Raw genomic sequence first — 114256 nt, 5'->3', positions numbered from 1 at the left:
TCGTTGATGCCGAGCGGGTTGTCGTACACCAGGTTGGCATTGCCCTGCAGTGCACCGAATGAGCCCGAGCCGGTGTTGTCGACCTGTACGCCGCCATACAGGCTGCGGCCACGCTGGCGCTCGATGATCAGGTCGCTGCTGCCGGGTTCGCCACCGGGCTGGATATCGGTACGGACCTGTTGCGAGGACAGGCGCTGCATATGCTCGACACCCTGCTCCAGGTTGCGCAGGTTCAGTACCTCGCCCAGGCGCACCGGCACCGCATTGCGCCAGATGCCATCGGCGTCGTCCGAATAGCGGACGGCGGCGATACGGCCGGGTACGACCTTGAGCACCAGCGTACGGGAAGCCAGGTTCTGTTCCGGCACCATGGCGCGGCTGGTGACATAGCCCTCGTCGATCAGGGTGTCGTTGACATAGCCCAGCAGCTCACGCAGGCCGGTCGCGCCGATGCAGCGCCCGCGTGCGAAGGCAAGCTTGTCGGCCAGCGCACGAAAATGTGCCTCGTCACTCTCGATGACGATCTTTTCCAGGGTGAAGCAGGTGTCTTCCGGCGCCAGCTGCGGCAAGGCGCCGCGCTTGACGGTGGGCTTGAGTACGTCGGGCTGGTCGGCGAGGCGATCCAGGATGGCCCGTGCCTTGTCTTCTTCTTTCTTCAAGCGCTCTTCGGCCTGGTTGTCGACGGCAGCGCGCGACGACAGGCTGACGAGCACCAGCAGGGTGGTGCTCGCATAGCGTAGCCAGTTGGCAGGCTGTGGCCTGCTGCATGGAGATAGGAACAAGGGCATGGTGCCGAACCGTCTATTCATCCTGGTGCTGCTGGCGGCCGCGCGTCAGTGTGGGACGCGATGTGAGCGGCTACTCGCAGCGGTATTCGTGAGATGAGAGGGTGGCACTCGATGGAATGCAGAACACCGCGCCGGCGCAGTTGCGCGGCGTGCAGTGGTACGGCGCTCGGCCCGGCCATCCAGTGATGGTCGGGGCACGGCGTCGTATCGTTGGGACTTCCCCCTCGTAGCTACTGCCGGTGCATTGCGGCGATTATTAACATCGTGGCCGTCGCACCCTCGTTGCTGGCGCTACACACGGCCACCAGCAAGGGGCCACGCATACGTCATACAACGAGGGGGCGGATTCTAACGACACTGCTAAGCGATTGATATGTGAGGATTCACACTGACGTGGACGGCAATCAGCCTGGAACCGTTTCCATGAAAAGCGTCGAAACCGGCATCTGGCTAGAGACAGAAAAGACCTCTGCTTGTCGTCGCAATGCTGCACTGTGGATCGCCATGCAAGGGGATCGTGACCACGGGGCAGGCATCCCTTAAAGTCAGTGATATGGCTTACGGAGAACAAGGCATGCCCAGAAAAGCAGGCTTGGCTTGGCGGGCGAGATGGGTGGGCGCTGCGGTATGGCTGGCCACCGCCCTGCACGGGCTGGCGGCCGACTGCATCAAGACGGTGCGCTGGAATGATGACCCGCCGTATTCATCGCTCGGCAAGGACGGCACCGTCACCGGCATGAGTCCGGATATGGTGCGTGAAGCGTTGCGTCGCATGGCTTGCGAGCCGCGCTTTGTGGAGATGCCCTGGGCGCGCGCGCTGCTGGAACTGCAAAGCGGTCGGCTGGACATCCTGCCCGGTGCGTTGCGCACTGAGGAGCGGGAGCGCTATGCCTACTTCTCGCGCCCCACCAATCGTTCGCCCAACGTTTTGTTCATCGGCAAGGCGGTTGCGGAGAAATACCGCATCACCCGGCTGGCCGACCTGATCGGCACCGACTTCCGGCTCGGTGCCCAGATCGGCGTCTCCTATGGCCCGGAATATGAAAGCCTGCAGAGCAAGCCTGAGTTCATTGCCCGCCGCGTGCCGGTCACGCAACGACGCGGTGCCTGGAAGATGATCAAGCTCGGCCGGCTCGACGGCATGATCGCCGACGAAGTGACCGGCCTGATCGAGCTGCAGCAGCTCGGTCTGCTCAATGACATTCACAAAACAGACGTCATCGTGTCGGAAGACGCTGCCATGTTTGCCTTCAGCAAGAAGGCCTTGGCGCCCAGCTTTGTCGACCAGTTCGACCAGGCCCTGGAAGCCATGATGGCCGACGGCAGCTACCGGACCATCATGGAGCGTTACCTACCCTGTACCGTCTCGGCCAGGAAGCTGGGCTGCGAATAAACCGTCAGACCTCAGTCGAACAGCTCGTTCCAGAACGAGGACTTCTTGCCATGGTACTTGCCGTCGTGACCACGATGCTTGTCGTGATGGCCGCGTTCGTTCCCCCAGTGTCCATCCTGCCGAGGGCGTTCCTCCGGCACAGGACGGGTCGGTGCAGCGGCCGCCAGCTCCTGCTGGCTACGCTCGATCAGCTTGTCGAGCTCGCCACGGTCCAGCCAGACGCCGCGGCACTGCGGGCAATAGTCGATCTCGATGCCTTGGCGCTCGGCCATGACCAGGGTGGTTTCCTTGCAGACGGGGCATTGCATGAACAGTCGCTCCTGCGGCTATCTAGGGGAGTAGGCGGGCAAACCTCGCCCGCTCCCGCTAGAGACGCCGCAGTGGCTAGAATGGTTCCGACCGGGTACCACGCAACTAGCCCTTCTTCCACCGTATCCGCAGCCGGCGTTATCCCTTGCGCATCAGGGGATACCTTCAATTCGCAGGATCAACCATGGGGTTACCGCGGACTGGCTTCTGGTAGCTCAACATCGAGAATATGCTCGCCACGTAGTCGGGCATTATCGAAATGCTCGTGATCGAAATCCCGACTGTAGTCGGCCTCCACAACGCGGATCAGCTCCCCGTTCAACTTGTACAGCCGTCGCTCATTGGTTCGCCCACTGACGCGACCCAGATCCTTGCGATGCAATCGACCTCCGCAACCGGCATGCACAGGTTCGCACCGTGCACCAATCGACACTGCGGAATGGGTGCTTGTCCAGCCACAATCAAGGCATCGCGGTCCCACGGTGCGATTGCGTATCGCATCAAGCAGCACCCGAATATCTGCCAGGCGATTGCGCAGGACAATATCCTGGCGACGCCATTCAATAAAACGCCGTCGAGCTGTCGTCTCCCGCTGCCACCAACGCCGCCGAGGCTGCGCTCCCAGTTTGGCCAGGAAGCGTGCGGTATCCTCGGCCTCGTCGTTCAGCTCTGCGATGTCGAATGCTTCCATCGCAGCCACGCGATCACAGTCCTGGCACCAGTCATACTGCCAATTCAGCGGCAGGACGATCCCTTCGGCCGTCAGATAGCAGCGTTGTGACGGGAAAAACGGCATGGGCTGCGAATAGTCGCAGTCCGTACATTGATAAGCGTATGGCAAGATTTCCTCCCGGCGGGAAATTGTTGTTTTGATTGGCCGTCGTGCAAAGCGACGGCGAGCGCAAACATAGCGCTGTCTCGCAACGATTTCCAGCCCCGGCCCTGGCCGGATGGGCCAAACGCAATGTAATCCGGTTTTTTGGCTACGCCATTCACCCGCTACGCCTTGGGCAAGGGATGGATCACCGCGTGCCCGCCATCGACGCCTATCTGTTGACCGGTGATCCAGCGGGCATCGTCACTGAGCAGAAACGCCATCATGGCCGCGCTGTCTGCGCCCTCCCCCAGCTTGCCCATCGGGTTCATTTGCGCATTGCGGGCTATTGCCTCGGGGCTGCCGGTCAGCCGGGCGGACAAGGCCGATATCGTCAAACCCGGATGGATGCAATTAACGCGTATGCCGCGCTCGGCATAGGTCGCGGCGGTGGTCACGGCCAGCGCCGCGACGGCGGCCTTGGCGCTGGCGATAGCCTCGTGGTTCGGGAAACCCGCCTGCGCGACCAGGGTGCCCACCAGCACGGCACTGGCGGGTTGCTTGTGCTTGAGCGCAGCTGCGACAAAGGCCTTCAGCATGTGAAAAGCGCTGAAATAGTTGTGCTCGAACAGTTGCCGCAGATCCGCTTCCTGCGTCAGGTGCAAAGGCTTGATCAAGGTTGATCCCACGCAATGGGCGAGACCGGTGACCGAACCCAGCCGGTTCTCGGCCTCGGCCATCAGGTGGGCGGCGCAGGTGGGATCGGTCAGATCGGCGGCCAGCACCAGGGTATCCGTATCCAGCGATGCCGCCAGTGTCTCGAGTAGGTCTGGATGGCGGGCAACCAGTACCAGCGGTGTGCCAGCTTGCGCCAGGCGACGTGCCAGCGCGGCGCCTATCGCGCCGCTGGCGCCGGTGATGATGGTACAAGTCATACAAACACCCCACTATTTGTCCAGTACAAATGTTATACCAACAAATAACCCAGCAAACCAGACCGGATATGGGCAGGAGCTCTGCCAGCAGCGTATGGCATCAACAAAGAGGGGAGAACCAGCTTACTTGCTTTCCAGCGTCGTTACGCCGTCCCAGTCCAGCGGCAGGCCCTCACCCTCCCAGCGTTGCAGGCGCTGCAGGAACACATCGGCCACGGTATCGGCCAGGTACTGGCTTTGCAGCGAGGTCCAGGCCGCCAGGGCGGCGCCGAGATCGCCCCGGCAGTAAGCTTCGAAAGCGATCTGGGTCAGCGCACGCAGGTGTGGGTCCTGGCAGGGGGTGTAGATGGCGATCACCTGCGCCTTGCCGACCACGCGCACCAGGTCGATCTGTCGCAGCCGCTGAGCCGCATCCGCCAGCGTCGCCATGACTGCACCACTGAGCAGGACTGTCGTACCGTAAACCTTGTTGACCCCCTCCAGGCGGGAGGCCAGGTTCACGCTGTCACCGACCGCGGTATACGAGAAACGCCGCTCACCGCCCATATTGCCCACCACGCATTCGCCGCGATGCAGGCCGATCCGGATCTGGATATCCGGCCCCCCCATCAGCAGCACATCATCGTGCAGGCGCTGGGTGGCGGCCTGCATGTCGAGCGCGGCGGCCAGCGCGTGTTCGGCCTGTTGCGGGTCCGCCAGCGGTGCGCCCCAGAACGCCATGACCGAATCCCCGATGAACTTGTCGACCGTGCCGCCGTGGCGGATCACGATCTCGGTCATGTCGGAGAGATGCCGGTTCAGCAGCTCGGCCACAGCCTCGGACGGCATGGTCTCGGCGATGCGGGTAAAGCCGGCCAGGTCGGTGAACAGGATGGTCAGCTCGCAGCGCTCACCACCGAGCCGCAATTGTTCGGGATGGGCAACGATCTGCTCGACCACGGTCGGCGAGACATAGTGTTCAAAAGCCCGCCGTATCTCGCGCCGTCGTGCCTGTTCCTGGACATAGGCGCGCCCACCCTGCCCCAGGTAGGCCAGCAGTGGCGCCAGCATGGCGCTACCGGTCGGCAGCCACCAGCCGGCCCGGAACAGCCAGGCCCCCAGCACAGCCACCGCCCCCACCAGACCCGCCGCCAGCAAGGCACTGTAGACGGGTCGCCAGTGCTGGAGCAGCAGACCCAGCAGCACGGCAAGCCCCAGCAGCAGACCCAGTCGCCAGCCCGGCGGCGCTGCCTGCAGCGCCCGGCCTTCCACCATGTTGGCGATCAGGTTCGCATGGATCTCCACCCCCGGCATCATCTCGCCGTGGCTGGCAAAGAAGGGGGTCAGGAACAGGTCGGACTGGGCGGCGCTGACTTCCGTCGCCGCCTTGACGCTACGGCCCACCAGCACGATGTTGTCACGCAACTGCGCCCGCCAGCCGGGCGCCAGGTAGCGGTCCGGCTCCAGCATGCGGTAGTAGGGGATGCGCGTGAAAGGCTGGTCTGCCGCGAGGTAGCGGATGCGCTGGCCAGGCAAGGCGGCCTGTTGGGCCACCACGCCAGGCTGCTGCCGCTCCAGTTGTCGGACAACCTGCCGCCACAGTGCTTCGTCGGCCCGGGGGAAACGCCGCAGCACGCCGTCCCGATCCAGCTCCACGGCCGCGAGACCGGGCAGCGCGCCGGCGGCCACAAAGCGTGGCAAGGGATCGATACGGGTCCACAGCCGGGCCGCCGCACTCTCCCGATACTCGACATTGGCCGCCAGCACCAGCGGGCCACCACGCCGTATGCTTTGCTCGAACGCCAGGTCGTCCTGCGGATCGGCCGCAGGTTCGGCAAACAGCACGTCGAAGCCAACCACCGCCACCCCTGCCGCATGCAGCTGGTCCAGCAAGCGGGCATGCAGGCTGCGTGGCCAGGGCCACTGCCGGCCTATCTGTGCCATCGACTCTTCGTCGATCACGATCACCGTGATCGGCAGGCTGCTGGGACCGGGCGCGGTCAGCCGGGTCAAGGCATCGAAACCACCCAGTTCGATGCCCTGCCACCAGGGCGTCAGGCTGAGCAAGCCGCTCGCCAGCACCGCCAGCCCAATAACGGCATAGCGGTCCAGCATGCTACGTAGTTGGCGCCGGATGCCGCTCACAGCCGCCAGGACAGGAGCAGACCCAGCAACGCCTTGTGGTCAAAACCGGCGGCAGGTCGCGATAGCAGGTTCTCGGCCCGCAGCGTGACGCCAAACTGCTTATCGGCGGATTCCCAATTGGCGCGTAGCGAGCCGTTCCAGCCACTCGCCAGCTCAGCGCTATTGGCTTCATCGACAAAACGGCTGCTGCGATAGAGCACGATGGCGTCGAACTTGAGCCGTGGCAGCGCCACCCAGGTCATCCCCAGTTGCGCCAGATGCCTTGGTAGCAAAGGGATGGCATTGCCGTAGGCCGTGCCGCCGGCCGTATTGCGGCTCTCCTGGTACACATAGGCGCCCGATACCGCCAGGCGCGGGCTCAGGATGCGGTTCGCTGCCAGCCCCGCACTGCTGACCTTGCCGGCGGCGAAGTCCGGCGTACCTTCGTAGTAGTCGACCGCCCCCTGTCCGGTCGTGAACAGCTTGCGCAAGCGCTCCAGGGTATCGAGCTCGGTGCCGGTCACCAGCGTGCCGCCGGGATTGAGCAGGTTGTCGATTTTGCGCCGGTCGGCAAACACGCTGACAAAACTGCGCTCATCCAGTGCCAGCTCATACTGGACCCGCGCCCGCTGCAGGCTGCCGCCGATGGCAACCAGGCGGTCATCAAGCGGAATACCGGCTGTATCGATCGGCCCCAGGCTGTTCTGCATGGCCGGCCGGCGCCACTTCTGCCAGGCCAGCCGCAGGGTCTGCCCGGCAACCGGCTGCCAGGCAAGGCCTGCACGGGGGTTGAGCGCCTTGATGTCCTCGTCCCGACCGCGAGCCTGCGATTCCTCGAACAGGTCCACCACGCCGTAGAACTGTTCCCGTTCGAAATGCTTCTTCAGGCGCTGCTGCGTCAGGTCCAGCTGCAGCAGCAAGCTGTCCCGGAGCTGGAAGCGGTTGGTGATGCTCACGTCGGTCGTACGGTGGTCGGTCCGCTCGCGCAGGCCGTAGTAGAACAGGCCGAAATTGGTAGGCAGGTATTGCTGGCTCAGCACCGGCAGGGATTGCTGGCCGGATTCGATGCCCAGGCCCAGCTGCCAGCGCGGGCTGACGTCGACAACGTGCCGCCATTGCGCATCGTGCGCCTTCACCTTGTTGCGCAACACGTAGTCGCCCCTGTCAGAGAAGGTCACCGACGGGAACACGGCGGAGAATAGGTCGTAGCCAACGGTATCGGTCACCAGGCCGTTCACCAGCCGCTTGTCCTGCCCGCTGCCGGCCTTGAACCAGGACTGCGAATCCGGCGAGAACTTGATGTTGATACCCAGGTCGGCGCGCGCATTGCGCCCCTCCTGCGGGGTGCGGAAAAAACCGTTGGCCGGGTCGGTCAGCAGGGAATCCAGCCGCTCCTGGTTGGCGAACAGGAACACACCGACATCGTGCCGGGGCCGGAAACCCAGGCCGAGCGTGGTCAACCCCACGTCGCCATCCAGCGTACTGGTGGCGGGCCGTGCACTGACACCGGCCTGCTCGACGAAGTAGGCCAAGGGCAGGTACTGGTTGTGATAGCCGTTGACGATCAGGTCGTAGGAGGTGACCTTGGCCGACTGGTGCAAGGCACCGGCCGTCAGCGTGACGTAGTCGCCCGGCCGGGGCAGCAGGCTGGAAAAGCGGTTCGAGGCACCGAACACGGTCGGGTCGCTCAGGAAGCCCTGGAACAGTTCGGAGTTCTTGTTGAACGTGCCATTGAACCGATCAGCCAGGAACAGATGGCTGCCGGCCCAGTACGGGTTGTAGGAAGCGTAGGCATACTGTTGTGCCCACTCCTCCAGGCCAAAGGCCGCCAGGGCCGCGCCCACGTTGGCGCTACCCTTCTGGTTGTTGAGCAACTGGTTCAGCGACTTGAGATAGGGCAGGCGCTGTATCGCGGCATGCGCCGCTTCCACCGCCTCGCCGGGCTCGATCGCATCGTTCGCCACCACGCTCAGCAGGATGTAGGGCAGCGGGTCGCGCGGGTCCAGCTCGGCCGCGCGGCGGAAGCGCTCCTCCGCCGCATAGGTCTTGCCCTGCTGGTAGTAGGCAACACCCGCGTAGAGGACCGCCCGCCCGTAGCGCGGTTCGATCACGTTGGCCTTGAGAAAGGACGCCAGCGCCGCGTCGGTCTCGCCCCGCTTCAGTTGCATCAGGCCCAGGCCGGTCAGCGCGGCATAGTCGTCAGGCTTGTCACGCAAGGCGGCCTCGAAGGCCTGGCTTGCCGCCGGAAAATGATCAGCAAAGGTCTCCAGCGTACCCAGCTCCCCCTGGTAGCCCGGCCCCTGCGGCGCACGCTGCAGCGCCTCGCCCAGGTAGTCGCGTGCACGCCGTACGTATTCCCGTTCGCTGGCGACCACGCCCAGGCCGAACAGGGCCGGCGCATTGCCGTCATCGAGCGTCAGTACCTGTCCATAGGCCACATTGGCCTCGGCCGCGCGCCCTTCATAGCGCGCGAGGTCACCGCGGGCCAGCCAGCCCTCGACAGATCGGGGGTGCCGCGTCCGGGCGTTGGCCAATAGCCGCGCGGCATCGTCCGCCCTGCCGGCAATCACGTAGGCGCGGGACAGCAAGGCATCCATTTCGGCCGCATCCGGAAAACGCCCACGCGCCGTTTCCAGCAGGCGGATCGCCTCGTCCACCCGCCCTTGCGCCAGCAACAGGTCGGCCAGCACGGCCGCTGACGCCGCGCTCTGCAGCGGCGCACGCTCAAGTTGCGGGAAGGCATCGCCATAGCGGCCGGCCTCGATGGCGGCACTCAGTGCAGGCCCCTCGGGCAACTGCGCCGCCCCCCAGCGCATGGGCTGGGGCTGGTAGGCGGTGACCCACTGGATGCGGTCGCGCGCCTGCGTCAGCAGGATCTTGACCGGCGCCTTGCCTGGCTCCACGCTGGCCTGCTCGTTGGCGGCTACGCTGATACGGCCGTAGGGGTTGTAGAACTCGGCCTCGCCGGAAAACACCGTCAGGGTCACGATGCCGGAATCCTGCACCACCAGCTCCCAGTCGGTGCCCCGGATGGCGGCGATGGCGTTGGGTGTCTCGATCTCCAGCACCGCCGGCTGGCCCGCCTGGGCGCGGGTATCGGTACCCTTGCGCTGCATCCAGCTCCGGCCGCTCTTGAGCAACAGCCGGGTCGGCTGGCCGGCACCGACCAGCGACTTCACTTGCAGCAGGCTGTTCTGGTTCAGCCGCAGCTGGGTCTGGTCGCTGAGCAAGAGCGCCATCTGGCTGAAATCCAGCGTCCTGACATAGTCACCCGCCGTGAGCGACTGCTGCAACACGGCGCGGCGCCAGTCCTGGCTATCCGGACCATGGGTCTCTCCCTTGCCGAGCAGGCTGACGATCTGGGCATCGCTCGCATGGGCGGGCAACAGCAGGCTGAATGCGAGCAAGGCAGCGGGCATCACCCGCCGGTGGAGGACCTGGGGCGTGTTTTCGGCATCGCGCATGTTGTTGCCCCTGCGTGGGTCAGCATACGGGGCCGAGGCAAAGCGAATCTCGGCGGGCAGGGTTTCAGCCTAGTCAGCACAGAAGCTGAAGGCAAACGCCCGCCGACGAAAGATAGACCACTTCAATCAGCCAAAAAAGCAGACATGGCCCTCGTTGAGGATCCCAAAAAAGGCGGCGCAGGGCGCGCGATGGCCATTCCGTGCGCCCACGAGTGCAGCGAGGTTCCCCGCCAGCGGGCTGGGGCAGAGGGTAGGGAATAAATCAGGATCGGGCCGCCGCGCCAGCCCGCTCAAATGCAAAAACGCCCGGGTCCCCCGGGCGCTCAGATGCACTATTCGATGAGCAGCCGCCCCTACCGGACCCCAGGCCCGAAGAACTCCATCATCATGAACTCTTCCAGCTGGGCTGTATCCTGCGGCCTGGCCGACAGCACCACGGTGCGGCGCAGGCGCTGCGATTCCCAGTTGAACTCGCCGGTGTAGTAGCGGCGGATCAGCTCGATCATCTTGCGGACGATGGCGCGGTCGAGATCGTCGTTCATGCCGACGCTGACCTCGATCACCTCGCGGCGCGAATTGGCGCTGCTGGTCGTCCAGCCACGGAACGAGAAGGTCGCGGTATGCAGGCTCTTGCTGAGGATCTGGAAGATGCCATTGGTGCCGGGCGGCTGCAGGTTGCGGCGGATATTGGCGTCGCGGATCTCATCGGCGGTCGGCGCTGGTGCGCCGCCGTTCTGGGCTTCCTGCGCCTTGCGCCGCTCGCGCGCCGCATTGACATAGGCCATCAGGTCCGTCGCCGGCGGGGTCGCTGCCTGCTGGGGCGGTGGCGTGGATTCCAGCTCCGGTGCCGGCATCGGGCTCGGCGCCGGCGGAGTAGGCTCTTCACGCGGCTTGGGATGCCGCGGCAGGGTGATGGCGCGCGGACGCTCCACCTCGGGTTGCGGCTTGGGTTCGGGCTTGGCCTTGCTGGGCTTTGGCGCCTCATCGACTTGAACCATCTTCAACGCATCGGCCGGGTTCAGATAGAGGTAGACCGGCGAGGGCCTGCCTTTGTGGGGCTGCTCGCCCATCTTCTGGGTGACGCGAAAGATCGTCAGCAACAGCATCAGGTGGAACAGCACGGTGATGGTGATCGCGACCAGCGAACGACGACGTATCGTGATGACCGGTCCGGTATCACGCCATGTCCGCATGCGCCAGACGTTCCCGTTGGTCGTCGGCGCAAACGCGATCATTTCATTCACACTGGTTACACCCACTGCTGCTTCCATCCCGGCGCGCCACGGCACGCATTCATTGCCTGTTCCACTTACCCAAAACCCCGGAGGGGGTCGACCCGATCAGCACGCCGCCGGTCTGCGGCCCCGAACCAACATCGCACGGCGAGGTTAATCATCGCTTAAGAGCCCGTAAGCCCTTGCGGCGGCAGTATATATTGAGCAGATGTAAACCGGATTTCGAGCTTGTAACAAAATGCAGCGGCGATCGCGGCGGCAGACCGGCGTGGGATGGCTCGACGAACGATAAGTTTCCGCAGTCTTCCGGATGGCGGCTGCGTCAGTCCGCCGGGAAACGTGTGCCGACCTGGGCCAGAGCCTTGTCCAGGCTGGCCTGGTAGGCCGCGAGCAGCGCAGCATCCTGCTGTTCCTGTTGCAGGCTGGCTTCCAGTTGCCTGGCAGCATTCTCCAGCTCGAACGCCCCCACGTTGGCCGCCACGCCAACCGTGGTATGCGCAACACGGTGCGCCGTTGTGTAGTCGGCTTCAGCCAGGGCCTGCGCCAGCTTCGCCGGGCTATCGCCCAAGGCCTTCGGCAGCTTGGCCAGCATGCGGTGATAGAACCCCACGCGCCCCCCCATGCGTTTGAGCGCAAGTGCAGTGTCAAACCCTTCCAGCTCCACCAGCGCCTCCTCCTCGCCACTTGCGGCGGAAGCTGGTAGCGCAGCCTTGACCTTGCTGATCAGCATCGGCGGCAACCACTGCTGGATGATGCGGAACATCAAGGCCGGATCGACCGGCTTGACGATGACGTCCTGCATCCCTTCGCGCAGACAGCGGTCCCGCTCCTCCACCATGGCGTGGGCCGTCATCGCCAGGATCGGAATATGACTGTAGTCCTCGGTCGAGCGTATGTGCCGCGTGGCCTCGTGGCCGTCCATCTCCGGCATCTGCACATCCATCAGGATCAACTGGTAATAGTCCAGGGGCTTGGCGTGCAACATGCGGAGCGCCTCCTTGCCGGTCACCGCCACATCGACGGCAAAGCCCTCGGCCTCCATCAGTTCCACGGCAATCTGCTGATTGATCTCGTTGTCCTCAGCCAGTAGGGCACGGCAACCACGCCAGCGAAGCGCCTCGGGCTCGGCCTTGTCCGTCTTGGATTCGCTCTGCGGCTCGAACAGCGTCAACAACACGCTGGCCAGCGTGGCATGGGTGGTGGGTTTGAGCAGGAAGGCATCGACCGCCGCCGCCTCTCGCTGCTGCAGGATGTCCTCGCGCCCGAAAGCCGTCACCAGCACAAACTTCGGCATGACCGGCAACCCCGAACGGCGCATGGCAACGGCCACCTCCATGCCATTGAGATCGGGCATCTTCCAGTCACAGCAGACGATATCGTAGCCCTCGCTGCTGGCCTGCAAACGATGCAGGGCGGCCACGCCACCATGCACATGCTCGGCCACCATGCCCAATTCTTCGAGCAGCGCCACCAGGATCTCGCTGGCGAGCGCATTGTCATCCACCACCAATACCCGCTTGCCACGCAGCTTGGCCAGCCGCTCTGTACTCAGCGGAGCAAGATCGACAGCAAGACCGAAACGGGCGGTGAACCGGAAGCAGGACCCTTTGCCCGGCTCGCTGCTGACCTCAACTTCGCCGCCCATCATCTCTACCAGCCGCTTGCTGATGTTCAGGCCCAAGCCAGTGCCACCATATTGGCGCGTGGTCGAGCCGTCGGCCTGGGTGAACGGCCGGAACAGCTGCGCCAGCAGCTCGGGCCGCATGCCAATACCGGTATCGCGGACCGTGAACGCAAGCCTCACCCCATCGACCTCCCGCTCAATCAACTGGCAATCCAGGTGGACCTGGCCCCGCTCGGTGAACTTGATCGCATTATTGGCAAGGTTGATCAGGATCTGCCCCAGCCGCATCGGGTCGCCCACCAGATGGCGCGGCAGGTCCGGTTCAAGTTGGAACAGGTACTCCAGGTGCTTTTCCTGTGCACGCTGACTGGTCATATTGGCCACGTTGGCCAACACATCGTCCAGTACGAAGCTGATGTGCTCCAGTTCCAGCTTGTCCGCCTCGATCTTGGTGAAATCGAGCACATCGTTGATGACCGCCAGCAGGGAGTTGGCGGCAACATGGATCTTGCTGACGTAGTCCCGCTGCTTGGCGCTAAGTTCGGTCTTGAGCGCGAGATAAGCCATGCCGATCACTGCGTTCATTGGCGTGCGGATCTCGTGGCTCATATTGGCCAGGAACTGGCTCTTGAGCCGGGAGGCATTCTCCGCCGCCTGGGTCGCGCGGCTCAGCGCCTGCTCCTGCGCCAATAGCCGGGTATTGGCCTCGCTCAGCTCCTGCGTCCGCCGCTGTACACGATATTCCAACAGACGCTCGGACGCCTGCAGGTCCAGCACCAGGCGCTGGCTGGCCGCCAGCAGGCTGAGGAAGAACATCAGCGGCAGCCACATGCTCTGTACCTGCGAGAACAGGCTGCCGGGCGCCGCAAACTGTGGCACCAGTGCCCCCATGCCGCCCTGCAGCACATTGGCCAGCATGACTACCAGGTGGAACAGCGTTTCCGGCACCAGCGCCAGCAGCAGCAGGCCGCAACCGGATACCCTCTGCCGCCAGCCCGTCCAGGCCGCAGAGATCACGACCAGGCCTAGCGGAAACAGCAAGGACTCCCCCCAGGACAGCGTATCGACTCGCAGGGCAGGCGGGGCGAGATTGGCCACCAGCGCCAGCAACAGGAACAACACCGCGAAATATTGTGTCAGTGCAGCCCGGCGCGGACTGTGTTGCTGGAACTTGCCGAAACGCACCGACAGGATCGCCGCCAGGAAGCCTCCGGCAAAGTTCGAATTCGAATGCAGCCAGACCAGCGGGGCCGAATAGCCAAAAGCACTATACGCGCCACGATAGACCAGCTCATACGAGGCATAGAACAGGGCCAGCGCACTGACGAACAGGTGCTGTCGCTGGCGTAGCGCCAGGCCCAGGCAGGCGGTAAAACCGGCGATCGCCACAAAGAACAGCGCCACCGCCATGTCCTGGGATTCCTTGCGTTGCGCCTGCTTGATCGCAACGATGGGATCCTCGTACTGAAAGCGCGCGTAGGTGGGGTAGAGCGTATCAGGCACCAGTTCGATGCGCAGGTAAAGTGGTAGCGCAACCGCCGGGATAGGCTCGAAGCTGACCAGGTCACCGACGGTAATGGCACGCCGGTTCTCGCCAGTGCGCGCTGCGGAGGCCAGCTCCCGACCATAGCGGTCGTACAGCGTCACATTGGACTTGGCGTTGTAGTAGGAAAGGCTGCCGCCGTTCGGCAGCGTATCCGTGGGCAGGCTAAATACCTTGATCCAGCAAACCGTACCAGGTGTAACCAGCACCCTCGCCAACGGTGCCGGCTGCCATTGCTCGACCTCGCCAAGTTGCTCGGGTGCCGGCACCGTCTCGCCGCACAGATAATCCACCGGCAATGGCAGGGCCAGGCAAGGGGCCGCCAGCAGCAGGCAGCAGGCCAACTTCGCCAGCCACGATCCGCTACGCGCCAATGCGATGATCCCTCCCTCGGGCATGGCTCGCCAAATCTCGCTCAAGTTATTGAATTCAATATATAAATGCCGATCAAGGCGTCGCCATCTTTCTCTCAAAAACGACCGATCGGCAGTTGCCCAGTGCTTTCTGCCGCACGGCATTGCAATGCCCGGACAGCCCAACAATACTCAAACCGGCTTGGTCGCAGTCCATCTCGACCGGCTGGTATGTTCCTTGTTAAACGGCAATCTGGAGGTGTGATCATGGCGACTACGTTTCAGGATGTTAAAAAGCAGGACCTGGAAGCAGCCTTGGCAGAACAACCCACGCAATCCGTGCAACTCAAGCAACTTGATCTAGGCCTCAAACCCGTCAAATCCAATTTTGATGCTATCGCCACCCACTCTCACGATATAGACGCTGACTGAGCCCCCGCGCCAGCAGCATTTACGGGCAAGGGCGGGCGGCGCCAGTTGCCATGCCCTTGGTTCGCGCCTTTTCGGGCCGGCATGCGGCCATCACTCCTCCCCCAAGGACAGGTCAATGCGCTTCAAGAGAGCAGGCGCCCTGTTGGCGTACTGGCAGGAAACGCAACTGGTCTTTCACAACTATGCGCAACGTTGCAGCGTAGCTGCCAACGCCAGCGCCATCCCGCTGCTGGAACTGCTGGGTGACTGGCAGACGCGGGATGCCCTGATTGCTGCCCTGCCCGGTTACGCCCCGGCCAGCATCGACCAGGCCATACGCGAACTCCTGGCACAGGGCCTGCTGGTTGAGGAAGGCACGCCGGCGGCCGGTACGGACCAGGCGATCAGCCGGGACTGGGCGCCCTGGCTGCCGGAAGCGAGCTTTCACTTCTCGTCCAAGAACACCGCCTACGTCAACCGGGATTCCAGCGCCGAACTGAAGGCGGCCAGCTTGCCCGAGAGTCCACCACCCGAGTTCCACAAGAGCCTGCCGGACGCCCCGCAGCTCGCCCTACCCGCCCGGGGTGAAGCCCGTAGCGACTTCGAACGCACGCTGCTGGCACGGCGCACGCACCGCAAGTTCTCCACCCAGGCCCTGAGCCTCGCGGAGGTCGCGCATCTATTGGGTATGTGCTGGGGCGTGACCGGACACGCAGAAACACCCACCTTCGGCCGCCTGCCACTCAAGACCAGCCCATCCGGTGGTGCACGTCATCCCGTCGAGGTCTATCTGATGGCCCTGAATGTGGAAGGACTGGCCCCCGGCATCTATCACTACCATGCCTTGGCGCACCATCTGGAAGCCCTGCCCGGCGAGGCCAGTCCCGCGCTCGCGGCGCAGTACTGTGCCGACCAGCGTTACACCGGCAACGCCGCTGCCTTGTTCCTGATGACCGCGGTCTTTCCGCGCACCATGTGGAAATACCATAAGCCGCGCGCCTACCGGGTCGTGCTGCTGGACGCCGGCCATCTGGCACAGACCTTTTGCCTGCTGGCCACCGACATGGGCCTGGCACCGTTCTGCACCGCCGCCCTCAAGGACACCCAGATCGAACAGGACCTGGGCATCGACGGCATCAATGAATCGATACTCTATGTCACCGGTGTCGGCCACCCCTTGCCGACCTGATCATCGCGCTCAGGCGGTAGCGATCTCGGCGATGTCCAGCCTCGCCCGGGGCACCGCCGCCAGCAAGGTCTGCGTATAGGGGTGGGTCGGCTGGCCTAGCAGGCTGGCGCTGGGGCCGGCCTCGACGATGCGGCCGTGCTGCATGACCGCGATATGGTCCGCCAGGTACTCGACCACGCCGATATTGTGAGTGATAAACAGATAGGCCACGCCGAGTTCGCCTTGCAGGTCCTTGAGCAGGTTGAGGATCTGCGCCTGTACCGACACGTCCAGCGCCGAGGTCGGCTCGTCACAGACGATCAGCCTGGGTTCGACCGCCAGCGCGCGGGCGATGGCGATACGCTGTCGCTGCCCACCCGAGAACTCATGCGGGTATTTGGTCTGGGCTGCCAATGGCAGGCCGACCTTGTCCAGCAAGGCCTCGATGCGCTTGCGTCGCTCCAGGCCATTGATCTCCGGTCGTAGCGCCTGGATGCCCTCTTCCAGGATTTCACCCACCCGCATGCGCGGGTTCAGCGAGCCGAACGGATCCTGGAAGATGATCTGGATATCACGCCGGGCGCGCTTCAGTTCCGCCGGGCTCGCCTGCATCAGGTCGATATCGCCCAGCCTCGCGACGCCATCGACCACGGCACTGCCGCGCAGCAGTTGCAAGATGCCCTTGCCGGTCGTCGTTTTGCCGGAGCCGGACTCGCCAACCAGGGCCAGCGTCTCGCCCGGCCAGAGGTCAAAGGACACCTCGTGTACCGCATCGACATGGCCGGTCACCCTTTGCAGCAGACCGGAACGGATGGGGAAACGCACCCGTAGCTGCTGCACGCTCAGCAAGGGTGACTCACCACGCGGCCTGGCCTTACCGTGGGCCACGGCGTCCGCTTGCGGGCGCACCTGCAGTACTACCGCGTCGGTTGGGGCATAGGCGAAGCAGCGTACCTGATGTTCGGCCATCGGCTCGTACATGGCCGGCACTTCGCTACGGCAGCGCTCGGTCGCGGAATGACAGCGCGGTGCGAAGCGACAGCCGCTGAAACGTTGATTCAGTGCCGGAACGCTACCGGCGATGGCCTCCAGCATGTGGCCACGCTTGTCTACGTCCGGCAGGGCGCCCAGCAGGCGATTGGCGTAGGGATGCAGGGGGCGCGAGAAGAAGGCCTCCTTGCTACCCAGCTCCACCAGCTCCCCGGCGTACATGATGCCCACCCGGTCCGCCACCTGTGCCACCACGCCCAGGTCATGGGTGATCAGCAGAATGGCCATGCCGCGCTCGCGCTGCAGGTCAAGCAGCAGATCGAGAATCTGCTTCTGCACCGTCACATCAAGCGCGGTGGTCGGCTCGTCAGCAATCAGCAGCTCCGGCTCCGCCGCCAGCGCCAGCGCAATCATCACCCGCTGCTTCTGCCCGCCCGACAGCTGGAAGGAATAGGTATCGATGCGCCGCTCCGGCTCGGGAATCCCGACCCGCCGCAGCCAGTCCACAGCCTTGAGCCGGGCCGCCTCGCCGCGCAGGGCGGTGTGGGTCTCGATCGATTCGATGATCTGCCGGCCGATGGTCAGCACCGCATTGAGGCTGGTGCCCGGCTCCTGGAAGATCATGCCGATACGGCGGCCACGATAGTGCCGCATGGCTTTTTCGGACAGATCGGCCAGGCCGGTCTCGCCCAGCACCACATCGCCACCGGCAATGCAGCCGTTGTCCGGCAGGAGGCGGGCGATCGACAGCGCGGTGACCGACTTGCCCGAGCCGGATTCCCCCACCAGGGCAAAGGTCTCGCCAGGCTGGATGGCCAGCGTGACGCCATCCACCGCCACGACGGTGCCCTGGCTGGAATAGATCTCGGTACGCAGTTGTTCGAGTTTCAGCATGCTGGCGACCTATTTGTGGATGGCACGCGGATCGAAAGCGTCGCGTATGGCATCGGAAAAGAGATTGGCGGACAGCACCAGGCTGAACATGAACACGAAGGCGGTCGCGAGCGTCCACCAGATGGCCGGCTCGCGCGACAATTCGAGCCGCGCGGTATTGATCAGCGTGCCGAAGCTCTGCATGGACGGGTCGACCCCGATGCCGACATAGGACAGCACTGCCTCGGCCAATACCAGGCCGGAGAAATTGATCACCATGCTGATCAGGATCAGGTGCATGACATTGGGCAGCAGGTGCACACTGAGTATGCGCCAGGTGCTGACCCCGAATGCCTGTGCCGCCTGGATGTACTCCGCCTCGCGCAGCTTGATCACCTCGCCACGGATCAGCCGGCACAGATCGGTCCAGCTGGTCATGCCCAGGATCACGCACAGGAAGAACAGCCGAGCATCGGTCCGCTGCGCCGCGGTCGGGAACAGGTCGCCATGGTCCTCGATGAAGACCATCAGAATCAGCACCGTGGCGGCGATCAGCAGCACGTAGGGGATGGAGTTGATGACGGTGTAGATGTACTGGATCACCTCATCGACCCAGCCGCGCAGATAGCCCGCCAGGATGCCCAGCCCGACCGCGATGGGCATGGTGACCAGGGTGGACATGGTGCCGATGACCAGGGCGGTACGCAGACTTTTCATCACCACGTACAGCAGGTCGTTGCCGACCCGGTCGGTCCCGAACACGTGGTACTCCAGCGCCAGCGAACCAACCACGCCCCACAGCATGCATAGTCCGGCCACCGTACCGAGCACGGTGCGCACCGGAAAGCGGCTTTCGCCCGCCCGCAGCCGCAGCCACGCCGCGCGGACCGGCAATTGACGGCGGCGAGCACTCAACCAGAGATAGGCCGCCACGATGACAGCGAAAAAAAGCAGGCCCGCGAGTACACCGGCCAGACTACGCCAGGCAATATCACCCACCCAGTCGCGGGCAGGATCCTTGAGATGGGTGCCGGCATGGGCAAGTGGCTGGTATTCGCGCTGCGGCTGGCCATTCACGATGACCGCCTCCTTCTCGAACGCGAGGTAAGCCAGCGGCGCCGAGTAGCTGCGCTCCTTGCCCTCCCGCTGCTTGCCCAGTACGACATCGAGCAGCGAGCGCGTCTCCGGCGCGTAGATCGCCTCTCGACCGGGCTCAGCGGACAGCAGCGGACGGTAGTGCAGGCTGTCGACGACGCCGATGGCAACAAACATCGCCAGCACGGTGGCCGCCGCCGCACCGGGCGCGCTGGCAAAGGCCTTGCGCCAGGTCACCGCCAGATGCGGGGTACGGACGACCTTCCAGACATAGAACAGCAGGGCGGCGAGAACAAAGAACACGACCCAGTCGGTCCAGAGGATGACGATCTTCATGGGCTAGGCCTTATTGCAAGCGAACACGCGGATCAGCCCAGGCATAGGCGAAATCCGTGATCAGGTAGGTCAGGACATAGACAAAGGAACCAAAGAACACCATGGCGCGCACCACGGAGAAATCCTGGTTGTTGATGCCATCGATGGTGAAGCTGCCCAGCCCCGGTATGCCGAAAAAGGATTCGAGCACGATGGCACCGACCAGCAGCACCGGCAGCAGCAGGCCCGCCGACGTGATGATGGGAATCAGTGAATTGCGCAGCACGTGCCGCAGCAGGATCACGATCTCGGACAAGCCCTTGGCGCGGGCCGTACGCACATAGTCCTTACCCAGTTCCTCCAGGAAGATCGTGCGATACAGCCGGGTATCCGGCCCCAGTTGCGACAACACGTAGACCACCACCGGCAGGACCAGGAACTTGAACATGCCCGGCGGCGGCGAAAAGCCCGACAAGGGCATCACCGCCATCATGCGGCCGAACACATACTGGCCGGTGATGATGAAGAACAGCGAGGAGATCGACATCAGCACGACCAGTACCACCACCCCGAGTGTATCGAGGTAGCTGTAGCGGAACAGCATCAAGCCCAAGGCAAACACGATGGACAGACCCACCGTGATGATGAAGACCGGCGTGGCCATCGCCAGGGTAGGCCCGACCCGCTGGCTCAGCTCCCAGGTGATGTCGCGACCTTCAACCGTCTTGCCAAAATCCAGCCGCAGTATGCCCATCGAGTTCTCGACGAACACCGTCTCGGTCAGCTTGCCCAGGCCCGCGGCCTTGGGATTGAAGTAGAGCGGCTTGTCGTAGCCATGCTCCGCCTTCCAGCGCTCGATCGCCTCGGCCGCCACCCGCTTGCCACCCAGTTGCAGCCGCGCCATGTCCTCCGGCGTATTGACCGAGAAGAACAGGAAGAAGGTCACCAGGTTGATGCCCGCGAGCACGAGCACCGAATAGATCACGCGGCGTATCAGGTAATTGATCATTTGACTTCCTTGCTGGCGACCGCCGCCATCCGTGATACGCGGGCACTGGCGCTCTCACGCCGGCGGTACAGGCGCCAGGCCGGCCAGAGCAGCAGGGCCAGCATGGCCAATCCCACCCCCAACGGCCAGGCCTTGGGCTGGTTCCATTCCACCAGCTTCTTGGCGCGCAGCTCGCTGTCGACGCGCAGGTACTTGGCCTTGTCCTGGATCACCGCCGTGGGCTTGGCATTGCGCACCCACTGCTGGTAGATACCGACCGAGCCGGGGAAGACACCAAAGCTCCAGGGGGCGTCCCGCCGCACGATGTCGATCATGCGATCAATCACCTTCTGCCGCTCGGGGCCGTCCGGCAGCGCCTTCATCTGGTCATACAACTGGTCGTATTCGGGGTTGGCATAGTTGGAGGCATTCTCGCCATCGAACTTGACCTTGCCCTGCGAGGAGGTCAGCAAGAACAGGTAGTTCTCCGGGTCCGGATAGTCGGAGAACCAGCCCCAGAAATAGACCTGGGCATTGCCCTTGCGCATCCGATCCTGGAAGCGGTTGTAGTCGTTGCCGCGCGCCTCGGTCTGGATACCGAGCTTGGCGAGCTGTTTGGCCCGCCAGTCGATCTCGCCCTGGTAGTTGGGGCCATTGCCGTTCGAGTCGAGGAACAACAGCAGCGGCTTGCCGGTCACGGCGTCGCGACCGCCCGGGTAGCCTGCCTCGACCATCAGTTGCTGCGCCTCGGCCAGCGGCCGGCGCACCGCCCGGCCATCCCGCCAGACATGGGTCACCGGATTGATCCCCGCCTCACCGCTGCGGTAGCCGAACAGGCCGGGCGGAACCGGCCCCATGGCGGCTTCCGACGGTCCCATCTTGTCAAAGAAGATCGGCCCGAACTCCTCCCACTCGAAGGCGATGGAGATGGCCTGCCGCAGCTTGCGGTTGCGTAGCTGCTGCTCGGCGCTGCTGCCCTGCCCCACCACCGGGTCCAGCATATTGAAGCCCACATACCAGTTGGTGGGCTCCAGCGTCGGGATCAATTGCAGGCCATGTTCGCGCATCAGGGCAGCGCGGCCGGTATTGTCCTGTTGCTCATTGAGCAGCGCGAAGGCGATGTCGATGCGACTGAGGTCGGGCAGGTCGTAATAGCCCTGCATCAGCTTGGAGACTTCCGGCTCGCGTTCCTTCTCCAGGTAAAAATGCAGCTCGTCGACCAGCGGCAGGCGCTTGCCCACATCAGCCAGCCAGCCACGCTCCTTGTCACCTGGCATGCCCTCGGCGGGATAACGCACATCGCGATAGTTGGGATTGCGCTTCATGACATAGCGGTTGGCATCCTGCTCGGTCAGCATGAAGGGACCGGTACCGACCGGCCAACTGTTCAGCGACAGGGAGTTCTCGGCCATATTGCGCTGGGCATAGAAGCGATCCGCCTCCCAGGGTATGGGGACGAAGAAGGTCATCGCCATCCAGTACTTGATCTGCGGATACTTGCCGATCACCCGAACTTCCAGCGTGGATGCATCCAGTGCCCGCACGCCCGACAACGGTTCCTGCCGCAGGTCATGCCAGGGCAGGTACAGGTCGCGCGGATTGCGGGCCTTGATGGCCGCATCGTGCTCGGTCTTGAGCCGGTCGCCCAGTTCCTTCAGGCCGACGATGTACTGGTTCAAGAGGTTGTAGATCGGCGATGGCGTCGCGACCCAGGGACTGGCGAGCCGCTTGATCTGGTAGACATAGTCGTCGGCCGTCGCCTCTCGCGTGCTGGTCGCGGCCTGCTCGATCGGGAAATCAAGGATGGAGTGCTTGCCGTCGATCTGGCCGGGCGTCAGATCCTGGTACAGGTACTTGCCGCCTGCATCCTTGGCAAAGGCCGGGTGCGGCTGGTAGCGGATGCCCGGCTTGAGCTTGATGGTGTAGACGCTGGTCGCGACCTGCTCGGTCGGTGCGTCATCCGGCAGCGCCTTGCCATCCTTGTCGAGATAGCGCGCCGTCGGCACATCAACCGCCGTCAGCCCCTCCAGGGTGTAGGGTCGCTTCAGGTAGTGGTAGTGCAGCAGCGGCTCGTAGGTCGCGTAGGTCCAGGGGGTTTCGTTCAGGTTGTAGGAGCTGACCGGGTCCAGATACTTGGGCCGCTCCTGGAAGGAGCTGAACAGCACATTGCCGCTGACGTGTTCCTCCTGGTAAGGCTGGTTGGCGACATCACAACCCGCAAGCAGCAGGGAAGGCAGGACACAAAGCGTCAAGAGACGCCGGGACAAGGCTGGCAACATGGTAGACCCGCAAGGCACGCTGCACTCCGGGCGGTGCAGGCCAGCGATGATGCCACGCGCAGCTTAGGCCACGCTTAACTTGTCTATACCTTGTTGGCTTTTTGCCAACGCTATCGGCCAGCGCCGGAAAGACAAACGGCCCGGAAAACCGGGCCGTTTGTAAGGCATATCTGAAAAATCCACTTACTCGCGACAGCGAGGCTCCCTCGCGGCGGCGAGGCTGCCAGAGTTCTTGGCGCTTCAGTGCCTAGAACCTGTGCGTGCAGAGCTCGGGGAGAGTGGGATAAATCATCGAGGCTCTCCCGTCGAGGAGACAGCATGCCCATACGCCCGGCTCTGCCGGGCGAAGAACTGCGGTAACCGCTCTCCAGAGGGGATGAGCTTCCTAGCCGAGTACCATGACGGCATCGGCCTCTACCTGGCCGCCCTTGGGCAGGGCCGCGGCCTGGATGGCGGCGCGGGCCGGGTACGGCGCCACGAAGTACTGGCCCATGATCTCGTTGAGCTTGGCGAAGTTGCCCAGGTCGGTCACGAACACGCCCAGCTTGACGATATCCTGCAAGTCACCGCCGGCCGCCTGGGCCACGGCGCGCAGGTTCTTGAACATCAGGTGGGCCTGCGCCTCGAAGCCCTCGGCCAGCTCGCCGCTGACAGGGTCCAGACCCAACTGGCCGGACAGGTAGACGGTGTTACCCACCTTGACCGCCTGCGAATAGGTACCAACCGCCTTGGGGGCCTGCTCGCTATGAATGATTTGCTTGCTCATCGATCTATCTCCTCAGTGTGATGACTCGTCCTGCAGGAACAACTGCAGCAACTGGTTCTGGTAACGGCGACCGCGCTCGCTCGGCTTGATCTCGCGGAAATCCCGCTCAATCAGACCTAGCCGCTCGGCCTCCTGCAAGGGGCGTTCAAGCACGTTGAGCGGCAGGCCGGTCCGCTCGGTGAACAGTGGCACCGCAAAACCCTCGGCCAGTCGCAAGGCATTGAGCATGAACTCGAACGGCAGGGCCGCGTGGCTCACCACCTCCTCGGTCTGCACCGCATTGCCCTCGGCTATCGCCTTCAGGTAGGCCGCCGGCTGCTTGTAGCGCGCCTGGCGAATGATCTTGTCCGGGAAGCTCAACTTGCCATGGGCCCCCGCCCCAATGCCCAGGTAGTCGCCAAACTGCCAGTAATTGACGTTATGCCGGGCACGATGCCCCGGCCGGGCAAAGGCGCTGGTCTCATAGTGCTCGAAACCGGCCACCGCCAGCCGCGCCTCGATGGCGTCATGCATCTCGGCCGCCGTATCGTCATCCGGCAGGGTCGGCGGATAACGATAGAAATAGGTATTGGGTTCCAGCGTCAGGTGATAACAACTCATGTGCGTCGGCGCAAAGCTCAACGCCGTTTCCACATCCTGCAGCGCCTGCTCAATCGTTTGCCCCGGCAGGGCGAACATCAGGTCCAGATTGAAGGTATCAAATATCTGCCCGGCCAACGCCGCCGCCCGCCGCGCCTCGGCATCATCGTGGATGCGGCCGATGGCCTTGAGGTGCCCCGGATTGAAGCTCTGGATGCCGATGGACAGGCGGTTGATGCCCGCAGCCCGATAACCTTCGAACTTGTTCGCCTCCACCGTGCCGGGATTGGCTTCCAGCGTGATCTCGGCGTCCGGCAGCAGTTTGGTGCGGGCCCTGATGCCCGCCAACAGCACGTCCATCGCCTCGGGTGAGAACAGGCTCGGCGTACCGCCACCCATGAAAATGGTATGGATCGGCCGCCCCCAGAACAGCGGCAGGCTGTGTTCAAGGTCCCGCAACAAGGCCTCGACGTAGCCCATTTCGTCGAAGCCTGCCTTGGCCTCGTGCGAGTTGAAGTCGCAATACGGGCACTTGCGCACGCACCAGGGAAAGTGAATGTAGAGCGACAGCGGCGGCAGCGCGGTCAGTTGCCCCAACTTGGGCACACTGGCCAGGGAGATAGGATTCATTGCAACAACATGGGGCAGCGGTTACTGCCCGGGTCCCGGTTGATCAACATGGTAGACGGCAAACGCCGCTCAACGCTTGTTGTAGGGGTTGAAAAGCTGGTCCACCATATGGTGCAGTGCCTCGCGCATCTGCGCCTCGGAGACTTCCATCAGCAGGCCGTCTTCGAAGGCGTCCTGGGTCATCTGGCGGATCTCGTCGAGATTCTCTTCCATGACCTTGACCTTCTCAAAGCAGCTTACCACTGCGCCATCATCTTTGAGCCACTTGGGCCAGGGCGTGCTCACAATGCATCCTCACGGAGTTTATCCAGCAAGAGCGCGAGCGCCTTGCCACGGTGGCTGATCGGGTTCTTTTCTTCCGGCGTCAGTTCCGCAGCGGTTTTGCCGATAGAAGGAATCAGGAAATAGGGGTCGTAACCAAAGCCACCTTCACCGCGCGGCATATCCAGGACTTCGCCATCCAGCCGTCCTTCGACGATCAACGGCTGCGGGTCATCCGCATGGCGGACCAGCACCAGCACGGCGAAATAGTAGGCACGGCGGTCGGGCTGACCGCTCAGTTCAGCGACCAGTTTCTGGTTGTTACGGCTGTCGGATTTCGGCTCACCGGCGTAACGCGCGGAGTAGACACCCGGCGCACCACCCAATGCCGGCACGCAAATGCCGGAATCGTCGGCCAGTGCCGGCAAGCCGGTCGCGGCAGCAGCATGACGGGCCTTGGCCAGCGCATTCTCCACGAAGGTGACGTGCGGCTCTTCTGCCTCACTCACACCCAGTTGCCCCTGCGGGATCAATTCGATATCGAGCGGGCCGAACAGGCGGCTGAATTCTTTCAATTTACCGGCATTGTTGCTGGCGAGGACGAGTTGTTTCATGGCGTAGTGATCGGGGTGGGCAATACGTTTTGCAAGGCGGTGGCGAATTTTTCCGGCTGCGGCAGGCCAAGCCAGATGACCCGGCCATCACGCGTAGTCAGTTTGACGCCCCGGTTCAATGAAGGAGTGAAATTCCCGCCATGCACCTCCATCCCTGCCAGCGTACGAAACGGCAAGGCAGGTTTGTCCGGCAAGGTACCAACCTCGACAACGGCGATATCCGCCAAGGGCAGGCTATGCAATGGTCCGCGGTGCAACTGACCCCAGCGCCAGCACAGGGCATCGCCCTCACGCCACAGCTTGAAGGCAAAGCGCGGCAACAAACACCAGACTACAAACAGGGCCAGCAGCGCATAGGCAAGCTGCCAGGCCGTCGCAATAAACACGGCGCGTACCAGATAGCCACCAAGGATCAAGCCTATCAGGGCAGCCATCGCGGGCGGCCAGATGACCCATTGCCGCAGGTCACGATCAGTTTGTGCAGAATTATTCATCAGTACTTCTTCTTCAGAACCATGGTGTTGCCGTCACGTTGCATCTGCAACTGGTTGAGCACGGTCATGCCGATCAAGGGGACGGCGGGATAGTCGCCATCCGCCACCACCGCCTCGACACCGTACAGGGTGATGCCTTCGAGTTTGAGCGAGTCAAGGCGTGTCAGCCAGAATATCTTGGTACCTTGCGCCGTTTGCATCCGGACCGGCCGATCACGTTCGACACGGAGATTCAACGCTCTGGCATGACCTTCAGAAAGGGCCAGTGCGGAGGCACCGGTGTCGATCAAACCACGCACGCTGCCGCCGTTCGCCGTCACCATGGCCATGAAATGGCCGCCGCCGGCATCAAACAGTGTCGCCGAGTTGCTCGATCCCTTATCAGCGCCGGCATTGCCGCCAGCAAAGAACCCCTGCCCCAGTTGCACCGTGCTGCGCTTGCCGCCGCTCTCGAACACGGCGGAATCCACGCCGACCGAAATCAGCTTTACCCCATCACGGCTTTCGCCGATCGCCAGCGTTACCGGCTTGCCACCGAAGGAAACCGAGGCCTTGCTGCCCATGGTGGCCATCAGCACGGGCTCCGTGGCCAACGCCGTAAGGCTGAGCAGCCACAAAAAAATGTAACGCATGAGTGCTTTTCCCCGCATTGATGGGCCAGTCTCGTCAGTGGCCTCTTTAAATTCTATGTAACAGTGAACAGGTGACGCACCCGAGACCATGATAGTGGACGCGAACCATGGCAAACCAGCGGAGGTAGATGTCCCTTCGCTACTGTGCTGCCGCCTGGTAGATAGCGTTATTCAGCCAAGGTCACAGTCTGCTCTACCTCGGCGAGTGCTGCCTCGATCAGCTCGGGGCCGGCGCCGGCCAATTGCTTGCTGTCCGATAGCAGGCGGCGCCAGTTGCGGGCGCCAGGCCGGCCTTGGTACAGGCCCAGTACATGGCGGACGATGTGCTTGGGCTGGCTGCGGCCCTCGGCCATGCGTTCGGCGATGTAGGGCATCAGGGCTCGGGCGACTTCGACCCGGCTTTGCGGGGTGGCATCGTCACCGTAGTAGCGCGCGTCCACCTGTGCGAACTGGTAGGGGTCGTGGTAGGCCATGCGGCCTATCATCACACCGTCCACGTGCGCGAGTTGCTCATCCACGGTCTGCCAGTTGTCGATGCCACCATTGATGATGATCTCGAGATCCGGGAATTCCCGCTTCAGGCGGTGTACGTAGTCGTACTTCAGCGGGGGAATCTCGCGGTTTTCCTTGGGGCTCAAACCCTTGAGGATCGCATTCCGGGCGTGCGCGATGAAGACCTCGCAGCCCGCCTCCGCCACCGTGCCGACGAAATCGCGCAAGTACTCGTAGTGCTCGACTTCGTTGATGCCGATGCGGTGCTTAACGGTGACCGGGATGCTGACCACGTCACGCATGGCCTTGACGCAGTCGGCCACCAGTTGCGGCTCTTCCATCAGGCAGGCACCAAAGGCGCCCGATTGTACCCGTTCGCTCGGGCAACCTACGTTGATGTTGACCTCGTCGTAGCCCCATTGCTCTGCCAGTCTGGCGCAGGTAGCCAGATCGGCAGGCTCGGAACCGCCCAACTGCAGGGCGACCGGATGCTCGGTGTCTGAAAAGTCGAGAAAACGCGAACGATCACCGTGGATGATGGCGCCCGTCGTGACCATCTCGGTGTACAGGAAGGCATGACGCGATATCTGCCGCAGGAAATAGCGGTAGTGACGGTCAGTCCAATCCAGCATCGGTGCGACGCAGATGCGCCGCTGGGGTATGGCTTTACGCATTCTTCAGATCCGGATCACGCAACGCCCAGCCCAGGCTGAGTACGATGCGTCTGCCTCCGCATGCGGTGACGCTATGCGTCATCACATCGGGACGAAAGAAAAACAGACGACGCCAGAGCGACCAGGCTGGTCGACCCTGTGCGTCGAAACACTGGAACTCGCCGCCCTGCGCGGGCTGCCACAGCACCAGGTTGATACGGTAATGACGGCCCCGCTGCACCTTGTCGGTATGCGGCGGAATATGGCTACCGCGGGGGTAGTGGATCAGATGCCCGTCGAAACCGAGCAAGCCACGGCCCAGCCAACTCGGCCAGCGGACATGCAGGAAGGTCAGCGTCTGGTAACCGCTTTGCTGCCGACCCGCCCGAAAACCAATGGCCATCGTGATGCTCAGCCAGCAAGCGCCGTGCGCTGCGCCGCGATCAGTTCCCGGATACCGGACTCGGCCAAGGCCACCAGCGCCGCCATCTCGTCACGCGTGAAAGGCGCGCCCTCGGCCGTGCCCTGCAGTTCCACGAAACCACCAGCGGCAGTCATCACCACGTTCATGTCGGTATCGCAGTCGCTGTCCTCAAGGTAGTCGAGGTCCAGTACCGGCTGGCCCTGGTGGATGCCGACCGATACGGCGGCGACATGCTCGCGGATCGGATTAACCGCCAGCTTGCCGTCGGCCATCAGCTTGCTGATAGCGTCCTGCAAGGCGACAAAGGCACCGGTAATGCTGGCACAGCGGGTACCACCGTCAGCCTGGATCACATCGCAGTCGATGCTGATCTGGCGCTCACCCAACAGTTTCATGTCGACCACGGCACGGAGACTGCGACCGATCAGGCGCTGGATTTCCTGGGTACGGCCGCTCTGCTTGCCAGAGGCAGCCTCGCGCTTCATGCGGCTATTGGTGGAGCGTGGCAGCATGCCGTACTCGGCCGTCACCCAGCCCTCGCCCTTGCCCTTGAGGAAGGGCGGCACGCTTTCTTCCACGCTGGCGGTACAGATGACCTTGGTGTCACCCATCTCGATCAGGACCGAGCCTTCGGCATGGCGGGTGTAATGGCGGGTGATACGAACGCTGCGAAGCGCTTGGGGCTGACGGCCGGAGGGGCGCATGAAAAACCTCACTGAAATCAAGGCTTAAATTATACCCCAGCCGTCAAGCGTGCCGGGCAGACGTAAAAAACGCCCTCCTGAGAGGGCGCTTTCCGGACCGGCCGGGCTTACTTCGAATACTTGCTGATGGCGTTCTGGATTTCCAGGATGGCGGCCTCGATATCCGCCTCGGTGATTTCCTTGCTTTCTTTGAGCGCCTTGTCCGAGGAAAGGGTATTGAGCCGGGTGGTCACCTCGCCATCGGACAGCTTCTTGGTCGAGAGGCTGCTGATGGAGTTGTCGTCCTCGTCATGCCAGTTGATGGCGACGCCGGTCAGGTTGTCGCCATGGATACCGCCGCGGGTCTCGGCGCGGTCCAGCAGTTGTGGCAAGGCATAAAGCACCGGGTAGCCAGTCAGCATCTGTTCCAGCTCTCCCTGCGTCACGCCGCCCCACAGCCCGTCGGTACACAGGATGACGGTATCACCGTCCATCAATGGCACCTTGCCGCCGATTTCCACTTCGGGCGGGAACATGGAGCCCAGGCAGTTATAGATCTTGTTCTTTTCCGGGTGGCGCTCGGCCTCCTCCGGCGTCAGCCTCCCCAGATCCACCATCTGCTGAACCTTGGAATGGTCGCGCGTACGGGCCAGCACCTGGCCATTGCGAATCAGGTAGAGGCGGGAATCCCCGACGTGCGCCCAATACAGCACCCCATCCTGCACGATGGCGGCCACCACGGTCGTCCGCGGCGTCTCCAGCAAGCTATGGTTGGCCGCGTAGTTGAAGATGGCATCATGGCACTTCATGCAGCCGTCGGACATGAACTGATGCGGGTTCTGGATGGTCGGCCTGGCCTTTTTCTGGAACAGGTCAGCCATCAGTTCCACGGTGATCTGCGCGGCCACTTCACCGTGCAGATGCCCGCCCATGCCGTCGGCCACCACCATCAGCAGGGAATCGCGGCTATACGAATAGCACATGCGATCCTGGTTGTACTGTCGAGCCCCCTGTCGGGTCTCCTGGAAGATGGTGAATTTCATTTTTGTTCTCCTTTGCCACCACCCAGCTTGATTTCCATACGCCCGATCCGGGCCAGATTGCCTTTCAACCCTGCCAGCAGTCCCGGCTTGGGTTGTGGCTCGCTGGCAATTCCGACCAGGGCCTTCTGAACTTCACGCACGCTCTGTGGCCGCGCCAGCGGATCAAGCTGCAGACACCAGTCCACCAGCTCCAGCAGACTGGCCGAGTAGCGACCGGCCCACATCTTCTTGACCGACTGGTACTTGTCGTCCTTGGCGCGCTGATCGGCAGCCTGCGGCGCCAGGCCACTCATGCAGGCAAAGATACTGGCGCCCACGCTGTAGATGTCGCTCCACGGCCCGAGCTTGTCGCGATCCGCGTACTGTTCCGGCGAGGCAAAGCCGGGCGTATACATGGGGGTGAACTTGTTGATCGATGGGCTCAAGGCATCGCGTGCCGAGCCAAAATCCAGCAGCACCGGGCTGCCATCGCGGCGGATATAGAGGTTGGCGGGCTTGATGTCGAGGTGCAGCATCTTGTGCAAATGCACTTCGCGCAGGCCATTGAGCAGGTGGGCAAACACGTAGAGGATCATGTTTTCCTTCACGCCGCCCTCGGTCAGCTGGATTTCCTTCTGCAGGGTGCGCCCGCGCTCGTACTCCATGACCATGTAGACCGTTTCATTGGCACGGAAGAAATTCACCACCTTGACGATATTGGGGTGGCGTATCTGCGCCAGTGTCTTGCCCTCTTCGAAAAAGCACTTCATGCCGTGCCGGAACAGGGCTAGGTTGTCGGCCGAGGTCGCCATCACCCGCTCGCCTTCGCTGCGCAAGGCCAATGCATTGGGCAGGTACTCCTTGATCGCCACCGGCTGGTCATGCTCGTCATGTGCCAGGTAGACGATGGAAAAGCCCCCCGCCGACAATTGCTTGACGATGGTGTAGTTGAGCAGTTGATAACCGCGTGCAAGCGGGAAATTGCTAGGTGCTGGCATCTGGGCCGGGAGCCTGTCTTATTCGGTAATGTATCCGCTACGCAAAGGGCACTTCCACGAAACCCCGCTGTTGCCCGAGGCACCTGGATGCACCCTCAGGTGCCGCGAATGACGCCAGGCGGCATTGTCGCGTTTGCCATCCAACTCAGTATATTGCTTCCCGGCTTGAACCGGACCAATCTGTATCGCTTGCAAAAACCGGCGTGGCCGGGGCAGTGCCCGCCACGACCAGTGCATGCAAGCAGTATGATAATATTTAAGTCACATCTGTCGCTGGATGAAACATGACATCCGGGTCTGATGGCCCAGATTGTGGTTTTGAGCTGTCACAAAGTCAAAGCGCAGGCGATATCGGCCCGCAGGCCCGCCCGCCATCCACGCATCCCCCAGGTACGAAACATCCCCATGGAGCCCCGCATGATACTCAGCATGACCGGCTATGCCGTTGCAACCCGAGAATTGGCAGGCGGCCTGCTCAGTGTCGAATTGCGTGCGGTGAATCACCGCTTTCTTGATCTGAACCTGCGCCTGCCTGAAGAGCTGCGACAGATCGAGAACCTGGTTCGTGAAAAGCTGGCCGGCAAGGTATCACGCGGCAAGCTCGATTGCCGTATCGGCTTCTCCGCCCGGGCAGAAACACAACCCAGGCTGCAGCTGAACCAGGAATTGCTGGCACAGCTGGTGGCGCTGTCGCAGCAAGCCCGTGATGTCGCGCCGCAGGCCGGTGACCTGAAGATGGGTGAGCTGCTGCGCTGGCCGGGCGTGCTGGCAACGGATTCCGTAACGCCGGAGGCCATGCAGCAGACCGCGCTCGAGTTGCTGGACCTGGCACTGGCCGATTTCTCCGCCACCCGTGGCCGTGAAGGTGTGAAGCTCGCCGCCTCCATGATCGAGCGCATCGACAAGATCGATGCCATCGTCACCGAGGTACAACCTCGCTTGCCAGCCATCGTCGCGGCCTATGACGACAAGCTCAAGCAACGTTTGCTCGAAGCCCTGGGCAGCCTGGACGACGACCGGGTCCGCCAGGAAGTCGCCCTGTTTGCGCAGAAGATCGACGTGGCGGAAGAGCTGACCCGCCTCTCCACCCATCTGGTGGAATTGCGCCGCATCCTCAAAACCGGCGGCGCCGTCGGCAAGCGGCTGGACTTTCTGATGCAGGAACTGCATCGTGAGGCCAATACGCTGGGATCCAAGTCGGTGGCGGTCGAGACCTCGCAGGCCTCGCTGGAACTGAAGGTCCTGATCGAACAAATGCGCGAACAAGTACAGAACATCGAATAATCAATGGCTGATGGTGCATGGCGATTGTGTTACGCTGCCAATAAGCCGTTTGAATCAACGAGATAATCCCCTATGAGCAAAGGCAAGCTTTTTGTCGTCGCCGGCCCGTCGGGCGCAGGCAAGGCCACGCTGGTACGAGGCCTGCTCGCGGCAGACTCCAAGGTGCAACTGTCCGTCTCCTTCACCAGCCGCGCGCCGCGCGATGGTGAACAGGAAGGCCGCGACTATCACTTTGTCAGCCGCGAAGACTTCCTCGCCATGGTTGGCCGTGGCGAATTCCTCGAACACGCCGAAGTACACGGCAATCTGTACGGCACCTCGCAGAAATGGATCACCGATGTCATGGCCAGCGGCCAGGACATCCTGCTGGAGATCGACGTGCAGGGTGCCCAGCAGGTTCGCCGGCTGTTCCCCGAAGCGGTAGGCATCTTCATTCTGCCGCCAAGCGCCGAAGTACTGGAGCAACGCCTGCGTAACCGCGGCACGGACAGCGAGGATGCCATCGTGCGCCGCCTTGCCAATGCCCGCGAGGAAATCGGCCGCCTGTCCGAATTCAATTATGTGATCGTCAACGAGCACATCGACCAGTCGGTACGCGACATCATCGGCATCGTGCGTGCCGAGCGCTGCCAGGTCGCCGCTCAAAGCGAACGCCACCAGGCACTGATCGCCAGCCTCAAAGGCTGATCGATACCCGCATTTGCATTCGTGCCGGCCCGCTGGGCCGGCCGCTTTACCGGAGTAAACCCATCATGGCCCGTATTACCGTAGAAGACTGCCTCGACCGCATCCCCAACCGTTTCGACCTGACCCTGACGGCCGCCTACCGCGCCCGCCAGCTGGCCAACGGTTCCACCCCGCTGGTGGATGCAGCCGGCCGTGACAAGCCGACCGTGCTTGCCCTGCGCGAGCTGGCTGCCGGCAAGATCGGTATTGAAATCCTGCACCGCGCCCGGACCTGATTGTCCGAGTGGAGCAATGAAAAGCGGGCCCGTGCCCGCTTTTTTACCTTCGTACCATGATGCTGACTGCTGATGACATCCCCGTTCCCGACGAATACGCCCCCCAGGTGGCGCGGGACGCGAACACGCTGTTCGCCAAGGTATCGGGCTACCTGAAGGCCGAGGACCTGCCCCTGCTTCGGGCTGCCTTCCTGTTCAGTGCCGAATGCCACAAGACCCAGTCGCGCAAGAGCGGCGAACCCTACATCACCCATCCGCTGGCCGTCGCCGATATCCTGGCTGACCATCATCTCGATGCGCAGGCGCTGATGGCGGCCTTCCTGCATGACACGATGGAAGACACCGGGGTCAGCAAGCTGGAGTTGACGGAGCGCTTTGGCAAGCCGATCGCCGAGCTGGTGGACGGCCTCTCCAAGCTGGAGAAGCTCGAGTTCCAGAGCAAGGAAGAAGCGCAGGCCGAGAACTTCCGCAAGATGCTGATGGCCATGGCCCGCGACGTCCGGGTGATCCTGGTGAAGCTCGCCGACCGGCTGCACAATATGCGCACGCTGGGCCATATGCGCGAGGACAAACAAAAGCGCATCGCGGCCGAAACGCTGGAAATCTATGCGCCGATCGCCAACCGCATCGGCTTGCATGCGATCTACCAGGAACTTGAGGACTGGAGCTTCCGCTATCTCCACCCCATGCGTTACGAGGTGCTGGGCAAGGCACTCAAGGCGGCGCGGGGCAATCGCCGCGAGGTCGTCAGCAAGATCCTCGACGCCATCAAGCACAAGCTGAGCGACGCCAAGGTCGAAGCCACCGTCTACGGGCGCGAGAAGCACCTGGCCAGCATCTATCGCAAGATGCAGGAAAAGCACCTCAGCTTTTCCGAGGTGTTGGATATTTATGGCTTCCGCGTCATCGTCAAGGATGTCCCCACCTGTTACCTGGCGCTGGGTGCGTTGCATGGGCTGTACAAGCCCCGCCCCGGCACCTTCAAGGATTACATAGCGATTCCCAAGCCGAATGGCTACCAGAGCCTGCATACCGCACTCTCCGGTCCTTATGGCACCCCGATCGAGGTGCAGATCCGCACCCAGGACATGCACAAGGTAGCCCAGGCCGGCGTGGCTTCGCACTGGATGTACAAGTCCGGTGACGACGGAGTCAGTGATGTGCAGCAAAAGACCCACCAGTGGCTACAGTCGCTGCTGGAAATCCAGTCCATGTCGGGCGATTCGGTCGAATTCCTCGAACATATCAAGGTCGACCTGTTCCCGGGCGAGGTCTACGTCTTCACCCCCAAGGGCAAGATCCTGACCCTGCCGCAGGGCTCGACCGCCGTAGACTTTGCCTATGCGGTGCATTCCGATATCGGCAACCGCTGTATTGCCGCTCGTATCAACTACGACCTGATGCCTTTGCGCACAGCGCTCAAGACCGGCGACCAGGTCGAGATCGTGACCGCTACGACAGCCCGTCCGAACCCCAACTGGCTCAATTTCGTCGTCACCGGCAAGGCGCGCTCGCACATCCGCCACTTCCTCAAGACCATGCGCTATGAGGAAGCCGTACAGCTGGGCGAGCGCATGCTCAACCAGGCGGTTCGCGCGTTGATGAACCAGAGCACGGAGATGCCGGGCGAGGCCTGGGACCGTTATCTCAAGGAAAACGCACCGTCCAGGCGCGAAGAGATACTGGCCGACATCGGCCTGGGCAAACGCCTGGGCGTCGTCGTCGCGCAGCGCCTGCTGACGCTGGCGGGCCTGTTGAGCGAGGGCGAGGCCAAGAGCGGGCCTATCCTTATCCGCGGCACCGAAGGTGTTGCCGTTCAGTTCTCTCGCTGCTGCAACCCGATACCGGGCGACCCTATCATCGGCCTGATCAAGCAGGGCCAGGGACTGGTTATCCATACCCACGACTGCCCGCAAGTCGTGGGCCGGCATGGCAAGGTCGACCCCGACAAGTTGCTGGAAGTCGAATGGGACGTGCCGCCGGGCAAGTTGTTCGACGTGCAGATCAAGGTATTGGCCATGCACGAGCGTGGCGTGCTGGCGCAGATCGCCGCAGCCATCTCGGAAGCCGCCGCCAACATCGAGAACGTCCGCATGGACAGCGAGCACGAGGGTGACCGCTATACCGAGATCAGCTTTACCGTGCAGGTGGAAAACCGCCAGCATCTGGCCAAGGTCATGCAGACCTTGCGTCAGCTGGAGCGCGTGGTGCGTATCCACCGCCTGAAGTCGTAGGGCGCTATCTGGACGATCAGGCCTTGCACCAGTGTCAAATGCATCTGTGGCGCCCGGGAGACCCGGGCGCTTCGCATTAACGCGACCGGATACCGCACCCCCTCCGGCTTCATCCAGCTCCGTCCCTTACCCCTCCGCTCCGCCCGCTGGTTGTGAACCTTGCTACGCTCGCGCCGCTGATGCCACGGGCCACTGCTTATTCGGTGGCTATAACCCAGGCAGAGGCGTGCTCTCGGCATGCGCTCCCCTTTGGAATAACTGTTGTTTGTTCAATTACCTAAGTTCATATCGGGGCGGCCGCGTGGGGGTGCTAAAATCGGGCTGAATTGCAGCAGACCAAGAAACCAGCGTGATTACCATTACCCTCAACGGCGACGCACGCCAGTTCGCCGCCGGCCTCAATATCGTTGAACTGATCGAGCAACTGGGCCATGCCGGTCGCCGGATTGCCATCGAGCGCAACGGTGAGATCGTGCCCCGCAGCCAGCACGGCGAAACCGTGCTGCTGGAAGGCGACAAGCTGGAGATCGTGGTTGCCGTAGGGGGCGGTTGAATGAATACGCCCGTCATCCTGCAAAGTCGCCCCGCCACCTTGGCGGATGTGGACCTGCTGGCCGAGCTGAGCCAGCAGTTGCGCCGTGACGAAGGCCAGCGCAGCAGCCTCTCGGCGGTGCAACTTCGTGAGCGCATGCATGACTGGCTGGCGCATGAAGGTTATTCGGCCGTGCTGTTCGACTACGATGAGCAGGTCGTGGCCTACGCGCTCTACCGTGAGCAGGCCGGCTCCATCTATCTGCGCCAGTTCTTCGTCTCGGGTGACCGCCGACGCCTGGGGCTGGGGCGGCGCGCACTGGCACTGCTGTTCGAACAATACTGGCCGGCAGACAAGCGGCTGAGTGTGGATGTGATGAGCAGCAATGAGCGGGCGCTGGCCTTCTGGCGCTCCGTCGGCTTCCTGGATTATTCGACCACCCTGATCATGGCGCCCAAGCAGCGCCCTAACCGGACCTCCCCATGAGCACGCCCTTTACCATCGCTGGCCGTGAATACGGCTCCCGCCTGCTGGTCGGCACCGGCAAGTACAAGGATTTCACCGAGACCCGTGCCGCCATCGATGCATCGGGCGCGGAGATCGTCACCGTCGCCATACGGCGCGTGAACCTCGGGCAAGACGCCAGCCAGCCCAGCCTGCTGGATTTTCTGCCGCCCAGCGAATTCACCTACCTGCCCAATACGGCCGGCTGCTACAGCGCTGATGAGGCAGTACGCACGCTGCGGCTGGCGCGCGAGCTGCTCGACGGCCACAAGCTGGTCAAGCTCGAGGTGCTGGGTGACTCGCATACCCTGTTCCCGAACGTGCTGGAAACCCTCAAGGCTGCCGAGACCCTGATCAAGGATGGCTTCGATGTCATGGTCTACACCTCGGACGACCCCATCATTGCCAAGCAGCTCGAGGATATAGGCTGCTGCGCCATCATGCCGCTGGCCAGCCTGATCGGCTCGGGCATGGGCATCCTGAACCCCTGGAACCTGAAGCTCATCATTGAGCAGAGCCGGGTGCCGGTGATCGTCGATGCCGGCGTGGGTACCGCATCGGACGCGGCGATTGCCATGGAGCTCGGCTGCGACGGCGTGCTGATGAATACCGCGATTGCGGCCGCCCAGGATCCGGTGCGCATGGCCCGCGCCATGAAGCTCGGCGTGGAAGCCGGCCGGGAAGCGTTCCTCGCAGGCCGGATGCCGCGAAAGCTGTATTCCGCCAGCCCCAGCTCGCCAACCGGCGGGATGATAGGCTAAACCACAAGTAGACACGGGAGCGGGCGCATATCGGGGCAGCCGCAACGCTCCCCCGTCCTGTCCTGCGCTGCCCGCTTACCGATTCGTACTACAAGACATCATGGATAACCCGCAACAACGCCACATCCGCAGCTTTGTCCTGCGCCAGGGACATTTTTCCGAAGCGCAGACCCGCGCCATGGAAGCCGGCATGCCGCAATGGGGCATCGAGTACCGGGCAGAGACGCTGGACCTCGATGCTGCCTTTGGTCGCAGCGCGCCCAAGGTGCTGGAGATCGGCTTTGGCATGGGCGGTGCCACCTCGGAGATCGCGGCGGCGCGCGCCGACACCGACTTCCTGGGCATCGAGGTGCATGGGCCCGGCGTGGGCAATATGTTCAAGCTGATCGAGGAAAAGCAGCTCAGCAATATCCGGGTGATCCGCCATGATGCGGTCGAAGTGGTCGAGCATATGCTGGCACCGGCCTCGCTGGATGGCTTTCACCTGTACTTTCCCGACCCTTGGCCCAAGAAGCGGCAACAGAAGCGCCGGCTGGTACAGCCGGCCTTCCTGGCGCATATCGTCAGCCGTCTCAAGCCGGGTGCTTATGTACACATGGCGACCGACTGGGAAGACTACGCGATGCAGATGCTGGAAGTGCTCAGTGCCAACCCGGACCTGCAGAACACCGTGGAAGGCTATGCCGAGCGCCCGAGCTGGCGGCCGCTGACCAAGTTCGAGCAGCGCGGGCTCAACCTTGGGCACGGGGTATGGGACTTGATGTTCGTAAAAAAGTAAGCCCGGGGCCCATGCCGACAGGCCACGCCGAATAGAGAAAGGCGACCCGAAGCGGGTCGCCTTTTTGTTGGCCGGCTTTGCCGGATCAACAACCGGTTTCTGACACCGAGCTACCCTTGAAACTGGTTGCAGCCTTGGACAGATCGGCCCGCGCCGTCTTGGCAACATGCCGGATGATCAGGCTCTTGCTGGCCATTTCACCCCGCTCGCGGCTGACGGCCGAGCGCACGCCCTTTTGCTTGATGGTTTCCAGGCGCCGATCGGCCGCCTCCTGGGTCGAGAACAGGCCCAGCGAAATCGCATGGTTCCAGCGGCTGCCGTCATTGACCACGAAGAAGTCGTCTACGCCAAGCGACTTGATCTCCTCGGCCTTCCTCTGTGCATCTTCATTGTTCGGGCGAGGCGGGATATAAACCCAGTAGCGCTTGGGGCCGTCCGGCTCGCTACTTTCGAGCTTCACCTCGCCACCGAGTTTGAGTGCCGTCAACTGCTTGCGGGCATTGGGCATGTCCTCGGGCAGGATGCCGCGCCAAGCGAGGCAAACCTGGCCGCTCTTGGCCTCGGACTTGGTGTCGGGCTTTTCCTCAAGCTTGGCTTCCGCCTTGGTGGCAGCCTCCGCGACCTTGGCCTCGGCGGCATGCTCCACGGCCGGTACGGCTGCCGGATCGCCAGGCATGGCGGATTCCAGCACCGGCTTGGGTGCATCGGCCGCGACCAGCTTGAGCTTGTCGGCCTTGACCTCGCGGGCCTTCCAGTCGACCGGAGCCGGTGGCTCGGCAAGGCGGGTGTAGCCAAAGAACAGCAGATTGGCGCAGACGAGCAGGATGAACAACCACTTCATGAGATCAGTATTCCTTCAGGCTGGCATCGGGAAAAGCAAGACGGGCTAGGCCACGCAACACCAGATTATCAACAGGCATGAGCTGCGCCGCCAGCGTCGGCGCAAGCAAGGGGGCCAGTAGTGTGGCATCGCCGCCCGAAAGCAGGACCGGCACCATGCCGGCCCGCTGCTGCTGCAGTCGTTTGCGCATTTCATGGATGGCGCCGCACAAGGCCAGCAAGGCACCGTTGACGATGGCCTCGCCGGTCGAATGCGGGAAGTCGACCGGCGCGCCTTCCGGCAGACCCAGATCGGCCGTACCTTGCGCCAGGGCGGTACGCATGAGCCGGAAGCCGGGTACGATGATGCCCCCCAGGAAGTCACCGTCCGATGTCAGCGCATCGACCGTCATGGCGGTACCGGCCATGACCACGATGCAATCTTCATTAACCAGACTGCGTGCGCCAAGCATGGCGGCCCAGCGATCGGCCCCCAGTTGGCCCGGAATGCGATAGTGATTGCGCAAACCTGCAAGGTGCACGTCAGGCTTGAGCCAATCGACAGGCAACGGCGTCAGCAAGTCGGTCAGTTGCTGCGCCACGCCGGCGCCCGCTACATTGCAGGCCAGGACCTTGGTGATCGGTGCATGCTGGCGTAGCGCAAGCGCCAGCCCGGCGAGATCATCGTACCCGGCCACCCCGTCGCCAAGGAGCAGCGCCTCCTGGCACAGGCGCCATTTGAGCCGGCTATTGCCCGCATCGAGCAGCAGCGTACTCACTGGGCTCTCCGCAGGCTGACTTCGCCGGCATGCACACGGCGCTCGCCTTCCGATGTCTGGAAACGCAAGGCGCCATCCGGCGCCACGCCCAGTGCCGTGCCCTCGACGATTTCGCCATTTGGTTGGAGCAGCCGGGCCGGTGCGGCCTGCATGGCATGGCGCGCTTCCCATTCGGCGAGCAGTGGTGCAAAGCCGTGCTGCTCGAACGCCGGCAGCAGGCTGGCAAGCTCCGCCAGTACCGAGGCCAGCAGCCGGTTGCGATCACCGCTGTAACCCAGCAGGGCCAGGGATTCCGCCGCCTGGTCGAGACCACCACGCAAGCCATCGGACAGACGCAGATTGAGGCCGATGCCGATCACCACGCTGGACGGTCCATGCGCTTCGCCAGAGACCTCGATCAGGATGCCGCCCAGCTTGGCACCGGCGCTGGTCACGATATCGTTGGGCCACTTCAGGCGCGCGTCGATCACCCCCAGACTTTCCAGGGCCCGCGCGACGGCCAGGCCAACGGCCAGGCTCAACCCGGACAGGTCGGCCACACCCAGGTTGAAGCGCCAGAGCAGCGAGAACATCAGCGCATCGCCCAGCTCTCCCTGCCAGCTGCGGCCGCGCCGGCCTCGTCCCGCCGTCTGCCGCTCTGCCGCATAGACGCGGCCAGCAGGGGCACCCTTGTGGGCGGCGGCCAGCAAGGCGGTGTTGGTCGAGTCGATCTCGTCAAACAGCTGCAGGTCGAAATAGCGTGCCGCCTCACCGAGCCCCTGTGCGACCTTGGCTTCGTCCAGCCAGGCGATCGGTTTGGCTAGCTTGTAACCCCGACCTTTGACCGTATGGATCTCGACGCCCAGTTCGGCCACGGACTTCAGCGCCAGCGAGACGCTGGCGCGCGAGACGCCCAATGCATCGGCCAGCTCCGGCCCCGGGCGGAAGGCATCGGCATTCAGCAGGCGCAGCAGGGAGTAGGCATTCATGATCGGTGCTATTCGGTCCGGGTGAGACGGGCAAAGACGACGGTGCAGGCGAAGACCCAAGTGCTGAGGACGATCTCCAGAATCGCCAGATAGCGGATGGTGCCGCTGTCGCTCCAGCCGCGCATGACCCCTTCGATGAACCACAGCAGGATATACATGCTGAGCCACTGATAGGTATAGCGCCTGCCGCGCAGCACGCCAGACAACGGCAATAGCAGGGGCAGTGCCTTGATCCAGAACAGGGAGCCGGGTCGCAAAGGCGCAAGCCAGGCTTCCCAGGCCAGGCAAAGGATGAACAGGGCCAACAGACCGGCCAGGGTGCCGTTACGGCTCTGCCGCACCAGGGTATTCATGGCGGCCTGGTTCATAGCGGCTTCACCAGCTTGAGGGCGGCTTCGGCCAGGCGCTTGCCCAGTGCCATGGCCAGGGCCTTTTCATGCTCGTCGAGCGGGCGACGGCCATCGTGGCCCGTCACGTGGCTGGCGCCATAGGGCGTACCACCGCCTTGCGTCACGCTCAGGCCGGGCTCGCTATAGGGCAGGCCCACCAGGTACATGCCGTGGTGAAGCAGTGGCAACATCATGGTCAGCAGGGTGGTCTCATTGCCGCCGTGCAGGCTGCTGGTACTGGTGAAGACGGCAGCCGGCTTGCCGGCGAGCGTACCGGCAAGCCAGTCGGCGCTGGTGCCGTCGAGGAAATACTTGAGCGGTGCCGCCATGTTGCCGAAGCGGGTCGGGCTGCCCAGCGCCAGGCCGATGCATTCCTTCAGGTCGGCCAGCTCAACATAGGGTGCGCCTTCATCCGGTATGGCCGGCGCCGTGGCCTCGACCACGGTGGATACCGCCGGTACGGTACGCAGACGGGCCTGGCAGCCCTCGACCGATTCGATGCCGCGGGCGATCAGTTGTGCCAGTTGCCGGGTGGCACCGTGACGGGAGTAGTAAAGAACCAGCAGATCGGCCATGTCGAGGTGCGAAAAAGGATAAAGCCGGGATTATAGGTTCTGTTGCCCGGTGCGGGGCTTTGCCATCTCGCGCAATTAAGCGATAGTCGCGTCATTACAAGAAAGATACCTTCCCCGATGCTTCGCCTGTCCGACTATCGCCGCAACGTGATCAGCCGCCTACCCGCCCCGCTGGACTTCGCCCTGTTCGTCCTCAGGCGCCTGCGCGATGACCGCTGCCTGGAGGCTGCCGGCAGCCTCACCTTCACCACACTGCTGGCCCTGGTGCCCTTTCTGACCATTGCCCTGACCATCGTCGCCGGTTTTCCGATGTTCGATGAGGTCTCCACCCGCTTCAAGCTCTTCCTGCTGAGCAATCTGGTGCCCGACTCCGCCGGCAAGATCATTACGGTCTACATGCGGCAGTTCACCGACAATACCGGCAAGCTGACCGCCCTCTCCATGGCAACCCTGGCACTGACCGCAGTGGCCATGATGGGCACCATTGACCGTACCTTCAATCGCATCTGGCGCATCCGTCGGCAACGCCCCTGGTTGATCAAGACCATGACCTACTGGGGGGTGCTGACGCTTGGTCCGTTGTTGCTGGGTGTCGGCCTCGCGCTGATCGGCTGGCTGGAGGACCGTAGCGGGGTGCTGGCCGCCATGCTCAACGGCAGCGGCTTCCTGCTTGCGCTGGCCGGTATCGCGCTGTTCTATCGGGTAGTGCCCAATTGCCCGGTACCCGCCCAGCACGCCGTGCTGGCAGCGGGATTTGCCACCTTCTCGCTGACGGTCATGAAGAGCCTGTTCGGCCTGTACGTGAAGAAGTTCGGGACCTTCAAGCTGGTGTACGGTGCCTTTGCCAGCCTGCCCATCTTCCTGCTCTGGCTGTACCTGATCTGGGTCATCATCCTTGCCGGCGCCGTCTTGAGTGCCAGCCTCTCCTACTGGCACGGCGAGGCCTGGCGTCGCCGCGCCCATGCCGGCCAGCTCTTGTACGACGCGGTACGCCTGCTGCTGAAGCTGGACGATGCCCGCCGCGAAGGCGTCACGCCGACGCTGGATAAGCTGCGCCGTTCTCTGTCACTGGGCCAGGATGAGCTGCATAGCCTGCTGGAACGACTATCGGAAAAAGGCTGGACTCAGGCCACGCGGCAGGACGGCTGGCTGCTCGCCACGGCCCTGGAGCGCATCACACTCACTGACCTTTACTACCTGCTGGTCCGCCGCCCGGTTACGCCACCACGCGCCACCGACAGCCTGCACGAACTCCTGAACGAGAAGTTTGGCCAGGTCGACGCCGCGCTCAACATCACCCTCGCCGAACTTGCCCGCCGCCAACGCAACCCCGCCACCCAGACTGGCTAAAGACAAAGCCCACCAAGGCGGGCTTTGTCTGATCGGGTTATCAGCGGCGCATTACCGATATACGCCGAGCGTCTCGGCGTACTCGAACATCTCGAACCCCACCGCCTGCTCGGACAATCTGGCCGAGCGGACCACTTTCTCGCCATCGTCGGTATAGATCGCCAGCTCACGCATGGCGCCGAAGGTGCCACGCGGCGCCAGCAGCATCTGCGGCTGCTTGAGCGCCGTGACTTCCGGCAGCAGGATGCACGGCTGGAAGTTGCTACCGGTCGTGGTACCGGTGGGGCGCACCATGGCGGGCTGCCCTTGTGGTGCCAGTATCTGGATACCCACTTCGACCGATTCGCTATTGGGCATGGTCTGCAGCCAGCGCACGCAGGCCACCATCCAGTCATCCTCCGGCTTGCCCCGCAAGGCCACGATATCCCCGACCCGGTAGGCACAGTTCTGCGGCGCCGGTTGCAGGCGCAGGGCGAAGCCACCGGGACTCTCGTTCAGCAGCAGCCAGTCGTCCGGCGGGCCATAGGCCGCGCCGGAAATGCTGATCGGCCCTTCGGCGTTGATCTCGATGACGCTGTCGTCCAGCACCACGGGCTGCAGCAGGGGCTGGGCATCGTTGAGGTAGAAGGCCGACATGCGCAGGCCCACCACCATCTCCACCCTGCTATTGGCGCGGATGCGCTGGAAAACGCGCTTGGGGGCGATGCTCCATTGCCGGGTGACCCGGCGCAGCAAGTCTATCCAGGCTTGCGCCTTGCTGCGGTCATTGGCGCCTGGCAGCTTCTGCTCGACCACATGCAGGGCCTTGTGCAACAACTTGGCCATTTCCATCGTGTCGAGCAGGATGGCATTGCTGGCCTCGACGTCGAGCGGCTTCTGGCCCAGAAAGGTCGGGGGAACATCGGCATCCATGCGGACCAGAAAGTAGCCGGCCGGCGTGGTCGGGCTGGGCTGGTTGCCCAGCGGCTGAAACAGGGCTGCGGCGCCGTAATTGCGGATCAGATCCTGGATCTTGTCGTGTTCGACCGGGTGATAGCGATAGGGGTCGGCCAGCGCCAGCAGCAGGATCTGCTTGTAGTAGCCACCGATGGTCTTGATCGGCTCTACGCCCTCGGGCTGGTCGATGTGCTTATGCTGGATCGCATGCCGGAACAGGCTATGGATTTCCTGCCAGGTACCGGTCGGCACCGGCGTATAGCTCTTGCAACAGACCCACATGAGCTTGTGGTAGGTCATCAGGAGCTTCTGGATCAGCTGCGGAATATGCTTGTTGCCCAGGCTGAAGCGCACGTGCAGGCGATCCAGCAGCACCAGCTTGTAGCCATTGGCCAGTTCCAGCTGCAGGTTGCGCGCCAGCACGGCGGCCTGCTTGTGCTTTTCCTTGGCCGGCATGGCAGCCGAGGTGTAGGTCGCTTCCAGCGGCGCATCAAGCAGGTCGATGGCCAGCTGGTAGTGCTCCAGCAGCTTGAAGCGCGTGTCGTCGTCGAGCTTGACCCGGTTGAGCGTGGTCAGGGCGTCGAAGATCGCGCGGGCGGTCTCCTGCAGATTGGCGGGCGGCAAAGAAACAAGCCAGGCCTTCAAGGCCTTGGGGTTGGTCTCGACACTGAGGGTGTAGCCGGTAATTGGCTCCGGCACAGAGAGGACGAGCGACATGAGCTTTCGCGGACAGGATCTGTTGTTTTTTATAGGCGATATTCACCGGCAGCGCGCTGCCGCCGGGCAAGACTAACGCACACCCTCATCAAGCAGGCTTAGCAGGATAGCAAATACCTGTTGCAACTCGGCGATACTGATCACATACGGTGGCATGAGGTAGACAGTTTGCCCGACTGGCCGCAAAAGCACCCCCTGCTTGAGCGCCGCCTCGAACAGGCGCCCGGAGAAGCCGGCAATGGCATCGTGTACCTCGAAGGCCCATATCATGCCGAGCTGGCGCGCGTTGGCTACCCGTGGATGGGCGGCCAAGCGGGCGAAGTCCGGTGCGACGGCGCTGGCCTTGCTGTGGTTCTGCGCCAACACATTCTCGTCATCGAAGATGGCCAGCACTTCCAGCGCGGCGCGGCAGGCCAGCGCGTTGCCGGTGTAGCTGTGGCTGTGCAGGAAGCCCCGGCGGACATCGTCGTCATAGAAGGCAGCGTAGATGTCGTCCGTGCTCAGGACCACCGACAGGGGCAGATAGCCACCGGTGATGCCCTTGGAAAGACACAGGAAGTCCGGTCGGATACCGGCCTGCTCGCAAGCGAACAGGGTACCGGTGCGACCAAAGCCCATGGCGATCTCGTCGGCGATCAGGTGGACTTCGTAGGCATCGCACAGGGCGCGGGCGCGCTGCAGGTAGCGAGGGTGGTACATGGCCATGCCGGCCGCCCCCTGGCAAAGCGGCTCGACGATCAGGGCAGCCAGTTCGTGGGCCTGGGCCTTCAGCAAGGCTTCCAGTGCGTCGGCGGCACGGTCGGCGTACTGCTCCGGTGTCTCGCCCGGCTCAGCCAGGCGCCAGTCCGGCGAAGGCACCCGCTGGGTCTGGCGCAACAGGGGGGCGTAGGTGGCGCTGAATAGCGGCACGTCGGTGACCGACAACGCCCCCAGTGTCTCGCCGTGATAGCTGTTCTGCAGGCTGACAAAGCCGGTCTTGGCGGTGCGGCCGTGATTGCGCCAGTAGTGGTAGCTCATCTTCAGCGCGATCTCGGTCGCGCTTGCCCCGTCCGAGCCATAGAAAGCGTGACCGAGACCGGTCAGGGCAGCCAGTTTCTCCGACAGTTCCACCACCGGCTTCTGGGTGAAGCCGGCCAGGATCACATGCTCCAGCGTATTCATCTGGTCAAGGATGGCGGCATTCATGCGCGGATTGGCATGGCCGAACAGGTTGACCCACCAGCTGCTGACGCCATCGAGGTAGCGGCGACCTTCGAAGTCGATCAGCCACACCCCCTCGCCGCGGGCGATGGGAACGATGGGCAGGGCTTCGTGCTGCTTCATCTGGGTACAGGGATGCCAGACGGCCTGCCGGCTGCGTTGCAGCCAATCCTGGTTTGTTTGTTGCATCGTGCGGGCTCTCACCAATAGCTGTCCTGCTGGCTTCTACTTGGCCGACGCCACGCTGTAAAGCCTTTCCCTGATGCAGCGCAAGAACGGGGCGCGCCTGCGCCGCTTTGGTGCATAGACAACTTCCCGTCAGTCCTTCCCTGGCAAAGCAAGCCAGGCTAGACAAGCCAATGCTGCACCGCAACAGCTTGGCATGGCTCCTGCTACGGCCCTGCTGATGCGCAGCGGGCGTCCCACCGGACACTTGCCAGGCCGCAAACAAGGTATTTCGCTCCGCCTACCCCTGGCGAGCCGCTTTTGAGCAGTTGTGGTTCGGTTCACCCAGGTCTCTTGGTCGCACCGCCAGAACACGCCGGCAACAGGCCTTCGCCTCACTCCGCCGGACTTGCGGTCCGTCCCACGCTACCCACGCTGAATCGAACCCGGGTCACCCACCTTTGTTCATCCTCAGGAAGGAAGCGTCATGAAGCGTCGTATCGTACTCAAGGCAAGCTGTATCGCTGTGGCAATGGGACTGGGCGGTTTGAGCATGACGAGCCAGGCGGCCGATACCATTAAGGTCGGCATCCTGCATTCGCTGTCGGGCACGATGGCGATCTCCGAAACGGCGCTGAAGGAAACCGCGCTGATGACCATCGCCGAGATCAACGCCAAGGGCGGCGTGCTGGGCAAGCAGCTGGAGGCCGTGGTGGTCGATCCGGCCTCGAACTGGCCCCTGTTCGCTGAAAAATCCCGCCAGTTGCTGGCCAAGGACAAGGTGGCCGTGACCTTCGGCTGCTGGACCTCGGTCTCGCGCAAGTCGGTGCTGCCGGTCTTCAAGGAACTCAACGGTCTCTTGTTCTACCCGGTGCAGTACGAAGGTGAGGAGCTTGAGAAGAACGTGTTCTACACCGGTGCCGCGCCCAACCAGCAGGCGATACCGGCGGTGGAGTACCTGATGGGCAAGGATGGCGGCGAGGCCAAGCGCTTCGTGTTGCTGGGTACCGACTATGTCTACCCGCGCACCACCAACAAGATCCTGCGTGCTTTCCTCAAATCCAAGGGTGTGGCCGAAACCGACATCATGGAGGAGTACACCCCGTTCGGGCATAGCGATTACCAGTCCATCATCGCCAAGATCAAGAAGTTTGCCGGCGAGGGTAAGAAGACGGCCGTGATCTCCACCATCAATGGGGATTCCAACGTGCCGTTTTACAAGGAACTGGGCAATGCCGGCCTGAAGGCAACCGATGTGCCGGTGGTGGCCTTCTCGGTCGGCGAAGAGGAATTGCGCGGTATCGACGCCAAGCCGCTGGTGGGCCACCTGGCCGCCTGGAACTACTTCGAATCGGTCAAGAATCCGGAAAACACCGCCTTCATCAAGCTGTACAAGGACTGGGCGGTCAAGAACAAGCTGCCCAATGCCGACACCGTGGTCACCAACGACCCAATGGAAGCGACCTATGTCGGCATCCACATGTGGAAGCAGGCTGTGGAAAAGGCCAAGAGCACCGACGTGGACAAGGTGATCGCGGCGATGGGCGGCCAGAAGTTCAAGGCACCGTCGGGCTTCGTGCTCGAGATGGACGCGAAGAACCATCACCTGCACAAGCCGGTGATGATCGGCGAGGTGCAGGCCAATGGGCAGTTCGGCGTGGTCTGGAAGACCAAGACGCCGATCAAGGCCCAGCCCTGGAGTCCTTTTATCGCGGGTAACGACAAGAAGAAGGACGAGCCGGTGCTGGCCGCCAAGTAAGCCAGCCCATGGCGGGGCGCCAGCCGGCGCTCCGCCGTTGACGTCATCTGCGGACCCACGCCATGTCCCTACTCTTCCTGACCTGCCTGCGACGCGGCCTGTTGCCGGTGTTGCTGGCACTGGCTGCATCACTGGCCTACGCGCTGGGCCTGCCCCAGTTGCAGACCCTTGCCAGCGGCGAGAACGACGCACGTATTGCGCTGATCGAGCAGCTCGGCCAGCGCGATGACCCGCATGCCCTGAGCGTGCTGCAGGCGCTCAAGGACGACGCCCTGCTGATCAGCAGCGACGGCGGTGTACTACTGCTGCAGCATGGCAAGGTGGTGGACCCACTGAGCGGCCAGGCCAGCCCCCTGGCGGCCGAACAGCTTGAGCACGCCATGCTGAATAACCGCGTGCGCCGCGCGCTGGATGCGGCCTTGGCCCAGTTGCAACTGGGCCACCCGGACCCGACGGTCAGACTGGCCGCCGTGCAGGCGCTGGCCGAGCAGAGCGGCGCGGCCTTGCTGCCGCGCCTGCGGCAACGCCTCGACAAGGAAAGCGACGCCGCCGTGCGCGTGGCGCTGACGCTGGCGGTCGCGCGTACCGAGTTGCAGTCACCGGACGCCGCGGTGCGTGCTGGGGCCGCCCGCACCCTGGGCGAGAGTGCGACCCCGCAGATCCGTACCCTGCTGGAAGCGGCCGCCGGTACCGAAAAGGATGTGCAGGTGGCGACAGAGCTCGCCAGCAGCCTGCGCGAGGTCAAGCAGCGGCTGTTCTGGGCCGAAGTCGCCGGCCAGCTGTTCACTGGTGTCAGCCTGGGCTCCATCCTGCTACTGGCAGCGCTGGGCCTGGCGATCACCTACGGGCTGCTCGGCGTGATCAACATGGCCCACGGCGAGATGCTGATGATCGGGGCCTATTGCACCTATCTGGTCCAGGGCCTGTTCCGTCAGTACTTCCCGGCCGCACAGGAAGCCTACCTGCTGGCCGCGCTGCCGGTCGCCTTCCTGGTGACCGGGCTGCTGGGCGTGGCGCTGGAGCGGCTGATCATCCGCCACCTCTACGGTCGTCCACTGGAAACGCTGCTGGCAACCTGGGGCATCAGCCTGATGCTGATGCAGGCGGTACGCCTGTTGTTTGGCGCGCAGAACGTGGAGGTGGCCAACCCCGGCTGGATGAGCGGGGGCTGGCAGGTATTGCCCAATCTGATCCTGCCTTACAACCGGCTGGTCATCATCGTCTTTGCCATGGCCGTGCTGCTGGCCGTCTGGCTGATCATCAACAAGACCCGGCTGGGCCTGTTCGTGCGGGCTGTGACCCAGCACCGTCCCATGGCAGCCTGCGTGGGCGTAAGTACGGCGCGGGTGGACATGCTGGCCTTCGGTCTCGGGTCCGGCATCGCCGGCCTCGCCGGCGTGGCGCTATCGCAGATCGGCAATGTGGGCCCGGACCTTGGCCAGAGCTATATCGTCGATTCCTTCATGGTGGTCGTGCTCGGTGGCGTCGGCCAGTTGGCCGGTACCGTGCTGGCCAGCCTGGGGCTGGGCATGCTGGCCAAGCTGCTGGAGCCGCAGATCGGGGCGGTCCTGGCCAAGATCGGCATCCTGTTGCTGATCGTCCTCTTTATCCAGAAACGTCCCATGGGCCTGTTCGCGCTCAAGGGCCGCCTGGTCGAGCGTTGACACGCGGAGAGCCACCAGAGCATGAATGCCATTACCCAACCCTTGAGCCCACCCAGCAGCGCGCAGTTGCCCCAACTGGGAGCCGGACCACTCGGCCAGCGTGGCTGGATCACCCTGGTCTTGGCGCTGGCACTGTTCGCGATCGTCCTGCCGGTACTCAACCTCGTGGTGCCGGATGGCAGCCCGCTGCACCTCTCGACCACCACGGTGGCACTGACCGGCAAGATCCTCTGCTACATGATGGTGGCGGTGGCCATGAACCTGATCTGGGGCTACACGGGCATCCTCTCGCTGGGCCATGGCCTGTTCTTTGCGCTGGGTGGCTACGCGATGGGCATGTACCTGATGCGCGCCATCGGCCGCGAGGGGGTGTACCAGAGTGATCTGCCGGATTTCATGGTCTTTCTCGACTGGAAAAGCCTGCCCTGGTACTGGCAGTCCACCGACCAGCTCTGGTACTGCCTGCTGCTGGCCCTGGCGGTGCCGGGCCTGCTGGCGCTGGTGTTCGGCTACTTCGCGTTTCGCTCGCGCATCAAGGGGGTGTACTTCTCCATCATCACCCAGGCCCTGACCTACGCTGCCATGCTGCTGTTCTTCCGGAACGAGACCGGCTTTGGCGGCAATAACGGCTTCACGGATTTCAAGCGTATCGCCGGCTACCCCATCGCCGCGCCCGAGACCCGCATGCTGCTGTGCGCCCTGACCGGCCTCTGCCTGATCGCCCTGGTGCTGTTCTGCCGCTGGTTGATCGGTTCCAAGTTCGGCCGGGTGCTGACCGCTATCCGCGATGCGGAATCGCGCGTCATGTTCTGCGGCTACCAGCCCCTGCACTACAAGCTGGCAATCTGGACCTTCTCGGCCGTGATCTGCGGCCTGGCCGGCGCGCTCTATGTCCCGCAGGTCGGCATCATCAACCCGGGTGAAATGAGCGCCGCCAACTCGATCGAGATTGCGATCTGGGTTGCGGTTGGCGGCAGGGCGACCCTGCTGGGGCCCCTGCTGGGGGCCGGCATCGTGAACGGCGCCAAGAGCCTCTTTACCCAGGCCTTTCCCGAGCTGTGGCTGTTCTTCCTCGGCGGCTTGTTCATTGTCAGTACGCTGTGGCTACCCAATGGCGTGGTCGGCGCGCTGCAGTCCTTGCGCGCCAAGCTGGGCAAACGCGCAGCAGACCCGGGAGCGAGCACATGAGCGAGCTGGCCAACGACAACGTGGCTGACCGGGAAAGCGAGCCGGTGGGTTACGCCCGTCCCCTGGGCGAGGGGGTGGACACCCGCAAGGGACCGATACTCTATCTGGAAGACATCACGGTCAGTTTTGATGGCTTCCGCGCGCTCAACCGGTTGACGCTGACACTCGATGCAGGGGAATTGCGTTGCGTGATCGGCCCCAATGGCGCCGGCAAGACCACCATGATGGATGTGATCACCGGCAAGACCCGGCCCGATACGGGCAAGGCCTTTTTCGGCCAGACCATCGACCTGAGCCGCCTGAACGAACCACAGATCGCCAGTGCCGGCATAGGCCGCAAGTTTCAGAAACCGACGGTATTCGAACCGCTCAATGTGTTCGAGAACCTGGAACTGGCGATGAAGACCGACAAGCGCGCCCGCGCCAGCCTGCGCGCCCGGCTGGGTAGCACCGAACGTGATCGGATTGCCGAGATGCTGGCCCGCGTCAATCTGCTGGAACAGGCCAGGCGGCCTGCCGGGGAGCTGTCGCACGGGCAGAAGCAATGGCTGGAGATCGGCATGCTGTTGATGCAGGAGCCGCAGTTGCTGCTGCTGGACGAGCCGGTCGCCGGGATGACCGACCATGAGACGGCCAAGACGGCCGAGCTGTTCGTCTCGCTGGCCGGCAGCCACACCCTGATGGTGGTGGAGCACGACATGGATTTCGTTGCCCGGCTGGGCGGCCGTGTGACGGTGCTGCACGAGGGTAGCGTACTGGCCGAAGGACCATTGGCGCAGGTGCAGCAGGATGAACGTGTGATCGAAGTCTATCTGGGGCGCTGAGCCATGCTGGAAATCGAAGGACTCAACCAATACTACGGCGGCAGCCATATCCTGCGCGGCATCAGCTTCAACGCGCCGCAGGGCCAGGTCAGCACGCTGCTGGGGCGCAACGGCGTCGGCAAGAGCACGTTGCTCAAGTCCCTGATGGGCCTGGTGCCGGTACGTAGCGGCAAGATACGCTGGCAGGGCGAGGACATCACCCACTGGCCCACCCATCGACGGGTGCGGGCCGGTATTGCCTATGTGCCGCAAGGGCGCGATATCTTTGCCCGGCTGACGGTGGAGGAAAACCTGCGTATGGGTCTCGCCACCCTGGACGGTGCTGCGGCCCGGCGCGTGCCAGACGATATCTACGCCATGTTCCCGGTACTGCGCGACATGCGCCTGCGGCGCGGCGGCGACCTCTCCGGCGGCCAGCAACAACAGCTGGCCATCGGCCGCGCGCTGGCGGCCCGACCCAGACTGTTGATCCTTGACGAGCCGACCGAGGGCATCCAGCCCTCGATCATCAAGGACATCGAGGCGGTGATCCGGCAACTGGCCAGCAGCGGCGAAATGACCATCCTGCTGGTAGAACAGTATTACGATTTTGCCGCCAGCCTGGCCCAGCACTATGCCGTGATGTCCCGCGGCGAGCTGATACGGCAAGGTGATGGGGCGGAGATGCGCGACGATGCGGTGCGCAACCTGCTCGCGATCTGAACCATGCGCCGAACCACGCCCTCCGCAGGCAATGCCTTGCCCACCATAGTCAGTATGCGTTTTTGCGGCTAGACCTCTGCCATCCAGGCGCTAAGCTGATCCCATGCAGATGCAACCACCCCCGATGCTCGCTGGCTGGCGCGCGGAACTGAAGCTCGGTTTCGAGCAGCAGGCCGCGCGTACGGTCTTGCGCCGGCATGGCCAGTTCGGTCCGCTGACCGTACAGAAGCCGCTCTACCCGGAGGGCGACGCGGTCTGCCACGCCATCATCCTGCACCCCCCCGGCGGCATTGCCGGTGGCGATACGCTGGCCGTCGATATCCACGTCGGCCCGGCGGCCCACGCGTTGTTGACCACGCCGGGGGCTGCCAAGTGGTACGGCTCGATCGGCCCCGAGGCCAGCCAGTCCATCCGCCTGACCGTGGAAGACGGTGCTGCACTGGAATGGCTACCGCAGGAAACCATCGTCTTCGATGGTGCGCGGGCTCGCTCCCTGGTGGATATCTGCCTGGCACCCGGCAGCCGCCTGGCCTGGTGGGACATCGTCTGTCTGGGTCGGCCCGCCGCAGGGGAGCGATTCGGCACGGGCCGCTGGCAGCAGACCTTGCGTATCGCCCGGCCAGATCACACGCCCCTGTTCATCGAACGTGGCCAACTGCATGGCGGCGATCGCCTGCTCAATTCGCCGCTGGGTCTCGCTGGACTACCCGTCATGGGGACCTTGCTGCTGAGTGGCGAGCTGGACCGGGATGCCTTGGCCGATATCAGGGCGATGAGCATGCCTGCCGGGGTGCAATTGGGCTGGACCCAGCTCGATGGCCTGCTGGCCTTGCGGGGGTTGGCCCCGCAGGTCGAACCCCTGCGTGCCGCGTTCACGCTTGCCTGGCAAACCCTACGACCGCGTTTACTCCAGCGCCCGGCGACGACGCCGCGCATCTGGCATACCTGAGAACGAGGAAACGATCTTGGAACTGACCCCACGCGAGAAAGACAAGCTGCTGATCTTTACCGCCGGCCTGCTGGCGGAGCGTCGCAAGGCGCGCGGCCTCAAGCTCAATTACCCGGAAGCGGTGGCCTATATCTCGGCCGCCATCCTCGAAGGCGCCCGGGACGGACGCACGGTGGCCGAGCTGATGAGCTACGGCACGACCTTGCTGGGCCGCGAGGACGTCATGGACGGCATCGCCGAGCTGATCCCGGATATCCAGGTGGAAGCGACCTTCCCTGACGGTACCAAGCTCGTGACCGTCCATCACCCGATACCTTAGGAACGCGACATGATCCCTGGTGAAATCGTCATTGCTGAAGGCGAGATCGAACTCAATGTCGGCCGCCGTACCGTGACACTGAACGTGGCCAATACCGGCGACCGGCCCATACAGGTCGGTTCGCACTACCACTTCTTTGAAACCAACGACGCGCTGCAGTTCGATCGCGCCGCCGCCCGTGGCTACCGGCTCAATATCGCCGCTGGCACGGCCGTACGCTTCGAGCCGGGGCAGCACCGTACGGTGGAACTGGTGGAGGTCGCGGGTGACAAGGTGATCCATGGCTTTCAGGCCAGGGTGATGGGGGCGCTATGAAACTGTCGCGGCAAGCCTATGCGGAAATGTTCGGCCCCACGGTGGGCGACAAGGTCAGGCTGGCGGATACCAATCTGTGGCTGGAAGTGGAACAGGATCACACCATCTACGGCGAGGAGGTGAAGTTCGGCGGTGGCAAGGTGATCCGCGACGGCATGGGCCAGAGCCAGCGGCTCGATGCCGAGGTGGCCGACACGGTCATCACCAACGCGCTGATCCTTGACTGGTGGGGCGTGGTCAAGGCCGATGTCGGCCTCAAGCACGGCCGCATCAGCGGCATCGGCAAGGCCGGTAATCCGGACATCCAGCCCGGGGTGACCATCGTGATCGGCGGTGCGACAGAGATCATCGCCGGCGAAGGCATGATCCTGACCGCCGGCGGCATAGACAGCCATATCCACTTCATCTGCCCGCAGCAGATCGAAGAAGCGCTGATGAGCGGGGTGACCACGATGATCGGTGGTGGCACCGGCCCGGCGACCGGCACCAATGCCACGACCGTCACACCTGGCCGTTGGCATATGGCCCGCATGCTGCAGGCTGCGGACAGTTTTCCGATGAACCTGGGCTTTACCGGCAAGGGCAACGTCAGCCTGCCGGAACCCCTGCGCGAACAGGTAGCCGCCGGGGCCATCGGCCTCAAGCTGCATGAGGACTGGGGAACGACGCCTGCCGCCATCGACAACTGCCTGAGCGTCGCGGACGAGATGGATGTGCAGGTTGCCATTCATACCGACACGCTGAACGAGTCGGGTTTCGTCGAGACAACCCTCGCCGCCTTCAAGGGCCGCACCATCCACACCTACCATACCGAGGGTGCCGGCGGCGGCCACGCCCCCGACATCATCAAGGCCTGCGGCGAAGCCAATGTGCTGCCGTCCTCGACCAATCCGACCCGGCCCTACACCGTCAATACCATCGACGAGCATCTCGACATGCTGATGGTTTGCCACCACCTCGACCCGGCGATCGCCGAAGACGTCGCCTTCGCTGAGAGCCGCATCCGGCGCGAGACGATCGCCGCCGAGGACATCCTGCACGACCTGGGTGCCTTCTCCATGCTGTCGTCCGACTCGCAGGCCATGGGCCGGGTCGGCGAAGTCATCATCCGCACCTGGCAGACAGCCGACAAGATGAAAGCCCAGCGTGGCCAGCTCGACGAGGATGTGGCGGGCAACGACAACTACCGGGCCCGTCGTTATATCGCCAAGTACACCATCAATCCGGCGATCACCCATGGCGTCGCCCATGAGGTGGGGTCGATCGAGGTCGGCAAGCTGGCGGACCTGGTGTTGTGGAAGCCGGCCTTCTTTGGCGTCAAGCCCAGCCTGATCCTGAAGGGCGGCATGATCGCCGCCGCCGCGATGGGGGACGCCAATGCCTCCATCCCCACGCCGCAGCCGGTGCACTACCGGCCCATGTTCGGTGCCTTTGGCTCGGCCATGGCCGCGACCTCGCTGACCTTTGTGTCGCAGGCCGCCTTGGCCGCCGGCATCGGCGACACCCTGGGCCTGAAAAAGCGCCTCAGTGCCGTGCAGGGCATACGCCAGCTGCGCAAGGCCGATCTCAAGCTCAACAGCTATTGCCCGCGCATCGAGGTCGACCCGCAGAATTACCTGGTCCGCGCCGACGGCCAGTTGCTGATCTGCGAACCCGCCGACGTGCTGCCCATGGCGCAACGTTACTTCCTGTTTTGAGAGCTGATCATGTGGCTGATTACCGAACGCATACCCGCCCAGACCGAGACCGACGCCGAGCTGGCGCTGCCGTTTGAACTACGCCAGAAAAGCCGGCTGCGCACGCGGCTGGCGAACGGCGAGGAGATAGGCCTGTTCCTCGACCGTGGCGCCGTATTGCGCGGCGGCGACTGCCTACGGGCGGAAGACGGCCGGACCCTGCGCATCGTCGCCAAGGCCGAGGCCGTGATCGAAGTCCGGTGCCGCGACCACCGCGAACTGGTGCGGGCGGCCTACCACCTGGGCAACCGGCATGTGATGCTGGAGGTGGGACAGAACTACCTGCGCCTGCTCGACGACTATGTGCTGCGCGACATGCTGGCCCAACTGGGTGCCGAGCTGCATGCGCTGGAAGCGCCGTTCGAACCGGAGGCCGGGGCCTATGCGGGCACGCCGCATTCGCACGGCGACAGCGAGTTCGTGCGCAAGCCGCGCATCCATGATTTTGCCAAGGGCTGAGCGATGCAGACCGTCGCCCTGCTGCAGCTATTGCGCCTGGCCAGCCCTGCGCTGCCTGTCGGCGCCTACAGCTATTCGCAGGGGCTGGAATGGGCCATCGAATCCGGCACGGTCAAGGATGCCACCGGTGCGGAGCGCTGGATCAGCGACCTGCTGCAGTTGAACCTGGCCCATTACGAAGTGCCACTGCTGTCTGCGCTGATGGCCGCCTGGCAAACCCGTGCCGATGCGGAGGCCTGGCGACTGAACCGAGAATATCTCGCCAGCCGTGAGTCCGCCGAGCTGCGGGCCGAGACGCTGCAGATGGGTTACTCGATGCAGCAGTTGCTGGCACGCCTGCCCGATCTTTCGCCGGTGGCGCGCGAGCAGGCAGCCGCGCTTGCCTCGCCCTGCTGGCCCAGCCTGTACGCGCTGGCGGCCAGTGATTGGGGTATCCCCCCCGAACAAGCGCTGACCGCCTATCTGTGGAGTTGGCTGGAAAACCAGGTGATGGTGCTGATGAAGGCGCTGCCGCTCGGTCAGGTTGCCGGCCAGACCCTGCTGTCGCGGCTGATGCCGCAAGCCGGCGAGGTCGCCTGCCGGGCCGGCCTGCTGCCGGAAGCTCACTGGCACAACCTGGCACCCGGCTTTGCCCTGGCCAGTTGCCACCACGAATCCCAATACAGCCGATTGTTCCGCTCATGACCCCCACCACCTACACCCTGCGCCCCTATGCCGAGGCTGACCTGCCGGCCATGCTCAATGTCATCTGCAGCGCGTTCGCCCAGTACGCAGGCCGGCTGGACCCACCGTCGAGCGCCGAACGCAAGACCATCGAGGTGGTCCGCGCCGAACTGGCGCACGCCCAAGCCATCGTCGCCGAGCAGGCAGGCGAAGTGGTGGGTTGTGTCTTCCTGCGTCGCAAGCAGCAGGAGGTCTATCTGGATCGCCTGTCGGTACTGCCTGGCTGCCGCGGCCAGGGCATAGGCCACGCCTTGCTGGCAGCGGTGGAAGCGTGGGCGCTGGCCCAGGGCGCCAGCGCAACCTGCCTGTCGGTGCGGCTCGTCCTGGAAGCCCAGCAGGCTTACTACCGCCAGCGCGGCTATCAGCACGCCAGCTTCGGCACGCACGAAGGCTATCTGCTTCCCACCTATCGCAATATGCGCAAGCCCTTGATCCCCGTGGCGGCGCCCATCGAGGAAATCCATCCATGAACAAGACTCCCCTGCGCGTCGGCATCGGCGGCCCGGTCGGCTCCGGCAAGACCGCCCTCACGTTGGCGCTGTGCCGCGCCTTGCGTGACAAGTACGAGGTGGCCGCCGTCACCAACGATATCTACACCCAGGAAGACGCCGCCTTCCTGGTCAAGAACGATGCCTTGCCGCCAGAACGCATCCTGGGCGTGGAAACCGGCGGCTGCCCCCATACCGCCATCCGGGAAGACGCCTCCATCAACCTCGAGGCCGTGGCGCGACTGCATGGCCGCTTCCCCGAACTCGACGTGGTGTTTGTCGAATCCGGCGGCGACAACCTGGCGGCGACCTTCAGCCCCGAACTCTCGGATTTCACCATCTACGTGATCGACGTGGCGGCCGGCGAGAAGATCCCCCGCAAGGGCGGCCCGGGCATCTGCAAGTCCGACCTGCTGGTGATCAACAAGATCGACCTCGCACCGCACGTGGGGGCCTCGCTGGAAGTGATGGAGGTCGACGCCCGCAAGATGCGAGGCGAGCGCCCCTTTATCTTCAGCAACCTGAAGATCGGTCACGGCCTGGCCGAAATCATCCACACCATCGAAACCCGCGGCATGCTGGTCGCACAATAAAATCGGGAGCAATGCATGACATCCAGTATCCACCGTTGGCTGCCAGTCCTGTTGGCTGGCGTTTGCGCCCTCCCCTCCTTCGCCCACAGCGGGGGCGATCATGTGCATGGTTTTGTCGCCGGATTCAGCCACCCGCTATTGGGCTGGGACCATCTGCTTGCCATGTTTGCCGTGGGGGTCTGGTCAGCCCAGCAGGGAGGCCGGCATATCTGGGCCTTGCCATTGAGCTTTGTCGCGACCATGGCGATCGGCGGCACGCTCGGCATGGCCGGCTTGACGCTCGGGTTCACCGAGACGGCCATCGCCGTCAGTGTCATCGCCTTCGGTCTGTTGATCACCCTGGCACGTACGCTGCCGACCTGGCTCGGCGCCGTCGCCTGCGGTCTGGCTGCGCTGACGCACGGCATTGCCCATGGTGGCGAATTGCCCCATGACAGCAGCCCCTGGGGCTACGCTGCCGGCTTTCTGTTCGCCACGGCGGGCCTGCATCTGGCCGGCCTCCTGTTTGGCCACATCGCGCGCGGCCAGGGCCGTTGGCAACGGGGCTTCGGCGTCCTGGCCAGCCTGGCGGGCGGTTATCTGCTGCTGGCCTGATCATCGGCCGTATCCAGCTCGGAGCCGGTCGCCGACGGCTGCAAACGCGCAGGCTTTCGCGTAGCCTGCGCGTTTTGCATACACAGGCCTCTCTTCCATGCATCGTCCCTGGCTCATCCTTGCCGCACTCGGCGGCTTTACCGGCGTCGCACTCGGCGCCTTTGCCGCGCATGGCCTGAAAGCCACGCTGACCCCGGCCTATCTGGAGGTCTTCCAGACGGGTGTGCACTACCAGATGCTGCACAGCCTGGCCTTGCTGGGTCTGGCGGCGCTGGCCAGCCATCTGGGTACGTTGGGGCGTTGGGCTGGCCGCTGCTTTACCGTGGGTACGCTCTTGTTTTCCGGCAGTCTTTACCTGCTGGTGCTGACGGGTACACCCAAGCTCGGCATGGTGACGCCGCTCGGTGGCCTGTTGCTGCTGGCGGGCTGGGCGTGCCTGCTGGCGGCCGGTTGGCGGCACCGCACGTGATGCTAGTCCGCGCTACGCCGCGGTAGCGACAGCGTCGTCGCCGCGATCAGCACACCCAAGCCCAGGGTCGCTGTCAGCCAGAATGGCGCGGGCGCCCACCAGCCGAACAGCAAGCCGGCCAGACTGGCAGCCAGCGAGAAACCCACCGTGTGGGCCGCAGCGAGTACGCCAGCCACCCGCGACTGGCCTGGCTGGCCGGTCGCCAGCGAAGCCAGCGTGGTGTAGGTCGGGACCAGCAGCGCCGCCGCTGTCCCCAGGGCGATAAAGCCCAGCCAGACAAGCAGGATCGATTGAGCCAGCGCAAACAGCAGCCCTGCCAACACCATGGCAAGGCCACCGGCCAGCAAGAGGCCGCGCCCGGCCTTGCAGCGTGGTACCAGCCAGAGTTGCAGCACCATCACCACCACCGCGCTCGCGGTCAGCATCCAGCCGAGTTGGGCGGAAGCCGCCGTCGCATCCAGGCCGAAGCGCAGGGCGAGTGATGGCCCGATGGTGTATTGCACTTGCCCCAGTGCCATCTGCATGGCCAGCGCGAAGCCCAGCCAGATGCCTAGCGGGCGCCAATCGAAACGGACCTTGGTCCTGGCGGCGGAAGATGCCGTCGGGGTCGTTGCCAGCGGCAGCACCAGCAGCGCAGGCCAGGCCGCCAGGGCGACCAGCCAGAGCGGCCCCTGCGGGCTCAGCCACAGGCTGGCCGCCGCCAGGGCGGGGCCGAGCAGGCGGCCGAGCGTAAGCCCGGCGGAGAACCGCGACAGGGAACCCAGCCTGTGCTCGGCGGCGGTTAGGTCGGCAAGCCAGGCCTGGCAAGTGGGGACCAGCCCCGATACGGTCAGGCCATAGATCACCCGGCCCAGCAGCAAGACCTCTCCTTGCGCCGCCCAGGACGAACCCTGGCCCATCTGCCACAGCAGCAAGCCATGGCTGAGCGCAAATCCCGCGAGCGCCACCGCCACGACGCAACGTCGACCCAGGCGGTCGGACAGGCGGCTCCAGAGCGGTGCACCCAGCAAGAACAGGGCGGACCCAACCGCGAAAGCCGCCGTGATCCGGCCGAGGCTCAGGCCGGTCTGCTGCATCAGCAGCGGCAGGAAGGTGAACAGTGTCGTCTGTCCCAGCCCCATCACCAGTGCGGCGATCGCCAGCACCAGCTGCGTCCTGCCATCTGCCTTGCCTGCCCGTTCCGGCACGGCTGGCGCTATTCCCGCCGCCAAAGTGCTACTGCTTGCACTCGTCAATTTCGCTCCCGATATCGTGTTTTGCCGCCACGTTGGCATGGCGGCCGCATTGTAATGATCGAACGCTTGTTTGCAAATAAGAATCATAATCGTTTAGGCTTAAAAAGCATGCCGATTGCATGACATCAGGAGGAAAGATGGACAACCACAATATCCGCAGCGAAGTCGCTTCGCTCGCGGCATTCATGAACGCCTTGTGGCGGGAATGGCCACAGGCCCAGCGGCAGCAAGCCGGAGATGGTGCCCTGCACGGTCAGGGAGGTGCACTCTGCCTGCCGCTCACCCGTCCCGCCGGCACGCTGATCGTGCCCTTGCAGCACTTTTCGCCCGCCGGCCGTCATCGCTTCGAGGGCAGCCTGCATTTTGCGCCCAGCCAGGGAGCCGCATTCCGCCTCGACTTTGCCCAGGCGGTCGCGCTACTGGCTGGTGAACCAACGCTGGCCCCAGGCACCTGCGACACAGCCCGACGTCTGTTCCTGCGCCGGGTGCTCGACAGCGCGGCCAATCTGCTGGCAGCCGAATCCAGCCGCCGCACCGAGCTGGCCGCACTGGCCTGGCCGGCTGCGGACTACCTGGCCGCCGAACAGGGCCTGGTCTACGGTCATGCCGTCCACCCCACACCCAAGAGCCGCGATGAATTCACGCCCGCCGACCTGGCCCGCTACAGCCCGGAGTTCGGCGGCCGGACGCCGCTCGCCTGGTTTGCCGTACGCGGCGAGGCACTCTGGACCACCGATGTTGGCGCGGTACCAGCGATGGCGCAGCTTGACGCCCTGGTCGCCAGCGACCCTGCGCTCGCCACGATGGCGGCCGACTATCCCGTCAGCAACGGCTGGCATTGGCTACCGGTCCATCCCTGGCAGGCACAGGTACTGCGACAGACCGCCACCTACCGGTACTGGCGCGAACGCAACGCCCTGGTGGACCTGGGCGAGATCGGTACCGACTGGTTCCCGACTTCCTCGCTGCGCACGGTCTACGCGCCGCATGCGCCGGCCATGCTCAAGTTCTCGCTGTCGGTGCGCCTGACCAACTCCAAGCGCGTGCTGCAATTGGCCGAGGTCAGCCGTGGCCGACTGATCCACGGTGCGTTTGCCAGCCAACTGGGTCGCGACCTGCAGCAGCGCTGCCCCAGCCTGGGCATCCTGCATGAGAGCGCCGCGCTGGCGCTGCTGACGCCTGACGGCGAGCCACTGGCGGAGAGTTTTGTCATCTTCCGCGACAATCCCTTCCCGCCCGGCACCACCGCCTACGTCATGGCGACCTTCTGCCAGGATGGCGTGGACGGTGCGCCGTCCATGGCCACCCGGTTGATCCACTCCCTCGCCCAGCAACAGCAGCGTCCGTCCGCCGAGGTGGCCATCGAATGGTTCGACCGCTTCCTGGCGGTAGCGCTGAAACCGTTCCTGATCGCCCAGGCCGACTACGGCTTTTTGTTCAGCGCCCATCAGCAGAACACCGTGCTGTCACTCGAAGACGGCTGGCCGGCAGGATTCTGGTTCCGTGATTGCCAGGGTACGACCTTCCGTACCGAGACCATCGCCGCGCTGGCGAACGAGGTGCCCGGCATCGAGGCGGCCAGCGAGCTGGCGTTTGACGAGCCGATGACCAACCGGCTGTTTGGCTACTACCTGATCGTCAACAACGTGCTGAACCTGGTGGCCACGCTGGGCGCAGACGGCGTGGTCGCCGAAGCCACGCTGGCGGCCCGTATGCGGACCTTCCTGCAGGGCTTGCGTAGCGAACCGCTGAAGTACCCGCATTTCATCGATTACCTGCTGGATTCGCCCGAGCTGATGAGCAAGGGCAATTTCATGATCTGTTTTGCCGATCTGAATGAAACGACACAGCCGGAAGGCTCCTTCCGCTCCTATGTGCCGCTGTCCAACCCCATTGCCGTCAAGCCGGCCCAGCCCGTCCACTGAGAGATATCTGCCATGAGCACCTACATCCTGACCCTGCCCAATGGCCGCGAGGCCCGCGCCCAGCGCCTGGACGACCGCTACATCCTGCTGATCAGCAACGAGATCATCGCCCAGTTCACCGTGACCCAGACCAGCCCGGAACAGATCCGCTTGAGTGGCGACCTGCCGCTGGAACCGCATCCCAAGGCCCTGTTGTCGCTGTTGGCCGAGCTGTTCTGCCATCAGCCCGGCCTGCAGCAAGTCACGCTGGAACTGGTCTGCACCCGCGACTTCGCGGTCGCCGCCGTGCGTGCCGGCATCGCCGCGGAAAAGCATGCCGAGGCCGGCGCCTGGCAGTTGCGCTGCGATCGCATGACCTTCTGGCAGCAACCCGACCTGTGGCTGACCACACCGAGTTCGGCCGGCATCGCCCTGCAGTACGTGATGACCGGAGAGAAGCGCCACCCGCGCCGCGCGCCCAAGCCGCACGGCGTGGTCTACCGTCGCTACCTGCCATCGCTGGACAGCACCTTCACGCTGCGGGTGGCGGAAACTGCCCGCGATATCGATGCCTTCCATGACTGGATGAACCAGGATCGCGTGCACCGCTTCTGGGAGCTGGCAGGTGATCGCGAATCGCACGCGACCTATCTGCAGGCGCAGATCGACGACCCCAAGGTGTTGCCGCTGATCGGTGAATTCGACGGTGAGCCCTTTGCCTACTTCGAGACCTACTGGGCGAAGGAGGACCGGCTGGCGCCGTACTACGACGTGCAGGATTTCGACCGGGGCTGCCATGTGCTGGTCGGCAACAGCCGCCACCGCGGCCCCGCCAAGGTCGTGGTCTGGATGCGGGCGGTCAGCCACTACCTGTTCCTGGACGACCCTCGCACCCAGCGCATCGTCGGCGAACCGCGTGTCGACAATGCCCGCTTCATTGCCTACCTGCAGAGCCAGGGCTTCGGCAAGCTCAAGGAGTTCAACTTCCCGCACAAGCGGGCCGCCATGGTGGTGCTCGAGCGCGAAGCATTCGCCGAACAATACGGCCCGTGGGGTGAGGAATGAACACCATGACGACGCAGCATCTGCAGGATGCGGCCAAGGAGACCGATGCCTCGCTCTGGCAACTGGCCAATCGAAGGATGATAGAAAAGGCCTTGTCCGAGCTCAGCTACGAAGGCGTAATCGAACCGGAAAGCACGCCGGGTGCCGCGCGTGACAAGACTGTGTTCAGCCTGCCTTCCGCCGCTGGCGGCTACCGCTGGCTCGGCAGGCTCAACCGCTGGGGGCAGCCGGTCATCGTGACGGGCAGCGTCGTCAGGATCAGTGACGGCCAGCCGCCGCTCGATACGGCGGCCATGCTGGCCGACATCCTGGCACCGCTGGCGCTGCCTCCGGTGACCCTGGCCAACTACCTGCGGGAGACACTCAATACGCTCTCGGCCGATGTGCAGATGCTGGCCGCGCGGCGTGGTTTGTCGGCCCGGGACTGGCTGGCCTTGCCGGGCGACAGGCTGCAGAGCCTGCTCGACGGCCATCCCAAGGCCATACCATCCAAAGGCCGGGTTGGTTGGAGCCAGGACGACAACCGACGCTATGGACCGGAGCTGGCACCCGCCTTCCGCGTGCACTGGCTGGCAGTCCATCGCTCGCTGGCCCAGCCCGTTTGCGCGCCAGGCTGGGACGGTGACCGCTTGCTGGCGGCCAGTTGCGACGAAGCCGAGCGCACCCGCCTGCGCGCCCTGCTGGAAGCGACGAGCCGCGAGGCCGGCCAATACTGGCTGCTGCCGGTCCATCCCTGGCAGTGGCAAGGCATGATCGCCACGCAGTTTGCCGACCTGCTGGCCAGTGGCCAACTGATCTCGCTGGGCGAGGCGGGCGACCGCTACACGCCACAGCAATCGCTGCGCACGCTCAGCAATGTCGACCGGCCCACGCAACCCAATCTGAAGTTGCCGCTGACCATCCTCAACACCTCGGCCTACCGGGGCCTGCCGGCGCGTTACCTGGCCATCACGCCGGCCTTGTCCGACTGGTTGCAGGTGCTGCTGGCGCAGGACCCGTTGCTGGTGCAATGCCGTACCCAAGCCTTGGCCGAACCCGCTACCGCCTTTGTGCCCCATCCGCTCTACCACGCCCTGCCCGGCGTACCCTACCAGCTTGACGAGATGCTGGGCGCGGTCTGGCGTGATAGCACCGAAGCGCATCGCGGCAGCGAACAGCGCATCCTGATGGCGGCGGTGCTGCAGCAGCAGGACGACGCCGGCCAGCCGCTGGTCGTGGCGCTGATCCGGGCCTCGGGCCTCGATGCGCGCAGCTGGCTTATCCAGCTGTTCGACATGGCCGTGGTGCCGCTCTACCACCTGCAGGCGCGCTATGGCCTGGGCTTTATCGCCCATGGTCAGAACCTGATGCTGCGTTTCGAGAACGAGATTCCGGCCGGCGTCCTGCTCAAGGACTACCAGGGCGACCTGTTCCGCAGCGAATCGGACTGGGCCCAGCCAGAGGGCTTGGCCACCTCGGTGTGGCACGCCCTGCCGACCATGCCGTCGCCCTATCTGGTCCACAACCTGTGGACCGGCCTGTTCGCGAGCGTGTTCCGCTTCATGGCGTCGCAACTGGAAACGGCGGATGTCCTGGCCGAGGATCAGTTCTACGCCTTGCTGGCCGAGCGGTTGCAGCGCTACCAGGCCGACCACCCGGCCCTGGCAGCGCGGTTCGCCGAACTCGACCTGTTCGCCCCGACCATGCCGCGGCTGTCGCTCAACCGGGCGCGATTCGCCGCCGGCTATGCCGATACGGCCAGCCGCCCCATTCATGCACTTGGGCCCGCGTTGCCCAACCCGCTGCTGTTCGCGCCATAAACCTAAACAGGCGATCGGCCAGTCCATCGGTCGTTCGCCCATGAACCTGCGATTCACGTTCCAGGAGGAAGCAATCATGTCCCAGCAACTCGACGTCGCCGGCATCGGTGCCGGCCCTTTCAATCTCAGCGTTGCCGCTCTGCTGGCACCGCTGGACCATATCCGCAGCGCCTTTTTCGACAAGCGCGAACATTTCGACTGGCACCCCGGCATGATGCTGGCGGGTGCCAAGCTGCAAACCTCTTTCCTGAAGGACCTGGTCACCGCGGCTGATCCCACCAGTGCCTATTCCTTCCTCGCCTACCTGGTGGCCCACCGGCGTTTCTACCGCTTTATCAATGCCGAGTTCAGCCATGTGGAGCGACGTGAATTTGCCGACTACCTGAAGTGGGTGGCGGAGAAGCTGCCCAATCTGCGCCTGAACCATGAGGTGCAAGAGGTCGGCTTCAGCGACGGCCACTTCCGACTGCGCTTCGCCCAGGGCGAGGCCCAAGCCAGGCATCTGGTGGTGGCGACCGGCACGACGCCGCGCATCCCGGAATGGGCCCGCGCCCATCACCATCCCCGCTGCCTGCATACCCACCGCTACCTGGCCAAGGTGCCGGACGTGCGGGGGCTGCGGGTGGCCGTGATCGGCGGTGGTCAGAGCGGCGCCGAGGTCGTGCTGGACCTGTTGTCCGGCCAGCGTGGCGAGGCGGCATCCATCAGTTGGCTATCCCGCCGGCAAACGCTGGAAGCGCTGGAAGAGACACCGTTCTCGAACGAGTTCTTCACCCCCAGCTATGTCGATGCCTTCCATCGCCTGCCAATGGCGCGCAAGCCCGCCATTGTCGAGCGGCAGAAGCTGGCTGGCGACGGTATCTCGCCCGAGACGCTGAAGCAGCTCTATCAGACCCTCTATACCGATGGCTTTCTGACAGGGACTGCGCAAAAGCTGCGCATCCTGCCGCACCGCGAAGTCCAGGCCATGGATACCCATGCGGCGGGTGGCTGGTCGCTGGCGGCACACAACGGCTTCGACGGCCGCACCGACCGCATCGATGCCGACGTGGTCATCCTCGCCACCGGCTACCTGACCAAGCTGCCGGGCTGCCTGGAACCCCTGCACGACCGGCTCGACCTCGACCCGGAAGGACGTTTCCTGCTGCAACGGGATTTCTCGGTAGGTTGGGATGGTCCGACCCAGCATCGCATCTATGTGCAGAACGGTGGTCGCTACAGCCATGGCATCGCCGACCCGCAACTGAGCCTGGCCGCCTGGCGCGGTGCCACCATCGTCAATTCCTTGCTCGGTGAAGCGCGCTATGCGACCGGCGACGCACCGTTGCCGATTGAATGGGCAACCCATACAGCCAAGGACGTTGCGCTGGAAAAAGCCGCCTGACCGGTGAACTGCGGGCTGGCGGTGGCGTCATCGCGCCGCTGCCGGCCCAGTCCTTGGCGACCACGGGAACCTACCGCCCCGCTGCCACTCCCTTACCCGCCCGGCGAAAACTTCATCAGTTTGAAACACCCCGCTCTTGAAATGGGTACTGAGCGCCCATATCATTAGCACTCGTTAGCAGAGAGTGCTAACAGCGATCATCAACTCAATGATTTTTGCCTGTTACGGCATTCTGAATATACCCACAGGAGCAAACCATGAAGATTCGTCCCCTGCACGATCGCGTTGTGATCAAGCGCGTCGAAGCCGAAGAAAAAACTGCCTCGGGCATCGTTCTGCCAGGCAATGCGGCTGAGAAGCCCGATATGGGCGAAGTCGTGTCCGTCGGTACCGGCAAGATCCTGGACAACGGTTCCGTGCGCGCCTTGCAAGTCAAGGCTGGCGACAAGGTGATCTTCGGTAAGTACAGCGGCCAGACCGTCAAGGTCGACGGCAACGAACTGCTGGTCATGCGCGAAGAAGACATCATGGGTGTGGTCGAAGCCTGAGCGGCTCCCCTCCCTGACTTAAACCCCACGAATTCTGGAGAGCTAAAAAATGGCAGCTAAAGAAGTCAAATTCGGTGATTCCGCCCGCGTAAAACTGGTCAACGGCGTGAACATCCTGGCCGATGCGGTCAAGGTAACCCTGGGCCCCAAGGGCCGTAATGTGGTGCTCGAGCGCTCCTTCGGCGCCCCCACCATCACCAAGGACGGGGTGTCCGTCGCCAAGGAAATCGAACTGAAGGACAAGTTCGAGAACATGGGCGCCCAGCTGGTCAAGGAAGTAGCTTCCAAGACCTCCGACATCGCCGGTGACGGCACCACCACAGCCACCGTGCTGGCCCAGGCCATCGTCAACGAAGGCCAGAAGTACGTCACCGCCGGTTTCAACCCGACGGACCTGAAGCGCGGCATCGACAAGGCTGTTGTGGCCCTGGTTGCCGAGCTGAAGAAGATCGCCAAGCCGACCACCACCTCCAAGGAAATCGCCCAGGTTGGTTCCATCTCCGCCAATAGCGATGAAGATGTCGGCCAGATCATTGCCAACGCCATGGACAAGGTTGGCAAGGAAGGCGTGATCACCGTGGAAGACGGCTCCTCGCTGGAAAACCAGCTGGACACCGTGGAAGGCATGCAGTTCGACCGCGGCTACCTGAGCCCGTACTTCATCAACAATCCGGAAAAGCAGATCGCTTCGCTGGACAACCCGTTCGTGCTGCTGTTCGACAAGAAGATCAGCAACATCCGCGACCTACTGCCGGTACTGGAGCAAGTGGCCAAGGCCGGTCGTCCGCTGCTGATCATCGCTGAAGATGTCGAAGGCGAAGCCCTGGCTACCCTGGTGGTCAACAACATCCGCGGCATCCTGAAGACCGTGGCCGTGAAGGCTCCTGGCTTTGGCGATCGTCGCAAGGCCATGCTGGAAGACATCGCCACCCTGACCGGCGGCACCGTGATCGCCGAAGAAATCGGTCTGACCCTGGAAAAGGCCACCCTGGCTGACCTGGGCCAAGCCAAGCGCGTCGAGATCGGCAAGGAAAACACCACCATCATCGACGGCGCTGGCAAGGCTGATCTGATCCAGGCACGCGTTGCCCAGATCAACAAGCAGATCGAGGAATCGACCAGCGACTACGACCGTGAGAAGCTGCAAGAGCGCAAGGCCAAGCTGGCCGGCGGTGTTGCCGTGATCAAGGTTGGCGCCGCCACCGAAGTCGAAATGAAGGAAAAGAAGGCGCGTGTCGAAGACGCCCTGCACGCTACCCGCGCTGCCGTGGAAGAAGGCATCGTGGCCGGCGGCGGCGTAGCCCTGCTGCGTGCCCGCGCCAACCTGGGCAAGGTTGAGACCAGCAACAACGACCAGGAACAAGGCGTGAAGATCGTCCTGAAGGCGATCGAAGCACCGCTGCGCCAGATCGTTGCCAACGCTGGCGACGAGCCGAGCGTGGTGATCAACAAGGTGCTGGAAGGCACGGGCAACTTTGGCTACAACGCTGCCACCGGCGAGTACGGTGACATGGTTGAGCAAGGCGTGCTGGACCCGGCCAAGGTTACCCGCTCGGCACTGCAGTACGCCGCCAGCGTGGCCGGCCTCTTGCTGACCACCGATGCGATGATCGCCGAACTGCCGAAGGAAGATGGCCCGGCTGCCGGCGGCGGCATGGGTGGCATGGGCGGCATGGACATGGGTATGTAATCCCCATCCAGGCGCTGTCTGCCGCAAAAAAGCCCCAGCACTTGCTGGGGCTTTTTTTATGCCCGTGTCAAACTAGCCGTATATCGTCGTCGGCTAAACCACTTGTCCGCCGATCCGTTCCTGTCATCGGCTGGCTTTTGCCAATTTGTCCCAACACCTGAATAATGTCACTTGCATACAAGGGAGAATTCCATGCGTCGCACCGCTGGCTTTACGCTTATTGAACTGATGGTTGTCATTGCCATCATCGGAATTCTTGCGGCCATTGCCATACCGCAATACAACCAGTACGTGATCAAGTCCAAGGTAACCGAAGCCTTCAGTACCTTGTCGGATCAGCGCGTACGCATGGAACAGTTCTATCAGGATGCCCGAAATTACGGCGTGGCCAGTACAACCTGTGCCAACTACAGCAATGCCAACCTGGCTACCGCGACCGTGATCCAGCCCTCCAAATACTTCGACTACACCTGCGTGCCGGATGCCACCGCGCAGGGCTTTACGTTGACCGCGACCTCCAAAGCTGGCGGCGGCATGGGTGCGCTGGGTTCCTACGTGTACACCATCAACCAGGCTGACGTACGAACAACCACCGCCTTCGTCGGCGCCACCGTACCTCAGAACTGCTGGATCAGCAGCAGAGGAGCGACCTGTCCATGAGTCGTCTTCGCCTAGCGACCCGTCGCAGCGCGGCGGGCTTTTCCCTGCTCGAATTGATGGTGGTAGTGGTCATCATCGGCGTTCTGACCGCCATCGGCGTACCGAGCTATCGTACCTGGGTCGAAAACAGCAAGATCCGCACGCTGACCGACAGCCTCCAGGACGGGCTGCGCTACGCCCGCGCCGAGGCGATACGTCGCAACACCCCCGTGCGCTTCCAGCTCACCAGCACGCTCAATGCCAGCTGCGCGCTTGGCAGCACCAGCACCAACTGGGTGGTCAGCCTCGCCAACCCGGCGGGTTTGTGTGATGTCGCCGTGTCCGATACCACGGCCCCGCGCACACTCAAGAAGTCACTGGTGCAGCAAACCAATGGTGCGACTTCCAACCTGAGTATGGTGTCGGTCTTAGCCAACGGTACGCCGGCAGCGGCTACCGCCACCACGATCAATACCATCACCTTCAATCCGTATGGCCGCGTCAATGAACAGGTGCAGGCAGGTGTATGGATGACCATCTCCAATTCCACGCTCACTAGCACCGACCTGCATCCCTTGCGCATTACGGTGACCCAGAATGGCCAGATTCGTCGCTGCGATCCGAGCACCACGCTCGCCACCGATGATCCGCGTCGCTGCTAAAGGTGAAAGACATGCATACAACAAGACAAAACCTTCGCCACAAGGGCATGGCCTCGCAACGCGGCATCATGCTGCTGGAGTCCCTGGTTGCCATCCTGATCTTCTCGGTCGGCATACTGGGTCTGGTGGCGCTGCAATCGAAGGCGGTTGCGCTGGAAGAGGACGCCAAGTACCGCGTCCAGGCCGCCTATCTGGCCAACCTCTACATCAGCCAGGTCTGGTCTGGCGACTTTGCCAATGCCTGTAGCGTCTATGCCCAGGGTTCGACGGCCTATAACGCCTGGGCTTCGGTCGTGCAGAACAGCCTGCCTGGCGTGACCAGCACGACCAACCAGCCGACCGTTACACCCGTGTGTACGGTCAGCCCGACGACGGTACAGATTTCCGTCACAGTCCGCTGGAAGATGCCGTCCTCACCCACGACTCACAGCTATACCACCAGCGCCTGATGCCGTCGGCCCCGGAAAGAACAAGACAATGAAACACATCCTGACGCCCAAGGGCTTGCGTGGCTTCAGCCTGATCGAACTCATGGTCGGCATCGTCGTCGCCCTCTTGACCACGGTAGTGATTTTCCGCTCCTACCAGGCCTATGAAGGACAGCGCCGCAGCACTGGCGCAGCATCTGACGCCGTTGCCAACGGCCAGTTCGTGGTGCAGGAGCTCGATCGTGATATCACACAGGCAGGCTGGGGATTCCAGTATGGCCGGCAAGGACTGGGATGCGACTTCAGCGCCGGTTACGCACTTGGCAGTGGCACAGGGGTCTTCCTGCCCAATGCCGCCACAGCAACCCGCCCGGCAAATATCGGTCTGCAGCTCATGATGCCAGTACTGATTGCTGATGGCAGCACCGCCACGGGGGGCAACCAGTACACGCCTGACGCCATCCGCGTGATGTACAGTAGTTCCGAGACAGCCGTGCCCTACAGCGGCAGCGTCTCTGGCACCACGTTCTCCCCGACCTCGGCAGTCGGCATGCAGCAGGGGGACCTGTTGCTACTGCAGAATGCCACTAACCGTACCTGCCAGCTCGCTCAGGTAACCAACAATAATCCGACCACAGCAACTGGCCTGTTTATGGAAACCGGCACCGGCCCCTGCCTGCCGAATGCAAAGGGTGTCTCACCATTTACAACCGACATGTGCCCCAGCGGTAGCGCGTTTAACCAGGCGGCAGGCCTGGCCGGCGCGAGTTGGGTATCGAACCTGGGCACGCTGACGGTGCACACTTACACCATCAACGGCAAGACGCTTTCCAACTACAGCGCGGTGCTGGGCAACACCTATGACCAGACCAGTGCCACCCAGCCTTTACTGAACGTCCCCGGCTATATCAACCGCAATACCAGCACCACACTGGATACCGAACTGTCGCAGGACATTGTCAACATCCAGGCACAGTACGGCATTGATCCTAACCGTACCAATACCCAAGACCCGGCACGGGTCAGCAATGTCACCACCTGGGTGGACGCAACCGGCAATTGGCTGCCCACCCAGATGGGACAGCTCAATGGCGGCGTCGTGCGCGCTCAGCAGGTTCGTGCGATCCGGGTCCTGGTCGTGACCCGTAGTGCCCAGCCGGAAAAGAAAGACACCAGCGGCAACTGCAGCGCCACCAACACCACGGTCGCGCCCACCAGCATCAGAACCATTACCTGGCCAAATGGCGACACCAAGGATATTGACCTGAGCGTGGGTACCGGCACCGACTGGCGCTGCTACCGCTACCAGACCTTCATGAACATCATGCCGCTGCGCAACAGCATCTGGAATGCGCTCGACTATGAGCGATGACCTTGTGCACCCGCCCAAGCGGCGGGAACGGATATACGGCCGGCCGCGCTGCGCCGGAACTACGACTGGCCACCGGGCCTGACAGGACGCACGACACTATGCTTATCTACTCTCGCTCATACCGCCCCAGAGGGCAGGAACGTGGCGTGACCTTACTGATCGCGCTGATCGCCCTCGTCGCCTTGACCCTGACGGGATTGAGCCTGGTCCGCTCGATCAGTTCCACCAACGAGATCGCCGGCAATATCGCGTTCCGGCAATCCACAATCCATAGCAGTGATCGGGCACTGGACGCCGCAGAAGCGCTCATTTCAACGGGTGGCCTGCTGCAAAGCAAAGCCCTGACGGGGTCGCCAGCCGTCTTGCAGTACGTCTCCTGGAACGCGGTAGACCAATACTACACAGCGACCCGCTACCCCACCGAATTCACTACGGCCCATCCCGCAGCGTGTGGCACCGATATGAATTGCCTGAAAACCAGCGGCATTCCCAACCGCCTGTTGCCCGCGCAGACCGCGACAGCCGGCAACCCGACCGGTCTGTGCAAGAGCGCGGCCGATGCCACCGCCATCACGGCCCAATCCGGGCTGGCCCGTTATGACGCGACATCCGGTAACTGCACGATTACCACCATCGAACGGCTTTGCACCCAGAACGGCATTACCAGCAAAGCCTGGTGTGTGCAGTTCAGCAATACGCCGAACGACCCCGCAGCGGCCAACTACGATCAGAGCCATGGCGGCGATGACAACATCGGTGGTCTCGCACCCGCACCAGTCACGGCAGTAGCGCTGCGAGTCACCGTTCGTACGGACGGCGCGCGCGGCACCACGTCTTATGTCCAAGCGATCATGACCTTGCCCATCGGCAACTAAGCGATACGGCCCACGTTATTTCATGCATAGCGGTTGAAGGAGACTCGACATGCACCCAATACCGACACGATTTCCCTTGGTACGGCTAGTCTGCGTACTTGCTGCGGCAGGCATTTGCAGCGTGCAGGCGGCCAGCCCCGTCTTGTCCAATTCGCCGATCAACCAGCAGAATCTGGTAAAGCCCAATATCCTGTTCATGATGGACCGATCAGGGAGTATGGCTAGCCACCATGTACCGGACGAGGCTACATCTGGCAGCACCAACATGTCAGGCAAGGCTGGTTATTTCAACTGGCATTGCAACGCACTGGCCTACAATCCCAATACGGTTTATGCGGCGCCGATCAACGGTGACGGTAGCGTCATCGCGACGATGGCCAACGTACCCGCGGGATCTTCCAACAGGTACACCGCAGCCTACGACAACGGCTTTGGTGGAACGGGTGGAACCAAGTATGACCTGACTACGTTCACCGGGAACGGTTCAATTCCCGTATCGAATTTCTATTTCGACCTCAAATCGACCGCCACGGCGCCAACTTCCTATGCGGATTCAAAATGCAGGGAGAACGTGGCAGCAACTACGACCAGCTTCAACAGAGTTGATGTTAATACCCTAACAGCAGCACAGCAGCAGAACTACGCTAACTGGTTTGCCTACTACCGCAATCGTCTTCTGATGATGAAAACCGCGGTCGGTTTCGCATTTCGAAATTTATCGTCAGACGTGCGTTTTGCCTATATGACGATCGATACCACGCCAGGGCAAATCACCAACAGCTCAACAATCAACTCCTTCTTGCCTATCGCTACGATGGACCAAACGCAGAAGAATAGCTTCTACACCAAGCTATATGGATTGGGCACCAGCGGATCGACTCCCTTAAGAGAGGCGCTGTCTGGTGCCGGCCTTTACTTCGCCAATAGATACACAAACCAACCGGTATTGGCAAATGGCCCCTCCACTGGCGGAGAATGTCAACGGAACTTCACTATCCTGTCCACCGACGGTTACTGGAATGAGTTGAACGGGAATACCAACCCTATCAACAAGAAGGGAACGGCCGATCTTGGTTGGACAAGCGCGACCTCAACTGGCGGCTATGTAGGCGATCAGGATTCGAACGGTAGCGACGCCTTCAGCAAACGTACGCCAGCAACAGGTAGCCCTTATACCTCGGAAGGTCAATGGTCCAATAACCAAGCAACTGGAACGACTACCACTACAGATACACTTGCAGACGTTGCACTTTATTATTACAAGTCCGACCTATTGCCAAGTTATCGCAAGCTTGACCCCAATCGGGACTCCTTTACTAATTCCGATGGTACAACCAATACTCCCAGCTTAGCTCCTCCATATCTCTACCGGAATATGGTTACTCACACTGTCGGTGTGGGCGTGGCCGGCACATTGAAGTATGTGACAGACTACGCAACCAATACAGATGGTACGAAAAACGACTTCTATAATATCAAGAATGGTTCTCAGACTTGGCCCTCCCCTGCCAATAACCTAATTACCACAGCGGATGATCTGTGGCATGCCGCAGTCAATGGACGGGGCACTTTTTTCTCGGCCAATAACGCTGCGGCCATGGCTCAGGGCTTAAGCCGTACCCTTGCAGATATTACGGCCGATACCGTGTTCAACGTGGCTCCAGTAACGAGCTCCCCGGTACTGACCAATGACAATAATGTCTCCTACAAAACCAATTACCGCAGCGGCAGCTGGACCGGTCGCCTGAATGCTGTCTTGCTCGACCCCACTACGGGTAGCGAAGTAACGGCGGGGACGCCGCCGGTTGCGCTGCTGCCCATTTGGCGCGGTCATCTCAAGCTGGACCGACAGGCCGGTGCTTATGATCCCAGCACCACTCCAGCCACCCCAGCAACCACCGGCTGGCTCACCAGTCGTAAGATATTCTTGGGCTCGCCGACCGCCGGTACCGCCCTGCCCTTCCTGCACAACAACCTGACAGCCGCTCAAAAAGCGGTACTGCAGGACGGCGTTGCCAATACCTTTCTGACAGGCCAAACGCCTTCGATTACCAAAGCCTACAGCGAGCTGGTACTCGAATATCTGCGTGGTAGCCAGCAGTACGAGGAGAACATCACCGGTGTCCGTGAGAATGCCCTCCTGACACTCCCGCTGTTCCGCGGCCGCGGTGATGACACCTACCATATCACCGCCAACCCTAGCGGAGATAAGACTCAGGGCATACTCGGCGATATCGTCAATGCCAAACCGGTGGTGGTCTCTACCCCCAAGGAAGCCTACCTGGATAGCGAGAACCCCGGCTACGATGCCTTCAAGCTAGCCAAAGCTACTCGTACGCCGATGATTTATGTCGGCGCCAATGACGGCATGCTGCACGCATTCAATGCTGAAAATGCGGCCGGTACCGGCATTAACAAGGTTGCGACCGCCAACTCCGGGAAGGAAGAATGGGCCTATATTCCATCCTTGCTCATACACTCCGATCTCGACGAGGGCGGCAGCAAATATGGTTTGCAAACCTACAGCTATCCCATCGGAGGCACCCCGCAGATCAACATCCCCCCGGCCAAGAAGCACGCGTTCATTGACGGGTCCTTGCAGACCAACGATGTGGACTTCAATCGGACAGACACCTCTACCGGCGGCTCAAATGGCGCTCCAGACTGGCGCACCCTCTTGGTCGGTGCGCTCGGCAAGGGTGGCAAGGGCTACTTTGCGCTGGATGTGACCTACGGCGACAAGGAGGCCAACGGTACAAGCCCCCTTACCGAAACTACCGCTGCCAACAAGTTCCTCTGGGAGTTTGCCGGTGTGCCCTCCGGTGGCACACCTGACCCGGACATGGGCTACAGCTTCGGCAACGCCGTGATTTCCCGCTCGGAAACCTATGGCTGGATCACGGCCGTAACCTCCGGCTATAACAATGCCTCCGGTAAGGGCGCGGTCTGGGTGCTCAATGCCAAGTCCGGCCAGGTGATCAAGAAGTTTACGATTGCCCCGACTTGCGCCACCACCGGCGACTGCGTGGTGGAGTCCGGCCTCAGCGCCAGCAACCCGCTTAACCTGGCCAAGATCGTCGGTTACGTCTACAGCATTGCGTCGGAAAAGCTGCTGGCCATGTACGGTGGCGACATGCAAGGCAATGTTTGGCGTATTGATGTTTCCGATCTGAACAAGAACAACTGGACGATCAAGAAACTCGCCAAGCTGACGGCACCTGCCGCCTCGGGCACCAGTGTGGCCAACGGCCTGTATGGCAACAACTGGCAGCCGGTTACGACGGCACCGACAGTGCAGTGGGATTCGGAAACCGACCGTCGCTGGGTATTTGTCGGCACCGGTATGGACCTGAGCCCGGATGATCGGGACAGCACCAAGAACCAGGCCAAACAAACCCAGACCATGTACGCGATTATCGACGGTTCAGGTGCAACACCGTTGACCCTGCCGCTTCCGTCCGGCCAGCCCGTTACGCGTTCCAATCTGGACGCTGGCGATGCGGAAACGGTGGGCGCCCTGACCCCCTCTGCAGGCAGTCTGGGCTGGTATATCGACCTGAAGGCACCCAGTGGTCTGGATCTTGCAGAGCGTATCGTCCTTCAACCTGTCGCCCGCTTCGGTGCCGTGGTGTTTGACTCCAGCACGCCGGTTACCGACGTTTGCCTGCCGGGGTATTCCGGCAAGTCTTACGCGCGTGGCTATCTTGAAGGTCAGCTCGGCGCCTCGTTCATTCTGCAAAACGGTGTTCCGGTGAAATACGTCAGCAACCAGGCGGGTTATGCCGCCAACCCTTCGCTGGTTGTCATCAACGGTGAAACCAAGCTGAAGAACTGTAACCTGAAGGGTGAATGTACGACGGAAGCACTCAGCCCACCGGGCCTGAACAAGCGGGCACGTATTTCATGGCGTGAACTACTGAACCAATAAGTAGTAAGGCAGACAAGGTAACTGTGTTTTGCGCCAAGGCCGATTGTCAAAGCCTAATTCCCTGATCAAACCCCGCGACAGCGGGGTTTGTTTTTTGTTCAGTCAAGATTGCATTTGCAACGTAGTTAGCGTTAAATGCCATTTGAATGTCGTTTGCATTAAAAAATATCACTTATCTTTGAACGACTTCTGCGATCAATCTCAGAAAAGGAATTAACTGTTATGCGCATAATGAATACATTGCGCGGACTAGGGCAGCATGTCCTGGTCTTGGCGACAGTTGCGTTAGCAGCGTGCGGCGGCCCTGGTGGCGAGACCACGACAGCAACGAAGACTGAAAAACTCACGCTGACGATCGACAATAGCTCGATCTCCGCAACTGCCGGTGCGACCGTCACGGCGGTTCTCACTGACGGTGCAGGCGCGGTGAAGGTTGGCCAAACCATTACCTTCAAGACCGATGCGAATATCGGCGTCTTTACACCCGCGTCCGGCACCTGGATTACCGATTCGACGGGCACTGCAACGATCAAACTGAGTTCTGGACCGAATGTCGGCTCTTCTGTCGTCACCGCGACAACGGCGCAAGGCACCTCGGCCTCCCTGAGCTATGCCAATACCACCCCAGGCAAGGCCGTTGCCTCCATCCAGTTGCTGGTCAGCAGTGGCAATCTGCTGGCTGACGGCAGCTCGACCGTAGATCTCACCGCTTTGGTCAAGGATGCGAACAACAATACCGTGAGCGGCCAGGCCGTCAACTTCACAACCGATTCGGGTGCTGTGACCGTCACCAATGGTGGCGTGAGCGATGCGTCCGGTCGCGCTACGGCGGTGCTCAGCAGCGGCGGCGACAAATCCAGCCGAACCATCAATCTGGTGGCGTCTGTCGGCAGCATCAAGGCCAGCGCAGCGGTTGTCGTGAGTGGTACCAAGATCACTATCGCAGGTGTGAATTCGGTGGTGCTGGGTAGCTCGACCAAGCTGACTATCAGGCTGCAAGACGGCGCAGGCAAGGCAATTCCGGGCCAAAGCGTGACATTGGGTTCCAGCCTGGGTAACACCTTCACGGTAAACGGTGCGGCGGCGACATCAGCCACCACCGATACCTCCGGCCAAGCGACGGTGACCTATGTTGCCACCAAGGCGGGTGTTGATGCCATCAGCGCATCGGCCCTCAACGAACGTGGCGGCCTGTTCCTGAATGTCAGCAACGAGTCGTTTACCTTGTCGGCGCCGGCACCACAAGCAGGTGCTAATTTCCCGGCCAATGGTACGCCTGAGTTCAATCTCAACACACCGATTACCTTGACCGCTACCTACCTGGTCAATGGTGTACCCCAGGCCAACAAAGCGGTTGCCCTGACCACGACCCGCGGCACGCTGACTGCAGGCTCCGTGATGACCGATGCGACAGGCACGGCGACTACCACTATCCAGGCCTCCACGGCGGGTGGTGCAACGATTACGGCTGCCTATGGGCCGGTGTCGTCGCAGTATCAGGTCGAATTTGTTGCCACGACGCCGGACAAGATCGCCCTGCAGGTCGAGAAGTCCACGGTTGCGCCCAATGGCAACACGTCCATCACTGCGACGGTGCGGGATGCCAAGAACAATCTGGTGAAGAACCAGACTGTGAGCTTCAACCTGAGCGATACCACTGGTGGTACGCTGAGTGTGGCCAAGGGTGTAACGGACAGCTTCGGGCAGACCAGCACCACGTATACGGCTGGCAGCGCCGCCAGCTCCAAGGACAGCGTCGTGATCACCGCCATGGTTGGCGCGATCTCGAGCACTGCTAAGCTAACGGTATCTGGTCAATCCCTGTTCGTTCGCGTTGGTACCGGTAACCTGGTCGAAGTACCGAATACGACACAGTACGCCCTGCCCTACTCGGTACTGGTTACCGATGCAGCAGGCAACCCGGTCAGCGGTGCGACTGTTGCGCTCAATATCGTGCCGACCAACTTTTACAAGGGTTTCCACTTCTGGAACGGCACGACCTGGCAAGCGATCGGTGGCACCTCGGTGTTCCAGAGCCAGACTGCAGCCTGCCCGACGGGTACCTTCCTTGTGTCGTCGGATACCACCACCACGCCTGCGACCCTGACCTGCCGCCAGATTCTGCCCACCACGGCTTGTGCCAGTGAAGATTCGCTGGTTGATCCTGCCAACGGCGTAGGCGCCAACAACGGTATTCTGGAGCCCGGTGAAGACACCAACGGCAACGGCGTGCTGGATCCTGGCTTCGTAGCCAGCACCGTGACCTCGGTGACGACCGATGCAACGGGTAGCGGCTTCTTCAAGCTGACCTACTCCAAGGATCGCGCCTTCTGGGTACGTGTTGCCCTGACCGCTCGCGCTACCGTGCAAGGCACGGAAGCCTCTGCCACTGCAGCCATCCTGCTTGGCGGTGCCGCATTGGACTACAGCAACCAGCAAGTCGCCCCTCCCGGTGCTACCAGCCCGTACGGCAGCGGCCTGTCCTGTAGCAATACGCTGTAAGTAGTCGACGCTTTACTTCAGAGCCCGCACTTGTTGCGGGCTCTGTTGTTTTATCCGTCGGGAGCATCGCGGTAAGACCTGAACCTCGGTAATGCAGGGTAGGTTTCCCTCGTCAGGTGAAACTTGCGATGACCTCGATGCGCATGAGCACCATGGGTGGCAGCGCGATGCATACACACAAAAAGAAAGCCCGCACTTTGGCGGGCTCGTTACCGATGGGGTACAGATATTGGCTATCAGACCTGCGGATGCGCCCTCACTTCATCGCTGATCACTCGGTTCAGCGCCGACAGATAGGCTTTAGCCGACGCAACGATGATGTCAGTGTCCGCGCCCTGCCCGTTCACAACCCGGCCATGTTGCTGCAGGCGCACCGTGACTTCGCCCTGGCTGTCCGTACCACTGGTGATGGCGTTGACTGAATACAGCAACAGGTCGCTACCGCTGTTCACCAGCGATTCGATGGCCTTGAAGGTGGCGTCCACCGGGCCGGAGCCGACCGCTTCGCCGGCACGTTCCTGACCGTCGTCCCCCAGCACCAGCTTGGCGCGGGGCAGTTCACCGGTTTCCGATACCACCTTGAGCGAGACCAGCTTGAAGCGTTCGGTCGCCACGGTGTCGCCAATAAGGGCGAACAGGTCTTCGTCGAAGATCTCCCGCTTCTTGTCGGCCAGCTCCTTGAAGCGTGCGAAGGCGGCATTGAGCGCCTCTTCGCCCTCGGGCTGTATGCCCAGCTCCTGCAGCCGGCTGCGGAAGGCATTGCGACCCGAGAGCTTGCCCAGGGTCAGCTTGTTCTGGCTCCAGCCAACCGACTCGGCCGACATGATCTCGTAGGTCTCGCGATGCTTGAGCACGCCGTCCTGATGGATGCCGGATTCGTGCGCAAAGGCATTGGCACCGACGATGGCCTTGTTGGGCTGCACCGGGTAGCCGGTCACCGTGGAGACGAGCTTGGAGGTCGGGACGATCTGCGTCGTATCGATCCGGGTTTCCAGGTCGAACACGTCGCGGCGGGTACGTACCGCCATGACGATCTCCTCCAGCGCAGCATTGCCGGCGCGCTCGCCCAGACCATTGATGGTGCACTCCACCTGGCGTGCACCGCCGAGAACGGCAGCCAGCGAGTTCGACACCGCCATGCCCAGGTCGTTATGGCAGTGCGCCGACCAGATCACCTGATCGGCATTGGCGGTGCCCTCGATCAGACGACGGAAGAATTCGGTCGTCAGGTAAGGCACGGCGTAGCCCACCGTATCGGGCACATTGATCGTACGGGCACCAGCCTTGATCACGGCGTCGAAGATGTGGCAGAGGAATTCCGGCTCGGAGCGCAGCGCGTCTTCGGCCGAGAATTCAACATCGTCGGTGTACTCGCGCGCGAGCTTCACCGCGGCAACCGCCGCCTCTACCACCTGCGCCGGCGCCATGCGCAGCTTCTTCTCCATATGGATGGGGCTGGTGGCGATGAAGGTATGGATACGGCCACGCGCCGCCGGCTTGATCGCCTCCCCGGCAGCACGGATATCGCGCTCATTGGCGCGGGCCAGCGAGCAGACGGTAGCGTCCTTGACCACCTCGGCGATGGCATGGATAGCCTCGGCATCGCCCGGACTGGCGGCGGCAAAACCGGCTTCGATGATGTCCACACCGAGCTTTTCCAGCTGCTTGGCAATGCGGATCTTCTCGTCCCGCGTCATGGAGGCACCTGGGCTCTGCTCACCATCGCGCAAGGTGGTATCAAAGATGTACAGCCGTTCGCTCATATTGTTGTCTCCAGTACGATGATATTCAGCAAAACAGCCGCCGGGCCATGAGGCCGGGCGGCTGTTTGATTGTTCTAGTTTGGGTCTGATGCAATGGCGCGATCAGCGCCAGGACTCAGGCAGCGGCCCGCAGGGACAGTATTCGGGGACTCATCACGATCGGGCTGCTCAAGAAAGGTACGGTCTGACAGAGTAGGAGTCTGTCCCGACGCGGTCAAGCCTTCTTTGCGCGCGCCAGGCGGGTCCAGATCGCCTGCACGTAGCCCGACAATCCGTAGGCGACGAACAGGCAGAACAGGGCCACCGGTGGGCTGGCTGCAATGGCGACGAGACCCAGGACGATGGGCAGCAGCACCACGAACGGCACGGTCTTGCGTACATTCACTTCCTTGAAGCTGTAGTAGCGCACATTGCTGACCATGGTCAGCCCGGCAAAGGCCGTCACCACCAGTGCAAGCCAGCGCAAGACCTCGCCCCCCCACTCCATTTCCAGCGATACCCAGACAAAGCCCGCGACCAGTGCTGCGGCAGTCGGCGAAGGCATACCCTGGAAATAGCGTTTGTCGGCGACCTCCAGCTGGGTATTGAAGCGTGCCAGCCGTAGCGCGGCGCCGGCACAGTAGATGAAGGCCACAATCCAGCCCAGTTTGCCAAAACCGCGCAGCATCCACTCATAGGACACCAGCGCCGGCGCAACGCCGAACGAAACCATGTCGGAGAGCGAATCGAATTCGGCGCCGAACGCGCTCTGGGTGTGGGTCATCCGCGCAACACGGCCGTCCATGCCATCGAGCACCATGGCGATGAAAATCGCCACGGCGGCGTATTCAAAGCGATGGTTCATCGCCTGCACGATCGCGTAGAAGCCCGCAAACAGGGCGGCCAAGGTGAAGCTGTTCGGTAGCAGGTAGATGCTCTGGCGGCGTAGATTCAGGGCGCGCTTGACGGGGGGATGCATGGTTTGGCCTCTTTCGGTTGGCCGGACTGATCAGCAGCAGGCGCAGGGCGATTCGGGGCCGCAATTTTAACCGAGCCCTTGCGCAACTGTCTTTGCATGTAGCCACTGCGTTAGAATGCGCAGCTTCACTTTATCGGGGTCGACCGTGTCCGAGCGGCTTTTTGTACTACTGCAATATGTCCTGCCCAAGCTGGTTCTTACCCGCCTGGCCGGCGCATTGGCGAACCGGCCGCAAAGCCCGCTGATCCTCTCGGTGATCCGTGCCTTTATCCGCCGCTACAACGTCAATATGGCCGAAGCGGCCAATCCGGAGCCGGCGAGCTACCAGAGCTTCAATGACTTCTTCACCCGTGCACTGAAGGACGGCGCGCGGCCGCTGGCACCCGCCGACTTGGTTTGCCCGGTAGATGGCGCCATCAGCCAGTTCGGGCCCATCGAGCGTGACCAGATCTTCCAGGCCAAGGGCCACCACTACTCGATCCAGGCGCTGGTGGGGGGCGACGCCGCCTTGGCACGCCAGTTCGATGACGGCCACTTCGCGACCATCTACCTGAGCCCGCGCGACTACCATCGTATCCACATGCCCTGCGAAGGCCGTCTGCTGCAGATGATCTATGTGCCGGGTGAGCTGTTCTCGGTCAATCCGGCCACGGCCCGTGGCGTACCGGGCCTGTTTGCCCGCAACGAACGGGTGGTATGCGTGTTCGAATCGGCCCGCGGGCCCTTTGTACTGACCCTGGTCGGCGCCACCATCGTTGGCAGCATGGCGACCCAATGGCACGGCGTGGTCAATCCGCCACGCCGTCACGCGGTGGAAGTATGGGACTACCGCGACCAGCAGATCGTGCTCAAACAAGGGGAAGAGATGGGCCGCTTCCTGCTCGGCTCCACGGTTGTCCTGCTGTTCCCCAAATCGGACCTGGCGTTCAGTAACACCTGGGCACCTGCCGGTGGCGTACGGCTGGGCGAGAAGATGGCCGACTGGCCCTCGAGCCACTGATTCGACGCGCTATCGACCGTGTCGATGGCGAAATAAAAAGGCCGGCTAAGCCGGCCTTTTCTATTGCAGCGACAAGCTACGATCAGTTCTTGCTCTGATCCACCAGCTTGTTGGCCTTGATCCACGGCATCATGTCGCGCAGTTGTTCGCCGACCACTTCGATCGGGTGCGCGGCGTTCAGGCGACGACGTGCCGTCATCGACGGATAGTTGGTCTTGCCTTCCAGGATGAACTGCTTGGCGTATTCACCGGTCTGGATGCGCTTGAGGGCATTGCGCATGGCAGCGCGCGACTGCTCGTTGATGACCTCGGTACCGGTCACGTACTCGCCGAACTCCGCGTTGTTGGAGATCGAGTAGTTCATGTTGGCGATGCCACCTTCGTACATCAGGTCGACGATCAGCTTCAGCTCGTGCAGGCATTCGAAATAGGCCATTTCCGGCGCGTAGCCGGCTTCGGTCAGGGTCTCGAAACCCATCTTCACCAGCTCCACCGCACCGCCGCACAGCACGGCCTGCTCGCCGAACAGGTCGGTCTCGGTTTCTTCACGGAAGTTGGTCTCGATCACACCACCCTTGGTGCCGCCATTGGCAGCGGCATAGGACAGCGCCAGATCACGCGCCTTGCCCGACTTGTCCTGGTAGACGGCGATCAGGGACGGCACACCGCCGCCACGCTTGTATTCGGAGCGGACGGTATGGCCCGGGCCCTTGGGAGCGACCATGATCACGTCGAGGTCGGCACGCGGCACGATCTGGTTGTAATGGATGTTGAAACCGTGGGCAAAGGCCAGGACAGCACCTTGCTTGATGTTCGGCTCGATATCGTGCTTGTAGACGTCGGGCTGGCTCTCGTCCGGCAACAGGATCATCACCACGTCGGCGCTCTTGACCGCATCGCCCACTTCCTTGACCGCGAGGCCGGCGTTCTCGGCCTTGCTCCAGGACGCCCCGCCCTTGCGCAGGCCGATCGTCACGTTGACGCCGGAGTCCTTCAGGTTCAGCGCATGGGCGTGGCCCTGCGAGCCGTAGCCCACGATGGTCACTTGCTTGCCCTTGATCAAGGAGATGTCGGCGTCTTTATCGTAGAAAACTTTCATTGCTTTATTCCTTTGTATGCTTGGGGAGGGCCGGTGGCGCAGTCGGCACACCGGCCTGTGTCATCAGATTTTCAGTATGCGTTCGCCACGGCCGATACCGGAAGCACCGGTACGGACGGTTTCGAGGATCAGCGTGCGATCGACCCCGTCGATGAAGGCGTCGAGCTTGGAGCTCTCACCGGTCAGCTCGATGGTGTAGGTCTTCTCGGTCACGTCGAGGATACGGCCGCGGAAAATATCGGCCATCCGCTTCATTTCCTCGCGGTCCTTGCCGGTCGCGCGCACCTTGATCAGCATCAGCTCGCGCTCGACATGATCGGACTCGTTCAGGTCGATGACCTTGACCACCTCGATCAGCTTGTTGAGCTGCTTGGTGATCTGTTCGATCACGTCGTCCGAACCGCTGGTGACGATGGTCATCCGCGACAGGGTCGGGTCTTCCGTTGTCGATACCGTCAGGGAATCGATGTTATAGCCACGGGCCGAAAACAGACCCACCACCCGGCTCAAGGCGCCGGCTTCGTTTTCCAGCAGGATGGAAAGAATATGTCGCATGTCTCTCTCCTCCTTAGCTCAGGTTGCCATAGTCGCGCTCTTTGGCGACGGTGCCTTGTTGCAGGTGGCGCATATGCGGCGGCAAGTCCATCTGGCTGAGGCCGCGGTTGTTCTGCACCATGGGGAAGACGTTCTCGGTCTGGTCGGTGATGAAATCCATGAACACCAATCGGTCCTTGAGACGCATTGCCTCGCGCAGCGCCGGTTCTACATCGGCTGGCCGCTCGATCTTCATGCCGACGTGGCCATAGGCCTCCGCCAGCTTGACGAAGTCGGGCAAGGCATCCATGTAGGATTCGGCGTAGCGGTTGCCGTAGAAGAACTCCTGCCACTGCCGCACCATGCCCAGGTAGCGGTTGTTCAGGTTCACGATCTTCACCGGCACGTGGTACTGCTTGCAGGTCGACAATTCCTGGATGTTCATCTGGATCGATGCTTCACCGGTGATGCAGGCAACCGTATCGTGCGGGTTGGCCAGCTGCACACCCATGGCGGCCGGCAGGCCGAAACCCATGGTGCCGAGACCACCAGAGTTGATCCAGCGACGCGGCTTGTTGAACTGGTAGTACTGGGCCGCCCACATCTGGTGCTGACCCACGTCCGAGGTCACGAAGGCGTCGCCGCCGGTCACCTCGAGCAGTTTCTGCACCACGAACTGCGGCTTGATGATGTCGCTGCCCATGTCGAACTTGAGGCAGTCGTGACCGCGCCATTCTTCGATCTGCCGCCACCAGCCGGCCAGATGGTCGGCATTCGGCCGGGCACCGGACTGACGCAGCAGGGCCAGCATCTCGTCGAGCACATCGCGCACATTGCCGACGATGGGGATGTCGACCTTGACGCGCTTGGCGATCGAGGACGGATCGATATCGATATGGACGATCTTTTTCGGGGCGGACAGGAAGTGCGACGGTACCGAGATGACCCGGTCGTCAAAGCGGGCACCCACGGCGATCAGCACATCGCAGTGCTGCATGGCCATATTGGCTTCATACAGGCCGTGCATGCCCAGCATGCCGAGGTTCTGTGGGTCGGTCCCCGGGAAGGCGCCCAAGCCCATCAGGGTATTGGTCGCCGGTACGCCCAGCATCTTGACCAGCTCGGTCACCTGTTCGGATGCATTGGACAGCACAGCGCCGCCACCGATGTAGATCAGCGGTCGCTTGGCCTCGTTGAGCAGGTTGACGGCCTTCTTGATCTGGCCGGGATGCCCCTTGGATGGCGGATTGTACGAACGCAGGCTGACCGATTGCGGGTACTGGAATTCCGCCTTGGCCAAGGTGATGTCCTTGGGGATATCCACGATCACCGGGCCGGGACGGCCGGTAGTCGCGATATAGAAGGCCTTCTTCATGGCACTGGCGATGTCGCGCACATCCTTCACCAGGATGTTGTGCTTCACGCAGGGCCGGGTGATGCCGACCATGTCGACTTCCTGGAAGGCATCGAGCCCGATGGCGGGTGTCGGCACCTGGCCGGAGATCACCACCAGCGGGATGGAGTCCATATAGGCGGTGGCGATGCCGGTAATGGCATTGGTCGCACCGGGGCCGGACGTGACGAGTGCTACCCCAACCTTGTGGCTGGAGCGCGAATAGCCATCGGCGGCGTGTACGGCGGCCTGTTCATGGCGCACCAGCACATGCTTGAACTTGTCTTGCTTGAAAATAGCGTCGTAGATTTCGAGGACAGCGCCACCCGGGTAGCCGAAGACGAATTCAACGCCTTCTTCTTGCAAACAACGGATGACGATTTCCGCACCGGAGATTTCCATAATGTCTTCCTTGGTAAAGGGGACACAAAACAGACCGCAGCGTCGCGTGGTAAACAGCCAGACTCGGAATCAACCCGCACATCCGTGCAGGCGGGTATGCGCATCCGCCGTCCTGGAAAAGACGCCGAACCGCCGTACCGTTACCGGAACGACTGCGAAGCAGTAACACCTGCTTCACACCAACTTGAAACGCATACTGTGATCTGCAACCAATGCAGCAAAAAAAGCCTGTAGGACTTTCAACCGGCGCGCATAGCTGCGCGCCTAAGCCAACCGGGCTGTCATCGCACCTTGCTTGTGGCAGGCGGATGAACATCGAGACATGCTGCCGATGTGGTGCCTGCAAGTGAGTCGCTGGCGGGCACCGTCCGTGGCGGAGAGGATTGCGTGAACATAGCCGACCGGCCATCGCTCGGTCAAGTGCCGCAATGCAACAAGGACGGTAGCTTTGCTATCATTCGCGCGCACCGATACCCATGGACCCATCTTGACCGCCCCGGAACCACTGTCTCAATTCCTTGCCGAAGCCGAACGCCGCGCCTTTCGCCAGGCCATGTTCGCCGTGCAGAATGAGGACACCGCACTGGATCTGGTTCAGGACGCGATGCTCAAACTCGCGGAACACTACGCCGATCGGCCGGCCGACGAATGGCCTATGCTGTTCCAGCGCATACTGCAGAACGCGATCCGCGACCACTATCGCCGTACCAAGGTTCGTTCCTTGTGGGTCAGCCTGCTGTCGGCACTGGCGCCAGGCAAGGATGCCGATGAGGAAATCGATCCGCTGGATACCCTGCAGGTGGAGGCCAGCAGCGAAGCGTTGCAGGCGCCTGACGAGCAGGCCGAACGACGCAGTACCCGGCGCGTGATCGATGAATGCATTGCAAAATTACCTTTGCGTCAACGCCAGGCCTTCCTGCTGCGTTACATGGAGGAACTGGATGTTGCCCAGACCGCTGCCGCCATGGGGTGCTCGGAAGGCAGCGTCAAAACACATTGCTCCCGTGCCTGCCACACCCTGGCAAACTGGCTGAAGGAAAAAGGGGTAGGGCTATGACCCACCAGATCGATACCGAACGCGTTGCCCGGGAAGTTGGCCGGGACCTGGCCGAGCTTCCGCTGACCTTGCGTCAGCAGACGCGCCTTGCGGCTGCCCGTGAACAGGCGCTGGCCAAGGCAGGCAGTACTTCCTCGGTCGGCATTTTCGCGGGCCTGCTGACGTGGCGACTGCACCACCCGGTGGGTGCGCGTCGTTTCGGCCAGGCAGCCTGGGTGGCCGTCATGCTGATGGCGGGGCTGGTGCTGTGGCACAGCCAGCCGGACTCCTTTATCGACGACGATGTGGACACCCAGTTGCTGGCGGATGAAGTACCGATCGAGGCCTGGCTATCCGAACAGGCCGACATGCCTGGACAAGGTCAGTCTTGATGCGGTTGCGCGCCCTGGTTCTTGCCTTGCTTGCGGCCCTGCAGCTGAACGCCTGGGCGGCGGCCGAGCCTACGGTGCCCGCATGGACAGCCTTGTCACCGGCACAGCGCAGCGTACTTGCCCCGCTGGCCGAGGACTGGAACGGTTACTCGGCAGGCCAGCGCAAGCATCTGGTTATCCTGGCCAACCGCTATCCCAGCCTCTCGCAGGATGAGCGCGGCCGTATCGACATGCGACTGAAGAACTGGGCCAGCCTGACCAAGGCCGAGCGAGAGAAAGCGCGCGATAACTACAAGAAGGTCCAAAAACTGCCGCCCGAGCAACGTGCCGTGGTGAAGGAAAAGCTCAAGCAGGCCCAGGCCGCGCCACCGGCAGCTACCGCCCCCAGCACCACACCGTAGTCAAAACCACTGGCTAAAACTGGCGGTATCCCTGCCGAGGCCGTATCGTGGCGGCCTCACTCTCCTGCTGTTATCCGTCATGCCGATAGAACACCCGCTGGCCCCGCTTTGGCGCCGACTCGTTGCCTTGTGTTATGAAAGCCTGCTGCTGTGCGCCGTACTGCTGGTCAGTGGCGGCGCCTATCAGCTGCTGCTCGGCGGCGCGGGCATCCCCGCCACCGAGATTGCAGCCTCGCCACTATGGCGCAATCTGATGGGGGCTTACTGGGTTGCGATCCTGTATGGCTACTATGCCTGGTGTTGGGGTCGAGGCGGGCAGACGCTGGCGATGAAGACCTGGCGACTGCAACTGCGCAGCGCAGATCATCAATTACCCGGCGCCCGTGCCATCACGATCCGGTTCATCATCGCCCTGCTGGTCTACCTGCCACCCCTGCCGCTCTGGTACTACAGCAAGCATGTGCCGCAGATGAAGTGGCTGTTCTGGATCTCGTGCGTATTGGCAGCCCTGCCCTGGCTCTGGGCCATGCTGGACAAGCAGAAACAGACACTACATGACCGGCTTGCCGGCACGCAGATCGTCCTTCTGCCCGTCTCCCGCGTCGACTAAGCCAACACTCAGTCCCGGCGCCTCAGATACAAGCCCGCGCCCAGCCCCATCACGGCCAGCAGCAAGGCCGCCATATTGCCCCAGCGCATGTACGGCGTTTCGCCGTGCTGACCCTGGACCTTGGCATACAGGATGCCTTCTACCCGTTCAGGCAGCTTGGCCTGATAGTAACCGTGCTGATCAATGGCGGCCGTTGTGCCGCTATTGGTGGCGCGCAACATCGGCCGGCCGGTCTCGATGGCACGCGCCTGGCTGATCTGCCCATGCTGGGCGAGCGCCACGGAACCGTCGAACCAGGCCAGGTTGGACAGATTGAGCAGGATGGTTGCCTGGCGAGCATTGGGCAGCAGCTCCTCGCCAAACACGTCCTCATAGCAGATGTTGGCAGCCACGCGCTGATCGTGCACCTGCAGGGGCTTTTGCACCGGGCCTCCCGAACTGAAGTCCGCCAACGGCATCTGCAGCAGGTTGTCGTAGACCCAGCTGATCAACGGCCGCATGGGGACAAACTCCCCGAACGGCACGAGGTGCGCCTTGTAGTTGGCGGGTCGGTCCGGGTCCGTCAGCAGGACGGCACCGTTGTAATAACGCTGGCTCTTGGCATCCAGCCGCGGCACACCGGCAATCAGGGCGGCGTTCTGCTGCTTGGCGAGCGCCAGCATGGCGGGTAAGTATTCCGGCCAGTAGGTGTCGACATCATGCAGGAAGATAGGCAAAGCCGTCTCTGGCAGGACCAGCAGGTCGGCCTTCGCCTCCTTGACCATACGGTAGTAGGTATTGAGGTTGTAGAGCAGGTCCTCCATGCCCCACTTGCGATTCTGCGGGATGGCACCTTGCAGCAGGGCGACCTTGAGCGGCTTGCCCTGCGGCTCGGTCCACTCGACCTGCTTGAGTCCCCAACCGACCAGGCATAGCACCAAGGCGGCGACCACGGCCAGCCCGCCGAGTCGATCGAAACGCCTGCCCATCAGCCAGGCGACAAGCCCCGCCAACACGGCAATCAGGCCGCCGATGCCATAGATACCCAGCAAGGGGGCATAGCCGGCCAAGGGACCATTCGGTATCTGGCTGTAGCCAACCGAGGCCCAGGGAAAGCCAGTAAACAGCCAGCCTCGCAACCACTCACTCAGTAGCCAGCACGCCGGCAGCGCGGCCAGCAGCAAGGCACTGCGTGAACGGCCGGCAAGATGCTTGGCCAGCCAGGCGACCAATGCCGGATAGAGCCCCAGGAACGCGGCCAGGCCCAACACGGCCAGCACCGCCAGGATGGCGGGCATGCCGCCATAGGTGTGCAGGCTGATGTAGATCCAGTGGATGGTGCCGCTGAAATAACCAAGGCCCCACGCCCAGGCCACCAAGGCGGCACGCCGCGGCGTGGCGGCGACATCCACCAGGCCGAACAGCAAGGCCAGCGAGACCAGGATCAGGGGCCAGAAGTAGAACGGCGCAAAGGCGAACACCGCGATCGCGCCGATCAGGGCCGGCGGCAACAGGCCAGCGGCCAGTCGCAAGGCCGTACGGGTGCGACTCACGCCGCTTCAGCCAGCTGCTGGGCCGCTTCACGCTCGACCAGAAGACTATGGATGCGACGGCTGTCCGCGCGCAGCACCTGGAAATGGTAGCCGCCAAAACTCAGCGCATCGCCGCGCTTGGGTACGCGGCCAAATTCCGCCACCACCAGACCACCCACGGTATCGATATCGGTGTCGCTATAGCCCGCCCCAACAGCATCGTTGAAATCGGCCACCGGCGTCATCGCCTTGACCCGCCAGCGTCCCTGCCGATCCTGGATAATGTTGTCTTCGGTCTCATCGAAGTCGTACTCGTCTTCAATATCGCCAACGATCTGCTCAACGACATCCTCGATGGTCACCAGGCCCGCGACGCCGCCGTACTCGTCGACCACCACGGCCAGATGATTGCGGTTGGCCCGAAACTCCTTGAGCAGGACATTGAGGCGCTTGGATTCGGGAATGAACACCGCGGGTCGCAGCATGTCACGTACCGCAAACGTGTGGCCGGCGTAGTAACGCAGCAGGTCCTTGGCCAGCAGAATGCCAAGGATGTTGTCCTTGCTGCCTTCGTAGACCGGGAACCGCGAATGCCCGGTCTCGATGATATAGGGGATGAACTGCTCAGGCGGGTCGTTGACGTCGATGACGTCCATCTTGCTGCGGGGGATCATGACGTCGCGTACCTGCAGGTCGCCGACCTGCAGCACACCCTCGATCATCGCGAGCGCATCGGCATCCAGCAGATGCCGCTCAAAGGCGGAGTGCAACAGCTCGACCAGCTCTTCGCGGTCTTCCGGCTCTCGCAGCAGGAAGGCGGTCAGGCGCTCCAGCCAATTGGGTTTGTGATGGTTGTTTTGCTTGGCCGACGAGCGACTAGAGGGTAAGTCCATGGGTTTTGGAGAAGGTGGCAGTTAGGGGATTATAGCCGGCGTTCATCACCGGGAAGTGACGGTGACAACGCCTTTAGTTCATAGAACTCGATCGGCAGTCCATCCGGATCGGCGCAGAAGGTAAAACGGGCATCGGTGTATTCATCGATGCGTATCGGTTCAAACGCGACACCATGGGCCGACAGACGGCCCAGCATGGTGTCAAGATCGCGCACCCGGAACGCCAGATGGCGCAGGCCGCGCGCCTCAGGCCGGCTTGGCCGGGCTGGCGCAGCGGGGAAAGTAAACAGCTCGAGCTGCCCCCCGTCGGGCAAGCGTACATCGACCTTCCAGGAGTCCCGCTCTGCCCGATAGTGGGCGGCAATCTCTTCACCACCCAGCGCGTCCAGATAAAAACGGCGAGCGGCCGTCAGGTCGGACACGATGATGGCTACGTGATGGAAACCGTCGATCATGGGAGGGTCCTGATACCGGCGCTCAGTCCGAGTCCGGTGCACCTTTCTCGATCAGATAGGGGTCGGGATAGCCAAGCGTCTGCAGTATGGCGGTTTCGAGTGCCTCCATGGCATCGCCTTCGACGTCATCCATATGGTCATAGCCCTGCAAGTGCAGCACGCCATGCACGACCAGATGCGCCCAGTGTGCTTCCAGCGTCTTGCCTTGCTCGGCGGCCTCGCGCTCAACCACCGGCGCGCACAGCACCAGGTCACCCATCACGACGTTATCCATGCCTGGTACCGGCTCACCTTCATTAAAGGCAAAGCTCAGCACATTGGTGGGATAGTCCTTGCCGCGATAGTCACGATTCAGGGCGCGGCCCTCGTCCTCGTCGACCACTCGCAACGTGATCGAGGCATCCAGTCCGGCTTCCATCGCAGCGGCGGCCCATTGCTTCATCAGCTTCTTGGCCGGCACGCCCTTGGGCTTGTAGGCATATTGCACACTGACGTCGAGTGACGCCGGCACAAGGTCCGGCATCTCGCTGATCGCCATTTCGTCGCGCTCGACAGCGACGCGGATGGCGTTGGCCGCACCTGGCCGAAGCACGAGACGCACCGGCACGTGCTCGTCGGCGGGCGTGCCGATCAGCACGCCATCTTCGTCGGCCAAGAGCTGCAGTTCGCTGCCATCGCCCAGCACCAGGCGCAGTGCCTCGGCCTTGATCTTGCGTTGCTTACCATCAGCATCGACGGCGTACACTTCCAGCTTACTCATGACTGTTTCCTGTCTGACCGGGCGCTTTGTCCCGGGTAATCGCGCTGTCGCGCTTTTCATAAGCATCGACGATCTTCTGTACCAGCGGATGACGAACCACGTCGTCGCTCTTGAAGAAATGCAGGGCGATGCCGCGGACATTCTGCAGCACCGTCTGGGCATCGATCAGCCCCGACTTCTGATGCTTGGCCAGGTCGATCTGGGTCACGTCACCGGTCACGACCGCCTTGGAACCGAAACCGATACGCGTCAGGAACATCTTCATTTGCTCAGGCGTGGTGTTCTGGGCCTCGTCGAGAATGATGAAAGCGTGGTTCAGGGTACGGCCACGCATGAAGGCCAGCGGCGCGACTTCGATGATGCCGCGCTCGAACAGCTTGGTCACCTTCTCGAACCCCATCAGATCGTACAAGGCATCGTAGAGTGGCCGCAGATAAGGGTCGACCTTCTGCACCAGGTCACCCGGCAGAAAGCCGAGGCGCTCGCCGGCTTCCACGGCGGGCCGCACCAGCACCAGCCGCTTGACCAGATCCCGCTCCAGCGCATCAACCGCGCTGGCAACCGCCAGATAGGTCTTGCCGGTGCCGGCAGGGCCGATGCCGAAGGTGATGTCGTGTTCCTGGATCGCCCGCAGGTAGTGGTTCTGCCGCGGCGTGCGGCCGCGCAGGTCGGCGCGCTTGGTCAGCAATTTCGGCATGCCGTCTTCGCTGACCTCGTCGGCGGGATGCGCAAGTTCGATCAGGCCCAGCTGGATTTCCTCGATCTCGACCGGCCGGCGGGAGATGGCATAGAAACGCTCCAGCAGCTCTGCCGCCAATTTGGTCTGGGCAATGCGGCCCGAGATGCTGAAGTGCTCGCCACGACGGGCAATATCCACCTCCAGGCCGGTTTCGATCTGGCGCAGGTTCTCATCCAGCGCACCGCACAGATTGGCGAGGCGGCCGTTGTCGATCGGTTCAAAACTCAGTTCGCGTGTGGCGTGGCGCGTGGTCATGTCATCCTTGATCTTGAATTATTGCCACCACCTCACCGTGGCTGTCGGGCCGCAAGCAAAGCGCCTTCAACACGTCGATGCCGCATCGCACCTGGCTAGGTCAGGCGAGGACCAGACGGCAGAGTCCCGCATTACTTTAGCCTTTTCTCATGGCTGCGCTGCGGATGGCCTATGATGCGGCGATAGCCGTGACTCTCATAGAAGTGCATGGCAGGCACTGCATTGGTATAGAGCACCAGCCGTTTGAAATGTTGCATGGCGTGTTGTTCGATCACGGCCAAGAGTGCATGGCCCACGCCATGGCTGCGCGCATCGGGATGCACGTAGACGCGACGAACCCGACCTAGCGTGTCATCGTCACAATCGCGATTCAGTCCGCCGATACCGACCAGGCGGTCATCGATCCATACGGCAAAGAAGGCCTCGCCCTCCTGGTCGAAACGGTTGTCGCCGCAACACCAGTCCGCTCTCAGGCGGGCTAGGAAGCGGAAACCCTCCGCCTCTCCGAGTACGCACAGGTCTTCGATACCGGCGGGCAGATCCATGACGCGCTCGACGCGCAGGCCATCCACCCGCAACTGATCGGCCGATTCCATCAAGCAGCAACCGTCTCGCGGGTGACGATCTCGCCACGCAAACTATGCGGCATCGCTTCGGTAATCAGCACCTCGGCAAACTGATTGAGCAAACGGTCGTTGCCGACGAAGTTGACGATACGGTTGTTGTCAGTGCGACCGGCCAGTTCGCTCGCGTCCTTACGGGCACGCCCTTCGACCAGCACACGCTGGATGGTACCCACCATGCGGCGGTTTTCCTCCTGGGCGAATTCCTCGATCCGGGCCTGCAGCCGCATCAGACGCTTGACCTTGTCTTCATGGCTGACGTCATCCGGCAGATCGGCCGCCGGCGTACCGGGACGACGGCTGTAGATAAAACTGAAGCTCGCATCGAAGCGCACGTCTTCAATCAGCTTCATGGTGCGCTCGAAGTCATCATCGGTCTCCCCAGGGAAGCCGACGATGAAGTCACTGGACAGACAGATATCCGGCCGCGCTTCGCGCAGCTTACGGACGATAGCCTTGAACTCCAGCGTGGTGTAGCCACGCTTCATGTTCACCAGGGTACGATCCGAACCTGCCTGTACCGGCAAATGCAGATGCGACACCAGCTTGGGCAGATGCTTGTAGCAATCGATCAGCCGCTGGGTCATTTCCTTGGGGTGGCTGGTCGTATAGCGGATGCGCTCGATACCGGGAATTTCATGCACGTATTCCAGCAGCAAGGCGAAGTCGGCGATCTCGCCGTCTTCCATCTTGCCGAGATAGGCATTCACGTTCTGACCAAGCAGGGTCACTTCCTTGACACCTTGCTGTGCAAGGCCGGCGACTTCGATCAACACGTCCTCAAAGGGACGGCTGACCTCCTGCCCGCGGGTATAGGGCACCACGCAGAAGGAGCAGAACTTGGAGCAGCCTTCCATGATGGAGACGAAAGCAGTGCCGCCTTCGACACGCGCCGGCGGCAGGTGGTCGAATTTTTCGATCTCGGGAAAGGAGATATCGACTTGCGACGCACCGGTGGCGCGCTTCTGGGCGATCAGTTCAGGTAACCGGTGCAAGGTCTGCGGACCAAACACGACGTCCACATACGGCGCGCGCTTGACGATGGCTTCACCCTCCTGGGAGGCCACGCAACCACCGACGCCGATCACCAGATTGGGATTCAGCAGCTTGAGCTCGCGCACCCGACCGAGATCCGAGAACACCTTCTCCTGCGCCTTTTCGCGCACAGAACAGGTATTGAACAAGATCACATCGGCTTCTTCAGGGTTGTCCGTCTTGGTCAAACCTTCCGCAGCGTTCAACACGTCTACCATCTTGTCCGAGTCGTACTCGTTCATCTGGCAGCCAAAGGTTTTGATGAAGACTTTCTTGCTCACGCTAATCCACCCTGAAATCAAGGCCTTATAGTACGCCTTGCAGAACGAAAGCGCATAAGGCAAAAGCCCGTCGCCTTACGGCAACGGGCTTCTATAAACCTGGTGGCTATGACTGGATTTGAACCAGTGACCCCAGCATTATGAGTGCTGTGCTCTAACCAACTGAGCTACATAGCCAACAAAGAGGGCGCGATTATCCTTAGCGAACCTCTCGGCGTCAATACCCGAATGTGAAATTGATGCAGAGAGTTGCCATCAACCAACGGACTAGAGCCCTCCGGAGCGGTCGTCCCGACGGAAACCCGGCAGCAATGCCGGCAAAGCCAAACCCTTGGAGAAGCCGATCACCTTGAACAACTCGCCCATCTCCGCGGGGCTCAGCAGCTTCTGCACTGCAGCCGCCGCTTTGAAATAGGATGGCGTGTCCGGGTCAAGCCCGGCCATCCGCTCCAGAATACCGGCATCGATCAGGAAGGAGGCCTGCGAGGTATAGCCCTCAAGCTGCCAACCCGCCTGCTCGGCGGCCTGGTAGATGGCCGAGAAATCGACATGGGTAGTGATGTCCTCCAGCCCGGGTTGGTGGAAAGGATCGTCGTGACTGTGGTGCCGGTAATGGCACATCAGCGTGCCCTTGTGACGCTGCGGGTGGTAATACTCCGCCGCCACAAAGCCATAGTCCGGCAGGATCAGCGCGCCTCGCAAAACAGAGGCCGCCAGGCTGGCCACAAAGGCCTGAGCCTCCCACTGCAACTCCGTGACATAGCCATCCGGCAGCGTCAGCCCCGCCAGTACACCAAGGCGGGAAACATCATCCAGCGGTCGATCCTGCCACCCAAGACCATCGTCACCCCAGGTCACCCCCCGCTCGAGCCACACGCCTTCCTGCTGGTGCAGCACCATGCAGGGCATGGCATCGAGCACTTCGTTGCCCACGATGCAACCCACAAAATCCTGCGGCAGCGCACCGAGCCACTCGACCCGATCCTGCAAGGCTGGTGCAAGTTGCGACAAAGTCTCGCGCTGCCGCTCAGCCAGTTCACCGGATAACTCCAGTATCAGATAGCGGCGCGGCAATTGCTCCAGCCGCGCCAGCTCCAGCAGCAGATCCGCCGCCAGCCGCCCGCTCCCAGCCCCAACCTCCAGTACATCCCCTTGCGTCTGGGCCAGCACCTGCGCTACCGGCTGCGCGAGGCTCTGCGCAAATAGCGGCGAGAGCTCCGGCGCCGTCACAAAATCGCCCGCCTCGCCGAACTTGCGGCTACCGCCACTGTAATAACCCAGCCCCGGCGAATAGAGGGCCAGTCGCATATAGTCTGCAAACGACAACCAACCGCCGGCAACTGCGATCTGTGCGCGGATGAGGGCCTGCAGGGATAGGCTGGCAGCGAGCTGCGCCGCATCGGGCACCGGAAGGGAAGTCATATGTTAGATTCGCAGGGATTCAAGGCAGGCAGTTTAGCGAGGGCCAGACATGCAAGGCAAAGTAGTGTTGGTAACCGGTGGTGCAAAGCGGGTGGGCGCCAGTATCGTCAGGCGCCTGCATGGCGCCGGCTGGAACGTGATGCTGCATTATCGCAGCTCTGGCAAGGAAGCCCGCACCCTGGCAGCGGAACTGAACCTGCAACGTCCTCAGTCGGTCGCCCTGACCCAGGCCGACCTGCTCAATATCGCCGGCCTGCCGGTACTGGTACAGCAGACCATCAGCCAGTTCGGCCGGCTGGATGCACTGATCAACAATGCGTCGAGCTTCTTCCCCACGCCGGTTGGTGACATTGGTGAAGACAGTTGGACAGACCTGATCGGCAGCAATGTCAAAGCACCGTTGTTCCTCTCGCAGGCCGCCGCACCGGAATTGAAGAAGACCCAGGGCTGCATCGTCAGCATCGCCGACATCCTGGTCGACCGCCCGATGCGCCACCATGCGGTCTATACGATAGGCAAGGCTGGCGTGGTGGCCATGACCCGAGCCCTGGCGCGGGACCTGGCGCCCGAAGTCCGGGTCAACGCCGTCGCACCGGGCGCCAACGTCTGGCCCGACGATGAGTCGGTATTCGACGAAGTTCACCGCCAGCGCATCATCAGCAGCATTCCGCTCAGGCGCGTGGGAGAGCCGGACGACCTGGCACGCACCATCCAGTTCCTCGTCGAAGATGCGCCTTATATTACCGGCCAGATTATCAATGTCGATGGCGGCCGCAGCGTCTATCTTTAAAGCCTATCTTGAAAAAACCTTGTAAAATCACGCCCTTTTCGCATTTCAGGGTGCCCCAGCCATGGACGCCGTAGCAATCAAGCCCGCACTGACCGACGCCGAGCAAAAGGCCAAATATAACAGCGACAAGCTGGTCAAGCGCCTGCGCCATGCCGTCGGCGACGCCATCAACGATTTCGGCATGATTGAGCAGGGCGACCGGATCATGGTCTGCATGTCGGGTGGCAAGGACAGCTACACCATGCTGGACATCCTGCTCAGCCTGCAAAAAAGCGCGCCCATCGATTTCGAACTGGTGGCGGTGAACCTTGACCAGAAGCAGCCGGAGTTTCCGGAGCATGTGCTACCGGAATACCTGGCCAAACTGGGCGTTGAATACCGCATTGTCGAGGAAGACACCTATTCCATCGTCAAACGGGTGGTGCCGGACGGCAAAACCACCTGTGGGCTGTGTTCCCGCCTGCGTCGCGGCATCCTCTACCGGGTGGCGGATGAGCTCGGCTGTACCAAGATTGCGCTCGGCCACCATCGCGACGACATTCTCGAGACACTGTTCCTGAACATGTTCCACGGCGGCAAGCTCAAGGCCATGCCGCCCAAGCTGGTCAGCGACGATGGCAAGCACATGGTGATCCGCCCGCTGGCCTACTGCCGCGAGAAGGATATCGAACGCTACGCCGCCATCCGCAACTTCCCCATCATCCCCTGCAACCTCTGCGGTTCGCAGCCCAACTTGCAGCGCGAAGTGATCGGCCAGATGCTCAAGGACTGGGACAAGCGCTTCCCTGGTCGACTGGAAAGCATGTTCCGCTCGCTGCAGAACGTGGTGCCCTCCCATTTGGCGGACCCTAAGCGCTTCGACTTCAAGGGCCTGAACACCCAGGACACGCCCTATGAAGACGGCGATACCGCTTTCGACGCGCTTGAGCTGCCGAAGCAAGGCGCCGATCACCCCTTTGGCGGTATCAGCATTCTCGATAGTCGCGGCGACAGCGGCGGGTGCCACTGATGCGGCGCTTTGGCAAGCGGGTACACAAGGCGTTTGACGACGATGTCGTGGTCGATGTCAGCGAGAAGGACGGCATTCGGTCGCTGCACCTGGGCTCGGAAGCCATCCAGAGCTCCATGCGGGTGCGTGATCCGTATGAGCTGGTACTGGGCTACAGCCGTTGCATGTTCGCCTTCCTGCTGTTCCGGGAAGTGCCGAAGGATGCCGTGCTGATTGGGCTCGGGGGTGGATCGATCACCAAGTTCTTCCATCGCTACATGCCGACAACCCGGACCGTGACGGTCGAGCTGCTGCCGCAGATCGTCAGCGTGGCGCGCTCGATGTTCTTCCTGCCGCCCGACGACGAACGGCTTCAGGTCGTGATTGGCGATGGCGCGAGCTATATCGAGAACCTGAGCCAACCCGTCGATATCATCCTGCTCGACGCATTTGGCCCGACCGGCATTGCCGAGGCCCTGTCGACCGAGGACTTCTTTGGCCGCTGCCGGGAGCAACTGACCCAGGATGGCGTGTTGCTGGTCAATCTGTGGGGCTCTGACCCGAAGTTCGGCGCCTACGTGGATCGCCTTACCCGAGCCTTCGACGGCCTGGTGCTCTGCCTGCCCGCCCGGCAGCGCGGCAACGTGACCGCGCTGTGCTTCAAACGCGGCTGCAACAGCCCCACCTGGTCGGCCCTGGAAGAACGCGCGGCGCTGATGGAGGCGCACTTCCCACTCGAATTCAGTGAATTCGTTGCGGATTTGACCCGCCTGAACACGCACAATGACCGGCGCCTGCTGATCTAGCGCATCGCCCGGGCAGGGTCTGCGGTCGGTTCAGTGCACAGTCGTACGGTGTTTGCTTTCCATCACCGTGCCAATGTGAAAAAATCGAGACAATTTAACGATTTCACGGTGATAACCATGCTCGACCGAGACGGCTATCGCCCCAACGTTGGCATCATTATTTGCAACGATAAGAACCAGGTTTTTTGGGGCAAACGCGTTCGCGAACACTCATGGCAGTTTCCACAAGGCGGTATCAAATCGGGTGAAACCCCGGAACAGGCCATGTTCCGGGAGCTGATGGAAGAAACCGGCCTGAAGCCTGAACATGTCCGCATCCTGGGACGGACGCGGGATTGGTTGCGTTATGACGTGCCAACTCACTGGGTACGGCGCGAATGGCGCGGAACCTATAAAGGCCAGAAGCAGATCTGGTTCCTGCTGCGTCTTGTCGGCCGGGAATGCGACGTCTCCTTGCGGGCGTCCAATCATCCGGAGTTCGACGCCTGGCGCTGGAACGAGTACTGGGCACCGCTGGAGGCCGTGATCGAATTCAAGCGCGGTGTCTATGAGCAGGCGTTGTCTGAGCTTGCACGCTTCTTGACTCCCCATCCCCGGAGCAAGAATCGCCCTCGCCAGCAGCAGACGCAGGATTGAGCCGTTCAGCAACGGTTTATGCTAACTGGCTATAGTGCAAACCATCTAGGGCAACTACTATCTTGGTTGCACTGCACAATATCGGTAGCATTGGAAGATGCGTAAAAAAATACTCGTTACCGGAGGAGCCGGCTATATAGGCAGCCACACTTGTGTGGAACTGCTGGCCGCCGATTATGACGTTGTCGTAATCGACAACTTCTCCAACAGCAAACCCACGGTGCTTGATCGCATCGCCGCGATCGCCGGCCGTTCCATCAGTTGGCACGAGGGCGATCTGCGTGATCGCGCCCTGCTGCAGCGCCTGTTCAGCCAGCACCATTTTACCGGCGTGCTGCATTGCGCCGGCGTGAAATCGATACCAGAAGCACAGCAGTTTCCACTCAAGTACTACCAGCACAATCTGGAAGCCAGCCTTACCTTGCTGGATGCGATGTCGCAGCACGGTGTACACAAGCTGGTATTCAGCTCGTCTGCCACCGTCTATGGCGAAGCCGCACGCGTGCCCTACCGGGAAGAGTCGCCACTGGCGCCCAATACGGTCTATGGTCGCAGCAAAATGATGGTGGAAGACCTGCTGCATGACCTCGTGCAGTCTGATCCGTCGTGGCATATCGGCATCCTGCGCTACTTCAATCCGATCGGGGCCCACCCGTCGGCCTTGATCGGCGAAGATCCCAACGGCCAGGTCAATAACCTGATGCCGCACCTGTGCCGGGTTGCGATCGGCAAGCAGGAAGCCCTGTCGGTCTATGGTCACGACTACCCGACACCGGACGGCACGGGCGTACGCGACTACCTGCATGTGATGGATGTGGCTGAAGGCCATGTCAAAACGCTGCAGTACATTTCCCGTGAAAGCGGACTGATTACCCTGAACCTGGGCATGGGTCGCGGGTATAGCGTGCTGGAAATGGTGCGGGCCTTCGAGCAGGTGTGCGGCAACCATATTCCGGTTCGCTTCGTTGCCCGTCGCCAAGGCGATCTGGCAAGCTATTATGCAGATGCCAGCCGCGCTGCCGACATGCTGGACTGGCGCGCCAAGCGTGGCCTCCTGGAAATGTGCGCCGATGCCTGGCGCTGGCAGTCGAACAACCCTGATGGCTACAGGTAACATCCGCCTGGCCTCTCCTTCCCCGCTGCGGAGCTCATCTTGATTCTCGTTACTGGCGGCGCCGGCTTTATCGGCGCCAATTTCGTTCTGGATTGGCTCGCGCAAAACGACGAGCCGGTGATCAACCTCGACAAACTGACCTACGCTGGCAATCGCGACACCCTGACGTCCCTCGACGGTGATGCCCGGCATCAACTGGTTGTTGGCGATATCGGCGATACCGCGCTGGTCGCGAAGCTGCTGGAAACGCACCAGCCACGCGCCGTGCTGAATTTCGCTGCGGAATCGCACGTCGACCGCTCAATCCATGGCCCGGCAGACTTTATCGAGACCAATGTGCTCTCGACCTTCCGCCTGCTGGAAGCCGTGCGTGCCTATTGGCAGGCGCTGCCGCAGGAACGACAGGCTGCCTTCCGCTTCCTGCATGTGTCGACGGACGAGGTTTACGGCTCGCTAGAGATCGGGGATGCGGCATTTACCGAGCAACACCAGTACCAGCCCAATAGCCCTTATTCGGCCTCCAAGGCAGCGTCGGACCATCTGGTACGCGCCTGGCACCATACCTATGGCCTGCCGGTGCTGACGACCAACTGCTCCAACAACTACGGCCCCTACCAGTTCCCCGAGAAACTCATCCCGTTGATGATCGCCAATGCCCTGGCAGGCAAACCACTGCCTATCTACGGCGACGGCATGAATATCCGCGACTGGTTGTACGTCGGTGATCACTGCACCGCCATCCGGCGCGTGCTGGAGCAAGGTCGATGCGGCGAAACCTACAATATCGGCGGCTGGAACGAAAAGCCCAATCTCGACATCGTCCACCTGATCTGTGAGTTGCTTGACGAGCAGCGTCCACGCAGCGACGGGACCTCCTATAAGCAGCAGATCACCTACGTAACCGACCGCCCTGGCCACGACCGGCGCTACGCGATCGATGCCAGCAAGATGGAGCAGGAGCTAGGCTGGCGACCCGCCGAGACCTTCGAGACCGGCATCCGCAAGACCATTGCCTGGTACCTCGCCAACCAGGACTGGGTCAGCCGCATCACCAGCGGCGCCTACCGGGACTGGATTGCCACCAACTACCAGCAACGCGAAGGGCAGCCGACATGAAGGGCATCATCCTGGCCGGCGGCTCGGGCACCCGCCTCTATCCCGCTACGCTGGCGGTCAGCAAGCAGCTGCTGCCGGTCTACGACAAGCCCATGGTGTACTACCCGCTGACCACGCTGATGCTGGCAGGAATACGCGACATCCTGCTGATTTCCACGCCGCAGGATCTCCCACGCTTCGAGCAGTTGCTGGGTGACGGCAGCCAGTGGGGTATCCGCCTGCAGTACAAGGTGCAGCCGAGCCCGGACGGGCTGGCGCAAGCCTTTATCCTGGGCGAGGAATTCATCGGCAGCGACAGCGTCGCGCTGGTACTGGGCGACAACATCTTCTACGGCCATGATTTCCAGCGTCTGCTGATGAGCGCGGCTGAGCGGCCCATCGGCGCAACCGTCTTTGCCTATGCAGTGCAAGACCCGGAACGCTACGGTGTGGTGGAGTTCGACACCCAGGGCAAGGCGCGCAGCCTGCAAGAGAAGCCGGCACAGCCCAAATCCCGCTATGCGGTCACCGGCCTCTATTTCTACGACAACCGCGTGGTGGAGATCGCCAAATCGATCTCGCCCTCCCCCCGTGGCGAGCTGGAGATCACCGATGTCAACGCCCGCTACCTGGAATGGGATGAGTTGAACGTGGAGATCATGGGCCGTGGCTACGCCTGGCTGGATACCGGCACTCACGAATCTATGCTGGAAGCCTCGCTGTTTATCCAGACGCTGGAGAAACGGCAGGGGCAGAAGATCGCCAGCCCGGAAGAAGTTGCTTTCCGGCACGGCTATATCGATGCCGCACAACTAGAGCGGCTCGCCACACCCATGGCCAAGAATGGCTACGGCCAGTACCTGCTCGGCCTCCTGAGCGACGATCGCCCCTTCCGCTAAGTCACATCCCCTGGCGGCCCGGACGCACCTGCATCCGGGCCGTGTTTCTCTTGCTGTCCCCAAGGTCTTCCGGCATCGTTTCCGCATGCGCATCGGTCTATTGGTTCCCACTCTGAATGCAGGCTCCTTGTGGCCACGCTGGCTGGCCACGCTGGCGACGCAAACGCGCCAGCCGGACCGCACGCTCGTGATCGACTCCAGCTCAAGCGACGATACGGTGGCACTGGCCCAGGCGGCCGGGCTGGAGGTCAGGCAGATTTCCGCAGCAGAATTCGACCACGGCGCAACCCGCCAGCTCGGCGTGGAGATACTGGCGGACTGCGACATCATCGTCTGCCTCACCCAGGATGCATTGCTGGCCACACCCGATGCGCTGGCCTTGCTGGTCCAGGCATTTGACGATCCCGCCATCGCTGCCGCCTACGGACGCCAGTTGGCCCATGAGGATGCAACGCCGATAGCGGCACATGTCCGGTCGTTCAATTATCCATCCCAATCACGGATCACTACCCTGGCTGACCGGCATGCCTATGGCCTGAAGGCCATTTTCTGTTCCAACTCTTTTGCCGCCTGGCGGCGCGATGCCTTGCTTGCCTGCGGCGGCTTTCCCGGCCGGACCTTGCTGGCGGAGGACATGCTGACCTGCGCCCTGCTACTCCAGGCAGGCTGGAAGCTGGCTTACGTGGCCGAGGCGGAGGCTTATCATTCGCATAACTACGGCTTGCTGGCGGAGTTCCGGCGCTATTTCGATACCGGCGCGCTGCACGCGCATGAATCATGGCTACTGAGCGCCTTTGGCGGCGCCTCTGGCGAAGGTATGCGCTTTGTGCGTTCCGAGTGGCAGGCGCTACGTGCGCTGGGCTGGTACTGGCCTCTACGAGGCTTGCTGGGTAACGCCGCCAAGCTGGCCGGCTACAAGCTGGGCAGGCGTTACCGCTGGCTACCCAAGGCGGCCCGCACCCGACTCAGCATGCACCCTCGCTGGTGGCGACAGGATCACCCGTCGGCTCAGTAAGCGCCGCGTCGCAACAGGACTACAAACACAGTTCGCCACAATATCTTCAGATCCAGCGCAAAACTCCAGTTCTGGACATATTGCGCATCCAGTTGTACTCGCTCTGCATAGCTGGTGTCATTGCGGCCACTCACCTGCCACAAACCCGTCACCCCCGGACGTACCGACTTGTAGAGCGCCGCTTGCTCGCCATAGCGCAGCAGCTCAGCCTCAACCACAGGCCGAGGGCCGACCAGGCTCATCTCGCCACACAGTACATTCCATAGTTGCGGCAGCTCATCAAGGCTGGACTTGCGAAGAAACTCCCCCAGCGGGGTGACGCGCGGATCGCGCTTGAGCTTGAAATCCCGAGCCCATTCGGCGCGCGCCTGTGGATCGCGTGCCAACAGTTCCTGCAACCGTTGCTCTGCGTTGGGCAACATGGTTCTGAACTTGTAGCAGCGAAACAGCTGACCATGGCGCCCGACCCGGACATGGGCGAACAGTGCGGACCCGCCCTGCAGACGCAAGCAGAACGCGATAAGCAGCAGCAGCGGTGCCAGCACCAGACTCAGCAACAATGCCGAGATCACATCCAGAACACGTTTACCGTACTGCCCAGCCATACCTAGCCTGCTTTTACTCAAACCAGTACCTGCCGTAACTGGGTTTCTTCCAGATGACCGATATAGGCCTCGCCCAACCGACGCAGCAAGATAAAGCGGATACGACCCGCCTCCACTTTCTTGTCCTGCGCCATCAGGGATAGCCAGCGCTCGAACGGCAAAGCGGGCGCCTCGACAGGAAGGCCGGCCGCAACCAGCAACCGGGCCACGCGCTCGACATCGGCAGCGGAAAGATATCCTAGAACTCGTGATGCCTTGGCCGCCAGCAACATGCCGGCAGCAACGGCCTCGCCATGCAGCCATACGCCGTAACCCAGGCCCGCCTCTATCGCGTGACCAAAGGTATGGCCCAGATTGAGCCAGGCACGGATCCCCTCTTCCCGCTCGTCTGCCTTGACGATACGCGCCTTGTTGGCACAGGAGCGTTGCACCGCATAGCTCAGCGCCGCAACATCTCGCCGCATCAGGGCGGAGATGTTCTGCTCCAGCCATTCAAAAAAGGCCAGGTCGTCGATCAAGCCATACTTGATGACCTCAGCAAGACCCGCCGAATACTCGCGATCCGGCAAGGTACGCAGCACGGTCAGATCAGCCAGGACCAGCCTGGGCTGGTAGAAGGCGCCAATCATGTTCTTGCCCAAGGGGTGGTTGATGGCAGTCTTGCCGCCAACCGAGGAATCCACCTGGGCGAGCAAGGTGGTCGGTATCTGGATAAACGGTACGCCGCGCTGATAGATCGCTGCCGCAAATCCTGTCATGTCGCCGATCACGCCGCCTCCGAGCGCAATCAAGGTCGTCTTGCGCTCGCAACGATGTTCCAGCAAGGCATCCAGAATGATATTGAGCGTCGTACCGGTCTTGTATTGCTCGCCATCGGGCAAGACCACCGGCAGCACGTCCACACCGTTGGATTCCAGCGCAGATTGCAGTCCCGCCAGGTACAAGGCAGCAACGGTATCGTTGGTCACGATGACCACGCGTGGCTGAGGCAGCAGGGCCCGCAGCGGCGAAACATCGCCAAGCAGGTCCGGCCCGATCAGGATGTCGTAGGGTGCATGGTCAAGGTCAACGCGAACGGTTTGCATGGTTGCGGGTGAGATCATGGAGAATTTGTTGGGCCAGCTGACTGACGCTTTGCCGGCTGGTATCGACCACCATGTCGGCAAGCTCACGATAGAGCGGGTCGCGTTGTGCGTACAAGGCTTCAAGCTTGGAACGGGGATCCGCAGTTTGCAGCAAGGGCCGATTCTTGTCCTGGCGGGTCCGCTGATAGAGATCCTCGACCGATGCTCGCAGATAGATCACGTAGCCGTGGCCGGCCAACCGCTCACGGTTAGCCGGGTCCAGCACGGCACCACCGCCGGTAGCCAGTACGATGTCGTTGAGTGCGGTCAGTTCCCGTATGGCCTCCGCCTCGCGAGCCCGAAAGCCTGCCTCCCCCTCGATCTCGAAGATGATGGGAACGCGCACCCCCGTTCGTGCCTCAATCTCGTGATCGGCATCGTAGAAGGTCTTATTGGCCAAACGGGCCAGGGTACGACCAATCGTCGTCTTACCTGCGCCCATCAACCCCACTAGAAAAAAATTGCCCGGCAAATTCATGCCGGGCATTGTAACGGAATGCAGCTTGATCAGATCAACGCAGCGTCAGCGAATCATCCAGAATGCGCGGCGTGATAAAGATCAACAATTCTTTCTTGGTCGCCGACTTGCTCTTGGACTTGAACAAATTGCCGACGTAGGGGATGTCACCCAGCCAAGGCACCTTGCTCTCACCATCGGATTCCTGCATTTCATAGACACCACCCAATACCGCGGTATCGCCACTGCCGACCAGCACATTGGTTTCCACGACCTTGGTTTCCACGACCGGGAACTGGCCAGTCTGGGTCAGGACGTCATTGCTGACCTTGAGCTCCATGAACACACGGCGATCCGGCGTGATGCGCGGCGTGACCTCCAGCTTCAGCGCAGCTTCCTTCTCTTGCGGCGCAGCACTGGCTCCCGAGCCGCCCGGCACGATGATGTAGTAACGACGGCCTTGCGAGATGGTTGCCTTCTGTTGGTCAGCGGTAATCACGCGTGGGCTGGATACGGTACGGCCACGGCCTTCAGCTTCCAACGCTTGCAACTCAAGCGTCAACAGCACGCCGGCGGCCGAGTCCAGAACCGAAATACCAAAGTTCCCACCAGTCGTCTGGCCATTTGGCAAATTAACCTGGGTACCAGTAGTTGCGCTAAGACCTTGGTTCAGTACGGAAATCGAATTATTGGCAGTATCAGCGAAGCCGATGCGGGTATTGCCTTGAGTACGATCACCGCGGAAGCCCAGACGCACACCCAGATCACGGCTGAAGGAGTCATCCGCCACAACGATACGGGCTTCGATCATCACCTGACGAGAGGCGGCATCGGTCTTGAGCAAGAGTGCACGCACTTCATCGAGCTTACCCGGGATGTCATTGACGATCAGCGTATTGGTACGCGGCTCGACGATGGCGGTGCCTTGCTTGCTGAGGAAAGGCTGCTTGTCATTCATCAGCATGGCCCGGACTTCTTCCGCCTTCTGATAGTTCAGCTGGAAGGATTCGGTGCGGGTCGGCTCGACATCGGCCAGCTTCTTCTTGCTCTCGGCAATCTGGGTTTCGCGCAGCGAAATCTCTTCGCGCGGGGCCACCCACATAACGTTGCCATTTTCACGCTTGTCCAGACCCTTGCTTTGCAGGATCAGGTCCAGCGCCTGGTCCCAAGGTACATCCTTGAGGCGCAGGGTCAGGTTACCGTTCACCGTATCGCTGGTGATGATGTTCTTGCCGGTAAATTCGGCAATCACCTGCAGCACCGTCCGGACTTCCACGTTCTGGAAGTTCAGCGACAGCTTGTCACCCTTGTAGGTGGGCTTGTCCAGCTGTGCCAGACGCTTGGCTTGCTCGTCGATATTCTTCACTTCAACGATAAAGCGGTTCTCGGTCTGGTAGGCCGAATACTCCCACGCGCCCTTGGGATCGATCACCATCTTGATGGTGTCGCCCTGGCTATAGGTATCGATCGTCTGTACCGGCGTACCGAAGTCAGCCACATCCATACGACGCTCAAGCTGGCGCGGCAATGCGGTCTTGGCGAACTCCAGGATCAGGCTCTTGCCTTGTTGGCGAATGTCGATACCGACGGTGGCGCTCGACAAGTCAACAGTAATTCGGCCCTCGCCCTGAGCACCACGACGGAAATCTACATCCTTGATGGATTCCTTCTTGGCATTCTGCGGGGCGGAGAACTGTGCAGTCGTGTTGCTGACCGGCTGGACAGCGTTATTCGCGGCCAACGTCACCTTCAGCTTGTTACCGTCAACACGCGTCTCATAGCTGGCACTCTGGGTCAGCCCCAATACCAGGCGAGTCCGCCCACCGGCTTCGGCCAAACTGATATTGCGCAGATTGGCACCCGTGACCGGAATACTCGACTTGCCACTGTCATTGACGGTGTTGACGAAGTCGAATGCGACCCGAGGCGGTGTATTGACGGCAAAACTGGCAGGCACCTGCAAAGGCTTCTGCATCACTACGGTAATTTCCTGCTTGTCAGCAGACTCGACCTTCACATCGATCGACTTGATCGCATTGGGCTCTTCAGCCTGAGCCACGCCAACCAATATCAAAAAGCCGGCACGCGCGAGCCAATTCAGCATGTGGCGCTTGATCATTTTCTTTGCTCCGTCTCATCGAGCGCCAGCACGCTCGTTCTTTCTACCCAATCGCCGCCGCTATCTTCGACAATTTCCTTCAGGGTGATACCAGTCTCACTAATGGTGGTCACCATGCCAAAGTTCTGCCCCATATAACTACCCATCTTGACCCGATACAGGTTGCCATCGGGGGTACGTATCAGCGCGTTGATATCCTTGCCGCGCTGCAGGGTACCTACCATCCGGAGTTTCTCCAGATCGTAGGCCTCAAGGGTTTCCTTGGGCCGATTGATATTCGGCGCCAAAGCCCCACCAGCTTTCTTGGCGATTTCCATCTTGCTGCGATTGAACGGATCTAGCAGGCCAAACGCATCATAGACATAAGGCTGATAAGGCTTCACCTCAGGTAGCGGCTCTACCCGCCCCTTCAGCTTCAGCTCATTGCTACTCTCGTCCATCCAGGTTTTCAGGTCGCCGAACTGTTCACCGGAACAGCCCATCAACACAAACCCGGCGGCCAAGCAGATACTCCATGACTTTTTCATGAAAGTGACCTCTCCTTAGCCTTTCTTCTTCTTATCAGCGGCGGACTTGCGCATCTCGACCGCTTCTTCTGCGTCGAGAGCACGATAGGTACGCGCTACTGCTTGCATGACCAACGCACCATTGGGCGCTGTCGCTGCATCCTTGGGGTCCGGCACCGCAACCTGCATATCCGTCAATGTCACGATACGGGACAGTTGCGCAATATCGCTCGCAAAGGCCGCAAGGTCGTGATACTGACCAACAATCTTCAAATCAATCGGTCGTTCGGCGAATTCGGTAGTTTTCACTTCCGCCGGAGTTGGCTTGAACAAATCAAACTGCAAGCCCCGCCCGACGCCAGATTGGTTGATCTCGGTAATCAGGGTCTCCATTTCGGCCTTACTCGGCAGTTGCTTGAGCAAAGCACCGAAGGATTCCTGAATCTCGGCCAGCTGCTGACGATACGCCTCCAGGTTGATCGCCTTGCCTTTCTTATCGAGAAAGACCTGCTTCAACTCGACTTCCTTGGCGCGCCCACCCTCCAACACCTCCTGCTCACTCGACAGCAAAAGGAAATAGCCAGCGACTACAACCAATATGGTCACCAAACCAAGGCAAGCCAGTTGTATCGGTGCAGGCCAATTGGCAATGTCCTTGGGATCAAGCCGTTTCAGATCCTCAAAAGTCATACTCATTTGGCAGCCTCCTTACTCTGGGCTTTTTTTCCAGCCTTGGGGTCAGGCTCCACTTCCTCGCGAGTAATCTTGACCGTAAGGTCGAACTCGCTAAGTCGCTGACCAGCCAACTTGCCTGTTTGTGGATTCTTATCGACTTCGATTTTCACCAGGTTAGGTTGTTCGAATATCGGCGAATCATTCAGGCTACGCATCAGCGTCGATACGCGAGCGCTGGACTGGGTATAGCCAATCACTTCAACCGTATCGCCAGTTTGCTTGATCATGCGCAAGAAAACGCCCTCGGGCATTTGCCGTACCAACTGATCCAGAATCTGTACTGCCTCGGAACGATTCGACTGTAAGCGCTCAACCACTTTCTTGCGGTCGAGCAGCAACTGCCGCTCTTTCTTCAGCGTCTCGATTTCGGCGATCTGTTTATCAAGCTTGGCATTCTCTTCTTCCAAGAACGCATTTCGCTCGTCCTGGGTAGCAATCTGCGCGCTGATCGCCACATAGGCAGCGCCAACCAGACCAACACCAAGCAAGACCGAAACAGCAGCCAGAGCCGCAAAGCGACGTACTCGCGCCTTGCGCTTCTGCTCGCGATGCGGAAGCAGGTTAATACGAATCATGAATCAAACCTCCGCAATGCCAAGCCGCACGCAATCAAGAGCGAAGGCGCATCCAGCAGCAGTTGGCGTGTCTTGATCCGACTCGATTGGGTCATGTTCAAGAAGGGGTTGGCGATCATCGTGCTTACCTGGGTACGGCTCGCCACGACCTCATCAAGACCCGGAATCACGCTGCAACCGCCCGCCAGCAGAATATGGTCAACACTGTTGTACTGGGTAGACGTGAAGAAGAACTGCAGTGCGCGGGCGATTTCCATCGCCAGCGAATCCATGAAGGGCTGCAGCACTTCCGGCTCGTAGTTGTCCGGCAGGCCGCCATTACGCTTGGCCGCCTCGGCTTCTTCAGCAGACAGACTGAACTTCCGCTGGATATCCTGGGTCAACTGATTACCACCGAACGCTTGTTCGCGAGCGTAGATTTGTTGTCCGTCACGGAGCACGTTGATATGCATCATTGCCGCGCCAATATCCACGATGGCGACCGTCTGGCCTTCACCGTTGTTGGGCAGCTGCCGCTCGATCAATTCGTAGGCAGCTTGCGTGGCGAATGACTCCACATCCATGACCAGCGCCTTGAGGCCTGCTGTCTCGACAGCGGCCACCCGGTCTTCGACCTTCTCCTTGCGGGAGGCCGCGATCAGGACTTCAACTTCGTCAGGGGTCGCCAGGGACGGGCCGACCACCTGGAAGTCGAGGTTGACCTCGTCTAGCGCAAAGGGAATGTACTGGTTGGCCTCGGTCTCGACCTGCATTTCCAGTTCGATCTCGGTCTGGCCAGCAGGCACCGTGATCTTCTTGGTAATGACAGCCGCCGCCGGCAAAGCCAGCGCCGTGTTCTTCACACGTGACCCGAGCATGCGCCAGGCCCGCTTGACGGCCTCACCCACCAGCTCTAGATTGGCAATATTGCCATCTACCACAGCCTCTTTCGGCAGTGGCTCAATGACGTAACGCTCGATGGTAAGGTGCTTACCTGCCTCAGAGAGTTCAACCATCTTGATCGCGGAGGTACTGATATCAACCCCGATCAAAGGTGGTGTCTTAGGCTTTAGGAAATCTAGATTCAACTTGAATTTCCTTTATGAATTAGTTGTGTATATGGGTTTTATGCGAATTTACGTTAAATCCTAGCAGCCCACCCCCGGGGTGTAAAGTTGATTTATGCATTTATTCTAAAACCCCGTACATCAAGCTATCCTAGCTGCCTTAAACCCCTACCGCCCAGTCAGAAGGCATTTTTTCTATGAAGCATCGTTGGTTACTGCTCAGCGTCGGCCTCATTTTCGCTTTGGTCGTCGCAGCAGTTGGTGCGGTGGCCATGGCCGTCGTCATTACCTATCCCCGTCTTCCCTCGCTTGAAACACTGACCGATTATCGGCCCAAGATACCGCTCCGGGTGTATACAGCCGACGGTATCCAAATTGGCGAATTCGGCGAGGAAAAGCGCGCATTTGTGCCGATCGCACAAGTTCCGCTGCTAATGAAGCAGGCTATCCTTGCCGCGGAGGACGAGCGCTTCTATCAACACGGCGGTATTGATTACATAGGCGTGGCACGCGCCGCGCTCTCTAACCTGTTGACTGGGCACGCACAATCCGGCGCAAGTACCATCACCATGCAGGTTGCCCGGAATTTCTTCCTGAGCAGTGAAAAGACCTTTACCCGCAAATTCAACGAAGCACTGCTTTCATTCAAAATCGAACACAGTTTGAGTAAAGACCAAATTCTGGAGCTTTACTTCAATCAGATATATTTGGGTCAGCGCGCCTATGGTTTCGCCTCGGCCGCACAGGTTTATTATGGCAAGACGCTGGCGCAATTGACGCCCGCCGAAATGGCCATGCTTGCCGGGCTTCCCAAGGCGCCGTCGAGTTACAACCCTGTCGTCAATCCCAACCGGGCCAAGCTGCGGCAGCAGTATGTGCTACGCCGCATGCGCGAATTGCAGTTCATCAATGAGCAGCAGTACCAAGGTGCTTTGGGCGAAGCACTGCATGTACGTCGCACCAGCGAAGCTTTTCCGATCCAGGCTGAGTATGTTGCGGAAATGGCTCGCCAGGCTATCTACGACAAATACCAGGAAGCAGCCTATACTCAGGGCTACAAGGTCTACACCACGCTGCTGGCCGGTCATCAGAATGCGGCTTACGAAGCAGCTCGACGCGGCGTGCTCGATTATGATCGTCGGCACGGCTACCGTGGCCCGGAGGGCTACATAGAGCTGCCGGCACAAGCTTCGGAGTTGCAGGACAAGCTGGAAGATCACTTGGCCGACATCAAGGAGACTGGCGACCTGCTCCCAGCCATCGTATTGGCCGCCAGCGGCAATTCGGTCAAAGCCTACCTGCGCGGGGGCAAAACGGTCGATATCAGCGGCAAGGGCATGCAGTTCGCCGCCCGGGCACTCAGCAGCAAATTGCCGCCCTCTCAACAGCTACGCCCTGGCGCCGTAATCCGGGTGCAAATGAGCGATGCTGGCCCGCAGATCGTCCAGCTACCGCAAGCCGAGGTCGCCATGGTGTCCATCGACCCGCAAAACGGCGCCATACGCGCCCTGGTTGGTGGCTTCGATTTCAACCGTAACCATTTCAACCATGTCACCCAGGCATGGCGCCAGCCCGGCTCCAGCTTCAAGCCTTTTATCTATTCGGCGGGTATCGAGCGCGGCTTCACCCCCGCCACGATGATCAATGATGCCCCCCTGGTCATCGACCCGGCAACCGTTGGCGGGCAGCGCTGGGAACCCAAGAACTTCGATGGCAAGTTCAGCGGCCCGATGACCATGCGCGATGCACTCACCAAGTCCAAGAACCTGGTGTCGATCCGTATCCTGCAAGCCATTACGCCGGACTACGCCCAGGCCTATATCAGCAAGTTCGGCTTCGAGGCGCGTAACCATCCGGCCTACCTGACCATGGCCCTGGGTGCTGGCAGCGTAACCGCACTGCAGATGGCGGAGGGCTACTCGGTATTCGCCAACACCGGTTACCGTATCCGCTCCTACTTCATCGACCGGATCGAAGATAGCCGCGGGCAGGTCATTGCCCGTACGGAGCCCGAAGTGGCTGGCAAGAATGCCCCCAGAACGTTGGATGCGCGCAACGCTTTCATCATGACCAGCATGATGCAGGACGTGACGCGCTACGGTACGGCAGCCAAGGCCAATGTACTGAACCGCAATGACCTGGCGGGCAAGACCGGTACGACTAACGATACGCACGATGCCTGGTTCGCCGGCTATCAACCGGGACTGGTGGCCATCGCCTGGCTCGGCTTCGATCAGCCTCGCTCGCTTGGTGGCTCGGAAACCGGCGGCCAAGCCGCGCTGCCCATCTGGATCAACTACATGGGCAAGGTCCTCAAAGGCGTAGCGGAATACAAATATCCGGTGCCCGATGGCGTCCTGACCGAGACGATCGAGACCAGTCGCGGCCCCCGGGCAGAATACTTCTATGCGGAATTCCCGCAGACCAACCCTGAGCTGGGTCTGGACAACAGTTCTGCTGCCGCACCACAGAGTATCGACGATGGCGTGAAAGACCTGCTCTTCTAAGCCTCGCTCAAAGATAACCCGGCTCATGCCGGGTTATCTTTATCCTGACCATAATCCATCTGACGGCGGAAACTCGTCGCGCAGCTGTCTACACTGAGTGCACCGCACCGACTTGGATAGCCTGCGTCGCATGAAGTCCCCCAGCCCTCCCCTCCTGACCGAAGAACTCCCTTTGCGCGCCGAGCAGGATGAACTGCAGGCCGCGGCGCAGTCCCGCGTCTTCAATCCCGGCGAGATCCAGCAACTGCTGGGCAAGCTCATCGCCGCGCGCGCCGTGATCAGCCTTTATCCGGAAAAGCCCGGCATCATCGCCCGCTTGCCGGTACTCGGTATCGATGGACATCAGCTGATATTGGGTCTGCCGGAAGAAGGTGATCGCGGCCCGGTGTTCGATGCGCGCCAATTGCTATGCGTCGGCCTGCTTGACCGGGTCAAGCTGCAGTTCGACGTGGGCTACCCCAGGCTGGTGGACTGGCAGCATCAACCCGCGCTGGCGGTGACCAGCCCCGCCAACATATTGCGATTGCAACGCCGTTCGAGCTATCGGCTTACTGTGCCGCTTACTCAGCCACTGAGCTGCTATATCCCGCAACGGCATGATGATGAAATCGAGGTATCGGTCATCGACCTCAGCGTGGGCGGCATGGGTGTATTGGCGTTCATTCCCGGCATGCGCTTCGGGCCCGGTGATCACTATCACGGCGTACGTATCGAGCTGCCTGGCATGGCCAGCGTCGGCGTCGATATCCTGGTCCGTTCACGGCTGGAGATCGTCTTGCGCAATGGCATCCGGACGGTGAGGACAGGTTTGGAATTCACCCGGCTGCCTGTTCATGACCAGCATCAGATCCAGCAATATATCGGCAAGACCGAGCTGCTGAGCCATCCATAACACTGAATGTTCGGCGTTATCGCCCGCCACTAGAACGCACCAAGCCCCGCGGCTTCACCGCGGGGCTTGGTCTGGTTCAATGCGCTTATCT

Annotated in this window: 107 protein-coding genes and 1 tRNA gene (1 of these 108 cut by a window edge); 55 read left to right on the top strand and 53 right to left on the bottom strand. The window is 62.0% G+C overall.

The features are described 5' to 3' along the window. On the bottom strand, positions 1-809 hold the 5' end (the start) of the coding sequence (locus tag ACYVHK_RS19775) for a ShlB/FhaC/HecB family hemolysin secretion/activation protein (protein ID WP_460535679.1). 910 nt of this gene lie to the left of the window's left edge; only the first 809 of its 1719 coding nucleotides appear in the window; it begins with the start codon at positions 807-809; its stop codon lies beyond the left edge, outside the window. Between the two features lie 553 nt (positions 810-1362). Between ACYVHK_RS19775 and ACYVHK_RS19770 the strand changes: the two genes are divergently transcribed. Then, positions 1363-2181, top strand: coding sequence for a substrate-binding periplasmic protein (locus ACYVHK_RS19770; RefSeq protein ID WP_460535676.1), 819 nt, complete (start codon positions 1363-1365; stop codon positions 2179-2181). 11 nt (positions 2182-2192) lie between these two features. Here ACYVHK_RS19770 and ACYVHK_RS19765 read toward each other — a convergent pair whose 3' ends face one another. The 7 genes from ACYVHK_RS19765 to ACYVHK_RS19735 all read right to left on the bottom strand — a co-directional run bounded on the left by ACYVHK_RS19765 (position 2193) and on the right by ACYVHK_RS19735 (position 14627). Next, positions 2193-2489: a TFIIB-type zinc ribbon-containing protein gene (locus tag ACYVHK_RS19765; RefSeq protein ID WP_460535674.1), complete on the bottom strand. Its 297-nt coding sequence runs from the start codon at positions 2487-2489 to the stop codon at positions 2193-2195. Between the two features lie 191 nt (positions 2490-2680). Continuing rightward, positions 2681-3331: a hypothetical protein gene (locus ACYVHK_RS19760; protein ID WP_460535672.1), complete on the bottom strand. Its 651-nt coding sequence runs from the start codon at positions 3329-3331 to the stop codon at positions 2681-2683. A gap of 158 nt (positions 3332-3489) precedes the next feature. Beyond that, positions 3490-4239 carry an SDR family NAD(P)-dependent oxidoreductase gene (locus ACYVHK_RS19755; protein WP_460535670.1) on the bottom strand — a complete coding sequence of 250 codons (750 nt, stop codon included), beginning with the start codon at positions 4237-4239 and terminating at the stop codon, positions 3490-3492. A 123-nt stretch (positions 4240-4362) separates the two neighbouring features. Continuing rightward, entirely contained in the window at positions 4363-6333 is a 1971-nt protein-coding gene (locus ACYVHK_RS19750) for a CHASE2 domain-containing protein (RefSeq protein WP_460535668.1), read from the bottom strand. 26 nt (positions 6334-6359) lie between these two features. Then, positions 6360-9806 carry a TonB-dependent receptor domain-containing protein gene (locus ACYVHK_RS19745; RefSeq protein ID WP_460535666.1) on the bottom strand — a complete coding sequence of 1149 codons (3447 nt, stop codon included), beginning with the start codon at positions 9804-9806 and terminating at the stop codon, positions 6360-6362. A gap of 353 nt (positions 9807-10159) precedes the next feature. Then, positions 10160-11077: a hypothetical protein gene (locus ACYVHK_RS19740; protein ID WP_460535664.1), complete on the bottom strand. Its 918-nt coding sequence runs from the start codon at positions 11075-11077 to the stop codon at positions 10160-10162. Between the two features lie 286 nt (positions 11078-11363). Continuing rightward, positions 11364-14627 (bottom strand): response regulator, encoded by a 3264-nt coding sequence (locus ACYVHK_RS19735; protein WP_460535662.1) that lies wholly within the window; start codon positions 14625-14627, stop codon positions 11364-11366. 201 nt (positions 14628-14828) lie between these two features. On the opposite strand from ACYVHK_RS19735, the gene ACYVHK_RS19730 reads away from it, so the two are divergent. Together ACYVHK_RS19730 and ACYVHK_RS19725 are read left to right on the top strand one after the other, a co-directional pair. Continuing rightward, on the top strand, positions 14829-14993 hold the full coding sequence (locus ACYVHK_RS19730) for a hypothetical protein (RefSeq protein WP_460535660.1): 165 nt from the start codon (positions 14829-14831) through the stop codon (positions 14991-14993). A 115-nt stretch (positions 14994-15108) separates the two neighbouring features. Beyond that, the gene (locus ACYVHK_RS19725) at positions 15109-16161 is read left to right on the top strand and encodes a nitroreductase family protein (RefSeq protein WP_460535658.1); all 1053 of its coding nucleotides are present in this window, start codon (positions 15109-15111) and stop codon (positions 16159-16161) included. A gap of 9 nt (positions 16162-16170) precedes the next feature. On the opposite strand, the gene ACYVHK_RS19720 is transcribed toward ACYVHK_RS19725, so the two are convergent. The 15 genes from ACYVHK_RS19720 to ACYVHK_RS19650 all read right to left on the bottom strand — a co-directional run bounded on the left by ACYVHK_RS19720 (position 16171) and on the right by ACYVHK_RS19650 (position 30928). After that, on the bottom strand, positions 16171-18024 hold the full coding sequence (locus ACYVHK_RS19720) for an ABC transporter ATP-binding protein (RefSeq protein ID WP_460535656.1): 1854 nt from the start codon (positions 18022-18024) through the stop codon (positions 16171-16173). Positions 18025-18033: 9 nt separating this feature from the next. Continuing rightward, positions 18034-19434 (bottom strand): ABC transporter permease, encoded by a 1401-nt coding sequence (locus ACYVHK_RS19715; RefSeq protein ID WP_460535654.1) that lies wholly within the window; start codon positions 19432-19434, stop codon positions 18034-18036. Between the two features lie 10 nt (positions 19435-19444). Then, positions 19445-20422: an ABC transporter permease gene (locus tag ACYVHK_RS19710; protein ID WP_460535652.1), complete on the bottom strand. Its 978-nt coding sequence runs from the start codon at positions 20420-20422 to the stop codon at positions 19445-19447. Further along, positions 20419-22680, bottom strand: a complete 2262-nt coding sequence (locus ACYVHK_RS19705) for an ABC transporter substrate-binding protein (protein WP_460535650.1) — start codon at positions 22678-22680, stop codon at positions 20419-20421. Before ACYVHK_RS19705 ends, ACYVHK_RS19710 begins: the two co-directional genes overlap by 4 nt. A gap of 385 nt (positions 22681-23065) precedes the next feature. Continuing rightward, positions 23066-23446, bottom strand: a complete 381-nt coding sequence (locus ACYVHK_RS19700) for a RidA family protein (protein WP_460535648.1) — start codon at positions 23444-23446, stop codon at positions 23066-23068. A gap of 12 nt (positions 23447-23458) precedes the next feature. After that, entirely contained in the window at positions 23459-24655 is a 1197-nt protein-coding gene (gene hemW, locus ACYVHK_RS19695) for a coproporphyrinogen-III oxidase family protein (RefSeq protein ID WP_460535646.1), read from the bottom strand. 69 nt (positions 24656-24724) lie between these two features. Beyond that, positions 24725-24940 (bottom strand): hypothetical protein, encoded by a 216-nt coding sequence (locus tag ACYVHK_RS19690; protein WP_460535643.1) that lies wholly within the window; start codon positions 24938-24940, stop codon positions 24725-24727. After that, the gene (gene rdgB, locus ACYVHK_RS19685) at positions 24937-25530 is read right to left on the bottom strand and encodes a non-canonical purine NTP pyrophosphatase (protein ID WP_460535641.1); all 594 of its coding nucleotides are present in this window, start codon (positions 25528-25530) and stop codon (positions 24937-24939) included. Before rdgB ends, ACYVHK_RS19690 begins: the two co-directional genes overlap by 4 nt. Next, a complete protein-coding gene (locus ACYVHK_RS19680; RefSeq protein WP_460535639.1) occupies positions 25527-26024 on the bottom strand; it encodes a hypothetical protein in 498 nt (165 codons plus the stop codon). The genes rdgB and ACYVHK_RS19680 overlap by 4 nt, the downstream gene beginning before the upstream one ends. After that, positions 26024-26656, bottom strand: coding sequence for a retropepsin-like aspartic protease family protein (locus ACYVHK_RS19675; RefSeq protein WP_460535637.1), 633 nt, complete (start codon positions 26654-26656; stop codon positions 26024-26026). The genes ACYVHK_RS19680 and ACYVHK_RS19675 overlap by 1 nt, the downstream gene beginning before the upstream one ends. Before the next feature lie 167 nt (positions 26657-26823). Next, complete coding sequence (dusA, locus tag ACYVHK_RS19670; protein WP_460535634.1) at positions 26824-27822, bottom strand: tRNA-dihydrouridine(20/20a) synthase DusA; 999 nt, start codon at positions 27820-27822, stop codon at positions 26824-26826. Continuing rightward, entirely contained in the window at positions 27815-28204 is a 390-nt protein-coding gene (locus ACYVHK_RS19665) for a 2OG-Fe(II) oxygenase (protein WP_460535631.1), read from the bottom strand. The genes dusA and ACYVHK_RS19665 overlap by 8 nt, the downstream gene beginning before the upstream one ends. Before the next feature lie 8 nt (positions 28205-28212). After that, a complete protein-coding gene (gene rph, locus ACYVHK_RS19660; protein ID WP_460535629.1) occupies positions 28213-28929 on the bottom strand; it encodes a ribonuclease PH in 717 nt (238 codons plus the stop codon). 107 nt (positions 28930-29036) lie between these two features. Then, on the bottom strand, positions 29037-29951 hold the full coding sequence (locus ACYVHK_RS19655; RefSeq protein ID WP_460535626.1) for a PP2C family protein-serine/threonine phosphatase: 915 nt from the start codon (positions 29949-29951) through the stop codon (positions 29037-29039). Continuing rightward, positions 29948-30928, bottom strand: coding sequence for a serine/threonine protein kinase (locus tag ACYVHK_RS19650; protein WP_460535624.1), 981 nt, complete (start codon positions 30926-30928; stop codon positions 29948-29950). The genes ACYVHK_RS19655 and ACYVHK_RS19650 overlap by 4 nt, the downstream gene beginning before the upstream one ends. Before the next feature lie 417 nt (positions 30929-31345). Here ACYVHK_RS19650 and ACYVHK_RS19645 point away from each other — a divergent pair, with 417 nt between their 5' ends. From ACYVHK_RS19645 to trmB, 8 genes are all read left to right on the top strand, one after another. Further along, complete coding sequence (locus ACYVHK_RS19645) at positions 31346-32212, top strand: YicC family protein (protein WP_460535622.1); 867 nt, start codon at positions 31346-31348, stop codon at positions 32210-32212. A gap of 72 nt (positions 32213-32284) precedes the next feature. Beyond that, positions 32285-32899, top strand: a complete 615-nt coding sequence (gene gmk / locus ACYVHK_RS19640; protein ID WP_460535619.1) for a guanylate kinase — start codon at positions 32285-32287, stop codon at positions 32897-32899. Positions 32900-32964: 65 nt separating this feature from the next. Beyond that, a complete protein-coding gene (gene rpoZ / locus ACYVHK_RS19635) occupies positions 32965-33174 on the top strand; it encodes a DNA-directed RNA polymerase subunit omega (RefSeq protein ID WP_460535617.1) in 210 nt (69 codons plus the stop codon). A 56-nt stretch (positions 33175-33230) separates the two neighbouring features. Then, positions 33231-35408 (top strand): RelA/SpoT family protein, encoded by a 2178-nt coding sequence (locus ACYVHK_RS19630; protein WP_460535615.1) that lies wholly within the window; start codon positions 33231-33233, stop codon positions 35406-35408. Positions 35409-35757: 349 nt separating this feature from the next. Beyond that, on the top strand, positions 35758-35961 hold the full coding sequence (gene thiS / locus ACYVHK_RS19625) for a sulfur carrier protein ThiS (RefSeq protein WP_460535613.1): 204 nt from the start codon (positions 35758-35760) through the stop codon (positions 35959-35961). Continuing rightward, positions 35962-36426: a GNAT family N-acetyltransferase gene (locus ACYVHK_RS19620; RefSeq protein WP_460535611.1), complete on the top strand. Its 465-nt coding sequence runs from the start codon at positions 35962-35964 to the stop codon at positions 36424-36426. After that, complete coding sequence (locus tag ACYVHK_RS19615; RefSeq protein ID WP_460535609.1) at positions 36423-37205, top strand: thiazole synthase; 783 nt, start codon at positions 36423-36425, stop codon at positions 37203-37205. Before ACYVHK_RS19620 ends, ACYVHK_RS19615 begins: the two co-directional genes overlap by 4 nt. Before the next feature lie 100 nt (positions 37206-37305). Then, on the top strand, positions 37306-37983 hold the full coding sequence (gene trmB / locus ACYVHK_RS19610) for a tRNA (guanine(46)-N(7))-methyltransferase TrmB (RefSeq protein WP_460535607.1): 678 nt from the start codon (positions 37306-37308) through the stop codon (positions 37981-37983). Between the two features lie 85 nt (positions 37984-38068). Here trmB and ACYVHK_RS19605 read toward each other — a convergent pair whose 3' ends face one another. The 5 genes from ACYVHK_RS19605 to wrbA are packed head-to-tail and all read right to left on the bottom strand — an operon-like array spanning position 38069 to position 41513. Beyond that, the gene (locus ACYVHK_RS19605) at positions 38069-38824 is read right to left on the bottom strand and encodes an SPOR domain-containing protein (RefSeq protein ID WP_460535605.1); all 756 of its coding nucleotides are present in this window, start codon (positions 38822-38824) and stop codon (positions 38069-38071) included. A 4-nt stretch (positions 38825-38828) separates the two neighbouring features. After that, positions 38829-39581, bottom strand: coding sequence for a type III pantothenate kinase (locus tag ACYVHK_RS19600; RefSeq protein WP_460535603.1), 753 nt, complete (start codon positions 39579-39581; stop codon positions 38829-38831). Next, the gene (locus ACYVHK_RS19595) at positions 39578-40549 is read right to left on the bottom strand and encodes a bifunctional biotin--[acetyl-CoA-carboxylase] ligase/biotin operon repressor BirA (RefSeq protein ID WP_460535601.1); all 972 of its coding nucleotides are present in this window, start codon (positions 40547-40549) and stop codon (positions 39578-39580) included. The genes ACYVHK_RS19600 and ACYVHK_RS19595 overlap by 4 nt, the downstream gene beginning before the upstream one ends. Before the next feature lie 8 nt (positions 40550-40557). Then, positions 40558-40917, bottom strand: coding sequence for a DUF2069 domain-containing protein (locus tag ACYVHK_RS19590; RefSeq protein WP_460535599.1), 360 nt, complete (start codon positions 40915-40917; stop codon positions 40558-40560). Continuing rightward, positions 40914-41513 carry an NADPH-dependent FMN reductase family protein gene (gene wrbA, locus ACYVHK_RS19585; protein WP_460535597.1) on the bottom strand — a complete coding sequence of 200 codons (600 nt, stop codon included), beginning with the start codon at positions 41511-41513 and terminating at the stop codon, positions 40914-40916. Before wrbA ends, ACYVHK_RS19590 begins: the two co-directional genes overlap by 4 nt. 117 nt (positions 41514-41630) lie before the next feature. Here wrbA and ACYVHK_RS19580 point away from each other — a divergent pair, with 117 nt between their 5' ends. Further along, the gene (locus tag ACYVHK_RS19580) at positions 41631-42863 is read left to right on the top strand and encodes a YihY family inner membrane protein (protein WP_460535595.1); all 1233 of its coding nucleotides are present in this window, start codon (positions 41631-41633) and stop codon (positions 42861-42863) included. A 51-nt stretch (positions 42864-42914) separates the two neighbouring features. Here ACYVHK_RS19580 and ACYVHK_RS19575 read toward each other — a convergent pair whose 3' ends face one another. Then, positions 42915-44516: a hypothetical protein gene (locus ACYVHK_RS19575; RefSeq protein WP_460535592.1), complete on the bottom strand. Its 1602-nt coding sequence runs from the start codon at positions 44514-44516 to the stop codon at positions 42915-42917. Positions 44517-44588: 72 nt separating this feature from the next. Next, positions 44589-45905 (bottom strand): PLP-dependent aminotransferase family protein, encoded by a 1317-nt coding sequence (gene bioA, locus ACYVHK_RS19570; protein ID WP_460535590.1) that lies wholly within the window; start codon positions 45903-45905, stop codon positions 44589-44591. A gap of 463 nt (positions 45906-46368) precedes the next feature. Here bioA and urtA point away from each other — a divergent pair, with 463 nt between their 5' ends. The 15 genes from urtA (at position 46369) to ACYVHK_RS19495 (ending at position 58663) form a co-directional block, all read left to right on the top strand. Beyond that, entirely contained in the window at positions 46369-47640 is a 1272-nt protein-coding gene (urtA, locus tag ACYVHK_RS19565) for an urea ABC transporter substrate-binding protein (protein ID WP_460535588.1), read from the top strand. A 62-nt stretch (positions 47641-47702) separates the two neighbouring features. Further along, positions 47703-49304, top strand: coding sequence for an urea ABC transporter permease subunit UrtB (urtB, locus tag ACYVHK_RS19560; protein WP_460535586.1), 1602 nt, complete (start codon positions 47703-47705; stop codon positions 49302-49304). A gap of 21 nt (positions 49305-49325) precedes the next feature. Then, positions 49326-50492, top strand: a complete 1167-nt coding sequence (urtC, locus tag ACYVHK_RS19555) for an urea ABC transporter permease subunit UrtC (RefSeq protein ID WP_460535584.1) — start codon at positions 49326-49328, stop codon at positions 50490-50492. Then, positions 50489-51316, top strand: coding sequence for an ABC transporter ATP-binding protein (gene urtD / locus ACYVHK_RS19550; RefSeq protein WP_460535582.1), 828 nt, complete (start codon positions 50489-50491; stop codon positions 51314-51316). The genes urtC and urtD overlap by 4 nt, the downstream gene beginning before the upstream one ends. A 3-nt stretch (positions 51317-51319) precedes the next feature. Next, positions 51320-52018 (top strand): ABC transporter ATP-binding protein, encoded by a 699-nt coding sequence (gene urtE, locus ACYVHK_RS19545; RefSeq protein WP_460535580.1) that lies wholly within the window; start codon positions 51320-51322, stop codon positions 52016-52018. 109 nt (positions 52019-52127) lie between these two features. Next, positions 52128-52967 (top strand): urease accessory protein UreD, encoded by an 840-nt coding sequence (locus ACYVHK_RS19540; RefSeq protein ID WP_460535577.1) that lies wholly within the window; start codon positions 52128-52130, stop codon positions 52965-52967. 16 nt (positions 52968-52983) lie between these two features. Continuing rightward, positions 52984-53286 (top strand): urease subunit gamma, encoded by a 303-nt coding sequence (gene ureA, locus ACYVHK_RS19535; protein ID WP_460535575.1) that lies wholly within the window; start codon positions 52984-52986, stop codon positions 53284-53286. Between the two features lie 9 nt (positions 53287-53295). Next, complete coding sequence (locus ACYVHK_RS19530) at positions 53296-53601, top strand: urease subunit beta (RefSeq protein ID WP_460535573.1); 306 nt, start codon at positions 53296-53298, stop codon at positions 53599-53601. Further along, on the top strand, positions 53598-55298 hold the full coding sequence (gene ureC, locus ACYVHK_RS19525) for an urease subunit alpha (protein WP_460535571.1): 1701 nt from the start codon (positions 53598-53600) through the stop codon (positions 55296-55298). Before ACYVHK_RS19530 ends, ureC begins: the two co-directional genes overlap by 4 nt. Before the next feature lie 9 nt (positions 55299-55307). Then, complete coding sequence (gene ureE / locus ACYVHK_RS19520; protein ID WP_460535569.1) at positions 55308-55796, top strand: urease accessory protein UreE; 489 nt, start codon at positions 55308-55310, stop codon at positions 55794-55796. 3 nt (positions 55797-55799) lie between these two features. Then, a complete protein-coding gene (locus ACYVHK_RS19515) occupies positions 55800-56480 on the top strand; it encodes an urease accessory protein UreF (protein ID WP_460535567.1) in 681 nt (226 codons plus the stop codon). After that, positions 56477-56989, top strand: coding sequence for a GNAT family N-acetyltransferase (locus ACYVHK_RS19510; RefSeq protein WP_460535565.1), 513 nt, complete (start codon positions 56477-56479; stop codon positions 56987-56989). The genes ACYVHK_RS19515 and ACYVHK_RS19510 overlap by 4 nt, the downstream gene beginning before the upstream one ends. Next, positions 56986-57600 carry an urease accessory protein UreG gene (ureG, locus tag ACYVHK_RS19505; protein WP_460535563.1) on the top strand — a complete coding sequence of 205 codons (615 nt, stop codon included), beginning with the start codon at positions 56986-56988 and terminating at the stop codon, positions 57598-57600. The genes ACYVHK_RS19510 and ureG overlap by 4 nt, the downstream gene beginning before the upstream one ends. Positions 57601-57615: 15 nt before the next feature. Next, complete coding sequence (locus ACYVHK_RS19500) at positions 57616-58194, top strand: HupE/UreJ family protein (protein ID WP_460535561.1); 579 nt, start codon at positions 57616-57618, stop codon at positions 58192-58194. A 97-nt stretch (positions 58195-58291) separates the two neighbouring features. After that, positions 58292-58663 carry a DUF423 domain-containing protein gene (locus ACYVHK_RS19495; protein WP_460535558.1) on the top strand — a complete coding sequence of 124 codons (372 nt, stop codon included), beginning with the start codon at positions 58292-58294 and terminating at the stop codon, positions 58661-58663. 2 nt (positions 58664-58665) lie between these two features. On the opposite strand, the gene ACYVHK_RS19490 is transcribed toward ACYVHK_RS19495, so the two are convergent. After that, complete coding sequence (locus ACYVHK_RS19490; RefSeq protein ID WP_460535555.1) at positions 58666-59850, bottom strand: MFS transporter; 1185 nt, start codon at positions 59848-59850, stop codon at positions 58666-58668. Between the two features lie 185 nt (positions 59851-60035). Between ACYVHK_RS19490 and ACYVHK_RS19485 the strand changes: the two genes are divergently transcribed. From ACYVHK_RS19485 to ACYVHK_RS19425, 13 genes are all read left to right on the top strand, one after another. After that, complete coding sequence (locus ACYVHK_RS19485) at positions 60036-61823, top strand: IucA/IucC family protein (protein ID WP_460535553.1); 1788 nt, start codon at positions 60036-60038, stop codon at positions 61821-61823. A gap of 12 nt (positions 61824-61835) precedes the next feature. Continuing rightward, positions 61836-62867 (top strand): GNAT family N-acetyltransferase, encoded by a 1032-nt coding sequence (locus ACYVHK_RS19480; protein WP_460535551.1) that lies wholly within the window; start codon positions 61836-61838, stop codon positions 62865-62867. A gap of 5 nt (positions 62868-62872) precedes the next feature. Next, on the top strand, positions 62873-64666 hold the full coding sequence (locus ACYVHK_RS19475; protein ID WP_460535549.1) for an IucA/IucC family protein: 1794 nt from the start codon (positions 62873-62875) through the stop codon (positions 64664-64666). A 76-nt stretch (positions 64667-64742) separates the two neighbouring features. Further along, complete coding sequence (locus tag ACYVHK_RS19470; RefSeq protein WP_460535546.1) at positions 64743-66050, top strand: lysine N(6)-hydroxylase/L-ornithine N(5)-oxygenase family protein; 1308 nt, start codon at positions 64743-64745, stop codon at positions 66048-66050. 257 nt (positions 66051-66307) lie between these two features. Further along, positions 66308-66598: a co-chaperone GroES gene (gene groES / locus ACYVHK_RS19465; protein WP_460535544.1), complete on the top strand. Its 291-nt coding sequence runs from the start codon at positions 66308-66310 to the stop codon at positions 66596-66598. Positions 66599-66647: 49 nt separating this feature from the next. Next, entirely contained in the window at positions 66648-68288 is a 1641-nt protein-coding gene (groL, locus tag ACYVHK_RS19460) for a chaperonin GroEL (protein WP_460535542.1), read from the top strand. Between the two features lie 192 nt (positions 68289-68480). Beyond that, positions 68481-68948 carry a type IV pilin protein gene (locus ACYVHK_RS19455; protein ID WP_460535539.1) on the top strand — a complete coding sequence of 156 codons (468 nt, stop codon included), beginning with the start codon at positions 68481-68483 and terminating at the stop codon, positions 68946-68948. Beyond that, positions 68945-69589, top strand: a complete 645-nt coding sequence (locus tag ACYVHK_RS19450) for a pilus assembly FimT family protein (RefSeq protein ID WP_460535537.1) — start codon at positions 68945-68947, stop codon at positions 69587-69589. The genes ACYVHK_RS19455 and ACYVHK_RS19450 overlap by 4 nt, the downstream gene beginning before the upstream one ends. A gap of 11 nt (positions 69590-69600) precedes the next feature. Continuing rightward, the gene (locus ACYVHK_RS19445; protein WP_460535535.1) at positions 69601-70038 is read left to right on the top strand and encodes a type IV pilus modification PilV family protein; all 438 of its coding nucleotides are present in this window, start codon (positions 69601-69603) and stop codon (positions 70036-70038) included. A gap of 28 nt (positions 70039-70066) precedes the next feature. After that, entirely contained in the window at positions 70067-71389 is a 1323-nt protein-coding gene (locus ACYVHK_RS19440; protein ID WP_460535533.1) for a PilW family protein, read from the top strand. A gap of 146 nt (positions 71390-71535) precedes the next feature. Continuing rightward, positions 71536-72264: a pilus assembly PilX family protein gene (locus tag ACYVHK_RS19435; RefSeq protein ID WP_460535531.1), complete on the top strand. Its 729-nt coding sequence runs from the start codon at positions 71536-71538 to the stop codon at positions 72262-72264. A 49-nt stretch (positions 72265-72313) separates the two neighbouring features. Then, the gene (locus tag ACYVHK_RS19430) at positions 72314-76192 is read left to right on the top strand and encodes a pilus assembly protein (RefSeq protein ID WP_460535529.1); all 3879 of its coding nucleotides are present in this window, start codon (positions 72314-72316) and stop codon (positions 76190-76192) included. 222 nt (positions 76193-76414) lie between these two features. Next, positions 76415-78694: a beta strand repeat-containing protein gene (locus tag ACYVHK_RS19425; RefSeq protein WP_460535527.1), complete on the top strand. Its 2280-nt coding sequence runs from the start codon at positions 76415-76417 to the stop codon at positions 78692-78694. Positions 78695-78930: 236 nt separating this feature from the next. Here ACYVHK_RS19425 and ACYVHK_RS19420 read toward each other — a convergent pair whose 3' ends face one another. Next, positions 78931-80457 carry a 2-isopropylmalate synthase gene (locus ACYVHK_RS19420; protein ID WP_460535524.1) on the bottom strand — a complete coding sequence of 509 codons (1527 nt, stop codon included), beginning with the start codon at positions 80455-80457 and terminating at the stop codon, positions 78931-78933. Between the two features lie 214 nt (positions 80458-80671). After that, positions 80672-81415: a CDP-alcohol phosphatidyltransferase family protein gene (gene pssA / locus ACYVHK_RS19415; RefSeq protein WP_460535522.1), complete on the bottom strand. Its 744-nt coding sequence runs from the start codon at positions 81413-81415 to the stop codon at positions 80672-80674. A 145-nt stretch (positions 81416-81560) separates the two neighbouring features. On the opposite strand from pssA, the gene asd reads away from it, so the two are divergent. Then, the gene (gene asd, locus ACYVHK_RS19410; protein ID WP_460535520.1) at positions 81561-82415 is read left to right on the top strand and encodes an archaetidylserine decarboxylase; all 855 of its coding nucleotides are present in this window, start codon (positions 81561-81563) and stop codon (positions 82413-82415) included. Between the two features lie 82 nt (positions 82416-82497). On the opposite strand, the gene ilvC is transcribed toward asd, so the two are convergent. From ilvC to ACYVHK_RS19395, 3 genes are all read right to left on the bottom strand, one after another. Continuing rightward, a complete protein-coding gene (ilvC, locus tag ACYVHK_RS19405; RefSeq protein WP_460535518.1) occupies positions 82498-83514 on the bottom strand; it encodes an NADP-dependent ketol-acid reductoisomerase in 1017 nt (338 codons plus the stop codon). A 63-nt stretch (positions 83515-83577) separates the two neighbouring features. Beyond that, on the bottom strand, positions 83578-84069 hold the full coding sequence (ilvN, locus tag ACYVHK_RS19400) for an acetolactate synthase small subunit (protein ID WP_331981310.1): 492 nt from the start codon (positions 84067-84069) through the stop codon (positions 83578-83580). A gap of 13 nt (positions 84070-84082) precedes the next feature. Continuing rightward, on the bottom strand, positions 84083-85843 hold the full coding sequence (locus ACYVHK_RS19395; protein WP_460535516.1) for an acetolactate synthase large subunit family protein: 1761 nt from the start codon (positions 85841-85843) through the stop codon (positions 84083-84085). Positions 85844-86330: 487 nt separating this feature from the next. On the opposite strand from ACYVHK_RS19395, the gene ACYVHK_RS19390 reads away from it, so the two are divergent. The 4 genes from ACYVHK_RS19390 (at position 86331) to ACYVHK_RS19375 (ending at position 88282) form a co-directional block, all read left to right on the top strand. Then, positions 86331-86900, top strand: coding sequence for an RNA polymerase sigma factor (locus tag ACYVHK_RS19390; RefSeq protein ID WP_460535514.1), 570 nt, complete (start codon positions 86331-86333; stop codon positions 86898-86900). After that, positions 86897-87271: a DUF3619 family protein gene (locus tag ACYVHK_RS19385; RefSeq protein WP_460535512.1), complete on the top strand. Its 375-nt coding sequence runs from the start codon at positions 86897-86899 to the stop codon at positions 87269-87271. Before ACYVHK_RS19390 ends, ACYVHK_RS19385 begins: the two co-directional genes overlap by 4 nt. After that, positions 87271-87672, top strand: coding sequence for a DUF3106 domain-containing protein (locus tag ACYVHK_RS19380; protein WP_460535510.1), 402 nt, complete (start codon positions 87271-87273; stop codon positions 87670-87672). Before ACYVHK_RS19385 ends, ACYVHK_RS19380 begins: the two co-directional genes overlap by 1 nt. A 79-nt stretch (positions 87673-87751) precedes the next feature. Then, positions 87752-88282 carry an RDD family protein gene (locus ACYVHK_RS19375; RefSeq protein WP_460535508.1) on the top strand — a complete coding sequence of 177 codons (531 nt, stop codon included), beginning with the start codon at positions 87752-87754 and terminating at the stop codon, positions 88280-88282. Positions 88283-88290: 8 nt separating this feature from the next. Here ACYVHK_RS19375 and lnt read toward each other — a convergent pair whose 3' ends face one another. The 9 genes from lnt to ACYVHK_RS19330 form a co-directional block, all read right to left on the bottom strand. Further along, positions 88291-89814: an apolipoprotein N-acyltransferase gene (gene lnt / locus ACYVHK_RS19370; protein WP_460535506.1), complete on the bottom strand. Its 1524-nt coding sequence runs from the start codon at positions 89812-89814 to the stop codon at positions 88291-88293. After that, positions 89811-90686: an HlyC/CorC family transporter gene (locus tag ACYVHK_RS19365; protein WP_460535504.1), complete on the bottom strand. Its 876-nt coding sequence runs from the start codon at positions 90684-90686 to the stop codon at positions 89811-89813. The genes lnt and ACYVHK_RS19365 overlap by 4 nt, the downstream gene beginning before the upstream one ends. A gap of 29 nt (positions 90687-90715) precedes the next feature. Beyond that, positions 90716-91141, bottom strand: a complete 426-nt coding sequence (gloA2, locus tag ACYVHK_RS19360; RefSeq protein WP_460535502.1) for a VOC family protein — start codon at positions 91139-91141, stop codon at positions 90716-90718. Positions 91142-91163: 22 nt separating this feature from the next. Continuing rightward, a complete protein-coding gene (gene ybeY / locus ACYVHK_RS19355) occupies positions 91164-91679 on the bottom strand; it encodes an rRNA maturation RNase YbeY (protein WP_460535953.1) in 516 nt (171 codons plus the stop codon). 214 nt (positions 91680-91893) lie between these two features. Further along, positions 91894-92895, bottom strand: a complete 1002-nt coding sequence (locus ACYVHK_RS19350; protein ID WP_460535500.1) for a PhoH family protein — start codon at positions 92893-92895, stop codon at positions 91894-91896. Positions 92896-93026: 131 nt separating this feature from the next. Beyond that, on the bottom strand, positions 93027-93491 hold the full coding sequence (locus tag ACYVHK_RS19345; protein WP_460535498.1) for a GNAT family N-acetyltransferase: 465 nt from the start codon (positions 93489-93491) through the stop codon (positions 93027-93029). Next, the gene (gene miaB / locus ACYVHK_RS19340; RefSeq protein WP_460535496.1) at positions 93491-94834 is read right to left on the bottom strand and encodes a MiaB/RimO family radical SAM methylthiotransferase; all 1344 of its coding nucleotides are present in this window, start codon (positions 94832-94834) and stop codon (positions 93491-93493) included. The genes ACYVHK_RS19345 and miaB overlap by 1 nt, the downstream gene beginning before the upstream one ends. Positions 94835-94934: 100 nt before the next feature. Then, positions 94935-95011 (bottom strand) — tRNA-Met (locus ACYVHK_RS19335). 90 nt (positions 95012-95101) lie between these two features. Then, positions 95102-96256 (bottom strand): class I SAM-dependent methyltransferase, encoded by a 1155-nt coding sequence (locus ACYVHK_RS19330; protein ID WP_460535494.1) that lies wholly within the window; start codon positions 96254-96256, stop codon positions 95102-95104. 49 nt (positions 96257-96305) lie between these two features. Between ACYVHK_RS19330 and ACYVHK_RS19325 the strand changes: the two genes are divergently transcribed. The 8 genes from ACYVHK_RS19325 (at position 96306) to ACYVHK_RS19290 (ending at position 103599) form a co-directional block, all read left to right on the top strand. Next, the gene (locus ACYVHK_RS19325; RefSeq protein WP_460535492.1) at positions 96306-97046 is read left to right on the top strand and encodes a pteridine reductase; all 741 of its coding nucleotides are present in this window, start codon (positions 96306-96308) and stop codon (positions 97044-97046) included. Positions 97047-97107: 61 nt separating this feature from the next. After that, positions 97108-98055 carry a tRNA 2-thiocytidine(32) synthetase TtcA gene (gene ttcA / locus ACYVHK_RS19320; RefSeq protein WP_460535490.1) on the top strand — a complete coding sequence of 316 codons (948 nt, stop codon included), beginning with the start codon at positions 97108-97110 and terminating at the stop codon, positions 98053-98055. After that, a complete protein-coding gene (locus ACYVHK_RS19315; RefSeq protein WP_460535488.1) occupies positions 98055-98840 on the top strand; it encodes a class I SAM-dependent methyltransferase in 786 nt (261 codons plus the stop codon). The genes ttcA and ACYVHK_RS19315 overlap by 1 nt, the downstream gene beginning before the upstream one ends. Before the next feature lie 117 nt (positions 98841-98957). After that, positions 98958-99476, top strand: coding sequence for an RNA pyrophosphohydrolase (locus tag ACYVHK_RS19310; protein WP_460535486.1), 519 nt, complete (start codon positions 98958-98960; stop codon positions 99474-99476). 97 nt (positions 99477-99573) lie between these two features. After that, positions 99574-100590, top strand: coding sequence for an NAD-dependent epimerase/dehydratase family protein (gene galE / locus ACYVHK_RS19305; protein WP_460535484.1), 1017 nt, complete (start codon positions 99574-99576; stop codon positions 100588-100590). 36 nt (positions 100591-100626) lie between these two features. After that, on the top strand, positions 100627-101706 hold the full coding sequence (gene rfbB, locus ACYVHK_RS19300) for a dTDP-glucose 4,6-dehydratase (RefSeq protein WP_460535951.1): 1080 nt from the start codon (positions 100627-100629) through the stop codon (positions 101704-101706). Continuing rightward, positions 101703-102584 carry a sugar nucleotidyltransferase gene (gene rfbA, locus ACYVHK_RS19295; RefSeq protein ID WP_460535481.1) on the top strand — a complete coding sequence of 294 codons (882 nt, stop codon included), beginning with the start codon at positions 101703-101705 and terminating at the stop codon, positions 102582-102584. The genes rfbB and rfbA overlap by 4 nt, the downstream gene beginning before the upstream one ends. A gap of 85 nt (positions 102585-102669) precedes the next feature. Beyond that, positions 102670-103599 carry a glycosyltransferase family 2 protein gene (locus tag ACYVHK_RS19290; protein WP_460535479.1) on the top strand — a complete coding sequence of 310 codons (930 nt, stop codon included), beginning with the start codon at positions 102670-102672 and terminating at the stop codon, positions 103597-103599. On the opposite strand, the gene ACYVHK_RS19285 is transcribed toward ACYVHK_RS19290, so the two are convergent. From ACYVHK_RS19285 to ACYVHK_RS19250, 8 genes are read right to left on the bottom strand one after another with little or no spacing between them, the layout of a single operon-like run. Further along, a complete protein-coding gene (locus ACYVHK_RS19285) occupies positions 103593-104204 on the bottom strand; it encodes a sugar transferase (protein WP_460535478.1) in 612 nt (203 codons plus the stop codon). The two genes, ACYVHK_RS19290 and ACYVHK_RS19285, sit on opposite strands and share 7 nt — an antisense overlap. A gap of 17 nt (positions 104205-104221) precedes the next feature. After that, the gene (gene aroB / locus ACYVHK_RS19280) at positions 104222-105289 is read right to left on the bottom strand and encodes a 3-dehydroquinate synthase family protein (protein WP_460535476.1); all 1068 of its coding nucleotides are present in this window, start codon (positions 105287-105289) and stop codon (positions 104222-104224) included. Continuing rightward, positions 105270-105815, bottom strand: coding sequence for a shikimate kinase AroK (gene aroK / locus ACYVHK_RS19275; RefSeq protein WP_460535474.1), 546 nt, complete (start codon positions 105813-105815; stop codon positions 105270-105272). The genes aroB and aroK overlap by 20 nt, the downstream gene beginning before the upstream one ends. A gap of 25 nt (positions 105816-105840) precedes the next feature. Then, positions 105841-107904 (bottom strand): type IV pilus secretin PilQ, encoded by a 2064-nt coding sequence (locus ACYVHK_RS19270; protein ID WP_460535472.1) that lies wholly within the window; start codon positions 107902-107904, stop codon positions 105841-105843. Beyond that, complete coding sequence (locus tag ACYVHK_RS19265; protein ID WP_460535469.1) at positions 107901-108431, bottom strand: pilus assembly protein PilP; 531 nt, start codon at positions 108429-108431, stop codon at positions 107901-107903. Before ACYVHK_RS19265 ends, ACYVHK_RS19270 begins: the two co-directional genes overlap by 4 nt. A gap of 15 nt (positions 108432-108446) precedes the next feature. Beyond that, positions 108447-109106 (bottom strand): type IV pilus inner membrane component PilO, encoded by a 660-nt coding sequence (locus ACYVHK_RS19260; protein ID WP_460535467.1) that lies wholly within the window; start codon positions 109104-109106, stop codon positions 108447-108449. Further along, on the bottom strand, positions 109103-109720 hold the full coding sequence (locus ACYVHK_RS19255) for a PilN domain-containing protein (protein ID WP_460535464.1): 618 nt from the start codon (positions 109718-109720) through the stop codon (positions 109103-109105). The genes ACYVHK_RS19260 and ACYVHK_RS19255 overlap by 4 nt, the downstream gene beginning before the upstream one ends. Beyond that, entirely contained in the window at positions 109717-110751 is a 1035-nt protein-coding gene (locus ACYVHK_RS19250) for a pilus assembly protein PilM (RefSeq protein WP_460535948.1), read from the bottom strand. The genes ACYVHK_RS19255 and ACYVHK_RS19250 overlap by 4 nt, the downstream gene beginning before the upstream one ends. Positions 110752-110963: 212 nt before the next feature. Between ACYVHK_RS19250 and ACYVHK_RS19245 the strand changes: the two genes are divergently transcribed. Both ACYVHK_RS19245 and ACYVHK_RS19240 read left to right on the top strand, forming a co-directional pair. Continuing rightward, on the top strand, positions 110964-113273 hold the full coding sequence (locus ACYVHK_RS19245; RefSeq protein ID WP_460535462.1) for a penicillin-binding protein 1A: 2310 nt from the start codon (positions 110964-110966) through the stop codon (positions 113271-113273). A 130-nt stretch (positions 113274-113403) separates the two neighbouring features. Beyond that, the gene (locus tag ACYVHK_RS19240) at positions 113404-114165 is read left to right on the top strand and encodes a flagellar brake protein (protein WP_460535460.1); all 762 of its coding nucleotides are present in this window, start codon (positions 113404-113406) and stop codon (positions 114163-114165) included. The last annotated feature ends 91 nt before the right edge of the window (positions 114166-114256 follow it).

Source organism: Chitinimonas naiadis, from assembly GCF_054780835.1.
The sequence above is the reverse complement of the archived record's forward strand: the minus strand, read 5'-3'. Positions and strand labels throughout refer to the sequence as shown.

What these genes read in the sequence shown, in the direction of transcription:
- ACYVHK_RS19590 (WP_460535599.1), bottom strand. Translation starts at nt 40,917, where the DNA reads ATGAACCAGGCCGCCATGAATACCCTGGTGCGGCAGAGCCGTAACGGC.
- urtE (WP_460535580.1), top strand. Translation starts at nt 51,320, where the DNA reads ATGCTGGAAATCGAAGGACTCAACCAATACTACGGCGGCAGCCATATC.
- ACYVHK_RS19260 (WP_460535467.1), bottom strand. Translation starts at nt 109,106, where the DNA reads ATGAGTATGACTTTTGAGGATCTGAAACGGCTTGATCCCAAGGACATT.
- ACYVHK_RS19665 (WP_460535631.1), bottom strand. Translation starts at nt 28,204, where the DNA reads ATGGCCATTGGTTTTCGGGCGGGTCGGCAGCAAAGCGGTTACCAGACG.
- ACYVHK_RS19290 (WP_460535479.1), top strand. Translation starts at nt 102,670, where the DNA reads ATGCGCATCGGTCTATTGGTTCCCACTCTGAATGCAGGCTCCTTGTGG.
- ACYVHK_RS19680 (WP_460535639.1), bottom strand. Translation starts at nt 26,024, where the DNA reads ATGAATAATTCTGCACAAACTGATCGTGACCTGCGGCAATGGGTCATC.
- ACYVHK_RS19730 (WP_460535660.1), top strand. Translation starts at nt 14,829, where the DNA reads ATGGCGACTACGTTTCAGGATGTTAAAAAGCAGGACCTGGAAGCAGCC.
- ACYVHK_RS19705 (WP_460535650.1), bottom strand. Translation starts at nt 22,680, where the DNA reads ATGTTGCCAGCCTTGTCCCGGCGTCTCTTGACGCTTTGTGTCCTGCCT.
- ACYVHK_RS19605 (WP_460535605.1), bottom strand. Translation starts at nt 38,824, where the DNA reads ATGAAGTGGTTGTTCATCCTGCTCGTCTGCGCCAATCTGCTGTTCTTT.
- ACYVHK_RS19240 (WP_460535460.1), top strand. Translation starts at nt 113,404, where the DNA reads ATGAAGTCCCCCAGCCCTCCCCTCCTGACCGAAGAACTCCCTTTGCGC.
- ACYVHK_RS19265 (WP_460535469.1), bottom strand. Translation starts at nt 108,431, where the DNA reads ATGAAAAAGTCATGGAGTATCTGCTTGGCCGCCGGGTTTGTGTTGATG.
- ACYVHK_RS19720 (WP_460535656.1), bottom strand. Translation starts at nt 18,024, where the DNA reads ATGCTGAAACTCGAACAACTGCGTACCGAGATCTATTCCAGCCAGGGC.
- rph (WP_460535629.1), bottom strand. Translation starts at nt 28,929, where the DNA reads ATGCGCCCCTCCGGCCGTCAGCCCCAAGCGCTTCGCAGCGTTCGTATC.
- ACYVHK_RS19715 (WP_460535654.1), bottom strand. Translation starts at nt 19,434, where the DNA reads ATGAAGATCGTCATCCTCTGGACCGACTGGGTCGTGTTCTTTGTTCTC.
- ACYVHK_RS19770 (WP_460535676.1), top strand. Translation starts at nt 1,363, where the DNA reads ATGCCCAGAAAAGCAGGCTTGGCTTGGCGGGCGAGATGGGTGGGCGCT.
- ACYVHK_RS19655 (WP_460535626.1), bottom strand. Translation starts at nt 29,951, where the DNA reads ATGAAATTCACCATCTTCCAGGAGACCCGACAGGGGGCTCGACAGTAC.
- ACYVHK_RS19765 (WP_460535674.1), bottom strand. Translation starts at nt 2,489, where the DNA reads ATGCAATGCCCCGTCTGCAAGGAAACCACCCTGGTCATGGCCGAGCGC.
- ACYVHK_RS19630 (WP_460535615.1), top strand. Translation starts at nt 33,231, where the DNA reads ATGATGCTGACTGCTGATGACATCCCCGTTCCCGACGAATACGCCCCC.
- ACYVHK_RS19750 (WP_460535668.1), bottom strand. Translation starts at nt 6,333, where the DNA reads ATGCTGGACCGCTATGCCGTTATTGGGCTGGCGGTGCTGGCGAGCGGC.
- ACYVHK_RS19330 (WP_460535494.1), bottom strand. Translation starts at nt 96,256, where the DNA reads ATGACTTCCCTTCCGGTGCCCGATGCGGCGCAGCTCGCTGCCAGCCTA.
- ACYVHK_RS19245 (WP_460535462.1), top strand. Translation starts at nt 110,964, where the DNA reads ATGAAGCATCGTTGGTTACTGCTCAGCGTCGGCCTCATTTTCGCTTTG.
- ACYVHK_RS19315 (WP_460535488.1), top strand. Translation starts at nt 98,055, where the DNA reads ATGCGGCGCTTTGGCAAGCGGGTACACAAGGCGTTTGACGACGATGTC.
- ttcA (WP_460535490.1), top strand. Translation starts at nt 97,108, where the DNA reads ATGGACGCCGTAGCAATCAAGCCCGCACTGACCGACGCCGAGCAAAAG.
- ACYVHK_RS19580 (WP_460535595.1), top strand. Translation starts at nt 41,631, where the DNA reads ATGCTTCGCCTGTCCGACTATCGCCGCAACGTGATCAGCCGCCTACCC.
- ACYVHK_RS19740 (WP_460535664.1), bottom strand. Translation starts at nt 11,077, where the DNA reads ATGGAAGCAGCAGTGGGTGTAACCAGTGTGAATGAAATGATCGCGTTT.
- bioA (WP_460535590.1), bottom strand. Translation starts at nt 45,905, where the DNA reads ATGCAACAAACAAACCAGGATTGGCTGCAACGCAGCCGGCAGGCCGTC.
- ACYVHK_RS19650 (WP_460535624.1), bottom strand. Translation starts at nt 30,928, where the DNA reads ATGCCAGCACCTAGCAATTTCCCGCTTGCACGCGGTTATCAACTGCTC.
- ureE (WP_460535569.1), top strand. Translation starts at nt 55,308, where the DNA reads ATGTGGCTGATTACCGAACGCATACCCGCCCAGACCGAGACCGACGCC.
- ACYVHK_RS19700 (WP_460535648.1), bottom strand. Translation starts at nt 23,446, where the DNA reads ATGAGCAAGCAAATCATTCATAGCGAGCAGGCCCCCAAGGCGGTTGGT.
- ACYVHK_RS19745 (WP_460535666.1), bottom strand. Translation starts at nt 9,806, where the DNA reads ATGCGCGATGCCGAAAACACGCCCCAGGTCCTCCACCGGCGGGTGATG.
- ACYVHK_RS19425 (WP_460535527.1), top strand. Translation starts at nt 76,415, where the DNA reads ATGCGCATAATGAATACATTGCGCGGACTAGGGCAGCATGTCCTGGTC.
- ACYVHK_RS19615 (WP_460535609.1), top strand. Translation starts at nt 36,423, where the DNA reads ATGAGCACGCCCTTTACCATCGCTGGCCGTGAATACGGCTCCCGCCTG.
- ACYVHK_RS19485 (WP_460535553.1), top strand. Translation starts at nt 60,036, where the DNA reads ATGGACAACCACAATATCCGCAGCGAAGTCGCTTCGCTCGCGGCATTC.
- ACYVHK_RS19480 (WP_460535551.1), top strand. Translation starts at nt 61,836, where the DNA reads ATGAGCACCTACATCCTGACCCTGCCCAATGGCCGCGAGGCCCGCGCC.
- ACYVHK_RS19725 (WP_460535658.1), top strand. Translation starts at nt 15,109, where the DNA reads ATGCGCTTCAAGAGAGCAGGCGCCCTGTTGGCGTACTGGCAGGAAACG.
- ACYVHK_RS19475 (WP_460535549.1), top strand. Translation starts at nt 62,873, where the DNA reads ATGACGACGCAGCATCTGCAGGATGCGGCCAAGGAGACCGATGCCTCG.
- ilvC (WP_460535518.1), bottom strand. Translation starts at nt 83,514, where the DNA reads ATGAAAGTTTTCTACGATAAAGACGCCGACATCTCCTTGATCAAGGGC.
- ACYVHK_RS19530 (WP_460535573.1), top strand. Translation starts at nt 53,296, where the DNA reads ATGATCCCTGGTGAAATCGTCATTGCTGAAGGCGAGATCGAACTCAAT.
- ACYVHK_RS19255 (WP_460535464.1), bottom strand. Translation starts at nt 109,720, where the DNA reads ATGATTCGTATTAACCTGCTTCCGCATCGCGAGCAGAAGCGCAAGGCG.
- groL (WP_460535542.1), top strand. Translation starts at nt 66,648, where the DNA reads ATGGCAGCTAAAGAAGTCAAATTCGGTGATTCCGCCCGCGTAAAACTG.
- urtC (WP_460535584.1), top strand. Translation starts at nt 49,326, where the DNA reads ATGAATGCCATTACCCAACCCTTGAGCCCACCCAGCAGCGCGCAGTTG.
- rpoZ (WP_460535617.1), top strand. Translation starts at nt 32,965, where the DNA reads ATGGCCCGTATTACCGTAGAAGACTGCCTCGACCGCATCCCCAACCGT.
- urtB (WP_460535586.1), top strand. Translation starts at nt 47,703, where the DNA reads ATGTCCCTACTCTTCCTGACCTGCCTGCGACGCGGCCTGTTGCCGGTG.
- ACYVHK_RS19675 (WP_460535637.1), bottom strand. Translation starts at nt 26,656, where the DNA reads ATGCGTTACATTTTTTTGTGGCTGCTCAGCCTTACGGCGTTGGCCACG.
- urtA (WP_460535588.1), top strand. Translation starts at nt 46,369, where the DNA reads ATGAAGCGTCGTATCGTACTCAAGGCAAGCTGTATCGCTGTGGCAATG.
- trmB (WP_460535607.1), top strand. Translation starts at nt 37,306, where the DNA reads ATGGATAACCCGCAACAACGCCACATCCGCAGCTTTGTCCTGCGCCAG.
- ACYVHK_RS19375 (WP_460535508.1), top strand. Translation starts at nt 87,752, where the DNA reads ATGCCGATAGAACACCCGCTGGCCCCGCTTTGGCGCCGACTCGTTGCC.
- ACYVHK_RS19310 (WP_460535486.1), top strand. Translation starts at nt 98,958, where the DNA reads ATGCTCGACCGAGACGGCTATCGCCCCAACGTTGGCATCATTATTTGC.
- ACYVHK_RS19710 (WP_460535652.1), bottom strand. Translation starts at nt 20,422, where the DNA reads ATGATCAATTACCTGATACGCCGCGTGATCTATTCGGTGCTCGTGCTC.
- ACYVHK_RS19385 (WP_460535512.1), top strand. Translation starts at nt 86,897, where the DNA reads ATGACCCACCAGATCGATACCGAACGCGTTGCCCGGGAAGTTGGCCGG.
- galE (WP_460535484.1), top strand. Translation starts at nt 99,574, where the DNA reads ATGCGTAAAAAAATACTCGTTACCGGAGGAGCCGGCTATATAGGCAGC.
- rfbA (WP_460535481.1), top strand. Translation starts at nt 101,703, where the DNA reads ATGAAGGGCATCATCCTGGCCGGCGGCTCGGGCACCCGCCTCTATCCC.
- ACYVHK_RS19285 (WP_460535478.1), bottom strand. Translation starts at nt 104,204, where the DNA reads ATGGCTGGGCAGTACGGTAAACGTGTTCTGGATGTGATCTCGGCATTG.
- ACYVHK_RS19445 (WP_460535535.1), top strand. Translation starts at nt 69,601, where the DNA reads ATGCATACAACAAGACAAAACCTTCGCCACAAGGGCATGGCCTCGCAA.
- ACYVHK_RS19380 (WP_460535510.1), top strand. Translation starts at nt 87,271, where the DNA reads ATGCGGTTGCGCGCCCTGGTTCTTGCCTTGCTTGCGGCCCTGCAGCTG.
- dusA (WP_460535634.1), bottom strand. Translation starts at nt 27,822, where the DNA reads ATGCGTAAAGCCATACCCCAGCGGCGCATCTGCGTCGCACCGATGCTG.
- ACYVHK_RS19515 (WP_460535567.1), top strand. Translation starts at nt 55,800, where the DNA reads ATGCAGACCGTCGCCCTGCTGCAGCTATTGCGCCTGGCCAGCCCTGCG.
- urtD (WP_460535582.1), top strand. Translation starts at nt 50,489, where the DNA reads ATGAGCGAGCTGGCCAACGACAACGTGGCTGACCGGGAAAGCGAGCCG.
- ACYVHK_RS19540 (WP_460535577.1), top strand. Translation starts at nt 52,128, where the DNA reads ATGCAACCACCCCCGATGCTCGCTGGCTGGCGCGCGGAACTGAAGCTC.
- ACYVHK_RS19440 (WP_460535533.1), top strand. Translation starts at nt 70,067, where the DNA reads ATGAAACACATCCTGACGCCCAAGGGCTTGCGTGGCTTCAGCCTGATC.
- ACYVHK_RS19470 (WP_460535546.1), top strand. Translation starts at nt 64,743, where the DNA reads ATGTCCCAGCAACTCGACGTCGCCGGCATCGGTGCCGGCCCTTTCAAT.
- ACYVHK_RS19345 (WP_460535498.1), bottom strand. Translation starts at nt 93,491, where the DNA reads ATGGAATCGGCCGATCAGTTGCGGGTGGATGGCCTGCGCGTCGAGCGC.
- ACYVHK_RS19510 (WP_460535565.1), top strand. Translation starts at nt 56,477, where the DNA reads ATGACCCCCACCACCTACACCCTGCGCCCCTATGCCGAGGCTGACCTG.
- ACYVHK_RS19575 (WP_460535592.1), bottom strand. Translation starts at nt 44,516, where the DNA reads ATGTCGCTCGTCCTCTCTGTGCCGGAGCCAATTACCGGCTACACCCTC.
- gloA2 (WP_460535502.1), bottom strand. Translation starts at nt 91,141, where the DNA reads ATGATCGACGGTTTCCATCACGTAGCCATCATCGTGTCCGACCTGACG.
- aroB (WP_460535476.1), bottom strand. Translation starts at nt 105,289, where the DNA reads ATGCAAACCGTTCGCGTTGACCTTGACCATGCACCCTACGACATCCTG.
- wrbA (WP_460535597.1), bottom strand. Translation starts at nt 41,513, where the DNA reads ATGGCCGATCTGCTGGTTCTTTACTACTCCCGTCACGGTGCCACCCGG.
- aroK (WP_460535474.1), bottom strand. Translation starts at nt 105,815, where the DNA reads ATGCCCGGCATGAATTTGCCGGGCAATTTTTTTCTAGTGGGGTTGATG.
- ACYVHK_RS19620 (WP_460535611.1), top strand. Translation starts at nt 35,962, where the DNA reads ATGAATACGCCCGTCATCCTGCAAAGTCGCCCCGCCACCTTGGCGGAT.
- ACYVHK_RS19645 (WP_460535622.1), top strand. Translation starts at nt 31,346, where the DNA reads ATGATACTCAGCATGACCGGCTATGCCGTTGCAACCCGAGAATTGGCA.
- hemW (WP_460535646.1), bottom strand. Translation starts at nt 24,655, where the DNA reads ATGAATCCTATCTCCCTGGCCAGTGTGCCCAAGTTGGGGCAACTGACC.
- ACYVHK_RS19350 (WP_460535500.1), bottom strand. Translation starts at nt 92,895, where the DNA reads ATGACCACGCGCCACGCCACACGCGAACTGAGTTTTGAACCGATCGAC.
- gmk (WP_460535619.1), top strand. Translation starts at nt 32,285, where the DNA reads ATGAGCAAAGGCAAGCTTTTTGTCGTCGCCGGCCCGTCGGGCGCAGGC.
- ACYVHK_RS19450 (WP_460535537.1), top strand. Translation starts at nt 68,945, where the DNA reads ATGAGTCGTCTTCGCCTAGCGACCCGTCGCAGCGCGGCGGGCTTTTCC.
- pssA (WP_460535522.1), bottom strand. Translation starts at nt 81,415, where the DNA reads ATGCATCCCCCCGTCAAGCGCGCCCTGAATCTACGCCGCCAGAGCATC.
- ACYVHK_RS19325 (WP_460535492.1), top strand. Translation starts at nt 96,306, where the DNA reads ATGCAAGGCAAAGTAGTGTTGGTAACCGGTGGTGCAAAGCGGGTGGGC.
- ACYVHK_RS19420 (WP_460535524.1), bottom strand. Translation starts at nt 80,457, where the DNA reads ATGAGCGAACGGCTGTACATCTTTGATACCACCTTGCGCGATGGTGAG.
- ACYVHK_RS19455 (WP_460535539.1), top strand. Translation starts at nt 68,481, where the DNA reads ATGCGTCGCACCGCTGGCTTTACGCTTATTGAACTGATGGTTGTCATT.
- ybeY (WP_460535953.1), bottom strand. Translation starts at nt 91,679, where the DNA reads ATGGCGATCAGCGAGATGCCGGACCTTGTGCCGGCGTCACTCGACGTC.
- groES (WP_460535544.1), top strand. Translation starts at nt 66,308, where the DNA reads ATGAAGATTCGTCCCCTGCACGATCGCGTTGTGATCAAGCGCGTCGAA.
- ACYVHK_RS19595 (WP_460535601.1), bottom strand. Translation starts at nt 40,549, where the DNA reads ATGAATGCCTACTCCCTGCTGCGCCTGCTGAATGCCGATGCCTTCCGC.
- rdgB (WP_460535641.1), bottom strand. Translation starts at nt 25,530, where the DNA reads ATGAAACAACTCGTCCTCGCCAGCAACAATGCCGGTAAATTGAAAGAA.
- ureG (WP_460535563.1), top strand. Translation starts at nt 56,986, where the DNA reads ATGAACAAGACTCCCCTGCGCGTCGGCATCGGCGGCCCGGTCGGCTCC.
- ACYVHK_RS19395 (WP_460535516.1), bottom strand. Translation starts at nt 85,843, where the DNA reads ATGGAAATCTCCGGTGCGGAAATCGTCATCCGTTGTTTGCAAGAAGAA.
- ACYVHK_RS19755 (WP_460535670.1), bottom strand. Translation starts at nt 4,239, where the DNA reads ATGACTTGTACCATCATCACCGGCGCCAGCGGCGCGATAGGCGCCGCG.
- ACYVHK_RS19270 (WP_460535472.1), bottom strand. Translation starts at nt 107,904, where the DNA reads ATGATCAAGCGCCACATGCTGAATTGGCTCGCGCGTGCCGGCTTTTTG.
- ureC (WP_460535571.1), top strand. Translation starts at nt 53,598, where the DNA reads ATGAAACTGTCGCGGCAAGCCTATGCGGAAATGTTCGGCCCCACGGTG.
- ilvN (WP_331981310.1), bottom strand. Translation starts at nt 84,069, where the DNA reads ATGCGACATATTCTTTCCATCCTGCTGGAAAACGAAGCCGGCGCCTTG.
- ACYVHK_RS19430 (WP_460535529.1), top strand. Translation starts at nt 72,314, where the DNA reads ATGCACCCAATACCGACACGATTTCCCTTGGTACGGCTAGTCTGCGTA.
- ACYVHK_RS19495 (WP_460535558.1), top strand. Translation starts at nt 58,292, where the DNA reads ATGCATCGTCCCTGGCTCATCCTTGCCGCACTCGGCGGCTTTACCGGC.
- ACYVHK_RS19365 (WP_460535504.1), bottom strand. Translation starts at nt 90,686, where the DNA reads ATGGACTTACCCTCTAGTCGCTCGTCGGCCAAGCAAAACAACCATCAC.
- ACYVHK_RS19500 (WP_460535561.1), top strand. Translation starts at nt 57,616, where the DNA reads ATGACATCCAGTATCCACCGTTGGCTGCCAGTCCTGTTGGCTGGCGTT.